The following is a 113,530-nucleotide window of genomic DNA, read 5'->3' as shown; positions in this document are numbered from 1 at the left end:
GGAGATCGACGTGCTGGTGATCGATGCGCTGCAATATAAGCCGCATCCCAGTCATTTCTCACTCGGCGAAGCGCTGGAGTGGATCGGCAGGCTGGCACCGAAACGAGCCGTCCTGACCCACATGCACGTTCCGCTGGACTACGCGACCGTCATGGCGGAAACGCCGAGCGAGGTAGAACCGGCCTATGACGGCATGACAATCGAAATCCCTTATGAATCAGAGTGAAGGACGAGAAACTTCATGGCTGGAAGCATCGAACGCGTGACGCAGGCGGCCGCCGATGCCGGGCTCGCCATCGAGGTTCGGCGCATGGGCGCTTCGACACGCACGGCCGAGGAAGCGGCTACGCAATGCGGCTGCACGGTCGCCCAGATCGTCAAATCGCTGGTGTTCCAGGGCGAAACGAGCGGCAAGCTCTTCCTGTTTCTGGTCTCCGGCAGCAACCAACTCGATCTGGCCAAGGCTGCGGAATTGGCCGGCGAGCCGCTGAAACGCGCCGATCCGCGTCACATCCGTGACGAGACGGGCTTTGCCATCGGCGGCGTTTCGCCGCTTGGCCATCTCATCGCGATCCCGGTCTTCGCCGACAAGTCGCTGCTGGCTTTCGATATCGTGTGGGCTGCGGCCGGCGCGCACGACGCCGTCTTCGCAGCCGAGCCAAGCGCGCTCATCGCGGCGGCACGCGCCACGGTGGCGGATCTGAGCGCATAGGCAATAGCGTCGGCGAAATGCCGGTTGGCGAGTCGACCAACCAGCAAGATGGCGCTACCCCCAGCAGTTTCGGCCATCCTTTAGTTCCATAATCTATCTTATGCGACTTTTGTACCAATCTTGATTGGTCCACAGGTCAGATAGCAAAGGAAATTCTGCGACTTAGTGTCGAAAGCGACACGAAAGGAGCAGATATGAAAGGGTTGTTGGTCAGGTCAATTGTTCGACCTCTGGTTGAAAGAGCCGGAACGGCATTGGCCGTCTGGCTGATTGCGCGCGGTGTGGACGGGCCTGTGGTCCATCAGATTACCGATGCGCTGATCGCCGCGTCTCTGGTCGCGTGGGACTTGCTGTTCTCCAGCGCGAACAAACGGGAGGGCGCCTAGTTCATCGGCGCCCTACTCGGTATCGGCGCGTCCATTATCGGCGGTGTGCTGTCGTCCAGCGCTAAGAAAAAGCAGGCGCAGCAGCAGGCTGAAAATGATCGTGCTGCCGCTGAGCAGCAGTACGCTTACAGCAAGGAAGCGGCTGCGCAGCAACGCGCGTGGGACTTGGAAGACCGGGCGGAGGCTCGGGCGTATTCTCGCCAAGTCTATTCGCATCTGGTCGAGGATGCGGAGAAAGCGGGCTTCAACCCGCTGACTGCGCTGCGCAATGGCGGCGGGGCGAACTACAACGCTGCTGCGGGTTTCGCCCCCCTCTCCCGCCAAGCGCCTGTCAAGCAAGCGGTGGCTGAACAGGCAACGGCGGGAGCCGGTGCCTATATCGGCGAAAGCTTGTCGTCGGCGGGTGCAAACTGGCTGGGAAACTTCGACCCGTACGCGGATGCGGCGCGGGAGTCGAGCTACCAGCTTGTGCAAGCGCAAATCCGCAACCTGAACGCTTCAACTGAAGGCTACTCGCGACGGTCGTTCAACGTCCCGACCTATGAAGCCGGGGCAGTGGAGCGGCGTTCGTCCGGCAAGCCTGCTGCCTTGTCGGCGTCGGCGGGTAATCCGCGTGTTCCGAAGATCGAAGACCCTACGGTCACCAATCCATGGGAGTCATGGGTGGTTGACCCGAATGTTCGCGATGCGGACGCGTTGGAGCAGCGTTACGGCGATGCGGAGCCGCTGCAATGGATATACGGTCTGTACACTGGCGCTCGCGATATTGCGGCCAATCTGTCGGCCAATCGCACGGCAAATGAGGCCGCTTGGGCGAAAAAGTGGGGTCCGAATGGCCCTCGCCCCGCCCCTCCGCCGCTTGTGACCCCGAATTGGGGCAAGCCCTACAAAACCAATCCGGTTTTCCAATGAGCCGCTGCGGCGCATGTGCGCGCCGCCGCGCGAAACTTCGTAAGTTGTTGAAACGCTTCAAGAAAGGAAGCAAGAAATGAAAGCTCCGAACTCGATAAGCAACGCGCGTATGAACACACAGCCGTTGCGGACGCCGCGCACGATGCGCAGACAGTCGGCGCGCGGTATCACGTCGCTCCCCGCTGGCAAGATGGTGCCGATAGCCGCCTTCCCGCTTCTGCGAGAGGACGGCATTCGGTCCGGTCGGCTCCGCTTCTCCTTCGAAATGATGGAAACGGCGGAAGTGCTCATGAACGCGGTGAACGTCCGCGTCATGGCCTATCTGGTCCCGAATCTCGCGTTCGAAAGGTTCAATGGGTCGATGGATCAGTTGAACCGCTCATATGAGGGCAAGCCGCCGGTTGAGGGTGCGGCGGTCGTGCCGTTCTTTTCGGTCGGGCCTATGGCGGGTGGTGCTGGCAGTCGCCCGGTCTATAGGCATTTGGGCCTGCATGTTCGCGATGGGCAGGTAGTCAACGCTGCGTATGCCGAGGCGTACAATACAATCTGGAACTTTCGGGCCAAAAACCGGTCGCCCGATTTGGCGCTGCGGGAAATCTACGAATCGTCGCTGGCTCCGGCGTTCTGGACCCATGAACAGTTCCGTCATATCGTCCCTGACTTCGATCAGGCGGTGATTGACGGCGAGGTCCCGCTTAACGTCGTCAACTCGAAGATGCCGGTGAAAGGCCTTGCGCTGACCGGCGCTGCGCAGCCGGTGTCAACCGGTATGGGCGGCCGCGAGAGCGGCGGCGGCGGCGTGTATGAAACATATCCCGCTGGCTATGCGGTATCCGGTTACGGAGACGCGCCGGGTACGGGGCTGTCGACGGTCGCCATAAGGGCCGCTGCGCAGGGCGTGCCTGATATCTGGGCGGAGCTACAGGACAACGGTATTACCGTGTCCCTGTCCAATATCGAGCTTGCCCGCAAGACACAGGCCTTCGCCCGTTTGCGTCAGCAGTACAATCAGCATGATGACTGGATCATCAATCTGCTGATGGATGGTATTTCCATTCCGGAGCAGGCGCTGACCCAGCCTATGCTGCTTGCCGACAAGACAACGATCTTTGGCATGGCGAAACGCTACGCCTCTGACGCTGGCAATCTGACCGAAAGCGTGGTCAACGGCGCGACGTTCGTTGATATGTCGATCCAGACCCCGCGTATCGGAACGGGCGGCATCGTCATGGTGGTTGCGGAGATTACTCCCGATCAGCTTTTTGAGCGGCAGGAAGATCCGTATCTGGTCACAACGTCGGTGGACCAGCTCCCGCAATATCTCCGCGATACGCTCGATCCTGAAAAGGTCGATGTGGTCAAGAATAGTCGTATCGACGTTGACCACGATGCACCGGACGCGACGTTCGGCTATGAGCCGCTGAACGCTCGCTGGAACATCGACGCTCCGCGCGTCGGCGGGCGGTTCTACCGTCCCGAAGTCGATGCGGGCTTTGATGAGGATCGCCAGCGTATTTGGGCGGTCGAGACCCAGAACCCTACCCTGTCGACGGATTTCTACCTGTGCACCACGATGCACACGAAGCCGTTTGTCGTGACCAATCAAGACCCGTTCGAAGTGGTCACCCAGGGCGACGTGTTCATCGAAGGCAACACGGTGTTCGGCGGTCATCTGGTCGAGGCGACCGACGATTATGAAAAGGTTCTGGCCGTCGCTCCGCAAGAGCGCGTCGAAAAGGCCTGACCCCTCCCCTCTCTCGTTCAACTGACCCGCTAGCGGAGGCGCTAGCGGGCAACCTTAAAGGTCATGAAATGACGATCAAGATGGATAGCGTTGTTCGGTGGACGCTTTTGAACAGCGGCGAAGTGATTAACTTCGACAAGCCGGGTGGCGATGGTGAACGGCGAGTTCGCCTGAACCTTCTGCTGGAAAACAAGACCCGGCTTTATCTTGAAAATGGCGATGGGCCGCGGCTGCTGGCGGTCGCCGGGCCCGGCCGGGAGACAATCGAATATTCGATTGCCGGGGTCCATGCGGTCTACCCCGAACCCGATGTTGGCGAGGTCTATTACCAGTCTGCGGAGACCGAACCGGCCTATGCGGAGGTGGTTGACCCTGTGATCTTCACGAAGATTGCGCAGCGCCGCCACCGCAACCCGGAACTCGAAGAAATGATGTTCCTCATGAACCAGAACATGGAACGGCGGCTGGCGCAGCAGTCCGCTGAAATCGAGGCGGCCTATCAGCGCCGCCGTGCGGAGGAGGAAGCAGCACGTGCAGCCGAAACAGTCGTCACCGACACTACGGGAGCGCCTGCAAGCGCTGGTTCGGGAGAAGTATCAGCACCGGTCGCAGGCGAACCCGGACCCGCACCGGAGCCCGGAGGCTCGGACGATGGCGAACCTGCGGCAAGCTGACTTCGACACGTCGCCCCCTGCCCCGGACGTTGTTCCGGGGCTTGGGGGCAGCGCCTACGCCGATGAGCTGCGCGGGATGATAGACCGCTCGTTCTGCTTCTCCGAAGCGTACGGGGTCCAGCAAGGCCGTGCAGACCGGACGGGTGCGCAGCCGGATATTCTCGAATTTGAGCGAAGGCTAATAAAGCGCGCGTTCAAGCTCGGTATCCCTCTCTGGGCACATACGGTCATCCGCACGTCTGCGGACCAGAACGCCGCGTTCCGTGCGGGCCATAGCAAGGCCCGCGCGGGGCAAAGCCCTCATAACTATGGCGCGGCTGTGGACTTGGTCCATGGCACCAAAGCGTGGGCTCTGACGCCTAGGCAGTGGGCGATTATCGGCCACCTCGGAAAGGAGGTGGCCGCGCAATCCGGCTTGCAAATCACATGGGGCGGTGACTGGGAGTTCTATGACCCGGCCCATTGGGAGTTGACGCATTGGCGGGCGATCCGCGCCGCCTATGCGGACGGCGAGGACTGGGATGGGCGCAAGTAGCGCCCTCCCCGGCTGGCGAGAAAATCTCTAGTAGTTTTCTCGCCAGCCAAGCACTCATCTCTTGGTCCAATGTGCATTTAGTGACAGGACGCGAAAACCATGTGCATCAATCCAAGCAAAGTCCCTGACGTTGGTTTCGTGGCCTGTCGCAAATGCTGGCAATGTTTGGAACGCAAGGTTGATGATTGGGTCGGTCGAAACATTGCCGAGGGAAAAACTGCCACGGCGGCGCATGTTGTGACGCTGACCTACGGTGAAGACCTGACGATTGGCGGTATCGACCATATCAGGGCGGCGGTTTTGACCTATTCCGACGTGCAGAAGTACCTCAAGTACCTGCGCGTCGATGGATATCCGGTGCGCTACTTCGTCGTGGGCGAGTATGGCTCGAAAAAGGGCCGTGCGCACTGGCATATCGTGCTGTACTGGCAAGGCGACGTCCCCGACCATGTTCTCCGTGAGAACTTTAAGGAAAAGCACTGGCCGCACGGCTGGTCCTATTGGGACAAGGTGTCGCCGGAGGCGATCCGCTACGCCTGCAAGTATCTGCAAAAGGACATGGGCGACGACGCCCGACAGGGCTTCGGCCCGATGCCTTCGAAAAAGCCTCCCCTCGGAGACGCCTATTTCCGCGATCTGGCGGAAAGGTACGTCGATGCGGGCTTGGCACCGCAAGATTTGTTTTACTCGTTCTCTGATGTGCGCCGTGTCCCAAACGGGACAAGGGGCAAAACGGTAAAGGTGTTCCGGGAGGCGTCTAAGCCAATACAGTTCATGATGAGCGGCAAGACGGCTGATAATTTCTGCCGGTACTTCGTTGAAGCATGGCGGGCTCGATATAATGATGAGCCGCCGCAATCGCCCGTCATCTGGCATTGGCTGAACAAGGGCCTTGAACGCTATGTGGAAAGCGTCACGCTTCCACAATTCGCGGGGCTCGCCCGCGTGCCGGTCCCTTGGGCTCCTCCTCCGGGCGGAACGGAGCCGTTCTTTGACGAGTACGTCAATTGTTATTGGTCGGACGTTGATGGCGTCCGACTGTGGTTCTCATACGATACGGGAGGTGACCTAGGATGGCACGAAAAAGTAAGGCCCGACGCCATGAAACAAAGGCAGCGGGACGCTCAAGCGGCCCTCATTCAAAAAGGCCGGTATCTCGCAATGAGCCGGGGCGAGTAGCCTCACCGCTGGCATGGTCCGCCCCTTCTCTCAAGAGCCCGTCTAAGAAACGTCTGGCGATCCCGACTAGGGATCGCTCTTACCATGACCGGATCAACGGCGGAGCCGTGCGGTCATCCCTGCGCGAACCTGTGGTGTCGCCCCTACCCTCTCCCGCTGCTAAGCGGAGCCCTCCGAAAACTCTTAAGCTGGAAAAGCAGCGAACCCGCTCAAACCTATCTTTAGTTCATGCAGTCAAGGAGCCTGACGCAAGGAAGTCGTCTGAAAAGGCGCGCGACGGTGTACACTGCAAGGAACGTCCTGATAGTAAGAAAGCCGCTCGCTCGAAGGGCGGCGGCGTTAAGCGGTTCGTGCCGTGGTGTGATCGGAGGGGGTGATGGATAAGACGTTGTCAACGGTGGCGATCTGGATGTTGATATTAATGGTCGGGATAATGTTTTTTCATTCTTGACAGGTAACACCCAAATCAGATTCAGGTGGTTACTGTCACTAAGTCATTGAAATTCCGATTTCTATCTTATGCGACTTTGATCTATGAGGAAGCCGAGGCGCAAAGGCGCTGGCGCAACCGCGTCGATTTGCGTATCAAGCCCCTGCCTCCAACCGGCGCTCCATCACGCAACGCCGAACGCTGAAAGCCTCTCCATGTTCGAAGACCTGAAGCCCGCCCCCGCAGACAAGATCCTGGCCCTGATCGGGCTCTACCGTGCCGATGAGCGCCCGAACAAGGTCGATCTCGGCGTCGGCGTCTACAAGGACAACGCCGGCAAGACGCCGGTCATGCGTGCCGTTCGCGAAGCCGAGAAGCGGCTGCTCGCCGATCAGGACAGCAAGTCCTATCTCGGGCTCGCCGGCGATACGGCTTTCAACGAGGCAATGGCCAAACTCGTCTTCGGCGCGAACGCCGATACGACGCGCATCCGCGCCGCCCAGACACCGGGCGGCTCCGGCGCGCTCAGGCTTGTCGCCGAACTGTTGAAGCACGCCCGGCCTGACGCGACCGTGTGGGTGTCGGACCCGACATGGGTGAACCACATCGCGATCCTGCGCGCCGCGGGACTCCAGGTTCGGGAATACCCCTATTTCGATGCCGAGACCGGAACCGTTCGTTTCGACGCCATGCTGGCGGCGCTGAAGGGCGCGCCCGCAGGCGATGTGATCCTGCTGCATGGCTGTTGCCACAACCCGACGGGCGCCAATCTCGACGCCAGCCAGTGGACGGCCGTTGCCGGCCTGCTGGTTGAAAAGAACCTGCTGCCGTTCATCGACATCGCCTATCAGGGTTTTGGCGACGGCCTCGATGCCGATGCCGAAGGCCTGCGCATCGTCGCCGCCAAGGTGCCAGAGATGGTCGTGGCGGCAAGCTGCTCGAAGAACTTCGCCGTCTACCGCGACCGCGTCGGTGCAGCCATGGTCATGACGGCGAATGCCGCACAGGCCGACATCGCTTCGAGCCAGATGCTTGCCGGCGCGCGCACGCTCTATTCCATGCCGCCGGACCATGGCGCCGCCGCGGTGCGTATGGTCTTGCAGGACCCTGCCCTGCGCGCCGACTGGCAGGCCGAACTGGAAGAAATGCGCCAGCGCATGCTTTTGCTCAGGCAGCGTTTCGCCGAGGCGCTGCGCCGCCAGTCCAACTCCGACAGGTTCGATTTCATCGCCGGCCATCGCGGCATGTTCTCGCGCCTCGGCCTGACGGAAAGCCAGGTGCAGCGCCTGCGCGAGGAGCATGCCGTCTATATGGTCAGCGACAGCCGCATCAACGTCGCCGGCCTGCCGGAGAACGGACTGGAAGAGCTGGCCAAGGCCGTCGTCTCGGTGCTTGACTGATAGCGGCGGCGGCTGTGGACAACATGGCCGCCGCTTCCGGTCCGCAATAGCCGGACAGTGGATGCCGCGATAGCATCCGCCGATGGAACCTTCCCGCGACATTTCCCGGCTGATCGAGATCATGGCGGCGCTGCGCGCGCCGGGCACCGGCTGTCCGTGGGACGTCGAGCAGACCTTTTCCACAATCGCGCCCTACACGATCGAGGAAGCCTACGAGGTCGCCGACGCCATCGCTCGCAACGACCTCGACAACCTGCGCGAGGAAGCCGGCGATCTGCTGCTGCAGGTCGTCTACCACGCCCGCATGGCCGAGGAGATCGACGAGTTCGACTTCGGCGATGTCGTCGAAGCGATCACAGGCAAGATGATCCGCCGCCATCCGCACGTCTTCGGCGACGATAAGGCGCGCAGCGCCGGCATGGCCAAGGGCATGTGGGAAAAGATCAAGGCCGAGGAGAAGGCCGAGAAGCGCGCCGCCCGCCTCGCCCGCGGCCTCGATCCCGAGGATCACGGCCAGGGTTTTCTCGATTCGGTGCCGGTCGCCCTGCCTGCCCTGACGCGAGCGCTGAAGCTCCAGGAAAAGGCCGCCCGCGTCGGCTTCGACTGGAACGAGGCCGCACCCATCCTCGACAAGATCGAGGAGGAGATCGGCGAATTGCGCGAGGCGTTGGCCGGCGGCGATACGGCCGCGATCAAGGACGAGTTCGGCGACGTGCTGTTCGCCTTCGTCAACCTCGGCCGTCACCTGAAACTCGATTCGGAAGCCGCCCTTTCAGGCACCAACGAGAAATTCCGCTCCCGCTTCCATCATGTCGAACAGGCGCTGGAAGCGTCCGGAAGCTCGCTCGACGAGGCAACGCTGGAGGAAATGGAAGCGCTCTGGCAGCAAGCCAAGGCCCGCAAAAGCGGCAGCTAGAGCATTTCCAGCAAAAGCGTGAAACGGTTTTGCGTCCGGAAATGCGGCTAAAACAAAGAGATAGAGGGGTTCTGCCGATTCCGCTAAAATCAGAACCGCTCTATGCCCTGCCCCGCAGCCGGCTTTCGATCTCCTCGCGCGCGTTTTGCGTGGCAAGCAGCGTGAGCGTTACGCTACCATCCTCGTTGTCGGTGCGGCGGGTCACGTCGCCGTTGCGGTAGAGCCAGTCGATCAGGCCGAGCTGGGCAGGCGTCAGTGTCACCGTGAGCGGACTGAGTTCACCCGAGACATGCGCCTCGATCGTCTCCATCAGCGTGTCCAGCCCCTCACCGGTAATCGCCGATATGGCAACGGGCGGGCGCTTGCGCGCAGCATCGTCTTCCAGCAGGCGGGCACGATGGTCCTCGTCCAGAAGGTCGATCTTGTTCCACACTTCGACGACACGCTTGGAATCCTGCGCGTCGACGCCGAGATCGGCCAGGATCTGCTCCACGTCCTCGGCCTGGGCCGCCGTATCGGGATCGGAAATGTCGCGCACATGCAGCACAAGGTCAGCTTCGACCACCTCTTCCAGCGTGGCGCGGAAAGCGGCGACCAGATGGGTAGGCAGGTCGGAGATGAAGCCGACGGTGTCCGACAGGATGACAGGCGTGCCATGCGGCAGACGCAGGCGCCGCAAGGTCGGGTCGAGCGTGGCGAACAGCATGTTCTCCGCCAGCACCCCTGCCCCGGTCAGCCGGTTGAACAGCGTCGACTTGCCGGCGTTGGTGTAGCCGACGATGGCGACCACCGGAAACGGCACCTTCTTGCGCTTGGCGCGGTGCAAGTCGCGGGTGCGGCGCACCGTTTCCAACTCGCGCTTCAGCTTGACGATCTTGTCCTGCAGGACGCGGCGGTCGGCCTCGATCTGCGTTTCGCCCGGACCGCCGAGGAAGCCGGCGCCACCGCGCTGGCGCTCGAGGTGCGTCCAGGACCGCACCAGCCGCCCCTTCTGGTAGTTCAGATGCGCAAGCTCGACCTGCAAGGCGCCTTCCTTCGTGCGGGCGCGCTCGCCGAAGATTTCGAGAATCAGCCCGGTGCGGTCGAGCACCTTGGTGTTCAGTTCCTTTTCGAGATTGCGCTGCTGCACCGGCGTCAGCGGATGGTCGACGATGACCAGGTCGGCCTTGCTGTCCTTCACGATTTCCGCGAACTCGGCCACCTTGCCGGTGCCGAGAAGCGTGGCCGGACGCGGGTCGTTGACCGTGACGACGGCCGCGTGGACCGGCTCGAGGTCGATGGCGCGGGCGAGCCCCACCGCTTCGTCGCGGCGTGCATCGGCCGAACGGGAAAGGCGTGGGCGGGAGGCGTCGTCGTCCTCGCCGCGTGGCTGGCGCGTCAGAACCGGCACGATGATCACGGCGCGAATCGCCGTCTTGCGGTCCGTGCCATTGTCCTGTGCCGATCTTGCGCGGGCCTCGCGGTCCGCCTCGTCATGACGTGATGTCAATTAGCCGCCTTGGCTTTCCTCACCATCGAACATCTGAACCGGCTGGCTCGGCATGATCGTGGATATGGCATGCTTGTAGACGAGTTGCGAATGACCGTCGCGGCGCAGAAGCACGCAGAAATTGTCGAACGAGGTCACCACACCGGTCAGCTTCACGCCGTTGATGAGAAAGATCGTCAGTGGATTCTTGCTCTTGCGAACAGAGTTCAGGAACAAGTCCTGAAGATTTTGAGAACGCTCTGCCATTGTTCTGGTCTTTCGCCGATCCCCTTCGATTTGTCTGCCACTGCGCCAAAATACCGGGCGCATGTCAAGCGCACAAACCCCCTCGTCGTTCTTCACGACAAGCAGAACGAGATAGATTGATGTTCATTCCACTTAAGCGGTTATCAGGCCTTAATTTTTTCCGCAACGTCAAAAAACGCCTGCCGTAACGAAAGTGTAATGGAGCCCGGATGGCCGTTGGCGATCGTCGCGCCGTCGATTTCAACTATCGGCATGGCGATGGTCGTTGCCGAACTGATGAACACTTCGCGCGCAGCCTTGGCCTCGGCGACCGAGAACTTGCGCTCCTCTATCTTCAGCCCGAGCTTTTCGGCGACGTCGAACATGGTCGTGCGGGTGATACCGCGCAGGATGCCGTGGTCGGCCGGTCGCGTCACCAGTACGCCGTCCTTGGTGACGATCCAAGCATTGGACGAACCGCCTTCCTTGACCATGCCGTCGGTATCGATGAACCAGGCTTCCTGGCAGCCCGCTTCCTTCGCCTTCTGCTTGGCGAGTACGTTCGGCAAGAGGCCGGTCGACTTGATGTCGACGCGATCCCAGCGGTTCTCCGGCACGGTGATGACCTTCAGCCCGTTCTCGACCCGCTTGGCAACCGCATCCATGTTGAATTTGCGCGCGATCACCACCAGCGACGGCGGCGTATCCGGCGATGGAAAGACGAAATCGCGACCGGCGACGCCACGCGTGACCTGCACGTAGACGAGGCCGTTGACGACCCCGTTGCGCCGGATCACCTCGCGCATGACGACAACCAGCGCCTTGCGCGCCATCGGCCACGCCATCGACAATTCGCTCAGCGAACGGTTCAACCGGTCGAGATGGCGGACCGTATCGACGACGAAACCCCGCGTCACCTCGCAGACTTCGTAGACGCCGTCGCCGAACTGATAACCGCGATCCTCGATATGCACACAGGCGTCGCGATGGACGACATAGCGTCCGTTGACATAGGCAATGCGCGGCATGGACTCACCTGAGAGAACGAATAGCGAATAGGGAGTAGCGAATAGGGTGAAACGGGACAAGGTGGAAGCGGATAGGCCAGCAAAGGGCTCCCAGTTCGCTCACACCCCCAGCGACTTCAATTTCCGATGCAGCGCCGAGCGCTCCATGCCGATGAACTCGGCCGTCTTGGAGATGTTGCCGCCGAAGCGATTGATCTGCGCCACAAGGTAGTCCTTCTCGAACTGCTCGCGCGCCTCGCGCAGCGGCAGCGCCATGATGTGCTGGTCCGACTGGTTGGGCGTGCGCGGCATGACGTCGCCGATCTCGGAGGGGAGCAGATCGGCGGTGATCGGCGCATCGACGTCGTCGCTGCGCGTCAGGATCATCAGCCGCTCGATGTTGTTACGAAGCTGGCGCACGTTGCCCGGCCAGTTGTGAGCCTGCAGCACCGCCATCGCGTCGTCGGCGATGCGGCGCGGCCGAATGCCCGTCTGGCGGGCGATCTGCTTCATGAAATTATCGACCAGATAGGGAATATCCTCACGCCGTTCGGCAAGGCCCGGAACCGTCACCGGCACGACGGCGAGACGATGGTAAAGGTCCTCGCGGAAACGGGCCTCGGCGATCATCGCCTCCAGGTTCTGCGAGGTCGAGGAGATGATGCGCACGTCCACCTTGACCCGCTTGGTGCCCCCTACCCGCTCGAACTGCTGCTCGACCAGCACGCGCAGGATCTTGTTCTGCGTCTCGCGCGGCATGTCGGCGACCTCGTCGATATAGAGGATGCCGCGATGCGCCTCTTCCAGCGCGCCGACCTTGCGCTCGGTGCCGTTGGATTCGGTGCCGAACAGCTCGATCTCCATGCGCTCGGGCGTGATGGTCGCGGCCGAAAGCGTCACGAACGGCCCGCTCTTGCGCGCCGACAGCGCGTGGATGGCGCGCGCGGTCAGTTCCTTGCCGGAACCCGACGGCCCGACGATCATCACGCGGCTGTTGGTCGGCGCGACACGCTCGATGGTCTGGCGCAGCTGGCTCATCGCAGAGGACATGCCGATCAGATCGAACGTCTCGCCGCTGCGCTGCCTGAGGTCGGACACCTCACGCTTGAGCTTGGACGTCTCCAGCGCACGCTCGGCGACAAGGATCAGACGGTCCGCCTTGAACGGCTTTTCGATGAAATCGTAGGCGCCGCGCCGGATGGCCGATACCGCCGTCTCGATGTTGCCGTGCCCGGAAATCATCACCACAGGCAGGTTCGGGTGCAAGGTCTTGATCTCGTCGAGCAGCGCCAGCCCGTCCAGACGCGAACCTTGCAGCCAGATGTCGAGGAAGATCAGCCGCGGCGCGCGCTCCGCGATCGCGGCCAGCGCACTGTCGGCATCGTGCGCGGTGCGGGTTTCGTGTCCCTCGTCGCTCAGGATACCGGCGACCAGTTCGCGGATGTCTTCCTCGTCATCGACGATGAGAATATCAGACGCCATTGTCGACCTTTTCAGTTTCTCGTTCTTGTGTGTTCCGCCCAGCGCCAGGTGCTGCGGCGGGCACGATCATGCTGATCATGGCCCCTCGCCCACCGTGGAAATCCGCCGGTGCGTCGTGGAGTTCCAATCGCCCGCCATGGTCCTCGACGATCTTCTTGACGATGGCGAGGCCGAGGCCGGTGCCTTTCTCGCGCGTCGTCATATAAGGCTCCAGCAGGCGCTGGCGACTTTCGCGCGGCAATCCCTTGCCGTTGTCGATGACGTCGACCCGATAGGCATCGCCCTCGCGCCGCGCCCGCACCCGGATGACGCCACGGTCGCCGTCCTTCCAATCGATCCCTTCCATCGCCTCGGCGGCGTTCTTGACGACGTTGCCGAAAGCCTGCGCCAGAAGCCGGCTGTCGAACGTGCCCTTGAGCGGCTCGTCGCCGAAATCACGCTCGAAGGTAATGTCGGGACGGCTGACTTCGACCAGGAACGAAGCCTCGCGCAGGGGCTCGCGCAGGTCGATGGCTTTCATCTCGGGCTTCGGCATGCGCGCGAAGGCCGAGAATTCATCCACCATGCGCCCGATATCCTCGACCTGCCGGATGATGGTGTCGGTGCACTGGTCGAAGACTTCGCGGTCTTCGGTGATGACCTTGCCGTAGCGGCGGCGGATGCGCTCGGCCGACAGCTGGATGGGGGTCAGCGGGTTCTTGATCTCGTGGGCGATGCGCCGCGCCACGTCGGCCCATGCGGACGAGCGCTGGGCCTGTACGAGATCGGTGATGTCGTCCACCGTCACCACATAGGAAGTGTCGTCGACGTCACCCTCCGCCTGCTCCACCGTCACCTGCACGTTGAAGGTACGCTCGGCCCCTGTGCGGAAGAAGGTGACCTGCTCGCGATAGACCGGCCTGCCAGACTTGCGACCGATCTCGAACACACGCCCGACATGCGGCAGGATGGCGGACAGGTTCTTGCCGAGTGCCGCCGCAGACGAGGTGGCCAGCATCGTCTCTGCGGAGCGGTTGACGATGGTGATCGTGCCGTTGGAATCGACGCCGATAACGCCCGCCGTCACCCCTTCCAGAACCGCTTCGGAGAAACGACGGCGCTCGTCGATCAGGTCCTTGGCCGACAGCAACTCGTTGCGCTGGGATTTCAGTTCGAGCAGCATGTTGTTGAAGGTATCGCCGAGGTAGGCCACGTCGCCGTCGGAAGGCCGCACCGGCACGGAGACGTCCAGATTGCCGGTCGCGACCTCGTCGGCGGCGCCGATGAGCTGGCGGATCGGCCGCACCAGCCGGTCCGCCACGGCGATACCGGTCCAGACGGCCGAGAGGATGATGATCAGCGTCAACGACAGATAGGGAAGCGCGAAGGCGACCTGCGAGGTGCGCCGGTTCTTCTCAAGGCCGCGATATTCGTCGGTGTTAGCCCGCACGATGGCGCGCGCCTTGATCACTTCGGGATCGACCAGCTTGATCGTGTAGAGGAACAGCCCGTCCAGTTCCTTCAACTTGATGATGGCGCCCATGATGTTGCGGGTTTCTGGCGCAATCAGCAGCGGCCGGCCGTTCTCCGCTTCCTGGATCGAGCCTTCCGGCGGCTCGGGCATGGGGAAGTCGGTGTTCGTCTTGGCGCTCATGACGTACGAGCCGTCCGGCTTCACCAGAGCCGCGTGCGCCAGCCCTCTGCCGATGGCTTCCTTGTTCAGCAGGTCGAGGAAGCCGGTGCGGTCGAGACCGTAGAGCTGGCGGGCGTTGTCGAGGTCGAAGGCCATGGACAGCGTCGTGCCCTGCAGGTTGCGGGCGTTTTCCTGCACATAGGCGTCGGCGATCGACAGCGAGGAATTGACGATCGTCTTGGTGCGGATCTCGAACCAGCGGTCGAGGCCGATGTTGAGCGTCACCGAAGCGACGATCGCCACCATGATGGCGGGAATGGCGGCCACCAGCGCGAACATCGCGACGATCCGCACATGCAGGCGCGACGCCGCCCGCCCGGTACGCCGCGCCATCAGGATGCGGTGCACTTCGCGGCCGATCAGCGCCATCAGGCACAGGATGAAGACGGCGTTGACGCCGATCAGCACCAGCGTGGTCGATTCGTCGGGCGTGATCGGCGTGACGCCGACCAGAATCGCGAAGGAAACGGCCGCCGTCAGCAGCGCGCCGGCGATCGCGATAACGCCGGGCATGGCCAGCAGCCGCCGTGGATCACGGCTGCCTGCCTTGCGAAAAAGCGGTCCGGCCAATGTCGGAGCCTGTAGCGTCATCTTGTCGTTCGTCGCCATGGTCTGCGTAACATCTATGCAACGCATTGTGGCGATTATGCAACAAAGCGGCGAGCGGCCAAAATCTTTTGCCCGCTAATCCCAAGCCTTTTCCGGTCGTATCTAGCGGGCGGATTTGTAGACGTTGACGCCAAGCTCGCGGATCTTCTTGCGCAGCGTGTTGCGGTTCAAGCCGAGCAGTTCGGCGGCCTTGATCTGATTGCCCCGGGTCGCCGTCATCGAAGCGAGGACCAGCGGATACTCCACTTCCGCCAGGATTCGGTCGTAAAGCCCCGCCGGCGGTAACTCACCGGCAAAGGAAGCGAAATAGCGTTGCAGATAGTGCTCGACCGCCTGGCCGATGGACAGGTTGTCGGGAATCAGCGCGTCACCGTCGGGCACCACGGCCGTTTCGCCCGTCTTCAGTTCCGCCTCGATTACCTCGGCCGAAATCTCGTCCTGCGGATAGAGCGCCGCCAGCCGCCGCACGAGATTTTCCAGCTCGCGTACGTTCCCCGGCCACGGATAGCGCTTCATCAGTTCCAGCCCGGCAACGGAAATGCGCTTGGCCTCAAGTCCTTCCTTCTCGCCCTGCTTGAAGAAGTGCCGCACCAGGTCGGGAATGTCCTCGGCGCGCTCACGCAGGCCCGGCAGTCTCAGCGGCACGACGTTGAGGCGGTAGAACAGGTCTTCGCGGAACAGGCCTTGGTTGATCGCTGCCCGCAGGTCCTTGTTGGTGGCCGCCACGATGCGCACGTCGGTACGGATCGGCGTGCGGCCGCCGACGGTGGTGTATTCGCCCTGCTGGAGCACGCGCAGCAGCCGCGTCTGCGCCTCCATCGGCATGTCGCCGATCTCGTCGAGGAACAGCGTGCCGCCTTCGGCCTGTTCGAAGCGGCCGCTGGAGCGGTTCTGTGCCCCGGTAAAAGCCCCTTTCTCGTGGCCGAACAGCTCCGATTCGATCAGGTCGCGCGGGATCGCCGCCATGTTGATGGCAACGAACGGCCCGCCGCGCCGGCGGCCGTATTCGTGCAGCGCACGCGCCACCAGTTCCTTGCCGGTGCCCGATTCGCCGGAGATCATGACGGTGAGGTCCGTCTGCATCATGCGCGCCAGCATGCGATAGATATCCTGCATAGCGGCCGAGCGGCCGACCAGCGGCATCGCCTCGAGCTGTTCCTCGGCACGCTGCTCGATCTTCGGCCGGCGTGGCTCGGCCAGCGCCCGGCTGACGATACCGAGCAGTTCGGTGAGGTCGAAGGGTTTCGGCAGATATTCGTAGGCACCGGTTTCCGAGGCGCGGATGGCCGTCATGAAGGTGTTCTGCGCGCTCATGACGACGACCGGCAGGTCCGGCCGCGCCTTCTTGATGCGCGGCAGCATGTCGAAGGCGTTCTCGTCCGGCATCACCACGTCGGTGATGACCAGGTCGCCCTCGCCCGCCGCCACCCAGCGCCACAGCGTCGAGGCGCTCGACGTCACGCGAACGACGTGACCGGCGCGCGACAGCGCCTGGTTGAGCACGGTGCGGATCGCCGCGTCGTCGTCGGCGACGAGGATGTTGCCTTTCACGCTCATCGGCGATCCTCCGTGTCAGGTCCGGGCCCCGTCTCCTTCCAGGCCGGCAGCAGCACGCGGAAGGTCGTGCCGCGAGGCGTCGAATCGCATTCGACGATGCCGCCATGCTCACCGACGATCTTGGCCACCAGTGCCAGTCCCAGCCCGGAGCCGTTCTGCTTGGTGGTGATGAAGGGATCGAACAGGATCGGCAGGATATCCTCCGAGACGCCCGGCCCGTTGTCGTGCACGCAGAATTCCAGCGGCAGGGATACGCGGTCTTGCGTTCCCGGCACCGACATGCGGATGCCCGGTCGGAAGGCCGTGGAAAGCGTGATCTCGCCCAGCGGATCGCCGCCGATCGCCTCGGCGGCGTTCTTGACCAGGTTGAGGAACACCTGGATCAGCTGATCGCGATTGGCGTAGACCGGAGGCAGCGATGGATCATAATCCTCCAATAGCCTGATTTTCTTTCCAAAACCGTTTTTGGTAATCGCCTTCACATGATCGAGAACGACGTGGATGTTGACGGGATAGCGGTCGATCGGTCGCTCGTCGGAAAACACCTCCATGCGGTCGACGAGGGCAACGATACGATCGGTTTCCTCCGTGATAAGCCGCGTCAGCGCCCTGTCCTCATCGGAGGCTGAAAGCTCCAGCAATTGCGCGGCACCCCGGATGCCGGAAAGCGGGTTCTTGATCTCGTGCGCCAGCATCGACGCCAGTCCGGTAACGGAACGCGCGGCGCCGCGATGGGTCATCTGCCGGTCGATCTTGTCGGCGACGGAGCGCTCCTGGAACATCACCACGACGGACCCCGGAAATTCCGGCACCGGCGCCACGTAAAGATCGACGACCTTCTCGATGCCGAGACGCGGCGAGGATACGTCGACGCGATACTCGTTGACAGGCGCCCGGCGCTCACGCACCTGCTCGACCAGAGCCAGCAGCGGGCTGCCGAAGGGAATGAGCTGTCCCAGCGTGTTGCGCGCAAGGATGGGCGCGCTGGAGCGGAAAAAATCCTCCGCGTCGGCATTGGCGAAGGACACATGACCATCCGGGCCGACCATGATCACCGGCCGGCGGATAGTGTTCAGCACGATCTGGGCGGCGTCCGCCACGGCGGCAGCCTGCGCGGGCGCGTTCATGCCGCACTCCTGAGCACGGGCGTATCTCCGGCGCGCGCAAACGCCTCGCGGATTCCAGCAACGACGCGCTGCGGTTCAAACGATGTGAGGATCGCCTTGCGCAGCTCCGGCGGAGTCGTGACCGCATGGCGGTCGAGATACCAGCCGATATGCTTGCGCGCCTGCCGCAACCCGCTTTCGATACCGTAGAGCGCCAGCATGTCCTCGTAATGGGCGACGACATAGTCGGCCATCGCACCGGCCGCTTCGGGGATATCTGCCGCCTCGCCTGTAATTACCCCGGCCGCCCAAGGCACCCCGTAATGCGCGCGGCCGACCATGACGGCATCCGCTCCCGACCGTTCGCGGATCACAGCGGCATCTTCGGCGGAGCAGACGTCACCGTTGGCGACGAGAGGAACCGAGATCGCTTCCCTGACCCGGCGGATCGCATCCCAATCCGCCTTGCCGTTGTAGAATTGGCAACGGGTGCGGCCATGCACCGTCACCATCTTCACGCCGGCCTGCTCCGCGCGTGCCGCGAGGACCGGCGCATTCAGCACCGTTTCATCCCAACCCAGCCGCATCTTCACCGTCACCGGCACCTTGACCACGCCGATCACCGCCTCGATCAGCGACAGCGCCTGATCGAGATCGCGCATCAGCGCCGAGCCGGCGTATCCGCCCGTCACCTTCTTGGCTGGGCAGCCCATGTTGATATCGATGATATCGGCGCCCTCGCCTTCCGCGATCCGCGCCGCCTCGGCCATATGCGCGGCCTCGCGGCCCGCCAGTTGCACCATATGCACCGGCAGGCCGGAGTGGCGGATGCGCAGGTCAAACCCTTGTCGCCCTCGTGCGAGCTCACCGCTCGCCACCATTTCCGAGACAACCAGCCCGGCGCCATGCGCATAGGCGCGGCGACGCATCGGCTCGTCGGTGACGCCCGACATCGGCGCCAGGAAGACCCGGTTACGGATAGAGACACCGCCAACGTCCAGCGGTTCGGCCAAACTCGCCAATTCGGTCATGCACAAAAACCAAGCATGTTTTCAGTCTGCATATTGTGTAGTCAGAAGTTCTGAATTGTGCAATGCAAAATAGTCCGCAGCGGTACGCCCGAAGCGAAGGGGCTGGCTTTCGGCAGGCGCCCCGACTAAGCCTTGCGCCATGACGCCGGCAAGCAAAAACGAAACGGACGGAAAGCGCATGAAGGTGGCAGTGGTGATCGTCGCGGCCGGCCGGGGCGAGCGCGCCGGCCAGGGCGATGGTCCCAAGCAATACCGCCGTATCGGCGGCCGCGCCGTCATCGCCCATACGCTCGAAGCTTTCCTCTCTCACCCGCTGGTCGATGTGGTTGCCGTGGCCATCCATGCCGACGATGGCGAACTGTTCCAGCAGGCGACCGCCGGGCTCGACGCAAAGCGCATCATGCCGGTCGTCGGCGGCGCGACCCGCCAGCAGTCGGTGCGGCTGGGGCTTCTGGCGCTTGCCGGCCGCGATCCGACGCATGTGCTGATCCACGACGCCGTGCGCCCCTTTGTCGAGGCCGACCTGATCGGCCGCACCATCACGGCCATCGGCGAGAACGAAGGTGCGCTGCCGGCCCTGCCCATCGCGGACACGCTGAAGCGCGAAGCCGATGACGGCACGGTGGCCGCAACGGTGCCGCGCGCCGGCCTTCACGGCGCACAGACGCCGCAAGGCTTTCCCTTCGCGCCGATCCTGGCCGCGCACGAAAAGGCGCATCAGGCAGGCCGTTCCGACTTCACCGACGATTCGGCCATTGCCGAATGGGCGAATATGCCGGTCCGGCTCGTCGCCGGCTCGCCCGACAACGTCAAACTCACCTGGGCGCGGGATATTGCCATGGCAGATCAGAAACTCGGGCACGGACACTCGTCTTTTCCGGATACCCGTACCGGCAACGGCTACGACGTGCACGCCTTCGAGCCGGGCGACCACGTGACGCTCTGCGGCGTCAGGATCGCGCACGACAAGCGCCTCTCCGGCCATTCCGACGCCGATGTCGGCCTGCATGCGCTGACCGATGCGCTGCTCGCCACCTGCGGCGCCGGCGATATCGGCACGCATTTCCCCCCGTCCGATCCGCAGTGGAAGGGTGCGGCCTCGCACCTGTTCGTCGAACATGCGGCAGCAATCGTGCGCGGGCGCGGCGGCCGCATCGCCAATGCCGACATCACCCTGATCTGCGAGGCGCCGAAGATCGGCCCACATCGCGCCGCCATGACCACCACACTGGCCGAAATGCTGAAGATTTCACCCGACCGCATCTCCATCAAGGCAACCACAAACGAGAAACTGGGTTTTGTAGGACGCGAAGAAGGCATCGCGGCAATCGCGACGGCCAGCGTCATCTACCCAGGAGAGGTTCCCGAATGAGCGAAGCGGGCGTTGGTGAAGTGAAGGCATCGGAGATCGGCGAACTCGCCGACCAGTTCCTCAAAGCTTGCCTGAAGCACAAAATCCTTGCAGCGACCGCGGAAAGCTGTACCGGAGGCCTGATCATCGCGGCGATGACCGATATCCCCGGCTCGTCCTCGATGGTCGACCGCGGCTTCGTCACCTATTCCAACGACGCCAAGATGGAACTGCTCGGCGTCTCTCCGGTCACGCTCGACGCGCATGGCGCCGTCTCGGCCGAAACGGCGCAGGAAATGGCAGCCGGCGCGCTCGCCCGCTCCCATGCGGGCATCGCGCTCGCCGTCACCGGCATTGCCGGACCGGACGGCGGCTCGCCGGACAAGCCGGTCGGGCTGGTCTGGTTCGGCCTGGCGATGACCGGACAGCGGGTCGTGACCGAAAAGCGCGCTTTCGAGAATCGCGGCCGCGACTACATCCGCCGCCAGACGGTTCGGCACGCTCTGGAAATGGGCTTGAAGGCGCTGGACGAAGATTGATGGTGCGTCCTTCGAGGCTCGCTCCGCTCGCACCTCAGGATGAGGGCGGTTAGTTCCTTGCCTCCTCTTATAGTCGTTGCCTAAGAATTCCTTGTTTTTTCGGGGAAGCGTACAGACCTTCCTCATCCTGAGGTGCGAGCGGAGCGAGCCTCGAAGGACGCACCCGATCAATCCGTGCCGTAGATCACGTCCGCCCTTTTTTCAAAGGCTTCGGCAAACATCCTGAAAGCGCGATCGAACATCGTGCCCATGAGCGTCGCCAGTATGCGGCTCTTGAACTCGTAGTCGATGAAGAAGCGCACGAAGCAGCCGTCGCTGGCCGGCTCGAACCCCCAGATATTGCTGAGATACTTGAACGGCCCGTCGATGTATTTGACGTCGATGATGCGCTCGTCCGGCTTGAGAAGCACCTGGGTGGTGAAAGTCTCGCGGATCGCCTTGTAACCAATGCTCATGTCGGCCACGAGCACTGTGCGCCCGTCGCGCTCCTTGCGCGAACGCACAGCGAGCCGTTCGCACAAGGGCAGGAACTCAGGATATTTCTCCACATCCGCGACGAGATCGAACATCTGTTCGGGCGTATGCGCGACGCGGCGGGTTGCCTCGAATTTCGGCATCAGCCGGCCGCTCAGGCCGACTTGGCGAGTTGCGCCTCGCGTGCGGCGCGCAGGCGGGCGAAATCCTCGCCGGCGTGGTGCGACGAGCGCGTCAGCGGGCTCGAGGCCATGAGCAGAAATCCCTTGGTCTTGCCGACCGTCTCGTAGGACTTGAACTCGTCCGGCGTGACGAAGCGCACCACCGGATGGTGCTTCTTCGACGGCTGGAGGTACTGACCGATGGTCATGAAGTCGACATTGGCCGAGCGCAGGTCGTCCATGAGCTGAAGCACCTCGTTGCGCTCCTCGCCCAGCCCCACCATGATGCCCGACTTGGTGAAGATCGACGGATCGAGCTCCTTCACCCGCTGCAACAGCCGGATCGAGTGGAAATAGCGGGCGCCGGGCCGCACGGTGAGGTAATTCGACGGCACCGTCTCCAGATTGTGGTTGAAGACGTCGGGCTTGGCCGCCACCACGACCTCCAGCGCGCCTTCCTTGCGCAGGAAGTCCGGCGTCAGGATTTCGATGGTGGTGGATGGCGTCGCCGCCCGGATGGCGCGGATCACCTCAGCGAAATGCTCCGCGCCGCCATCGGCGAGGTCGTCGCGATCGACGGAGGTGATGACGACATGGCTCAGCCCCATCGTCTTCACCGCATCGGCGACACGGTTAGGCTCGTCCGCGTCGAGCGGCAGCGGCATGCCGGTTGCGACGTTGCAGAAGGCGCAGGCGCGCGTGCAAATCTCGCCCATGATCATGAAGGTGGCGTGCTTCTTGTCCCAGCACTCGCCGATGTTGGGGCAACCTGCTTCCTCGCACACCGTCACCAGCTTGTGCGATTTCACGATCTCGCGGGTTTCCGCATAGCCCTTCGAGACGGGCGCCCGCACACGAATCCAGTCCGGCTTGCGCAGAACTTCCTGGTCGGGCCGGTGCGCCTTTTCAGGGTGGCGCGGACGCGGGGCCGGGGTAGCGGTTCTGTCGAGTACGGTGACCATTCAGTTCACTCCGCGGGCCTTGGCCCGGCCGAAAATCCACAGGATGACGATCGCGCCGATGACGGCCACGAGCAGGTTGCCGAGAAAGCCCTGATAGTGGACGTCGAGCAGGCTGGCCAGCCCGCCGCCCACGAAGGAGCCGGCGATGCCGACCAGGATGTTCGTCAGGAAGCCGTGGTCGCGGTTCATCGACCGCTCGGCGATCCAGCCGGCGAGGAAGCCGATCACCAGCATGCCGAAAAAGCCGACGCCCGGCATGGCCATGATCCCGACGCTCTGGTCCATTCCTGCCTCCTTCACAAGCCGCCGCCCCGATATAGGTCAACGGGCGGCCGGCAAACACCCCTGCCGCCACAGGCCCGTCATGCGTTCAGCGCGCGCCCATAGGCGTCGAGCACGCTTTCCTTCATCATTTCCGACAGCGTCGGATGCGGGAAGACCGTGTGCATCAGTTCTTCCTCGGTCGTTTCCAGGTTCATCGCCACCACATAGCCCTGGATCAGCTCGGTGACCTCGGCGCCGACCATATGCGCGCCGAGAAGCTGGCCGGTCTTCTTATCGAAGATGGTCTTGATGAAGCCCTGGTCCTCGCCGAGCGCAATGGCCTTGCCGTTGGCGCCGAATTGGAAGCGGCCGACGCGGATGTCACGGCCTTCCGCCTTGGCCTTCGCTTCCGTCAGGCCGACGGAAGCCACCTGCGGGCTGCAATAGGTGCAACCGGGGATTATTCCCTTGTCGAGCCCGTGCACGCCCGGAACGCCGGCGATGGTCTCGACGCAGATGACGCCCTCATGCTCGGCCTTGTGCGCCAGCATCGGCGGCCCGGCGACGTCGCCGATGGCGTAGATGCCCGGCACGTTGGTGCGGCCATGGCCGTCCACCACCACGCAGCCGCGGTCCGTCTTGACGCCCAGCGTCTCCAGCCCGAGACCTTCGATGTTGCCCTGCACGCCGACGGCCGAGATCATCCGGTCGGCGGTGATCTTCTCCACCGAGCCGTCCTTCTTCTCGACGGTGGCGGTGACCGAATTGGCGCCCTTCTCGACCTTGGTAACCTTCGCTTCGAGCAGGATTTTCATGCCCTGTTTCTCGAACTGCTTCTGCGCGAACTTCGACACCTCGGCGTCCTCGACCGGCATCACCTGTGGCATCACCTCCACCACGGTCACGTCGACGCCCATGGTGCGGTAGAAATAGGCGAACTCGATGCCGATGGCGCCGGAGCCCATCACCAGCAGCGACTTCGGCATCTCCTTCGGCACCATCGCCTCGAAATAGGTCCAGACCAGCTTGCCGTCTGGCTCGATGCCGGGCAACACGCGCGGCCTGGCGCCAGTGGCAAGGATGATGTGCTTGGCCGTGTAGGTGCCCTCGCCCTTGGTCCCTTTCGGCGCCGGCGGCTGCGGCTCCATCGCCTTCTTGGCGGTCTTGGAGACGACGATCTCGCCCGGCTTGGAAAGCTTGGCCTCGCCCCAGATCACGTCCACCTTGTTCTTCTTCATCAGGAAGGCGACGCCGCCGTTGAGCCTGAGCGAAACCTTGCGCGAGCGGTCCACCACAGCGGCGGTGTCAGCCGTCACCGGCCCGCCGATCTTCAGCCCGTAGGCTTCGGGATGGTCGGCATAGTGCTTGATCTCGGCCGAGCGCAGCAGCGCCTTGGTCGGGATGCAGCCCCAGTTGAGGCAGATGCCGCCAAGGTGCTCGCGCTCGACAATCGCCGTCTTGAAGCCGAGCTGTGCCGAACGCACCGCCGTGACATAGCCGCCGGGGCCGGAGCCGATGATGATGACGTCGTAATTCTCAGCCACGGCTTGTCTCCTTGGTTTCCAGCATTGCGCGGACGACCGGGGCCAGCGCCTCGCCGATCTTTCGCGTGTTCTTCGCGTCGAGATGGATGCCGTCGAGCGGCGTGGTCGTCGCGACCGCAGCGGCGTCGAAGAAGCCGCAGCCCGTTTCCGCAGCCAGCGCGGCGAAGAGTGGAGCAAGATGCTTCGACGACGCCTCAGCGCCGGCGAACATCGCCCTGTACTCGGCATTTTCGGTATGACCTGCCACAGGAGGCGCAACGATCAGGATCTGCGGCGGCGGCCACCCGTAGTCGTGGCTGCGCACGATCTCGATCAGCCGTTGCATCCCCTGCTTCGCCGCGACCGGATTGCCGTGGATCCACGGCTTCATGTCGTTGGTCCCGAGCAGGAAGATGATCAGATCGATGGGCGTGTGGGTCATCACGACGGTGGGCAGGATGCGCGCGCCATTGCGATCCGCGCCAGCCACGTACTCGTCGAAGGCGGTGGTGCGGCCATTCAACCCCTCGGCGATGACCTGCACCGACGAACCCAGTGCCGCCTGGACGACGCTCGGCCAACGATCCTCAAGGGAATGACGGCCACCTTCGGGGTTGAAGCCCCAGGTCAGCGAGTCGCCATAGCAGAGGACCGTCTTCACCAGCCTGACCCTAGACGAGCATCGCCATCGGGTTCTCGACGAGCGTCTTGAAGGCGCCGAGCAGTTCGGCACCAAGCGCGCCGTCGACGGCGCGATGATCGGTCGACAGCGTCACCGACATCACGGTGGCCACCTTGACCTCGCCGTTCTTCACCACGGCCCGCTGCTCGCCGGCGCCGACCGCCAGGATCGTCGCATGCGGCGGGTTGATGACCGCGGCGAAATCCTTGATGCCGAACATGCCGAGATTGGACACGGCCGTCGTGCCGCCCTGGTATTCCTCGGGCTTCAGCTTGCGGTTGCGCGCGCGGGAGGCGAGGTCCTTCATCTCGTTGGAGATCGCCGACAGCGATTTCTGGTCGGCCTTGCGGATGATCGGCGTGATCAGCCCGCCCGGAATGGACACCGCCACGCCGACGTCGGCATGCTTGTGCTTGACCATCGCGGCATCCGTCCAGGACGCGTTGGCGTCCGGCACCGCCATCAGCGCCATGGCCATCGCCTTGATGATCATGTCGTTGACGGACAGCTTGTAGGCCGGCACGTCGCCCTTGTCGGTCTTCTTCGTCGGGGCGGCGGCGTTGAGCTGCGAACGTAGCGCCAGCAGCGCATCCAGTTCGCAATCCAGCGTCAGGTAGAAATGCGGGATGGTCGACTTCGCCTCGACCAGCCGCTTGGCGATGGTCTTTCGCATGTTGTCGTGCGGGACGAGGTCGTAGGAGCCCTGCTCGAACAGCTTGAGCACCGCGTCGTCCGACATTGCTTTTGGAGCGGCGGTCGGAGCAGCGGTCGGGGAGGCCGCAGCCGTGGCGGCAGGCGCCGCCTTGGCACCGCCGCCGGCGATGGCCGCTTCGACGTCTGCCTTCACCACCCGGCCATGCGGGCCGGAACCGGAAACCGCCGTTACGTCGATCCCGGCATCCTTGGCGATGCGACGCGCCAGCGGCGAGGCGAAAGTGCGATGGGGATATGGATTGTCGTCGCCCTGTGTCTTGGCAGAACCGTTCGCGACAGGCGCGGCACTCGCTGCGGCCGGTGCCGGCGCGGCGGCGGGTGCAGCCTTCGGGGCATCCTGCTTCGGAGCCTCGGCTTTTGCCTCAGCCTTCGGCGCCGCATCGCCGCCGCCCATGGCGGCAGCGCCGACATCCTCGCCCTCACCGGCAAGGACGGCGATCAGCGCGTTGACCTTGACGCCCTCGGTGCCGGCCGGCACGACGAGTTTGGCGACCGTGCCCTCGTCGACGGCCTCGACCTCCATGGTCGCCTTGTCGGTCTCGATCTCGGCGATCACGTCGCCCGGCGAAACCTTGTCGCCCTCCTTGACCAGCCACTTGGCGAGGTTGCCCTCTTCCATCGTGGGCGACAGGGCCGGCATGGTGATGTTGATCGGCATTGTTCCCTCCCGGCCGGCTCAGCGATAGGTGACGGCTTTGACCGCCTCGATGACCTCGCCGACGTTCGGCAGGGCCAGCTTTTCGAGATTGGCCGCGTAAGGCATCGGCACATCCTTGCCGGCGACGGTGATGACCGGCGCGTCGAGATAGTCGAAGGCCTGGCGCGACACCTGGTTGGCGATGAAATCGCCCACCGAGGACTGCGGGAAGCCTTCCTCCACCGTCACCAGCCGGTTGGTCTTCTTTACCGAGGCGATGATGGTATCGAGATCCATGGGGCGAATGGTGCGCAGGTCGATGATCTCGGCGTCGATGCCCATCTTGGCGAGTTCGGCCTCGGCCTTGACCGCATAGGTCATGCCGATGCCCCACGAGACGATGGTGACGTCCTTGCCCGCTTTGTGGATGCGCGCCTTGCCGATCGGCAGGACGAAGTCGTCCAGCTTCGGCACGTCGAAGGAATGGCCGTAGAGGATTTCGTTCTCGAGGAAGATGACCGGGTTCGGATCGCGGATCGCAGCCTTCAGCAGGCCCTTGGCGTCGGCGGCGCTGTAGGGCATCACCACCTTGAGACCAGGGATATGGCTGTACCAGGCGGCGTAATCCTGGCTGTGCTGGGCCGCGACGCGGGCGGCCGCGCCGTTCGGGCCGCGGAAGACGATCGGCGCGCCCATCTGGCCGCCGGACATGTAGAGCGTCTTGGCCGCCGAATTGACGATCTGGTCGATCGCCTGCATGGCGAAGTTGAAGGTCATGAACTCGACGATCGGCTTCAGGCCGGTCATCGCAGCACCCACCCCGACGCCGGCGAAGCCGTGCTCTGTGATCGGCGTGTCGACGACGCGCTCGGCACCGAACTCCTGCAACAGCCCTTGCGTGATCTTGTAGGCGCCCTGGTACTCGGCGACCTCCTCGCCCATGACGAAAACGTCGGGATCGCGACGCATCTCCTCGGCCATGGCGTCGCGCAACGCTTCGCGAACGGTGGTCGAGACCATCTCGGTGCCAGCCGGAATGTCGGGATCGGCGGCGGCTTCCGCCTTCGGCGCGGCGGGCACGGGCGCGGCCGCATCGCTGGCCGATGCCTCGGCAGCCTTCGGCGCCGGCTCCTCGGCCTTCGCGGGCGCCTCCGCCTTGGCGGGAGCGGCAGCCTTGCCGATGTCGCCGGCGGTCTCGCCGTCCTGCAACAGCACGGCGATCGGCGTGTTGACCTTGACGCCCTCGGTGCCGGCGGCAATCAGGATCTTGCCCAGCGTGCCCTCGTCGACGGCCTCGACTTCCATGGTCGCCTTGTCCGTCTCGATCTCGGCGATCACGTCACCGGGCGCGACCTTGTCGCCCTCGTTCTTCACCCACTTGGCGAGATTGCCCTCTTCCATCGTCGGCGAGAGCGCAGGCATCAGAATTTCGATCGGCATATCCTAGCCCTCCCCTTACAGCGTGATGTCGGTCCAGAGCTCGGACGCGTCCGGCTCGGGATCGGTCTGGGCGAAGTCGGCCGCGTCGGCGACGATGTCGCGCACCTCCTTGTCGACAGCCTTCAGCTCGTCCTCGCTCGCCCACTTCTTCTCCGTGAGCCGCGCCTTCACCTGCTCGATCGGGTCGTGCTCGGAGCGCATCTTCTGCACTTCTTCCTTCGAGCGGTATTTGGCCGGATCGGACATGGAGTGGCCGCGATAGCGGTAGGTATTCATCTCGAGGATGATCGGGCCGTTGCCCGAGCGGCACCATTCCGTCGCCATGTCGCTGGCCGACTTCACCGCCCGCACGTCCATGCCGTCCACCTTGATGCCGGGAATCCTGAAGGACGCGCCGCGATGCGAGAAATCCGTCTCGGCCGAGGAGCGGGTCACCGAAGTGCCCATGGCGTAGCGGTTGTTCTCGATGACGTAGATGACCGGCAGCTTCCACAGCGAGGCCATGTTGAAGCTCTCGTAGACCTGGCCCTGGTTGGCGGCGCCGTCACCGAAATAGGTGACCGAGACGTTCTTGTTGCCGCGATACTTGTTGGCGAAGGCGAGCCCCGTGCCGAGCGACACCTGCGCGCCGACGATGCCGTGGCCGCCGTAGAAATTCTTCTCCTTGGAGAACATGTGCATGGAGCCGCCCTTGCCCTTGGAGTAGCCCCCGCGGCGGCCCGTCAGCTCGGCCATCACACCGCGCGGGCTCATGTCCATGGCAAGCATATGGCCGTGGTCGCGATAGGCGGTGATCATCTGGTCGCCCTCCACGAGCGCCATCTTGATGCCGGTGACGACGGCCTCTTGACCGATGTAGAGGTGGCAGAAGCCGCCGATGAAGCCCATGCCGTAGAGCTGGCCGGCCTTTTCCTCGAAGCGGCGGATCAGGAGCATGCCGCGATAGGCGTCGAGTTCCTGTTGCTTGGTGAAGTCTGCCGGCTTCGGGGTCGTCAGCGCCGATTTGCTGTCGGCTTTCGATTTGGCAGGCGCTTTCCTGGCGGCGGTAGCCATCAATCACTCCCTGTTGGCGTCTCTTTGCGGACTGCGGAGGAGTGTCTCGCCTCCCCGTCGATTGAGGACACGCTAACATGCAATTTAGACGTTCGCCAATGCGGAAAAATGCATGGCTGTCATGCGACTAAACGGTTAAAATCATTGGAACTTAGCAAGATTAACCGGAATTCGGTTAATTACCCGAACCCGGCAACATGACCGTCACTTCGTCAGGATGCGAGACGTTCAGGGCGCGCCGCGCCTGTTCGTCCAGCATGTCCTTCTCGAGCGAGCCGTCGTGCAGGAGCTGCACCCGCCGCTCCAGTTCGATGCGCTGCCCCTTTATGGCGGCGACCTGCGCCTGCAGATCGGCCACCTGAGCCTGCATCCGGTATCGGGAATAGATGCCGAATTCGCCATGATAAGCATGAAAGCCGAAATAGGCCAAGACCGCCGCGCACAATGTCGGCACGATCAGCCGACCGATGTTCCGCTGCTTGTGCTGGCGTGTCCACATGACCCTGGTTCTCATCCCTCCTTTCTCGCAGATTCTTGCTTAATGGACGGTTACGGACGCCGGGATCACGCGCCTGGGTAAAAAAGAAAAGGCGGCAAAGCCGCCCTTTCCTCCGAGTTCCGGAACAGGCCGTTCAGCCCTTGAGGATCGACGTGCCGGCATAGTGCGCCTGGCTGCCCAGTTCCTCCTCGATGCGGATCAGCTGGTTGTACTTGGCGATGCGGTCGGAGCGCGACAGCGAGCCGGTCTTGATCTGCCCGCAATTGGTGGCGACGGCGAGGTCGGCGATGGTCGAATCCTCCGTCTCGCCGGAACGATGCGACATCACCGCCGTATAGGCGGCCTTGTGCGCCGTCTCGACGGCGTCGAGGGTCTCCGACAGCGAACCGATCTGGTTCACCTTGACCAGGATGGAATTGCCGACGCCCATGCGGATGCCGTCGCGCAGGCGCGCCGAGTTGGTGACGAACAGGTCGTCGCCGACAAGTTGCACCTTCTTGCCGATCAGGTCGGTGAGAACCTTCCAGCCCTCCCAGTCGTCCTCGGCCATGCCGTCCTCAATGGAGATGATCGGATAGTCGCTCGCCAGCTTGGCGAGATACTTCGCCTGCGCCTTGGGATCGCGCGTCTTCTTCTCGCCCTCGTAGACGTAAGCGCCGTCCTTGAAGAACTCGGTCGAAGCGCAGTCGAGGCCGAGCGCGATCTCCTCGCCCGGCTTGTAGCCGGCCTTTTCGATGGACTCCATGATGAAGTCGAGCGCCTGCGGCGCGCTCTTCAGGTTCGGCGCGAAGCCGCCCTCGTCACCGACATTGGTGTTGTGGCCGGCGTCCTTCAGCCGCTTCTTCAGCGTGTGGAACACTTCCGAGCCCCAGCGAACCGCCTCACGCAGCGAGGACGCGCCGACCGGCATGATCATGAATTCCTGAAAATCGATCGGATTGTCGGCATGGGCGCCGCCGTTGATGATGTTCATCATCGGCACCGGCAGCACATGCGCGCCGGCGCCGCCGACATAGCGGTAGAGCGGCAGGCCGGCGGCTTCGGACGCCGCCTTCGCCACGGCCAGCGAAACGCCGAGGATGGCGTTGGCGCCGAGCCGGCTCTTGTTGGGCGTGCCGTCCAGCTCGATCATCGTCTGGTCGATGTGAAGCTGGTTCTCCGCGTCCATACCGCCGATCGCCTCGAACAGCTCGCCGTTCACCGCCTCGACGGCGCGCTCGACGCCCTTGCCGAGATAGCGCGGGCCGCCGTCGCGCAGTTCGACCGCCTCATGCGCGCCGGTGGAGGCGCCGGAGGGAACCGCAGCCCGGCCCATCGAGCCGTCTTCCAGCACGACATCGACCTCGACGGTCGGATTGCCACGGCTGTCCAGGATTTCGCGGCCCACGATATCGACGATGGCGGTCATTGGATGGTCCTCACGGCAATGGGTTGGAACGCGCCCGTCTTAGCCAAAGCGTCGCAAAACGCAATCGGCGGGCGCAAATAATGGAGGTCGTTAGAAAGTTCCCGGGAAGATACGGCATGGGTCGAACGGGCTCCAGATGCAGGAAAGGCCCCGCATACCGCAGGGCCTTTCCAGTATCGCTCATCGCCAGACGGCGTGGATAAGATGGTCAATGCCAATAAGGCTGGACGCCGTAATAGCTGTAGGATTCGTCACGCGCCGTCTCGCCGTCGCCGGCCGTCAGTTCGTTGATCGAATGCGCGGGTGCGGCCTTGAGCTGTTCCTTGGAGAAGGGGACGACATAACCGCCCCTGTCCTTGTCGTAGTCAAGCGTGGACCACGGCACGGCATGATACTTCTCGCCCATGCCCAGGAAGCCGCCGAAACCGACGACCGCGAACATGATGCCGTTGGACATCTTATCGAGCATCACGTCCTCGATTTCGCCGATGGATTCGCCGGCCGTGTTGTAGACGGACGTGCCGATCACGCGCGAGGCGGCGATGGCTTCGGTATGTCCGGTAGGGGTGGTCATGGCAGTCTCCTCGTTGTCGTTGAACATGCAGCGACAATGAGGGGCATGGCCGAAAGTTCCGCCCTTTCCGATCACTCCTCGAGGACGAAGGTCACTTTCATATTGACGCGGTAGGCGACGATCTTGCCGTCGGCGACCTCGACCTTCTGTTCCTGCACCCAGGCGCCCTTGACGTTCTTCAAGGTCTTGCTGGCACGCTCGACACCTTTCTCCAATGCGTCCTGGAAGCTGACTTTCGACGACGAGGTGATCTCGGTGACGCGGGCGACGGACATGGTTTGCTCCTGCTGTTCGCTGAACCCCCGTGGTCAGCCTATAGCTCGCGCCCGCTCGTCACAAGGCGGCCGGGTCACGCCTTCACTATCCGGTCCAGCGCCATCAGCCTTTCGAGCAACGCCGGCATGTCCTTCAGCGGCACCATGTTCGGGCCGTCCGAAGATGTGGAATTGTCAGGGTCGTCATGAGTCTCGATGAACACGCCGGCGACGCCGACTGCGACGGCGGCGGAGGCAAGCGTCTTCACGAATCGCCGCTCGCCGCCAGAGGAGCCCCCCTGCCCGCCCGGTTGCTGCACGGAATGGGTCGCGTCGAAGATCACCGGCGCTCCGAACTCCGCCATTATCGGTAGGGCACGAAAATCCGACACCAGCGTGTTGTAGCCGAACGACGCGCCGCGCTCGGTTGCCAGCACGTTGGGATTGCCGGAATCGACCACCTTGGCGATGACGTTCTTCATATCCCATGGTGCGAGGAACTGACCTTTCTTGACGTTGACCACCTTGCCGGTTTTGGCGGCCGCCACCAGCATGTCGGTCTGGCGCGACAGAAAGGCCGGGATCTGCAATACATCGACCACCTCGGCGACGATGGAGCATTGTTCGGCAGTGTGGACGTCGGTCAGAATCGGCAGGCCGAACTCCTTCCTGAGATCGGCGAAGACCGGCAGCGAGGCGTCGAGGCCGGCACCGCGCGTGGCGCCCAACGAGGTGCGGTTCGCCTTGTCGTAGCTCGATTTGTAGACCAGCCCGATACCGAGCTTTTGCGTCATTTCCTTCAGCGCGCCCGCCATGTCGAATGCGTGCTGGCGCGATTCGAGCTGACATGGGCCGGCAATCAACGCCAGCGGCGCGTTGTTGTCGAAGCGGACATTGCCGACGGTGACGGTAGGGTTCGGCTGGTTCATGCGGATTCCTCGAAGACGAAGGCTGCGCCCTGCCCCAATGCAGGAGGGACAATGAGGCTTGCGCCGCTGAAATGGTGATCGATGCCGGCTTCGGCAAGGCGCCGCGCCAGTCCCTTCACGTCCGACGCGGCAAAGACGATTGCCGCGAACCGCAGCGGCGAAGACTTCGCGGCCAGGCCGAAGCGGCGTTCAAAGGCATCCGGCTCGATCAGAGACAGACGCGCATTGGGCAGTTCGAGGCTGGCGCCTGTAGCCCTGTCGACCGCGGCATCGGCGGCCTCGGCGAGCAGACGCAGTTTGCCCCGGATATCGTCGCTGACACCCACCACCTCACGGAGGGCGGATACGCCGTTGGCATGCGTCTGCAATGCCGAGCGATCGACCTTCGGCACGTTGGCGCGCTCGCAGGCAAAGGTGAAAGCATCGGCCATGTCGGGCGCAGCCGCAAAGGCGAGGCGAAAAGACGCCGTATCCTGTTTGCCGGATGAATCGACGAAAGGTCGTGAAAAATCGAGCCGTTGGCCGGCGGAAATATCTGCCGCCACATAGCGCTCATGGTCGGCGTCGGCATCGTCGGTGCCGAATACGACGGCCGAAAAGCCTTCGTCGCCGTTGCGGGTGCGAAAGGTGCGGTCGCGGCCGACGAAGACGTTGCCGGCATCGGCCGCCTGCCCTGCCGTGTCGACATCGCCGATCGCCAGCGGTTCCAGGAAGGTGCCGCCACCGAAATAGACGCAGCAATTGATCGTGCCGAACGGATGGGTGCCCTGCGGCGCCACCGTGAACCCCAGCGCACCGAGCCGTGCCCGCGCGGTTTCGAGATCGCGCGTGGGAAGAACCAGATGGTCGAGTGGATGGGTCATGGGTGGTTCCGTGTGCACGAAGTGCCAGCTCTGTTCAAGAGGTGCCGTCGCCACGCTGCCTTTCGGCCCTGGCCATTGAGTCGGGAGGCGGGGCGCGAGGCCGTGCCTTCTATTGTATAGTACGTGGCGCGATCCTCGCGCCCCGCCCGGTGTGTTTGACGTCCAGTCGACCCTCATACACCCAGTCCGTCGTACCGCAATGCGGCTTCGGGCGTGTGCGCGTCATTCTCCGCTCCCCTTGAGACTCGCGTTTCCGCCGGGGTCGGGCCTGTCGGACGCTCCCCGGCATCCGGGAACCGATCCCCGTTCGTCAAGGCCACCGCCGTCTCCGCCTGATACCCGGTGCGCACCAGGTCCCGCCGGAAACGGTGGATCGAGTATGCGTGAGATGGGAGGCAGGGGGATAAAGTGCGGGCAGATTTTTTCCCGAAGCCCCGCCTTTCGCCCTGATGGCGAATGGGCGAGAGCGCGGCAGGACTTTTCCACAAGCCTATAGGCCCGCTCCGCATTGAATATCTTTAAGGTGAAAGGGCCTTAATAAATCGGTTCCGCTTCCCTAAGGTGAGGCGTACCTTTCCGTTTGCGCGGCCCACGCTGCCGCGCGACCAGAAGGGGACCGCTTATGACGACCACCGACATGATACCGGGGGCATCCCCCGGTCTTTACAACGAAGATCTCGCCCCGGCGAAGGAACGCAACTGGGGGCCGTTCTCCATCTTCAACGTATGGACGTCCGACGTCCACAGCCTTTGGGGCTACTATCTCGCGGCCAGCCTGTTCCTGTTCTGCGGCGGCTTCGTCAATTTCATCGTCGCCATCGGCGTCGGCTCGCTGATCATCTATTTCCTCATGAACCTGGTCGGCTATGCCGGCGTCAAGACCGGCGTGCCCTACCCCGTTCTGGCGCGCGCCTCGTTCGGCATCTGGGGCGCCAACATTCCGGCGCTGGTGCGCGCCATCGTCGCCTGCTTCTGGTACGGCGCCCAGACGGCGGCGGCCTCCGGCGCCATCGTGGCGCTGCTCACCCGCACGCAATGGTTCGCGGACTTCCACGCCAACAACCACATGCTCGGTCACTCGACGCTCGACGTGATCTGCTTCCTGGTGATGTGGGGCCTGCAACTGCTCATCATCAGCAAGGGCATGGAAACGGTGCGCCGCTTCCAGGACTGGGCCGGCCCGGCGGTGTGGATCATGATGCTGATCCTCGCCATCTATCTGTGCGTCAAGGCCGGCACCTTCGCCGTCACCAGCGACATTCCCATGGACGTGCTCCTTGACAAGACGAAGGACGCAGGCGTGCCCGGCACGCCGGGTTCGTTCGGCTCGCTCGCGGCCGTCGCGGCGATCTGGGTGACGTATTTCGCGGCCCTTTACCTGAACTTCTGCGACTTCGCCCGCTACGCTCCCGACAAGGCGGCACTGCGCAAGGGCAACCTGTGGGGCCTGCCGATCAACCTCATCCTGTTCTCGCTGGTCGCCGGCGTCACCACCATCGCGGCCTGGGACGTCTACCACGAGGTGCTGCTGCATCCCGACCAGATCTCGGCCAAGTTCGACAACTGGTTCCTGGCGGCCCTTGCCGCGCTGACCTTCGCGGTGGCGACACTGGGCATCAACGTGGTCGCGAACTTCGTGTCGCCGGCCTTCGACTTCTCCAACGTCTTCCCACGGCAGATCAACTTCAAGCGGGGCGGCTACATCGCGGCTCTGATCGCGCTCGTGCTCTATCCCTTCTCGCCGTGGGACGGCAGCGCGGCGAGCTTCGTCAACACCATCGGCGCGACGATGGGGCCGATCTTCGGCATCATGATGGTGGACTACTACCTGATCCGCAAAGGCGAGCTGGACGTCGTCGGCCTCTACAAGGAGGACGGCGAGTTCCGCTTCCAGAACGGCTGGCACGTCAACGCCTTCATCGCGGCGATCATCGGCGCGATCTTTTCCTCGATCCTGCCGAACTTCACCGACTGGCTGCCGGCCTGGTGGGGTGTCTACGGCTGGTTCTTCGGTGTCGCCATCGCCGGCGTCGTCTATTACGTGCTGCGCACGGCGGCACTGGGCGCCGGCGCCAAGGCGGCGAGGGCCTGAGGCTCGTTCACAACGACGGAAGGGCGGCTCCGGCCGCCCTTTTCATGTCTCCGAAAGCATCCACGCCAGGTTGCGCACCGTGTTCCAGTTGCGTGAAGTGCCGATGCCGAGGCGCTTGTGGTTCATGGCCGCCAGCAGCCGCGAATTCGGCCTTTCGCGAGAGAAGACGATCCACGGATCGCCGTCGACGATGGCGAATTTTTCGTCCGCGGACGCCGCCTGCCGCAGTTGGGCCTCGGCGTCCGCCGGAACCGGATTGCGCATGACGCGCACGGCGACCTGGCCCGGGGTGGCGCTTGCATCCTCGGGAAAAGGATTGGCCGCCGCCAGCGCCAGCCAGTCGGCGGCGTCGCGCACGATGATGTCGACATGCCTGCCGAAAGTTTTCGGAAAGGCCGCCTCCAGACGGCTTTCCAGTTCCGCAATCGCCGTGTCCGGTGCGTCGAAGACCAGATTGCCGCTGGAGACGAGCGTGCGGACATTCTCGTAGCCGAGGCCTTCGGCCATGGCACGAAGATCGGCCATCACCACCCGCTTCTGCGGCGTCAGGACGATGCTGTAGAGAAGCGCGACATAGGTCCTCATCGGCTCAACCGATCAACCTGTCATATTCGGCGTGCGTGCCAATCCAGAACCAATCGAATCCGTCGGGATTTTGAAGCGCAAGGGCACGGTGACCCACCCCGACACGAACAGACCACAGCTCGGAATCGATCTTCTTGAAGTGCAAACCTGGATAGCGTGGATTGTGTTGAAGCAGCGCGTAGCTCTTATCCGCTAGAATCTTCACGGAATCCGGAAGCGCATCATAGCGTTTCCAAAAAGATTCAGTCGCCCGATGCTTCAAAGCGGCCGCGTTTTGCCGGCGGCTATCTCGCGCTTTGCTTCTTCAACGAGCCTGTCCAGCTTGCCCGCTTTGGCATCGGCTTCGATCTGACGATCCCAGCGGTCGGCCTGCAATTCCTCGAACCACTTGGCGAATTCCTTGAAATCATCGCCTTCGAGCGCCTCGACGGATTTGGTGATTTGCTCAAGTTTTCCCATAAGGCGCAAAATACCACGAAAATCGAACGCTGGTCGAGTGCCTACACCAGCCGGCTCTGCTCCACCGCCGCCGCGATGAACGAGGCGAACAGCGGGTGCGGCTCCAGCGGCCGGCTCTTCAGCTCGGGATGGTACTGCACGCCGATGAACCACGGATGGTCGGCATATTCGACCGTCTCCGGCAGCACGCCGTCCGGCGACATGCCGGCGAACACCAGCCCGCATTCCTCCAGCCGCTGCTTGTAGTCGATGTTGACCTCGTAGCGGTGGCGGTGGCGCTCGGAAATCTCCGTGTCGCCATAGATGTCGGCGATCCTTGAACCGGGCGAAAGCCGCGCCTCGTAGGCGCCGAGCCGCATCGTGCCGCCCAGGTCGCCGGCCGCCTTGCGCTTCTCCAGCATGTTGCCCTTCAGCCATTCGGTCATCAGGCCAACGACGGGTTCCTTGGCCGGGCCGAACTCGGTCGAGGAAGCGTTCTCGACGCCGGCCAGCGAACGCGCCGCCTCGATGCAGGCCATCTGCATGCCGAAGCAGATGCCGAAATACGGCACCTTGCGCTCGCGTGCGAACTTGGCCGCGAGAATCTTGCCCTCCGAGCCGCGCTCGCCGAAACCGCCGGGCACGAGGATGCCATGCACCTTCTCGAGATAGGGCGCGGGATCCTCCTTCTCGAAGATCTCGCTTTCGATCCAGTCGAGCTTGACCTTGACGTGGTTGGCCAGGCCGCCGTGTGACAGCGCCTCGATCAGCGACTTGTAGGCGTCCTTGAGGCCCGTGTACTTGCCGACGACGGCGATGGTGACCTCGCCTTCGGGATTGTGGATGCGCTGCGACACGCCCTGCCACGGCTCCAGGCGCGGCTTCGGCGCCGGATCGATGCCGAAGGCGGCCAGCACCTCACCGTCGAGGCCTTCCTTGTGATAGGCCATCGGCACGTCGTAGATGTGGCCGACGTCCAGCGCCTGGATGACGGCCGATTCACGCACGTTGCAGAACAGCGAAAGCTTGCGCCGCTCCTCCTTCGGGATCGGCCGGTCGGCGCGCACCAGCAGGATGTCGGGCGCGATGCCGATGCCGCGCAGTTCCTTGACCGAATGCTGCGTCGGCTTGGTCTTCAGCTCGCCGGCGGTCGGAATGTAGGGCATCAGGGTCAGGTGCACGTAGACGGCGTTGTTGCGCGGCAGGTCGTTGCCGAGCTGGCGGATCGCCTCGAGGAACGGCATCGCCTCGATGTCGCCGGCGGTGCCGCCGATCTCGCACAGCACGAAGTCGTAGTCGTCATTGCCGTCGAGCACGAAATTCTTGATCTCGTCGGTGACGTGCGGGATCACCTGCACGGTCGCGCCAAGATAGTCGCCGCGCCGTTCCTTCTCGATGATGTTCTTGTAGATGCGGCCGGTGGTGATGTTGTCCTGGCTGTTCGCCGAGCGGCCGGTGAAGCGCTCGTAATGGCCGAGGTCGAGGTCCGTCTCGGCGCCGTCGTCGGTGACGAACACCTCGCCATGCTGATAGGGCGACATGGTGCCCGGATCGACGTTGAGATAGGGGTCGAGCTTCTTCAGGCGGCAACGATAGCCGCGCGCCTGCAACAGGGCTCCGAGAGCCGCCGAGGCAATGCCTTTTCCAAGGGAAGAAACCACGCCGCCGGTGATGAAAACATATCGCGCCATGGGAGTCGGTGCTTAACGCGGCCGGAACGATTCCGCCAGTGGAAAAACCGCCGCTTGAGGTTTTTCCCGGCACTGTCGAATGAGCAAAACAAAAGGGCCGGCTGTTCACCGGCCCTTGTCGCAGTTTTTCCGTTGCCTAAAGGATGACCACCTTGGTGCCCATCTTCACGCGACGGTAGAGATCCATGACGTGCTCGTTGATCATGCGGAAGCAGCCGTTCGAGGCGCTGGTGCCGATGGTCTGCGGCGCAATGGTGCCGTGGATGCGCAGATGCGTGTCCGTCTTGCCCTGGTAGAGGTAGATGGCGCGCGCGCCGAGCGGATTCTCGCCGCCGCCGGGCATGCCGTCCTTGTACTTGCCGTAATGGCTGGGTTCGCGCTCCTGCATTTCCTTCGTCGGAATCCAGCGCGGCCATTCCTGCTTGTCGCCGACGGTCGTTGTACCCTTGAACTGCAGGCCTTCCTTGCCGACGGCAATGGCGTAGCGGCGCGCCTTGAAGGCCGATTCCACCAGGTAGAGCCGCCGCTCGGTGGTGTTGATGACGATGGTGCCCGGCTCATAGCCCGAAAAGTCCACCTCCTGCGGCACGAATTCCGGCTTCACCTTGAACGGCTTCTTGGCCTGCTTCTTGGCCAGCGCCGCGTCCAGCGCGCGGGTTTCCGGCAGGTAGGAGATCGAGGAGGCCGACGAGCCGCCGAACAGGCCGGCGAACAGGCCGCCCGAAGACCGGGGCGCCGTTGCCGTCGATTCGGAACGCAGTTCGCCGTTGTTGCCGGTCAGCGCGACGTTCATCGCCTCCGCCGGCAGGGCTTCTTCCGCTTCCTGGATGGTCTCGGCCGGACGCGCGGCCTCGACCTTGGCCGTCTTCTTCTCGGCCTTCACCGCTTTTTCGGTCGTGTTCTGGTTCTTGCCGGCAAGAAACGCCTCGCGTCGGGCATCGGCCCTCGCTTTGGCCGCCTCGCGCATGGCCTGCTTCCGGGCTTCGAGTGCCTTGACCTTCGCTTCAGCCCGCTCGGCCTTGATCTGCTTTTCCAGTTCCTCGATACGGGCGAGATCCGCGTCGGTCGGCTTCTTCTTCTTTTTCAGCTGCTTCAGTTCCGCGGTCGGGCTTTTCGCCGCGACCTGCACGACATCGGTCTGCGATGCGGCCTGAGGAGCCGTGGAGGACGGCATGGCCGCGTAAGCGGGCGCGCCGACAAAAAGCGCGGCCGCGAAGCCGGCAAAAATGAAGCTGCGAAGCTGCATGACGAAAAATCCGATCAGATATGCGTGTTGCCCACGGCATAGCCCCGCCTCCCCCGCGAGGGAGCCGATCTGCCGCAGGCAAGCTATAGTCGAATCAGCGGATGGCGCTCAAGCGCGCCGGTCCGCCATACCCGTTCGAATCTTTGTGATAACGCGGCATTTGCCGCGACTGTGTTCAAACGACAACAGATTTCGGCAGGCTGATATAAACCGTTACTGGTTGGGAACCTGCGGCGCGGCCGGCTTCATGGCGCCGCCGTCGTTGGCCGGAGCCTCGCTCGCCGGAGCGGCGGGAGCCTGCGGTGCCATCGTGGGCGCGTTCGCCTGTGGCTCGGCCGGGGCGGCCGGAGCCGGCGCGGTGGTGGCGGAACCGCCGTCGGTCGGCGGCGTCGTCTGGTTGGCGGGCGCGGCCGGAGCCGTCGAGCCGGGCAACTGGTCGAGCACGCCCTTGCCGCCACCGTTCTGGCCGCCGCTGCTCTGGCCCGAGCCGTCCTGGCTGGCGGCCGGCAGCCGGTCGAGGATGTCGATGGGCTTTTCGCCGTAACGGGCGACCATCGACAGGATAAGCGAGGTGGCGAAGAAGATCGTCGCCAGGATCGCCGTCGCGCGCGTCAGCGCGTTGGCGGCGCCGCGCGCCGTCATGAAACCGGAACCGCCGCCGATGCCGAGCCCGCCGCCTTCGGAGCGTTGCAGCAGCACCACGCCGACAAGCGCGAGCACGACCATGAGATGGACGACGATCAGTACGGTTTCCATTATCTATCCCGGTAAGGCGTCCGGCCTGCGCGAACGCAGCCGCTCGATTGGAGGCGGCTCAATACAATGCTTTCGTGGCATTTCCAAGCCCGTGCCCCGAATATGGGGCCGTCGGGCGGCTTTGCAACCGCGCGGGCCGCTGGATGGGCTCAGACGGCCTGATAGGATTCCGCGATGCCGAGGAAATCGGCGGCCTTGAGGCTGGCCCCGCCGACCAGCGCGCCGTCGACATTGGCGACCGACAGCAGTTCGCGCGCATTGGACGGTTTCACCGAGCCGCCATAGAGGATGCGGATCTTCGCTGCCGCCGGCCCCAGCTTCTCCACCAGCCGCGCCCGGATGTGCGCATGCGCTTCGGCGACGTCGGCGGCGGTCGGCGTCAGGCCCGTACCGATCGCCCAGACCGGCTCATAGGCGAGAACCGTGTTGGCGGGGGTGGCGCTCACCGGCACCGATCCGGCGATCTGGCGCGACAGCACGTCGAGCGTGGCGCCGGCTTCGCGTTCGGCGCGCGTCTCACCGATGCAGATGATGGCGACGAGACCCGCCCGCCAGGCCGCGGCCGCCTTGGCATGCACCGTCGCGTCGTCCTCGCCGTGATCGGCGCGGCGCTCGGAGTGGCCGACGATGACGTGGCTGGCGCCGGCATCCTTCAGCATCTCGGCCGAAATGTCGCCGGTATGGGCGCCGCTCTCCTCGGCATGGCAATCCTCGCCGCCGACATGGACGGGCGTGCGCGACAGGATTTCCGCCGCCCGCGTCAAGAGCGTGGCCGGCACGCAAACCAGCGCTTCCGTCTCGGCATCCAGGCCGCTCATGAAGCCGTTGCCGATCATCAGAAGCTGGTTCAGCGAGGCGCCGGTGCCGTTCATCTTCCAGTTGCCGGCGACGAGCGGGCGGATTCCGGGTGTCATGGGCTGTTGTCTCCGATGGCCGTTTGCCGAGCGTCCTCACTACCAAAAACAGGTCACAAAGCAATCGACACTGGAAAGGAAGGACGCTATTGCGCTTGGCGACAGGCAATTTGGACGGCATCATGCTCGGAACTTTGAGAAACGCGGCAGGAACCTGGGTAGCCAAGACCCTGCTGTCGATCCTGGTCCTCAGCTTCGCGGTCTGGGGCATCTCCGGCCGCATAGCGGGCGTCGCCGGCCACGAGTCGGTCATCACCGCCGGCGGCACCTCCGTTTCGGTGACCGAATACCGCCTCGCCTACGACCGCCAGATCAACGCCATGTCGCAGCAGTTCGGCCAGCGGCTGACGCGCGACCAGGCGAAGGCGCTGGGCATCGACAACCAGGTTCTGGCGCAGCTCGTCTCCGGCGCCGTGCTCGACGAGCAGGCACGCAAGATGAGCCTCGGCCTCTCCAAGGACCGGCTGGCCGAGCTGACCCGCGAGGACCCCGCCTTCCGGGGACAGAACGGCCAGTTCGACCGGCAGATGTTCGAATATGTCTTGCGGCAGGTCGGCATGCGGCCGGAGGATTATCTGAAGAACCGCGGCCAGGTCGCCGTGCGCCAGCAGATCGTCGAAGCCGTCTCCGACGGGTTGAAGGCCCCGGACACCTTCCTCAAGGCCGTGGCGCTCTATCGCGGCGAAGACCGCACGATCGACTACCTCTCGCTGCCGAAGTCGATGGTCGAGCCGATCGAGGCCCCGAGCGACGACGTGCTGAAGGCCTATTTCGAGGAAAACAAGAAGACCTATGCGGCTCCCGAATACCGCAAGTTCTCCTATGTCCGCCTCGAGCCCGAGGACATCATGGACCTGAGCTCGATCAGCGACAGCCAAGTCCAGGAAGACTACGAGAAGAACAAGGAGCGCTATACGACGCCGGAAACCCGCACGATCGAGCAGCTGGTGTTCAAGACGCCCGAGGAGGCCCAGGCGGCGCTCGATTCGCTCAAGGCCGGCGGCACCTTCGACAAGCTCGCGACGGCGCAGGGCAAGACCGAGGCCGACACCTTGCTCGGCACCCTGTCGAAGGACAAGATCGCAGACAAGGCAGTCGCCGACGCGGCCTTCGCGCTCGGCCTCAACCAGGTCAGCGGTGTCGTCCAGGGCAGCTTCGGCCCGGTGCTGCTGCGCGTCACCGCCATCACGCCGGAAGTCGTCAAGCCGCTTGCCGAGGTCTCGGATGAAATCCGCAAGCAGATCGCGCTCGGCGAGGCCAACCGCATCCTGCTCGATGTGCACGATTCCTATGAGGACGCCCGCGCCGGCGGCGCGACCCTGCAGGAGGCCGCCGACAAGCTGAAGCTCAAGGTCGTCACCGTCGACGCCGTCGACCGCGCCGGCCAGCGGCCGGACGGCAGCGTCATCAAGGACCTGCCGGAATCGGCCGCCCTCATCCGCGCCGTCTTCGACGCCGAAGCGGGCATCGAGAACGACGGACTGACCACGGCGAACAACGGCTACCTGTTCTACGAGGTCGTCTCGGTGACCCCCGCTCGCGACCGTACGCTGGACGAGGTACGCCAGAAGGTCGCCGCCGACTGGACGGCCGAGGAAACCACCAAGCGGCTCTCCGCCAAGGCGGCCGAGCTGGAAAAGCGGCTCAAGGACGGCACGTCGCTCGACGCGCTGGCAACCGAACTGAAGCTGGAAAAGCAGACCAAGCGCGGGTTGAAGCGCGAGGCCGACGACGCCGACTTCGGCAAGGCGGGTGCCGCCATCATGTTCGGCGTCGGCGAAGGCGGCACGGGCATCGTGCCCTCCCCGACCGGCGACGGCGAGATCCTGTTCAAGGTCGCCGAGGTGTTCGAGCCGGCAGGCGCCGATGCAAGCTCCGTTCCGGAGGATGCGCAGAAATCCTTCGCCGGCGGCCTTTCGGACGATCTGCTCGACGAGCTCGTGGCGCAATTGCAAACCCAGTACGACGTACGCATCGACCAGGTCGCCGTCGAACAGGCGCAGCAATGAGCGCGCTGAAGCCGCATATCGCCAAGGTTGCGGCAGGCTCCCCGCTCACCTTCGCCGAGGCGCGCGAGGCATTCGACATCATCATGTCGGGCGACGCGACGCCGGGCCAGATCGGCGGCTTCCTGATGGCGCTCAGGGCGCGCGGCGAGACCGTCGACGAGATTTCCGGCGCCGTCGCCACCATGCGCGACAAGATGCTGCGCGTTACGGCGCCCGCCGGCGCGGTCGACATCGTCGGCACCGGCGGCGACGGCTCGCACAGCGTCAACATCTCCACCGCCTCGGCCTTCGTCGTCGCTGCCTGCGGCGTGCCGGTGGCCAAGCACGGCAACCGCGGCCTGTCCTCATTGACCGGAACCGCCGACGTGCTGACGGCGCTCGGTGTCAAATTGGATCAGCCTCCCGAAGATATCGGCCGTTGCGTCGGCAAGGCAGGAATCGGCTTCATGTTCGCGCCGAACCATCATCCGGCCATGAAGCATGTCGGACCGATCAGGGTCGAACTCGGCACCCGCACCATCTTCAATTTGCTCGGTCCCCTGACCAATCCCGCCGGTGTCGCCCGACAGCTTGTCGGCGTCTTCGCACCGGAATGGGTGGAGCCGGTGGCCGAGACCCTCAAGGCGCTTGGTTCCGATCATGTCTGGGTCGTTCATGGCGACGGCTACGACGAGATCACCACGACCGGCGAGACGCATGTCGCCGAACTGGCGAACGGCACAATCCGCACCTTCACGCTGACGCCTGAGGAATTCGGCCTGTCGCGCCACACCAAGGACGAGTTGCGCGGCGGCGACGCGGCCTACAATGCAGAGGCCTTGCGCGGCGTGCTCTCGGGCAAGCCGGGCGCCTATCGCGACACCGTGCTGATGAATGCCGGCGCCGGCCTCGTCGTCGCCGGCAAGGCGGCGACACTGAAAGACGGCATCGCCGCGGCCGCTGCGGCCATCGACGCGGGCAAGGCGCATGCCGTGCTGGAAAAGCTGGTCAAGGTGTCGAACGAATAGGCCATGACCGACATCCTGAAAAAGATCGAAGCCTACAAGCGCGACGAGATCGCCGCCGCCAAGGCGCGCCTGCCGCTGGCCGAGATCAGGGCGCGGGCGAAGGACGCCGACGCCCCACGCGGCTTTCGCGCGGCACTCGAGCGCAAGCGCGCGCAGGGCCGCTTCGCTCTGATCGCCGAGGTGAAGAAGGCGAGCCCATCCAAGGGGCTGATCCGCGCCGACTTCGACCCGCCGGCGCTGGCCCGCGCCTACGAAGCCGGCGGCGCCGCCTGCCTGTCGGTGCTGACCGACGCGCCCTCCTTCCAGGGCGCGCCGGAATTTTTGACCGCCGCCCGCGCGGCGACCGCCCTGCCCGCCTTGCGCAAGGATTTCCTGTTCGACCCCTATCAGGTCTACGAGGCGCGCGCCTGGGGCGCCGACGCCATCCTCATCATCATGGCCTGCGTCGACGACGCCATGGCGCGCGCGCTGGAGGATGCGGCTCTCGAACTCGGCATGGACGCGCTGATCGAGGTGCATGACGAGGCCGAGACCGAGCGGGCGCTGAAACTGTCGTCCCGCCTGATCGGCATCAACAACCGCAACCTGCGCACCTTCGAGACGACGCTGGAAACCTCCGAGCGGCTGGCGAAGCTGGTGCCGGCCGACCGGCTGCTTGTCGGCGAAAGCGGCATCTTCACCCATGCCGATTGCCGCAGGTTGGAAAAGGTCGGCATCGGCACCTTCCTCGTCGGCGAAAGCCTGATGCGACAGCCCGACGTGACGACGGCAACCCGCGCCTTGCTCGGCCTCGATGCCGCGATAGCGGCGCAGGCCTGACCATGGGCGGCGCTTCCGGCCTCACCCATATCGGCGCCCAGGGCGAGGCGCATATGGTCGATGTCGGCGCCAAGGCCGAGACCGAGCGCACGGCGGTCGCCGAAGGCTTCGTCTCGATGAAGCCCGAGACGCTGGCGACCATCGTGGCCGGCAACGCGAAAAAGGGCGACGTGCTGGGCACGGCGCGCATTGCCGGCATCATGGCCGCCAAGAAGACGCACGAACTGATCCCGCTCTGCCATCCGCTGCTTCTGACCAAGGTTTCGGTGGACATCGAACCGGTCGAGGCGCTGCCCGGCCTGAAGGTGACGGCGCTGGCGCGCGTCACCGGCAAGACGGGCGTCGAGATGGAGGCGCTGACCGCCGCGTCCGTCGCCTGCCTGACCATCTACGACATGGCCAAGGCGGTCGACCGCGCCATGACGATTTCCGGCATCAGGCTGGTCGAGAAGACCGGCGGCAAGTCCGGCAGCTACAAAGCTGACGAAGACGGGGCAGCAGGCCGATGACGCTGGTGCCTGTCGCGGAAGCGCTGACCCGCCTACTCGACGGCGTCGAGCCGCTGCCGGCAGAAAGCGTGGCCCTGCACGAAGCCCATGACCGCGTTCTGGCCGAACCGGTCGCAGCACTCCGCACGCAGCCGCCGTTCGACGCATCCGCCATGGACGGCTACGCCACCCGCGCCGCCGACGTCGCCGCCGCCCCTGCCCGGCTGACGGTGATCGGCGCCGCCCCGGCCGGGCGCGCGTTCGACGGCACGGTCGGGCCGGGCCAGGCCGTGCGCGTCTTCACCGGCGCGCCGCTGCCGGCCGGCGCCGATACCATCGTCATCCAGGAAAACGTGCGCGCTCTCGGCAACGGCGCGATAGAGGTGCTGGAGCCCACCGCCGCCGAGCGCAACATCCGTCGCGCCGGGCTGGATTTCCGCGAGGGCGACCTGCTTCTGGAAAAAGGGCGCTTGCTCGATCCGGCGGCACTGTCGCTCGCCGCATCCGCCAACCACCCGCGTCTTGAGGTGGTGCGCCGCCCGCTGGTCGCCATCATCGCCACCGGCGACGAACTGGTGGCACCCGGAGACGCCCTCGGCCCCGACCAGATCATCTCCTCCAATGCCTATGGCGTCGCCGCCGCCGCCGCTTCGGTGGGCGCTACGGCGCTCGACCTCGGCATCGCCGCCGACCGCAAGGAGGCCATCGCGGCGCTGGTCCGACAAGCGGTCGCGGCGGGCGCCGACGTCATCGTCACGCTGGGCGGTGCTTCCGTCGGCGACCACGATCTCGTCCACGACGTGCTGACCGGCGAAGGCATGACGCTGGATTTCTGGAAGATCGCCATGCGCCCCGGCAAGCCGCTGATGTTCGGCCGCATGGGCGCCATCCGCTGCATCGGCCTGCCCGGCAATCCGGTCGCCAGCCTGGTGTGCTCGCAGCTTTTCGTAAAACCGCTTCTGGCGAAGCTCGGCGGCCGTCCCTTCGCGCAAGATATCCGAATCGCCCACCTCGGCGCCGCAATGCGGGAGAACGACCGCCGCGAGGACTACGTCAGGGCGGTCGTGCGCGAAGACGGCGGGCGTCTCGTCGCCACGCCCTTCGGCATCCAGGATTCCTCGATGCTGCGCAAGCTGGCCGACGCCAACGGCCTGATCGTGCGCGCGCCGCACGCGCCGGCGGCCGCCGAGGGCGACACCTGCCCGGTGCTGATGCTGCGCTGAACAAATCGTCAAGGCATTCATGAAACTTTAAACGGTTGCGGAACACAACTGGAACAGATAGTGTTTGTTCCGGGTTTGTTTTCCGATTCTGTTTCGAGCGCCTGGGGGTCCGCCATGCTGACACGCAAGCAACACGAGCTTCTCCTGTTCATCCATGAAAGGCTGAAGGAGAGCGGCATTCCCCCGTCCTTCGACGAGATGAAGGAAGCGCTGGACCTTGCCTCCAAGTCCGGCATCCACCGGCTCATCACGGCGCTGGAGGAGCGCGGCTTCATCCGCCGGCTGCCGAACCGGGCGCGCGCGCTGGAAGTGCTGCGGCTGCCCGATTCCATCGCGCCGGGCCTCAACGCGGCGAGGAAGTTTTCGCCGGGCGTCATCCAGGGCGGCCTCGGGCAAGGCGGTCCGGGCGCCGGACGACCCGCCAGGGAAGCGCAGCGCCTGCATGCCGCCGGCAATGACGACGCCGGTTCGGCGGTGTCGATCCCCGTCATGGGCCGGATCGCGGCCGGCGTGCCGATCGCCGCGATCGAACACAGGACTCATTCCATCACCGTCCCCCCCGAGATGATTTCCGGCGGCGAGCACTACGCGCTCGAGGTGAAGGGCGATTCGATGATCGAGGCCGGCATTTTCGACGGCGACACCGTCATCATCAAGAACGCCAATACGGCGACGCCGGGCGAGATCGTCGTGGCCATCGTCGACGACGAGGAGGCGACGCTGAAGCGCTTCCGTCGCAAGGGCGCCTCGATCGCGCTGGAGGCCGCCAACCCGGCCTACGAAACCCGTATCTTCGGCCCTGACCGTGTTTCGGTGCGCGGCAAGCTGGTCGGCCTGATCCGGCGGTATTGAGGGAGCAGCGGCACCGACGCCGTCATCCCGGCCGTGAGCCTGTCCTCCGCCGCTGCTGTTTCTTGTTGCCGGTCTTGCGCTGATACGGCATCAGTCCCCTCGCCTCGCGCGAAAAGGCGCGTTGGGCATGCCATGGGCGATAGTTTTCCTCGACGGCGAAACCGACCTGCGGCGGCCGGTCGGCCGCGACCGGATCGAACGTAATGGCCGCGCTGCCGGAGCGCGCCAGGTCGCTGGCGGTGACGACGGCGACGGGCAGATCCCGACAGGGATTTTTCGCGGTCGCGTCGGCGATGACGATCAGCGCCGCATAGGCGCAGGCCGGCTGCGCATCGGCAACTTTTTGCGCCCACACGACGATAGCGCCGGAGGTGTGGCGGGCGATACAGAGCTTGCCCGCGCACAGGAACGGCGTTCCGGGTGGCAGATCGAGCGCGGCGTCGGTGGTGACGAAGCGCATGTCCTTGCCTTTCAGCGCCTCGGGTTTCACCAGCGTCTCGGCGTCGAGCGCGCGCCGCCAGTTGTCTGAGGTGAATTCGTTCGGCCGCGCCCGGTTGATGGCGAGCTCGCCGCCGCCGATCGGCAGCGCCACCAGCCGCGCGTCCTCGGAAACCAGCGCGTCCGGTGTCCTGACCTGATGGATCGTCAACAGCCCGGCCAGCGCGAAGGGCAGCGCCGCCAGCCTGAGCCACGTCGTCGTCATGGTGGCGATCACCAGCGCGACGGTGACCAGCAAGACCGACTGGACAGACACCAGCCCGACGGCGTCGAGCGGCGAGCGCTCGGCGATCCACCCGGAAATCGCGATCATCGCCGCCAGCCCCTTGCCCATGACGTAGAGAAACGGCCAGTCCGCTCCGAACGGCATGGCTAGCGCGGCAAACACGGCGAACGGCATCACCAGCACCGAGACGATCGGCATCACGGCCAGGTTGGCGAAAAGGCTGAGCGGCGCGACGCGCTGGAAATGCCACATGGCATAGAGGGTCGTGGCACTGCCGGCGACGATGGACGTCACCGCCAGGGCGGCGGTCGCGGCCACCATCCGGTGCACGACGGCGCCCGACCATGAACGGTTGGGCGGCGGCGTGCCGCCGCCGCTCGCGGCCCGCCTGTCGCTCCAGCCGGCATAGGCACCGACAAGGGCGGCGGTGGCGGCGAAAGACATCTGGAAGCTCGGCCCGACCACCTCGTGCGGCGACACGACGACGACGGCGATGGCCGAGATCGCAAGGTTGCGCATGGTCAGTGCCGCGCGATCGAACAGCACGGCGGTCAACATCACCGCCAGCATGATAAAGCTGCGCTCGGCCGCCACGACCACGCCTGAGATGAACAGGTAGGCCGCGATGGCGAACAAGGCCGCACCCGCCGCATATTTCTTCACCGGGCGGCGCGAGGAAAAATTCGGGAACAGCGCGAAGGCGCCACGCAGCAAGGCCATCACCGTGCCGGCCACCAGCGCCATGTGCAGGCCGGAAATCGAAATGATGTGGTAGATGCCGGTCTTGCGCATCGCTTCGTTGATGGATTCGGGAATGCCGGCGCGCACGCCAACCATGAGGGCCGCGGCGATCTCGCCCTCCGGTCCGCCGATGGCGGCGCGGATGCGCTCGGCGATGGCGTCGCGCGCGCGTTCCACCATCCCCGGCAGGCGTGCCGCGAACGATGCCGGCACCGCTTTCTCCAGCTTGGGGTTGGAGAGGAAGAAACCGCTGGCGCCGATGCCGTCGAAATAGCTTTCGAAGGAGAAGTCGTAGCTGTCCGGCCGTACCGGCCCGGTCGGCGGCAACAGCCGGACGAAGCCGCTCACAGTATCGCCGGCTGCCAGCCCGGCGGGCACTGCGCGCGCCGAAAGGCGCACGCGCGCGGGCTGGTAGAGCAGCGTCGGGCGCCGGGTGGAGACGACATCGAGGGTGAGTCGTATGCGGCCGCTGGCCATGGCGTCGATGGCGACGACGCGGCCCGTCAGCCGTGTCGACACCTCCGCGCCGAGCATCAGGGTCGAGGCGCGCCAGGTTTCGACCTTCGCGCACAACACCCCCAGCGCCACCAGAAGCGCGGCCGCCAGCGCCATCTGCAGGCGTGGACGCGGGCGCGCCAGCAGCACCGCGACGACAAGGGCAACGGCGCAGGCGATCGGCTGGACAAAGCCGGGCTCGGCGGCGAGCGAGAAGTAGAAGATCGCGCCGCCGGACAGGAACACCGGCACCAGCAGGAAGGCAACGCCGCGATCCAGTTCCGTCGCGGCCGCTGCCGCCAAACCGGCGGCCGCGCCACGCGGCGAGGGAATACGCGCCAACCGGCGGGCCAGTCGCCGGATGGACGGCAAGCGGACAGATGGCATCCGCCGTGGCGAAACCGGGAGCTCTCCCGTCGCCGGATCGCCAACCGCAGGCCGATCTGCCGTGGCTTCGTCACCAACTATAGAGCGCCACAGTGCGGCATCTGGTTTCACCGGATTGTCGGGTCGGCCGGGAAAAGCTGATTCCAAAGCAGGATCGCTGCCGGCTGACAGGCGCGCGTCCGGCGATGCAAACAGCGCCCGTTCATTGACGCCGTCCGTTTCGCCTCTCCCGCGCTCCGTTCCCCGGTCCCGCCCGGCCATCGGCCCTGCCCCTTGCGCCGTGGACCTCCTATGCTACATGAACGCGCGGCGCGGGAAAGTCCGGCGCCGCATCCGCACAAAGCCCGAGCTTTTCGCCATGTCCGACACGGTCGTCACCCGCTTCGCCCCCTCGCCCACCGGCTTCCTGCACATAGGCGGGGCGCGCACGGCGCTGTTCAACTGGCTCTATGCCCGCCATACCGGCGGCAAGATGCTCTTGCGCATCGAGGACACCGACCGCGAGCGCTCGACCGAGGCGGCGACCGCCGCCATCCTCGATGGCCTGAGCTGGCTCGGCCTGACATGGGACGGCGACGCCGTTTCCCAGTTCCAGCGCGTCGCGCGTCACCGCGAAGTGGCCGAAGAGCTGGTCCGCGCCGGCAAGGCCTACTACGCCTACGAGACGCCGGAGGAACTGACGGCGATGCGCGAGGCGGCGCGGGCACAGGGCCTGCCACCCCGCTACAACGGCCAGTGGCGCGACCGCGACCCGGCCGACGCGCCGAAGGGCGTGCCAGGTGCGGTACGCATCAAGGCGCCGCGCGAGGGCGAGACCGTGGTGCACGACCTCGTGCAGGGCGAGGTGCGCTTTCCCAACAAGGATCTCGACGACCTGATCATCCTGCGTTCGGATGGCGTGCCGACCTACATGCACGCCGTCGTGGTGGACGATCACGACATGGGCGTCACCCACATCATCCGCGGCGACGACCATCTCACCAACGCCGCGCGCCAGACCGTCATCTACGAGGCGATGGGCTGGGCCGTGCCGAAGATGGCGCATATCCCGCTCATCCACGGCGCCGACGGCGCCAAGCTCTCCAAGCGCCACGGCGCGCTGGGCGTGGAGGCCTATCGCGCCATGGGCTACCTGCCGGAAGCGCTGCTCAACTACTTGGCCCGGCTGGGCTGGAGCCATGGCGACGACGAGGTGATGTCGATCGCCGACATGATTTCATGGTTCGACATCGTCGATGTCAACAAAGGCGCGGCGCGCTTCGACTTCGCCAAGCTGGAGGCGCTGAACGGCGTCCACATGCGCGCCATGGACGACGCGACCCTGACGAAGATCCTGATCGAGACGCTGCCGCACCTGCCCTACGGCGAGGCGCTGGCGGACAGGCTGAACGACAAGACCAGGGCGCAGCTCCTCCAGGCCATGCCCGGCCTCAAGGAGCGCGCCAAGACGCTGGTGGAACTCGCCGACAGTGCATGGTTCATCGTCGCCGACCGGCCGCTCACGCTCGACGAGAAGGCCGCCGCGATCCTCGATGCCGATGCCAGGGGTATCCTGAAGGCCATCCTGCCCGGCTTGCAGGCGCTTGGCGACTGGAGCGCGGCGAATGCCGAGCAGGTGGTGCGCGTCTATGCCGAACAGGCGGGGCTGAAGCTCGGCAAGGTGGCGCAGCCGCTGCGGGCCGCTCTCACCGGCCGTTCGACCTCGCCGGGCGTCTTCGACGTGCTGGCGGTGCTGGGACGCGACGAAAGTCTTGCCCGCATTTCCGATCAAATCGATTGATGCCGAACTGGCACAAGAAGTTTAACATTGAAAGGAGCGTTTTGCGGTGCAACATTAGGCGGGGACCCAGATAAGGGCCAGCCATCCAGATGCGATTGCGCTGCACGCTTTTCCGATCATTCGGCGGGTTGCTGCGATGCGGAATTCGCCTTGCCGCCCGGTGAGGAAACGATAAGGAGTTTGTGATGCCCGAAGCTGCGACGAAACTGGAATTCGACGGCAAGAACCAGCCGTCGTCCGCCAAGCTCGAATTCGACGGCAAGACGCATGAGCTGAGCGTGCGAAGCGGCACCGTCGGTCCCGACGTCATCGACATCGGCAAGCTTTACGCCACCACCGGCGCCTTCACCTACGATCCGGGCTTCACCTCCACGGCGAGCTGCGAATCGGCCATCACCTATATCGACGGCGACGCCGGCATCCTCTTGCACCGCGGCTATCCCATCGACCAGCTCGCCGAGCACGGCGATTTCCTCGAGGTCTGCTACCTGCTGCTCTACGGCGAACTGCCGACCAAGGCGCAGAAGGACGATTTCGACTATCGCGTCACGCGCCACACCATGGTGCACGAGCAGATGTCGAAGTTCTTCTCCGGCTTCCGCCGCGATGCACACCCGATGGCGGTGATGTGCGGCGTCGTCGGCGCGCTGTCGGCCTTCTACCACGACTCGACCGACATCTCCGATCCGTACCAGCGCATGGTCGCCTCCATGCGCCTGATCGCCAAGATGCCGACGATCGCGGCGATGGCCTACAAGTACCACATCGGCCAGCCCTTCGTTTACCCGAAGAACGACCTCTCCTTCGCCGCCAACTTCCTACATATGTGCTTTGCCGTGCCGTGCGAGGAATACAAGGTCAATCCGGTGCTGGCGCGCGCCATGGAGCGCATCTTCATCCTGCACGCCGACCATGAGCAGAACGCCTCGACCTCGACGGTGCGGCTCGCCGGCTCGTCGGGCGCCAATCCCTTCGCCTGCATCGCCGCCGGCATCGCCTGCCTGTGGGGTCCGGCGCATGGCGGCGCCAACGAGGCGGCGCTGAACATGCTGTCCGAGATCGGCCATGTCGACCACATCCCGGAGTTCATCGCCCGCGCCAAGGACAAGAACGACCCGTTCCGCCTGATGGGCTTCGGCCACCGCGTCTACAAGAACTACGATCCGCGCGCCAAGATCATGCAGAAGACGGCGCATGAGGTGCTGGGCGAACTCGGCATCAAGGACGATCCGCTGCTCGACATCGCCATGGAGCTGGAAAAGATCGCCCTGACGGACGAGTACTTCATCGAAAAGAAGCTCTACCCGAACGTCGATTTCTATTCCGGCATCACGCTCAAGGCCCTCGGCTTCCCCACCACCATGTTCACCGTGCTGTTCGCGGTCGCGCGCACCGTCGGCTGGATCGCCCAGTGGAAGGAAATGATCGAGGATCCGCACCAGAAGATCGGCCGCCCGCGCCAGCTCTATGTCGGCGCCACCGAGCGCGACTACGTGCCGATCGCCAAGAGGTAAGGCAATAAGGCGGTAGGACAGTAAGGCAGTAGGGAATTTCGCAGACTGCCTTACTGCCCTACTGCCCCACTGCCCTACTGCCTTTCACCAGTTCCATTACCGCCGCCGCCGCGATCTCGCCCGACGGTTTCGCCGTCGTCATGCGCCGGCGCACTTCGGCGAAGCCGTCCTTCTGCCACCCACGCAATTGCGTGTCGCTCCACAGCCCCTCGATGTAGCGCGCCAGCGACATCGGCCGCACATAGCTGTTGTAGCTTTCGGGCACCACCGGCCGGTCGGCGATGAGGTTCGGCAGCACCCCCGTCCAGATTTTCACCAGACTCTGCACCGCCTGCATGACCGGATCGAAACGGTAGCAGGAGATCATCGGAACGCCGCTCAGCGCCAGTTCCAGCGAAACGGTGCCCGATGCGATCAGGGCTGCGTCCGCCAGGCCGAAGGCGCGCCATTTGCCCTGCGGATCGATGACGATTTCGGGGCGTTCGTTCCAGTTCGCCGTCGCGGACCGGACGAGATCGGCGACATGCGGCACGGTGGGCAGGATGAGCCGCATCTTGTGGCCACGCCGGCCCAGGATGGCGACGGTTTCGCCGAACGGCTCGATCAGGCGGCGCACCTCGCCGCGCCGGGAGCCGGGCAGGATCAGCAGCGTCTTGGTGCGGTCCAGCGAAAAGTCGCGCGGCTTCGCCTGCTCGGCGGCGGCGGCGAGCACGCCGGGGTCCTGCGTCAGCCGGTGGCCGACGAAGGTGCCGGGCGGGCCGCCCAGCCGTTCCAGTTCCTTCGCCTCGAACGGCAGCAGGCACAGGATACGGTCGATATAAGGGCGCATCGCCGGCGCCCTCCCCGGCCGCCAGGCCCAGACGCTCGGGCAGACATAGTGGACGATCGGGATCGAGGGGGCGGCCGCGCGCACCTTGCGGGCGACGCGCAGCGAAAAATCCGGACTGTCGATGGTGACGAGGCAATCCGGCTTTTCCTGCGCCACGAGGCTCGCCACCTGGCCGATGCGGCGCATCAGCCGCGGCAGGTCGCGGATGATGGCGCTCAACCCGATCAGCGCGATCTCGCCCGCGTCGAAGGCCGACTGCAGGCCGAGTCCGGCGAGATGCCGGCCGCCGACGCCGACCAGCCGCACCTCGCGTCCGGTGGCCTTGCGCAAGGCGCGCACCAGGTCGGCGCCGAGCAGGTCGCCCGATTCCTCGCCAGCGACGATGGCGATCTTCAACGGCTCAGCCGCCATGACGATCCTCCCGCGCGGACAAGCCGAGCGCGAACAGGCCGAGCGCATCGGCGCGGGCGACGAGCTCCGGCCCGTCGATGACCAGCGAGCGGCTTGCTTCCACGGCGATGCCGGACAGGCCCGCCGCATGCGCAAGCTCGACGGTGGTCGGCCCGACCGTCGGCAGATCGGCGCGCAATTCCTGTCCGGGCTTCAGGCATTTGACCAGCACGCCGCCCGTCTTGCCCGCCAGCCGCCCATGGCCGCGCAGGTCGCGCACCCGCTCCAGCAGGCCGTTGGTGCCCTCTATGCCCTCCAGCGCGATGGCGCGGCCGCCGATGGCGACGGCCCCCTGCCCGATGTCGAGCGCACCGATCGCTTCGGCGGCGGCGCGTCCGGCCTCGATGTCGCGCCAGTCCGCAGCCTTCGGCCTCGCCTTCGTCCAGGACCCTTCCATGGCTAGCAGTTCCGGCACGATCTGGTGGGCGCCGACGACATGGATGCCGCTTTTTTCCAGCCATCGCATGATCAGCCTGAGCAACCCGTCGTCGCCCTTGCCGAGGCCCGCGATGACGCTGGGCAGCAAGGTGACGAGGCCGAGGCTGGGGCGTATCGCCGACAGTTTCGGACGGCGGCGTATCTCGCCCGCCATCACCAGATGGGTGACGCGATGGCGCTTCAATATGCTGACGAGCTTGCCGATATCCTCCAGCGGGCGCGTCTCGTGCTCGCACGTCTCCAGCACCGTGCCCGGCTCGGCCTCGCCTTCCAGGATCAGCACGAAAGGATCGCTGCCGAGGGCCTTGAGCGCCCGCGCCACTGCCTGCGGAAGCACGCCGCCACCAGCGACGATGCCGGGCCTTGCCCCGGATGCGAGTTGCAGGCCTTGCTGCGCCTCAGTCCTCGTCATTGCCGTCGCTGCCACCACCCTTCAGCGGCGGCACAATAAAATAGCGCTTTTCACGGGTGGAGAGGAAATCGACGATCTTCATGATGTTCGGCGAACCGGAGAATTCAGCTCTCGCCTTTTCGACGTTCTCGGCCATGGGATGAGCATGGTCGAAGATCATTTTGTAGGCGCGGCGCATGGCGTGAAGTTCGCTGTGCGGCATGCCCGAACGCTTCAGGCCGATGATGTTGAAACCGCGCAGCTTGGCCCGGTTGCCGGACGCCAGACCGTAGGGGATGACATCGCCGACGATGGCAGAACAACCGGCAAGGAAGGCGTTGTCGCCGACGCGCACGAACTGATGCACCGCGGTCAGGCCGCCGATGTTGACGTTGTCGCCGATTTCGCAGTGTCCACCCAGTGTGGCGCCGTTGGCGAAGGTGGCGTTCCTGCCCACCACGCAGTCGTGCGCGATGTGCGTATAGGCGAGGAAATTGCCGTTATCGCCGACGATCGTCTCACCGCGGCTGGTATCGGTGCCGACGTGCATGGTCACGCCTTCGCGGATGGTGCAGTTGGCGCCGATGATCAGCGTGGTGCGGCCACCCGTGTGCTTGTTGTTCTGCGGCGGGGCGCCGAGTGTCGCCATCGGATAGACCTTGCTGCCCTCGCCGATGGTGGTGGCGTTCAGCACCGAGACATGCCCGATCAGTTCGACGCGGTCGCCGATCACCGCATCGGCGCTGACATGGCAGAACGGGCCGATGCGCACGCCGCTGCCGATCCGCGCGCCCGGCTCGATGACGGACGAGGGATGAATGACTGTCTGGTCCTGCATGGATACCCGTTCTCTACTCGTCGACGACCATCATCGCCTGAATTTCGGCCTCGGCGACCTTGCCGCCGTCCACAATCGCCTCGCAAGCGAACTTCAGGAGGTTGCCGCGCTTCTTGAGCTTTTTTACCTGAATGCGCAACTGGTCGCCCGGCACCACCGGCTTGCGGAACTTGGCGCCGTCGATGGTGAGGAAATAGACCAGCGAAGGCTTGGCCACGCCGGCGGCACGGATGCAGATGGCGCCGGCCGTCTGCGCCATCGCCTCGACGATGAGCACGCCCGGCATCACCGGCAGGCCCGGGAAATGGCCCTGGAAATATTGTTCGTTCATCGTCACGTTCTTGACGCCGACAGCGGAATTGTCGCCGTCGATGTCGACGATGCGGTCGATCATCAGGAACGGATAACGATGCGGCAGAAGCTTCATCAGCCCCACGATGTCGACCGCTTCGAGCGTCGAGCCGGCCGCTTCAACCATGCTTGTCTCCCTTCCCGTGCTTGGTGAAGTTGCGGATCGCCGACAGTTCGCGGAAGAAATCCCGCATCGGCTGGGCCGGCAGGCCCGCCCAGCGCTCGCCGGCCGGAATGTCGTACATCAGGCCGGCCGACGCCGCCACCTGCACCCGGTCGCCGATGGTCAGGTGGTCGGCGATGCCGACGCGCCCGCCCAGCATGACGAAGTCGCCGATGGTGACCGAGCCGGAAATGCCGCAATGCCCGGCGATGAGGCAGCCGCGACCGATGCGCACGTTGTGGGCGATCTGCACGAGGTTGTCGATCTTGGTGCCCTCGCCGATGATCGTGTCGGCCATGGCGCCGCGATCGACGGTGGTGTTGGAGCCGATCTCGACATCGTCCTGGATGATGACGCGGCCAATCTGCGGAATCCGCTCCGGCCCCCTGGCGCCACCGACGAAACCGAAGCCGTCCTGGCCGATCTGGGCGCCGCCATGGATGACGACGCGGTTGCCGATCAAGGCGTAGCGGACACTGACGTTCGGCCCGATATAGCTGTCGCGGCCGATGCGGCACGAATGCCCCACCACGGCATTCGGCGCAACGATGGTGCCACTGCCGATGGCCGCATCCGGCCCGACGACGGCACCGGCCTCGATGATCGCGCCCGGCTCGATATGAGCGCTTTCATCGACATGGGCGCGCGGCGAAACACCCGTCTCTGCCGTCAGCGTATCGGGCGTGGCGGCGGCCGGGAACATCAGCCGCCCGACCATGGCGAAAGCCTGCTGCGGGCGCGGATTGACGAGAACGGCGACGCCGGTGGGCGCCTTGTCGGCGAATTCGCGCGGACACAGAACGGCGGCCGCGCGCAGCGTCTCCATCAGGCCGATGTTGCGCTTGCCCTCGACGAAAACGAGCGCAGAACCGCCGCCGTCGCCGGCTGAGGCGATGGTTTCGATGACGGTTTCGGAATAGGCGGAATTGGACAGTTCCGAGCCGGTCAGGTTCGCGACCTCAGCCACCGTATAGCGGCGTGAAGGCACAAAGAACACCGGATCCTTCATTCGCGAGCAATGTCCAGCTAGTCGCTCGCCTCCGGGCCTGGGAGGTCCGGAGGCACCGCCTTGCGGCGATCAGAAGCGGGTCGATATGCCGAAGTTGAATTCCTGCACGTCGTCGGTGTCTTGCTTGGCCAGCGGGACCGCATAGTCGACACGCAACGGACCGAAAGGCGACGCCCAGATCAGGCTGACGCCGGCCGAGGCGCGCCACTTCATCCCAGATGAAACGATTTGGAACTCTTCAGGGGTCCCGACATGACGGTCAACCTTGTTGCCGTACAACGTCGCGGCATCGGCAAAAACGGCACCGCGCAGACCGAGGCTCTCCGGCACGATCGGCAGCGGGAACTGCGCTTCGACCGAAGCATTGAAATAGGTTGTGCCGCCAAGATGATCGTAGCCGGCCGCCCCGTCGATGCCGTTCTTGTAGGCAGCAGGACCGATGCCATTGAAATCGAACCCGCGAATGATGCGGTCGGTGCTCTGGAAATGGTCGAAAACGCGCAGATCGTTGTCGCCATAGCCCGCGATGTAACCGGCGCCGCCCGACACGAGGCCGACGATATCCATCTCTTCTGACAGCGTCTGGTAGACCGAAGCGCGCGCGGTCAGCTTGTAGTACTTGGCGTCGCCGCCGAGACCCGCGAATTCCGCACCCAGGTTGGCGTAGATGCCGTAATGCGGGTTCTTGGTGTCGTCGATGGTGTTGTAGATCAGGTTGGCACTGACCGACGACTTCAGCCACGGGCTGTTCTCGATACCGTCCTGAATAGCTTTCGAAACATAGCAGCCCGCATCGGGCACACCATCGTCATTGGCGTCACAATTATCATCGTAGGAGTATTTCTCCTCCGAGATATTATACGCGACCTGCGTGGTGATGTTGCTCGTAATCGGCAGGCCGAAGCGGACCGTGCCGCCGGTCGTCTGGACGTCGTAGTCGTCGTATTCGCGCGTCGAACGGAACACGTCGAAGCCGGCCGCGATGCGCTGCCCGAGGAAATACGGCTCGGTGAAGGAGAAACCGTAGTCGCGCGAATGCTTGCCGCCGCCGGCCGACACGCGGATGAACTGACCGCGACCGAGGAAGTTGCGCTCGGTGATCGAGCCCTGGATCGACGCGCCGGGCGTGTCGCCGCCGGTCGAATAGCCGGCGCCGATGGAGAATTCACCGGTGGCCTTCTCGACCACGTCGACCACCAGAACCACCTGATCCGGCTCGGAACCGGGTGCGGTTGAGATGTCGACCTTCTCAAAGAAATCGAGAGCTTCCAGCCGCTTCTTCGCGCGCTGGATGAGAACCTGGTTGAAGGCGTCGCCTTCGCTCACGTCGAATTCGCGACGGATCACGTAATCGCGCGTGCGCGTGTTGCCGCGGATCTCGATCCGCTCGACATAGGCCTTCGTGCCCTGGTCGACGGTGTAGACGACCGAAATGGTGTGGTTCTCGAAGTTGCGGTCGCCGCGCGGCGTCACCTGGGCGAAGGCGTAGCCCTGTCCCGCCACCTTCTCGGTCAGCGCGATGATGGAATTCTCGACGTCCTTGGCACTGTAGACGTCACCCTTGCGGGATTCGACCACCGATTCCAGCGACTTCGAATCGAGCTCCGGGATCGTGCTGTCGACGCTGACGTCGCCGAACGTGTAGCGATCGCCTTCATTGACCGTGATCGTCACGGTGTATTCGTTGGTCTGGTCGTTGAGTTCGCCAAAGGCCGAGACGACCTGGAAGTCGGCGTAGCCGTGGTTGTAATAGAAGCGCCGCAGCAGTTCTTCGTCCGCTTTCAGCTTGTTCTCGTCGAAAACGTCGTCGCGCAGCATGAAGGACAGCATGCTGCTGCGCTTGGTATTGATGATGTCGGCCAGCCGGCGCGAGGAATAGGCGTGGTTGCCGACGAAGTTGATGGCGGCGATCTTGGTGCGGCCGCCTTCGTTGATGTTGAAGACGACGTTCACGCGATTGTCGCCCAGATCCATGATCTGCGTCGTCACATTGGCGTCGTCGCGGCCGATATGGGCATAGGCCGCCTTCACCGCCTCGACGTCGGCATCGAGCGTCGCCTGCGAGAAGGAGCTGCGCGGCTTCAGCTGCACCGTGTTGGCGAGCTGCGCGTCCTTGAGCTTCTTGTTGCCCTGGAACAGGACCTGATTGACGACCTTGTATTCGGAAACGGTGACCACCAGCGCCGAACCGACCTGGTTGATCTGCACGTCGGAGAACAGGCCGGTGCCGAACAGCGCCTTCACGGCCTGGTCGACGTCGCCGCTGGAGAAGGACTTGCCCGGCTTGATCTGGATGTAGTTGCGAATCGTCTCGGCCTCGACGCGCGTGTTGCCGCGCACCTCGACCCGGCTGACCACCGCGGCTTCGGCAGACGAAACGGCGGCGAACTGAACGACCACAGCGCCCGGCACAACCAAAGCGGCGGACAAGGCCGCCGCGGACGCGGCGCTCAGAAGCTTGGATACTGCCTTCATCGGGCTTAAGAACCTTTTTCTCGTAGTCCCCACGGCGAGAAAACCGGACGTGCGGTCTATTTCCCGTACCGTAATAACCGGATTTTCCCTACACGCAAGGCTTCTGGTTAATTTGTATTTACTTCACCGTTCGGCGTGGCTTTCGCGTCACGCCTATCCCCCGGCATGGTAAACGGGCGCTGAACGACCGACGGTCTGAAGTCGAATTTCTTCATGATTTCAGCACCCAAACAGATCGTTCCAGAAAACGAACCCCATGAAGCCGAGCACCAGCAGGAAACCGGTGCGATACATCGCCTCCATCATCCTTTCCGACACCGGACGCCGGATGACGGCCTCCACCGCGTAGAACAACAGGTGCCCCCCATCCAGCGGTGGAATCGGCAGCAGATTGAGGATGCCGATGCCGACCGACAGCAGCGCGACGAGCTGCACCAGCCACTCGAAACCGAGCTTGGCGGCCTGCCCGGCCATGCCGGCGATCTTCACCGGCCCGCCGAGCTGGCACTTGTCCTCTCGCCCGACGGCGAAGCGCTTCAGGAACTGCCCGGTGCGCTCGATGATATGGCCGGTTTCTTCCACAGCGACGCCGAGCGCCTGGACGGGCGTATAGGTGACGAGGCGCGGCTGGCCGACTTCCTGGTTGTTGACCACGCCGATGATGGCCACCTGCACCTTGTTGCCGAGCGCGTCCTGCTGCTCCATCAGCCTTGGCGTGGCGACGACGGTGACGTCCTTGCCGTCGCGCAGCATGACGAAGGTGATGGCGTCGCCCGCACGGCCCGAGACTAGGCGCTGCACGTCGGCGAAGGTTTCCACCTTCTCGCCGTCGACGCTGACGAACCGGTCGCCGGGCATGATGCCGGCCTCCGCGGCCGGGCTGCCGGCGGTGACCGACGCCACCATCGGTTCCGCCACGTAGCGGCCATAGGCGGCGAACAGGACGGCGAAGACGGCGATGGTGAGCAGGAAGTTGAACAGCGGGCCGGCAAAGACCGTAGCCGCGCGCTTCCAGACCGGCTGGGTGTGGAAAGCCACCTTGCGCTCGGCTTCGCTGAGCCCGGCGGTCTCCGGATCGGTCGGGCTCGACGTGGCGTTCATGTCGCCGACGAACTTCACGTAACCGCCGAGCGGGATGGCGCACAGCTTCCAGCGCGTGCCGTGGCGATCGTTGAAGCCGATCAACTCGGGGCCGAAGCCGATGGAGAAGGCGTTGACGCCGATGCCGCAAGCCCGGCCGACGAGATAGTGGCCCATCTCGTGGACGAACACGACGACCGTCAGCACGAACAGGAACGGCACCAGCGTGCCGATCAGGATTCCCTCAGTGCTCGTGAGGGCATGCAAAAGTTCGTTCACCTGTCGCCCTCGATTGTCCGGATGCCTGCCGTCCGCCTGCCTGCCGTCCGCTTGCCTGAATGTGCCGCCACTGCGGGCAAATCCGTGACGTCGCCTGCCTGCTGCATTGGCGTCAGCCCGCGAACAGGCCGTGCGCCGGATGATCCGCCGAAGCTGCCGCCCAGCCGATGAGGTACAGCGCGAAGGCGGCCGCGACAAGCCCGTCCACCCGGTCCATCACGCCACCGTGACCGGGGATGAGCTGGCTGGAATCCTTGCGGCCGTGGCGGCGCTTCACCCACGATTCGAACAGGTCGCCGGCCTGCGAGACGACAGACAGGATGAGCGCGACGATGCCCAGCCAGGCAAGATTGCCCGCCCCCGCGATCACCGCCAGGACGACACCGGCGACCACGCCGCCGACGGCGCCGCCGAGCGCGCCGCTCCGCGTCTTGCCGGGCGAGATGGACGGCGCCAGTTTCGGCCCGCCGACGGCCCGGCCGACGAAATAGGCGAGGATGTCGGTCGCCCACACCACCGCGAACAGGAACAGGATCGCCAGCAGGCCTGAATGGTCGTCGCCGCGCAGCAGGGCGAGCGAGAGACCGGACAGGCCGGCATAGGCTATGCCGGACGCATCCCAGCGCCCTGCCCCGTCCCGGCGCATCGCAGCCACGATCGCGGCGACGGCCACCAGGGCCACGAGCAGGACGAGCAGCGCCAGTGCCGGCAGGCCGGCGGCAAGGGCCGCGAGAAAGACCAGCATCAGCACGCCCGGCAGGAAATCGAGAGGCTTCAGTTCGCCGCCGAAACGCGCCATGCGCACCCATTCGTAGAAGACCGCGCCGGCGATGAGGACGGCGACGAGGCGGAACGGCACCCCGCCGTACCAGGTCGGCACCAGGATCAGGGCGATCAGCACGACCGCCGAGATGACCCTCACCTGAAGGTTGCTCATGATGATGCGCTCACAGGGCGATGTCCTGCGGGGCCAGCCCGCCGAAGCGGCGTTCGCGGCGGCCGAAGGCATGCAGCGCCTCGGCAAGCTGCTCCGGGCCGAAATCCGGCCAGTAGCAGGGCAGGAAAACGAGTTCGCTGTAGGCCGCCTGCCAGAGCAGGAAATTGGACAGGCGCAATTCGCCGCTGGTGCGGATGACGAGTTCGGGGTCCGGCAGGCCGGCGGTGTCGAGCGCGCCGGCGAAACTGTCGGCGGTGATGGCATCGGCCGCGATGGTGCCGGCGGCGGCAGCTTCGGCGAGCTTGCGCGCGGCGCGCACGATCTCGTCGCGGCCGCCGTAGTTGAAGGCGATGATGAGGTTCAGCGCGCCGTTGCGGGCGGTCAGCGATTCGGCTTCTTCCAATAGCGCGCGGATGTCGGGCTGCAGGCCGTCGCGGTCGCCGATGACGCGCACCCTGACGCCGCTCTGGTGCAGGTCGGCGAGATCGCGGCGGATGAACAGCTTGAGCAGGCCCATCAGATCGCTGACTTCCGACTTCGGCCGCGACCAGTTCTCGGAGGAGAAGGCGTAGACGGTCAGGTGCGAGATACCGAGGCCGGGCGCGGCGCGGACGGTCTTGCGCAACGCCTCGACGCCGGCGCGATGGCCGGCGAGGCGCGGCAGGCCACGGGCCTTCGCCCAGCGCCCGTTTCCGTCCATGATGATCGCGACATGCGCGGGAGTTGCCATCGTTCCGCTTTCGGCAGGTCCGCTCAGACCTGCATGATCTCCGCTTCCTTCTCGGTCAGAAGGCTGTCAATCGTGCTGATGATCTCGTCGGTCAGCTTCTGGACGCGGTCCGCCTGCTTGCGGTGATCGTCCTCGCTGATGTCGCCGTCCTTCTCCGCCTTCTTCAGGAAATCCATGCCGTCGCGGCGCACATGGCGCGCGGCGACGCGGGCGTTCTCGGCATAGGTGTGCGAGATCTTCACCAGTTCCTTGCGCCGCTGCTCGTTGAGTTCCGGCAGCGGAATGCGCAGCGTCGTGCCGTCGACGATCGGATTGAAGCCGAGATTGGATTCGCGGATGGCGCGGTCGACGGCGCCGACCATCGACTTGTCCCACACCGAAACCGAAAGCATGCGTGGCTCCGGCACGGTGACGTTGGCCACCTGGTTGATCGGCATGGCCGAGCCGTAAGCCTGCACCTGGACGGCATCGAGCAGGTTGGAGGATGCGCGGCCGGTGCGCAGCGAGGCCAGGTCGTGCTTGAAGGCGGCAATCGCCCCGTCCATGCGCCGCTTGAGATCGTCGTAGTCGCCAGTCATTCCTGTCTCCCGGCCTGTCGGTCGGCCTTGCTGTCTTTTGTCCGGATCCGCTTCGGATCAATCGTCCGCGACCACCGTGCAGCGGCCGCCGCCTTTCAATATTTCGCCGAAACCGCCTTTTTCGTGGATCGAATAGACGATTATCGGGATGTTGTTTTCGCGCGCAAGGGCAATCGCCGCCGTATCCATGATGGAAAGGCCCCTGGTGATGACTTCGGCATGGCTGATGCGCTCGAAGCGCGTCGCGTTCGGGTCCTTCTTGGGGTCGGCGGAATAGACGCCGTCCACCTGCGTGCCCTTGAACAGGGCGTCCGCGCCGATCTCGGCCGCGCGCAGCGCCGCCGCCGAATCGGTGGTGAAGAAGGGATTGCCGGTGCCGCCGGCGAAAATCACCACCTTGCCCTGGTCCATGTAGGCGGTGGCCTGGCGCTGCGAGAAGCTTTCGCAAATCTCGGGCATGGCGATGGCGGAGAGAACGACGGACTCGACGCCGATCTTGTTGAGCGAAGTGCGCAGTGCCAGCGAATTGATGACGGTGGCGAGCATGCCCATATGGTCGCCGGTCACCCGGTCGCCGCCCTTGGAAGCGACGGCCACGCCGCGGAAGATGTTGCCGCCGCCGATGACGACGCCGACCTCGACACCGAGCGCCCTCGCCTCGGCGATGTCGGCTGCGATGCGGTCGACGACGGAAACGTCGATGCCGAAATGCTGTTCGCCCATCAGGGCTTCGCCCGACGCCTTGAGAAGCACGCGTCGGTAGAGGGGCTTGGCCGTCATCTGGTCCTCGGGATCGTGGCGAAGGCGGCCGGACAAATCGCCCGACGCCGCACGGCGCGTCTCAATGATGATGCGACCCGATACACGAAGGGCGCCGCGATGTCACGCGGCGCCCCTGGTGAAACTGCCTGCGGCAGGGCTTACTTCTTGACCGCCGCCGCGACCTCGGCCGCGAAGTCGGTCTCTTCCTTCTCGATGCCCTCGCCCAGCGCGAAGCGCAGGTAGGCGGTGATCTTGGCCGGGGCGCCGATGTCCTTCTCGGCTTCCTTCAGCGCCTTCTCGACCGTCAGGTCGGGGTTGAGCACGAAGGCCTGCTTCAGAAGCACGACTTCCTCGTAGAACTTGCGCAGGCGGCCTTCGACCATCTTTTCGATGATGTTCTCGGGCTTGCCGGACTGGCGGGCCTGCTCGGAGAAGATCGCCTTCTCGCGCTCGACGGCGGCCGGGTCCAGCGCATCGACGTCCAGCGACAGCGGGTTGGTCGCCGCGACATGCATGGCGACCTGGCGCGCGAAGGCGCTGGCCTTGTGTGCGTCGCCGGCCGTCTCGATGGCGACCAGCACGCCGAGCTTGCCAAGATTGTCGGCCACCGCGTTGTGGATGTAGGTCGCGACCGCGCCCTGCGAGACCGTCAGTTTCTCGGAACGGCGGAAGCCGAGGTTCTCGCCGATGGTGCCGACGGCGTCCTTGATCGTCTCGGTGACGGTCTTGTCGGAGCCGGGATACTTGGCGTTGGCCACCGCCTCGGTCGAACCGTAGGCGAGCGCCACCTTGGCGACGTTGGCGACGATCGCCTGGAAGGCGTCGTTGCGGGCGACGAAGTCGGTCTCGGAGTTGACCTCGACGATGGCCGCCTCGCGCACGCCCGCCTCGACGCCGATCAGGCCCTCGGCCGCGACGCGGCCGGCCTTCTTGTCGGCCTTGGCGATGCCCTTGGCGCGCAGCCAGTCGACCGCCGCCTCCATGTCGCCGTTGGTCTCGGCCAGCGCCGCCTTGCAGTCCATCATGCCGGCGCCCGTCAGGTCGCGCAGTTCTTTGACCTGTGCTGCTGAAATGCTCATTGAATGCCTCTTTGTCTCGAAACGCGCATTTTCCCCGGCAGGGGCTTCAATGCGCGGGCGCACCATCGAAAGCTCGATGATGCGCCGTTGATTCAGGCGGACCGTTCTCTACGCATTTCCGGACGCAAAACCGTTTCACACTTTTGCTGGAAATGCTCTGGCACGCCGTGATTTCAGGAATGTGAAGGCCGGGGCCGGCCTTCGCCTTCTCAGGCTTCCGGCGCCTCGGCGGCCGGGGTCTCGGCGACCGGAGCTTCCTCCAGCGCCGGCTCGGCCGGGGCTTCGGCGGAAGCGCCGATGTCGACGCCCAGCGCACCCTGCTGGCGGGCGATGCCGTCGATGGCGGCCTTGGCGATCAGGTCGCAGTAGAGCTGGATGGCGCGCGCGGCGTCATCGTTGCCGGGGATCGGGAAATCGACCTTGTCCGGATCGCAGTTCGAATCGACGATCGCCACCACCGGGATACCAAGGCGCTTGGCCTCGAGGATGGCGATGGCCTCCTTGTTGGTGTCGATGACGAACATCAGGTCGGGCGTCGAGCCCATGTCCTTGATGCCGCCCAGCGCCTTGTCGAGCTTCTCGCGCTCGCGGTCGAGGTTCAGGCGCTCCTTCTTGGTGAAGCCCTGGGCTTCGCCGCCGGAAAGCAGTTCGTCGAGCTTGCGCAGGCGCTGGATCGAATTGGAGATCGTCTTCCAGTTGGTCAGCATGCCGCCGAGCCAGCGCGAATTGACGTAGTACTGCGCCGAACGCTGCGCGGCGTCCGCCACGATGTCCGAAGCCTGGCGCTTCGTGCCGACGAACAGCACGCGGCCGCCGCGGGCGACGACGTCGGAAACCTGCTTGAGCGCCTGGTGCAGCAGCGGCACCGTCTGCGACAGGTCGATGATGTGGATGTTGTTGCGGGCGCCGTAGATGTAGGGCGCCATCTTCGGGTTCCAGCGATGCGTCTGGTGGCCGAAGTGAACGCCAGCTTCCAGAAGCTGGCGCATGCTGAAGTCGGGCAGAGCCATTCTCATTTCCTTTCCGGTTGACCTCCACGGACACTTGACGATTTCGGCAAACCGGCCTGAAAGCAGAGCTGTTCAGATGGCCTGACCTCACCGCCACCGGAGGTTTCCGCCGGATTTCTCCCGGACAGACACCAAAGTCCGTGTGTGGAATGGGCGCGCATATAGTCTGTTGCGGTGCAAAAGGCAACCCGCCCGCGCCCTTGACCGCCGCCCGCGCAGAACGGCCGCAAGTCAGGACGCGCAGGCGACCTCGAGGGCGAGCCTCGTCATGTCCGTGAAAAGCGCCTGCCGCTCGGCATAGTCGGTTTCCTCGCCGGTGGCGATGTTGTCGACCACCGTGCAGATCGACAGCGCCCGCGCGCCGAAGTGGCCGGCGATGCGGTAGAGCGCGCTGGTCTCCATGTCGACGGCGATGGCGCCGGCCGCCTGCGCCGCGGCGAAGCGGCTGATGCCGGAGCCGCGCGGATGATAGAAGACGTCGCTGCAAACGGTCAGGCCTGCCCGGCAGGCGATGCCGAGTTCCCCGGCCTTTTCGAGCGCCCGGCGCAGAAGATCCGGGTCGGGCCGGCAATCCCGCGCATCGTAGAGGCCGAAGACCTGACCGCTCACCGCATCCTCGCCCCGCACCTCGCTCGAGATCACCAGGCTGCGCAGCGCGGCCGCGCCGGTCAGCCCGCCGCATGTGCCGATGCGGATCAGCGTTCGCGGGCCGAAGTGGTCCAGCAATTCGTGCGTGTAGATCAGGAAAGAGGACGCCCCGATGCCGGTCGTCTGCACGCTGATCGAAGAGCCGCGGAAAGTGCCGGTGAAACCGAGAGCCTCGCGCCGCCGGTTGACGCAGCGCGGCGCCTCCAGAAACGTCTCCGCGATCCATCGGGCGCGCTGCGGGTCTCCCGCCAGCAGCACCGTCCCTGCATAGTCGTCCCTCTCGGCCTCGTTGTGCGGCGTCATCGCACCCCCACGATGCCATCATGACACCACCGGCGCGCGCCAACAATCGTACACCGTGACGAAAGGCTCGTTTTTGGACCTTTCGCGGGGTATCGTGCGCCGTTAGGCCTCCAGCACTTCCTTGACGACGGTGGCGAGTTGCTTGAGCGAGAAGGGTTTCGGCAGGAATCCGAACTGCGCGTCTTCCGGCAGGTTCCTGGCGAACGCATCCTCGGCATAGCCGGAGACGAAGACGAACTTGATGTGCGGCTGGCGCTTGCGCAGCTCGCCGAGCAGCGTCGGTCCGTCCATCTCGGGCATGACGACGTCGGAAACGACGATGTCGATCTTGCCGTCGAGCGAATCGAACACCTCCAGCGCCTCGACGCCGGACGACGCCTCGTGCACGGTGTAGCCGCGCGAGGTCAGCGCGCGCATGCCGCCCATGCGCACCGCGTCCTCGTCCTCGACCAGAAGCACGGTGGCCGAGCCGGAGAGGTCCCGGGCCTCGGCCGGCTTGGGCGCGGGCGCCGCCTCGGCGGGCCGCTCGCCGTCGACCGCCGTCGATCCCGTCTCCGCCGCCTTCTTCGCTTCGGCGATGTGGCGCGGCAGGAAGATGCGGAACGTCGTTCCCTTGCCGACCTCGGAATCGCAGAAGATGAAGCCGCCCGTCTGCTTGATGATGCCGTAGACCATCGACAGGCCGAGGCCGGTGCCCTTGCCCACTTCCTTGGTGGTGAAGAACGGCTCGAAGATCTTCTTCAGCACGTCCGGCGCGATGCCGCTGCCGCTGTCTTCCACCTCGACCAGCACATAGTCTCCCGGCGTCAGCTCGCGATAGGCCGCGAACGTGCCGCTCTCGTCGCCGGGCACGTTGCGCGTGCGCACCGTCAAGTCGCCGCCCGAGGGCATGGCGTCGCGCGCGTTCACCGCCAGGTTCACCACCACCTGCTCGAACTGGCCGATATCGACCTTGACCGGCCACAGGTCGCGACCGTGGTCGATCCTGAGCTTGATGTCGCTGCCGACGAGCCGCGCCAAGAGCATGCGCAGGTCCGCCAGAACGTCGGTCAGGGTGAGCACCTCCGGCCGCAGCGTCTGCTTGCGCGAGAAGGCCAGTAACTGCCGCACGAGCGAGGCCGCGCGATTGGCGTTCTGCTTGATGTTCATGATGTCCGGGAAGGACGGATCGGACGGCCGGTGGTTGGTCAGGAGCAGGTCGGACGCCATGATGATGGCGGTCAGCACGTTGTTGAAGTCGTGCGCGATGCCGCCGGCGAGTTGCCCCACCGCCTGCATCTTCTGGCTCTGCGCCATCTGGCCTTCCAGCGCCTTCTGCTCGGTCGTGTCCACCGCGTAGACGATGGCCGCCTCCTCCGCCCCCTCCCCGCCGGTGCCGTCGGCGATGGCGTTGACGTAGAAGCGGATATGCCGCTCCTCGTTGTCGGGCAGGACGGTATCGATGGGCGCGATGTCGGCCTGCCGTTGGCTGGCCTTTTCGAGCGCCGCCGCGAAAGCCGGGCGGTCGCGCTCGTGGATGACGGTGTCGAAGCGGACCTTGCGGTCCACCGCGTCACGGTCCACCACCGGCCCGAACAGCGACAGGAACGGCGCGTTGGTGCGCAGGATGCGGCCGTCGTGGTCGACGCCGGCGATCGCCATCGGCGTCGAGTTGAAGAAGCGCGTGAAGCGCACCTCAGAGGCGCGCAGGTCGGCAGAGGCGTCCTCGCCCTGCGTGCGGTTGAGCACGATGGTGCGCGTCGGGCCGCTCGATCCCTCGCGGCTCGCCGTCAGCCGGTGCATGAAGCGCACCGGCAGCATCTTGCCGGAAGTCGTGGTGAGATCGAGGTCGATCACGGCGTTGCGCGTCGTGCCGGGATCGGCCTTCACCGAACGGACCAGCGCCATGCCGTCACCGGCGACGATTTCGGAAAGCGTGATGGCGCCCGGCGTGAAGGAGGCGAGGTCGATGCCCAGCCATTCCGCCAGCGTGGCGTTGATATAGGTGACGCGGCCTTCCTGGTCGGCCGAGAAGAACCCCGCCGGCGCGTGGTCGAGGTGGTCGATGGCCTTCTGTAGGTCGAGGAAGAAACGCTCCTGCTCGGCCCGCTCGTCGGAAATGTCGGCGAGCTGCCATGCCAGCAGCGGCTGGCGCTGGCCGGGTACCTTGAAGGTGCGCGCCCGCGTCCGATACCAGCGCGCACCGGACTCGGCGCCGGGGCGGATCGAATGCGCGAGGCGGAATTCGCCATCGCCGGGTTGGCCGTCGCGCAGGCCCGACGCCAGCCTGTCGATGGTCGCCGCCGCTTCCGGCACGTCCGACAGCAGGCCCTCGACGGTCCTCAGGTCGGCGGCGGAAGCCGCGCCCGTCATCTCGGCATAGGCGCGGTTGGCATAGACCACCCGGCCCTTGGCGTCGGTGACGAGCAATCCCTGCGCCATGGAATCGACGAACGCCTTGGAAAGGTCGTCACCCGACGAACGCGGCGAGAACTGCAGGAAGCCGATGGCCGTGGCGAACAGGAAGCCGACGCCGATCATCGCCAGCACGCCCAGCATGCCCAGCAGGAACGGATCGCCGAAGCGCTCGCGGAAGATGCCGAACACGATCGCCGCAGCCGTGAGGACGACGATGAAGATCACCAGCCTGGTCACCGCGCCGGGCCGCGTATTGTGATCGACGATCGGCACCGGGTAGAAATCGCCGCGCGTTTCCCTGGCCATCTGCCCCCTGCTCACGATTCCACTGTCCCGCCGGCAGCGGTTGAATCATATTCTCCCGACGGGGAAAAGGCCCAGCCGGCGTTTGTCCGCCGAAAAGCGGCCTCCAGCGGTGGACATATGCCCGCACCGGGCAAAGGCAACTTGCGATATCAGCTTTGTGCGGTCTAGTCTGCCCGCGGGTTCGATGGCGGGTTGGGGGAAGGTGATGCTGAACTGGTTGAACGACGTGGCGGGCCCCAATTACGCGCCGGCGATCCTGTGGACCTTCGCCGCCCTCCTTCTGCTGATCTGCGTGCTCGTCGTCATCCGCCTGATTCGCGGCCTGACCTTCGGCACCTTCGTCGCCGGCGGCCGCAACCGCAAGACGCGGCTGGCGGTGATGGACGCCACGGCGGTCGACAGCCACCGCAGGCTGGTTCTGATACGGCGCGACGACATCGAGCACCTTCTTTTGATCGGCGGGCCGACGGACGTGGTGGTCGAGCGCGATATCCGCCTGTCTGCGTCGCGCCGCCCATCGCTGTCGGGCGACGCTCACGCGCAGCATCCCGCCCCCGCTCCAAGGCCGCAACCGGCGCCGCCGCCGCAACCTGTCCGGCAGGCGCCGCGCCAGCAGCCGCCTTCCCCGCCGCACGCCTCTCCTGCGCATGCTTCCGTCACGCCGATCCGCGAGGCGATGCCGCGCCCCGCGCCGCTGCGCCCGGTTCCCACGCCGCCCGCCCATACGCCGCCGCACGGCGCTGCCGCGCACCCGAAAGCGGCGCCCCAGGACGATATCGACGATGCGTTGATGAGCGAACTCGAAGTGTCTCTCGATGAGGCACACGCCGCCGCAGCCAAGCCCGCCGCCGGCAAGCAGGACACGCTTGACGACGAGATGACCAAGCTGCTCGGCGAACTTGCCAGCCACAAGCGCTGAGCCAGTAGCTAAAGAGAGAGCGGCCAAACGCCGACCGCGCAAGGGGAATTCCCCTGTGCGCTACCCGCTATAGCCTGCTCGCGTGCTCAGTCGTCGCGATAGACCTTTTCGCGGCGCTCGTGGCGCTCCTGCGCCTCGATGGACAGCGTCGCGATCGGACGCGCATCCAGCCGCTTCAGCGAGATCGGCTCGCCGGTCTCTTCGCAATAACCGTAGGTGCCCTCATCCAGCCTCTGCAGTGCCGAATCGATCTTGGAGATCAGCTTGCGCTGGCGATCGCGCGCCCGCAGTTCGATGGCGCGGTCGGTTTCCGACGACGCCCTGTCTGCAAGATCGGGATGGTTCGCGTTTTCCTGCTGGAGGATTTCGAGCGTCTCGCGCGCCTCTCGCAGGATGTCTGTCTTCCAGACGACCAGCTTCTGCCTGAAGTAGGACTTCTGCCGCTCGTTCATGAACGGCTCGTCTTCTGAGGGTACGTAATCGGAAGCTATGATTTCGCTCATTCGACTCACCCGACAACCCCAAAATTTGGCGCCTATATATTCGCCGTCAATCGTTGGCACAAGCGCAAACGGCAACAGGTCCACGCATTTGTCGGGACCGCCGCAGGCGCCGTTTCGGCCCTCGCCGGCGGTCGTTTCGAGCAGGTCAGCCATGCACGGCCGACATTGCGCAAAGCCGCCCCGCCCGCTAATTCTGCCGGCGCGGGGCGAGCGCCCGACTGTCGGAAGGAGGCCGGGTGAAAAGGCTGTATCTGCTCAGGCATGCCAAGGCCGGATGGGCGATGCCCGGCATACGCGACTTCGACCGCCCGCTGGACGAAGTCGGGCGCGCCGATGCGGAAGCGACCGGGATGGCGATGGCCGCGGCCGGCTATGTGCCCGACCTGACGCTCTGTTCCAATGCTCTCAGGGCGCGCGAAACGCTCGAGGGAATTGCCGGCAACGCCGATATCGGCCGCGTGCTTTTCTTCGACCAACTCTACACCGAGGACGCGACCGGCTATCTCGCACTCATCCGCGAGCACGGCAGCTTCGGCTCGCTGCTGGTCATCGGCCATAACCCGATGATGGAGGACCTTGCCATGGCCGTCGCCGGCGACGGCGAGCAGGAAGCGCGCGACGCGCTGGCCAGCGGCTTTCCTACCTCCGGCCTCGCCGTGGTCCGTTTCGACGACGGCCTCGACGAAGCCACGACCGGCACCGGCTATCTGGAAGCCTTCCTGACCCCGGCCGCCGGCTGAACTGTTCCAAAGCCGCCGCGCAGTCCCTATATCGGGAGGCCTTCATTCCGGAGGTCCCGCGCGAAAGGCCCCGACTTGGCATCATCGCTGACCACCATCACCGACGAGGCGCGCATAGCCCTCGACACGCTGTCGGGCCGCGCCGCCGGCCTGTTTTCCGCCCCCTCGGTGCGGCTCGGCGTCACCGGCCTGTCGCGCGCCGGCAAGACAGTGTTCATCTCCGCCCTTGTCCACAACCTCGTCCACGGCGGACGCCTGCCGCTGTTCGAGGCGCAGAAATCGGGACGCATCGCGCGCGCCGTGCTGGAGCACCAGCCGGACGACGCCGTGCCGCGCTTCCAGTACGAGGACCACATCGCCGCCCTGGTCAAGGACCGTATCTGGCCGGACTCCACCCGCGCCATCTCGGAACTGCGCCTCACCATCGAATACGAATCGGCATCGGCCTGGAACCGCATGTTCTCGGCGGGAAAACTGTCGGTGGACATCGTCGACTATCCCGGCGAATGGCTGCTCGACCTGCCGCTGCTCGGCAAATCCTTCGCCGACTTCTCGCGCGAGGCCTTCGAGATGGCCGAACTGCCGGTGCGCGCCGATCTGTCGCGCGAGTGGCGCGCGCTGGCGGCGGAAGCCGCGCCGGACGCCGACGCCGACGAAATGACCGCACGTCGCCTTGCCGAGAGCTTTTCCGCCTATCTCAAGGCCTGCAAGGCCGACGAGCGGGCGCTGTCGACGCTGCCGCCCGGCCGCTTCCTGATGCCGGGCGATCTGGACGGCTCGCCGGCGCTGACCTTCGCGCCGCTGCAAAACCTGACGGGAGAGCGGCCCCGCGCCGGTTCGCTGGCGGCGATGATGGAGCGCCGCTACGAAGCCTACAAGACGCATGTCGTGAAACCCTTCTTTCGCGACCACATCGCCCGGCTCGACCGCCAGATCGTGCTCATCGACGCCTTGCAGGCGCTGAACGCCGGGCCGGCGGCAATGGCAGACCTGGAGCGTTCCGTCACCGAAATCCTCGCCTGCTTCCGACCCGGTCGCGGCAACGTGCTGACCGACCTGTTCTCGCGCCGCATCGACCGCATTCTCGTCGCCGCCACCAAGGCCGATCACCTTCATCACGAAAGCCACGACCGCCTGCAGGCCATCGTGCGGCGGCTGGCCGACCGCGCCATCGCGCGGGCCAATTTCTCCGGCGCGGCCGTCGACGTGGTAGCCATGGCGGCGGTGCGGGCGACCCGCGAGGGCACCGTCAAGCAGGGCAAGGAGACGCTGCCCGTCATCATCGGCACGCCGCTGGCGGGCGAGACCATCGACGGCGAAACTTTCGACGGCAAGACGGAAACGGCCATATTTCCCGGTGACTTGCCGGAGGACATCAATGCGGTTTTCGAACAACCGGAACTGGCTTCGAAGCCTGCCGCGATGGATGCGCCGGTGCGCTTCGTGCGCTTCCGGCCGCCGAAGCTTGAGCGCACCGCCGAGGGGGTGACGCTGTCGCTGCCGCACATCAGGCTCGACCGGGCGCTGCAATTCCTGATCGGAGATCGCCTGGCATGACCCGCAAGCCCGCCGCCTTCCGCATCGAGCCCGAAGCCGACGACCGGCGGGAGCCGAAGGGAACGACCCCGGCCGCACCGCGCAGGCCCCGCTCCGTTGCGAAGGCCGTCGTTACGCCGGCCGAAATCGACGTCTTCGACGAGCCGGACCTTGTCGCCGCCGAACCGCCGCCGGCGGCAGCACCACGCCGGCGTTCGTGGCTGGGCTCGATCTTCTTCAGTGCCCTCGGCATCCTGGTATCCCTCGCCGTCGGCCTGTGGATGGACCGTCTTATCCGCGACCTGTTCGAGCGCGAGGCGTGGCTCGGCTGGTTCGCCGCCGCGGTTGCCGGCATCGCCGTGCTGGCGCTTATCGTCATCCTGTTGCGCGAATTCATCGCCATCGGGCGGCTGGCAGAGGTTGAGAAGCTGCAAGGCAGGGCGCTGGATGCGATTGCCCGCGACGATCCCAAGGCCGCGCGCGCCGTGGTCGACGAACTGTCCGCCTTCGTCTCGGCCAAGCCGCAGACCGCCGCCGGACGCCGCGCGCTGGCGGACCTGCGCGGCGAGATCATCGACGGCGGCGACCTCGTGCGGCTGGCCGAAACGGAAATCCTCGGACCTCTCGATACCGAGGCCAAACAGATGGTGCTGGACGCGGCCAAGCGCGTGTCGCTGGTCACCGCCGTCAGCCCGCGCGCGCTGGTCGACGTCGCCTATGTGGTGTTCGAGGCCGGCCGGCTGATCCGCCGCCTGTCGGAACTCTACGGCGGCCGCCCCGGCACGCTCGGCTTCTTCCGGCTGGCGCGCAGCGTGCTGGCGCATCTGGCCGTTACCGGCTCGATCGCCGTCGGCGACAGCTTCGTCCAGCAGATCGTCGGCCACGGTCTCGCCGCCAGGCTCTCAGCCAAGCTCGGCGAGGGCGTCGTCAACGGCATGATGACGGCGCGCATCGGTATCGCGGCGATGGAGACGGCGCGTCCCCTGCCCTTTACCGCGCTGAGACGGCCCGGCATGGGCGATTTCCTGTCCGCGCTGACCAAATTCGCCTCGGCCAGGGCGTCCGGCAAAAGCGCCGCCGCCGATTGACGGCAACGCGAATTCCCGGCATTGCAGGGGCCGAGGTGACGAAGCATTAACCAATATTCTTCATGGTCGGGCCAGTCTCCTCCAGCGTTACCATTGCCGGGTGTCGTTTATGAAAAGAGTGGTTCTGTCCGCCCTGTTGCCTGCCGCGATCGTCGCTTCGGCCGGCATTGCTACGACAGCGTTCGCCGCCGAGAAGGATCAGTCCTTCTTCCAGTCCGTCGAGGGCAAATGGGTCGGCCCCGGCGAGATCGTCGCCGGCAAGTACAAGGGCACGAAATTCACCTGCAACTTCACCGGCTCGACGCCTGATGGCAAGATCGGCATGACGCTGGACGGCGGCTGCCGCGTCGGCGTCTTCACCCAGCCGATGTCGGCCACCGTCGAACGCAAGGGCCGCAACGGCTATCGCGGCTCCTTCATGGGCGGCTCGAAGGGCTCCGGCCTCGACATCATTTCCGGCAACGTCGTCGACGGCCGCAAGGTCGTCTTCGCCATCAACCGCAAGCAGCTCAACGGTGTCATGCAGGCGCGCGTGCCGGACGGCAATTCGATGATCGTCACCGTCTCGGTCCGTGTCGACAAGCAGATGGTGCCGGTGATCGGCATGAACCTGAAGCGCGTCGACGCCTCGGAAGTCGGCGCCATCGCCAAGAACTGACGGCAGCGGCAAGGCTCTGCCCTCCGCGCATGAAAAAGGCGACCGCCGCGAGGCCGTCGCCTTTGCCGTTTCGGGTCTACAGCAAGTGTGTCAGCCCTTCACCGCCGCGATCACCTCGTCATAGGCCTTGCAGGCCTCGGCCGCGGTCGTGGCGCCCTGATACTTCGACGTGACGTCCTGCACCTTCGCGGTCAGTTCCGCCGCCTTGGCCGGATCCTTGGTCACCGCCTCCTGCAATGCGGTCGTCAGTTCCTGCGCCTTCTTGGTCAATTCCTCCGTCGTGCATTCGGGGGCCTTGGAACAGGCCGAGCCCGCAAGAGCGGCCAGCCCCACGGCGATCAACAGAAATTTCTTCATCAAAATCATCCTTTACGGTGGAATGCGATCAACATTGCGATGGAATCCCCCGCCACCGACGATCGAGCCTCTATCGGCAGCCCCGGCCGCCTGCAACTCACACGCGAGATTTAACGGTTACGCGCGTTACATCCTTATGACATCGGCCGCTCGCTCGCCGCGCGCCTTGTTATGGCGGGGGCGATGGCCCTATGTTCAGGCGCGATCCACCCTCCCAGCCCGGAACCAACCTATGGCCGTAGAGGCTTCCAGCAGCGATCTCGTCCAGGTGGTGGCGCTTCTGGCCGCCGGCGTCGTCGCCGTCCCCATCTTCAAGCGCATAGGCCTCGGCTCGATCCTCGGCTATCTGGCCGCCGGACTGGTGATCGGCCCGTTCGGGCTGCGCATCTTTTCCGACCCGGAAGCGATCCTGCACGTCGCCGAACTCGGCGTCGTCATGTTCCTGTTCATCATCGGGCTGGAAATGCAGCCGTCGCGGCTGTGGGGCCTGCGCCGCGAAATCTTCGGCCTCGGCACCTTGCAGGTGGCGATCTGCGCCCTGCTCCTCACCGGCGCCGGCTTCGCCGGCGGCTTCCCCGTCGCCCAGGCCTTCGTCGCCGGGGCCGGTTTCGTGCTCACCTCGACCGCCATCGTCATGCAGTTGCTGGAGGAGCGCGGAGAGATCGCCGTGCCGAAGGGACAGAAGATCGTCTCGATCCTTCTCTTCGAGGACCTGATGATCGTGCCGCTGCTCGCGCTCGTCGCCTTCCTGGCGCCCGGCGGCGGCGAAACCATGCTTGCGGAACGGTTGCAGGAGGTCGGCATCGGCATCGCCGCCATCGTCGGTCTCGTCTTCGCCGGGCGCTATCTGCTGAACCCGCTGTTCCGCGTGCTTGCCGATTCGCAGGCCCGCGAGGTGATGACCGCGGCCGCCCTGCTGGTCGTGCTGGGATCGGCGCTCGCCATGCAGCTTTCCGGCCTGTCGATGGCCATGGGCGCCTTCCTCGCCGGCGTGCTGCTTTCCGAATCGACCTTCCGGCACCAGCTGGAAGCCGACATCGAGCCCTTCCGCGGCATCCTGCTCGGCCTGTTCTTCCTCGCCGTCGGCATGTCGCTGGACCTTTCCATCGTCGCGGCCAACTGGCGGCTGATCGCCGTCTACGTCGTCGCCTACATGGTCGCCAAGGCGGTCGGCATCTATGCCGTGGCGCGTTTTTTGAAGGCGCAGCACCGGGAGGCGCTGGAGCGCGCCGTCTACATGGCGCAGGGCGGCGAATTCGCCTTCGTGCTCTATTCCTCGGCCATGGCCGTCGGCCTCATCGACGGCGCCGCCAACGCCCAGCTCACCGCCATCGTCATCATCTCCATGGTGCTGACGCCGCTGGCCATCGTCGGCTTGCGCTGGTTCGCCCCGCGCGACCAGCTTTCGCTGGAAGGCGTCGATGTCGCCGACGGCCTGACCGGATCGGTGCTCATCATCGGCTTCGGCCGCTTCGGCCAGATCGCCAGCCAGCCGCTCATCCTGCGCGGCGTCGACGTCTCCATCATCGACAACGACGTCGAGATGATCCAGGCCGCCGCCAATTTCGGCTTCAAGGTCTACTACGGCGACGGCACCCGCCTCGACATCCTGCATGCCGCCGGCGCGGGCGGCACACGCGCCGTGCTGATCTGCGTCGACAAGGCCGAGACGGCCGTGCGCATCGCCGAACTGGTCAAGTCGGAATTCCCGCTGGCGACGGTGCTGGCACGCGCCTTCGACCGCGGCACCGCGCTGCAACTGGTCCATGCCGGCGTCGACTACCAGTTGCGCGAGACGTTTGAATCGGCGCTGGTGTTCGGTGGCTCGACACTGGAGGCACTCGGCGTCGACCCGGACGAGATCGTCGACGTCATAGAAGACGTCCGCCGCCGCGACGCCGCCCGCTTCGAGGTGCAGTTGGCCGGCGATATCCGCGACGGCCGCAACTTCCTGAAAGGCAACATCGCGACGCCGGTGCCCGCGCCCGTCACGACGCCCCGGCAGCCGGGCCGCGCGCTCAACGAGGAAACCGCCGGCGTGCTCGGCAGACAACAGACGGAGCCTGGAACATGACAGCCACCATCGACGCCCGCGCCCTTGCCGTCACCCGCTTCTGGCGGGAGGCGGGGCCGGACGCGTGGTTCCGCAAGGACGACGCCTTCGACGCCGATTTCCGCACCCGGTTCCTCGACCTGCACTATGCGGCGGCACGGCGCGAACTGGATGACTGGGCCGATCATCCCGAAGGCGCGCTGGCGCTGATGATCCTGCTCGACCAGTTCCCCCGCAACTGCTTTCGCGGCACCGGCCACATGTTCGCGACCGACCCGCTCGCCCGCCACCTTGCCGAAAAGGTGGTCGGCGCCGGCCACGACATGGCGCTGGAGGACGCCCTGCGCGCCTTCATCTACCTGCCCTTCGAGCATTCCGAAGCGATGGCTGACCAGGAACGCTCGGTGGCCCTGTTCTCGGAACGGGCGCCGCAGAGCTACATGCCCTACGCCATCGAGCATCGCGACATCATCGCCCGTTTCGGCCGCTTCCCCCACCGCAATGCGGCGCTCGGGCGCGAAACGACGGCAGAGGAGCGGGCCTTCCTCCAGGACGGCGGCTTTGCCGGTTGATCCGGCGTTCGGGACCGGCCGAACTCAGGCCTTGTGCGCGGCGCGGCTTTCGCCCAGGCGCTGTTCCCAATAGGCGATGCCGAACAGGATGACGGTCGTGGCGATGCTGAGCGGCAAGGGCTCGGCATAGGGGCCGACCAGCCCGACGAGCAGCAGCAGCGCCAGTCCGACGAGGTGCGACAGGGGCACCATGCCCGACGTGACCTTCTTGAACATGAGGTTGCCGAAGACGTAGAGCGCCGGGCCGCCGACAAGGGTGAGAATGGTCGCAAGGTCGGCATGGTGGCCGTCCGGATGCGCCACCGTCAGTTCGTCGGCGACGGCGGTGACGATGATGCCGCCGACCAGCAGCACCGGCAGGTAGGTGTAGGCGATGCGCGCGATACGGCCGGGATCGTCGGAGACCTCGATGCGATGGCGGCCGGTCTCGGCGCCGACGTTGAAATAGAGCCACCACATGGCGACCGAGGCGCCGAACGAGGCGAGGAATGCCAGCACGACGCCAGTATTCAGTTCGACTTCGGCGAGCGTCGCGCCCATCACCACCACGGATTCGCCGAGCGCGATGATGATGAAGGCGGCACTGCGTTCGGCCATGTGACCGCCGTCGATGTCCCAGTCGGTGGTCGGCGTGGCGCCGAGCCAGGGCGTCCAGAAACGCAGCGACGGCGAAATGTATTCCAGCACGAGGGCAACGATCCACAAGGCGAAGCGCGCCTCGCCTTCGGCCAGCGCGCCGGCGATCCAGAAGACGCCCGAAAGCACCAGCCAGGCCAGGATGCGGCACATATTGTGGTAGTTCGGCCGATCATGCGGACGGAAGGCCCATGCGGTGAAGGCGGTGCGGCCCACCTGCATGAACACATAGGCGCCGGCGAACATGAGGCCGCGTTCGGTGAATGCCTCGGGGATGGAGGTGGAGAGCACAAGGCCCGCCAGCATCAGCACGAACAGCATGAACTTGACCGGCCCGCGCTGCGGATCCATCCAGTTGGTGACCCAGGCGGTGTAGACCCACACCCACCACACCGCCATCAGCAGGAAAGCCGCCTGGAACGCGCCGAGCAGCGTCAGGTTGTTGAGCAGCCCGTGCGAGATCTGGGTCACGGCAAAGACGAAGACGAGGTCGAAGAACAGTTCGACGAACTCGACTTTCGCCTCGCCGCCGGGCAAGCGCTTGCGGCTCAGGTCTTCACGCGCGCCGAGTTTGGTGCTCATGCCTTTGCCCCGTCCCCTTCCGCTCCAAGCTGCCACCAATCGCGCCCCGAAGGCAATCGCTCGATGCCGGCGGCGTCGAGGGCGGCGAGGCGGTCTGCGGCGGGGGCGCCCTTCACCGTCAGGCCAGGGGCGATCTCGGCCAGCGGCGCCAGCACGAAGGCACGCTCTGCCATGCGCGGATGCGGGATTTCCAGCCCGGATTCGTGAATTTCACGGTCGCCGAACATCAGGATATCGATGTCGATCAGCCGCGGCCCCCAGCGCTCGGCGCGCACGCGCTTGAGCCGGCGTTCGGCCTCCAGGCAAAGGTCCAGCAGCCCGCGCGGGTCTCGACCGGTCGAAAGCCTGGCCGCCGCATTGAGGAAATCCGGCTGGTCGGTCTTGCCCCATGGCGGCGTGCGGTAGAGCGAGGAGACCGCGACCACCTCTGTGGTTGCGTCGGCGTCGAGCATGCGCAGCGCCGCTCCCATCGAAGCCGCCGGGTCGCCCAGATTGCCGCCGAGGCTGAGATAGACGGTGCTATTGCGGCCAGACAACGTTCACCTCGACGTAGTCGAGCACGCCGCGCACGGGCGCGTTCGGCTTGCGGACGGTGATCGAGGCCTTCCTGATCTCTGGAAAGCGCGCCGCGAGCGCCTTGGCGACTTCCAGCGCCAGTGCCTCGATGAGGAAGCGGCGCTTGCCGGTGACGATCGCCTCGATGACGCCGAAGGCGACGCCGTAGTCGACGGTGCTGTCGATGGAATCGGCTTCCAGCGAGGCAGCAGGCTCGACCGTCAGTTCGGCATCGACGTAAAAACGCTGGCCAAGCGCCTCCTCTTCGTCCAGCACGCCGTGCCGGGCAAAGAAGGCGCAGTTCTTCATGCGGATCGTGTAGGTGGTCATGGTGTGTTCCGGCGGGCGGCCTCCAGGGCGAGCATAGCATCGGCGACGGCCAGCGCGTCCACGTTGATTGCGACATCGTGGACGCGAAACAGATGCGCCCCCTTGAGCCGCAGGATGACGCTGGTGGCGGCCGTGCCCGCTGCGCGGTCCGCCGCCTCGCGGCCGGTGACGGTGCCGATGAAGCGCTTCCTCGACGTGCCGGCCATGAGCGGGAAGCCCAGCCCGTGCAGCTCATCGAAGCGCGCCATTAGCTCGAGGTTGATTTCGGCCGTCTCCTTGGCGAAGCCGAATCCGGCGTCGAGCACGATGCAGTCGTCCGGCACGCCGGCCTGCCGGGCGATTTCCAGCGACTTGCCGAGAAACATCGTCTGGTCGGCGATGACGTCGGCGAGCACGTCGCGCTCCCGCCCCGTATGCATGATGACCAGCCCGGCGCCGGTTTCGGCGGCGACCGCGGCGATGCCGGGCTCGCGCTGGAGGCCCCAGACGTCGTTGACGATATGGGCGCCGGCCGCCACCGCCAGCCGCGCCGTCTCGGCCCTGAACGTGTCGACCGAAATCAGCGCCCTGCCCTCGTCCGCCAGCTGCTCGATGACCGGCAGCACGCGCCGCTGCTCCTCGCCGGCGGTGATCGGCTGGGCGCCGGGTCTCGTCGATTCGCCGCCGACATCGATGATCGCCGCGCCCTCGTCGATCATGCGCCGGGCCTGCTCGAACGCCTTCTGCGGCGCGTCGAACAGGCCGCCGTCGGAAAAGCTGTCCGGCGTGACGTTGAGGATGCCCATGACGACGGCCTTGGCGCCGAGGTCGAGATGGCGCCCGTGCGCCAGTTGCCATCGTCTCATCGTGATTGCCGGTCAGTCTCGTGGTGACCGATTTGCGTTGCACCGGCGACGGCCGTAACGCAAGGTGCGTTCAGGTCGTAATGGCGATTTAGCGGCAACATGATGATGCGTTTCCTGGTTTGCGCCCTGATATCCGCCTGCATGGCCGTTCCGGCCGGCGCGGCGAATCTGGTCAAGACATACGCCTATTACACCATTCACGGCCGCACGCTGGACGACATCCAGCATGAACTGGCGCGACGCGGCCCGACGGTGAAGACCACCGGCCTGCGCCATCCCGGCGCCACGCGCATGGCCTTCAACACCCGCATCGGCTACGCCGACCAGCCCGGCTCCTGCCGCATCGTCTCGGCCGTGGTGACCGTCAAGGCGCGTGTCATCCTGCCGCGCTGGCGCCAGCGCGGGCGCACCGACCGCGACGTCCGCATCTTCTGGGACACGCTGGCCGCCGACATCAAGCGCCACGAGGAGCGCCATGTCGAGATCGCCAAGAACCATGGGCGCCAGTTGGAGCAGGCGCTTCTGACCATCGACCGGCAGGACAACTGCAAGGATGCGGCGGCCAAGGCGAAGGACGTCACCGCCCGCATCCTCGCCAGCCACGACCGGGCGCAGGTGCAGTTCGACAAGGTCGAGGGCATCAACTTCGAAAGCCGCATCCTGCGGCTGCTGCACTACCGCATGGAGCGCATCGAGGCCGGCAAGCTGCCGGGTTGATCCCGGCCGCGAACGGTAACAATTTCGGCTGTACCCGCCGTCGTGTCTCGACACCGGCCCCGCGTTTCTGCTAGGTCGCGCCCGCTGTTTTCAGGAAACGCACGCCGGTTGGTAGTCCGGCAATCCCGCCTGCGGGATCCGAAGCCCGCCACGGTGCGCGGCCCACAGCCGGGTTGGAACGAATGCGTCCTGTCGATTCGCGGCCGGTTCGCGCGACGTCGTTCCAGATGGAAACATGCAGGAAACAGCCATGGACCGGATCGTACAGGACCAGAATGCCGCCACCGGCCGAACGCCGCTGAGCGAGGGCGAAAAGAACACCATCATCGCCGGCGTGCTCCTGTCGATGCTGCTCGCCGCACTCGACCAGGCCATCGTGGCGCCGGCCATGCCGACCATCGGCGCAGCCCTCGGCCATGCCAGCTACCTGCCTTGGATCGTCACCGGCTATCTCTTGACCGCGACGGCGATGGCGCCGCTCTACGGCCGCATCTCCGACGTCTACGGCCGCCGGCCGACCATGTATGCGGCGATCCTGATCTTCCTCGCCGGCTCGCTCATCAGCGCGCTCGCCACCAACATGCTGGTCCTCGTCGTCGGCCGCGCCGTGCAAGGCATCGGCGGCGGCGGGCTGTTCGCGCTGACGCAGACCGTCATCGGCGACCTCGTGCCGCCGAAGGAGCGGGCGCGCTATGCGGCCTGGATCTCCGGCACCTGGGCTGTCGCCTCGATCGCCGGCCCCCTGCTCGGCGGCATCTTCGCCGAACACCTCCACTGGTCGCTGATCTTCTGGATCAACCTGCCGCTGGGCGCGCTCGCCATGCTTATCATCAACAACCCGCTGAAGAAGCTGCCGGTGGCGGCCAGGGACCACAGCATCGACGGTTTGGGGGCGACCGTGCTCGTCGTGGCGACCTCGTTGCTGCTGCTGGCCCTCAACTGGGGCGGCAGCACCTATTCGTGGTCGTCGCCGCAGATTCTTGGCCTGCTGGCGGCCTCGGCGCTGTCATGGGCGCTTTTCGCCGCCCGCCTGCTGCACGCGGCCGAACCGCTGATCTCGCTGGAGGTGCTGTCGAACCGCATCGTGCTCGCCGGCACGCTTTCCATGTTCCTGCTGCAGGCGGCCAGCATCGGTCTTTCCGTCTACCTGCCCGTCTACCTGCAGGCGGTCCTCGGCCTGACGGCGGGCGAGTCCGGCATGGCGATGCTGGGATTGCTGCTCGGCACCGTGGCCGGCGCGACGACCAGCGGCAAGCTGGTCCCGCGGTTCGTCCACTACAAGCGCATCGCCCTGATCGGCATCGCCTTCGGCGTCGTCTGCCTCGGCCTGTTCGCCCATCTTGCCGGCAGCGCGTCGCTGACGGTGGTGGAGGTGTTGACCACGCTGATCGGCTTCGGCATCGGCACGTCGTTCCCGGTCGCCACCGTCTCCGTGCAGAACGCCGTCGACCACGCGCATCTGGGCGTCGCCACCGGCGTGCTGACCTTCCTGCGTTCGCTGGGCGGCGCGCTCGGCGTCGCCGCCCTCGGCACCATCGCGCTCAGTCGCCACCTGCCGCTGGCCGGCGAAGGCATGGCCACCGGCGCCGCTCAGGTCACGGAAGGAAACGCCTTCGGCGTGATCTTCCTGTCTGCCGCGGCGATGCTGGCCGGCTCGTTCCTGATCCTGTGCCTGATGCCGGAAAAGCCGTTGCGCGGCGGCGCCCCGGTCGAAGCCCCGATGGTGGAATAGGTCTTAGATCGCCGTGCGTTCATTCGGACGCACAAAGGACGATCTAAATTATTGGGCATCGGAATCACCGAAAACCGGATTCCACTTTTCGGTCCGATGCTCTAGCCCTGCCGCTCGGGCACCCTGACGACCAGACCGTCGAGTTCGTCGCGCACCTTGATCTGGCATGACAGGCGCGAATTGGGCTGCACCTCGTAGGCGAAGTCCAGCATGTCTTCTTCCATCGCTTCCGGCTCGCCCACGACGTCGGTCCATTCCGGATCGACATAGACATGGCAGGTCGCGCAGGCGCAGGCACCGCCGCACTCCGCCTCGATGCCGGGCACCGCGTTGCGGATGGCGTTTTCCATCACGGTCGAGCCGTTTTCAGCCTCGACATCGAAGCGCGTGCCGTCGAAGGCGATATAAGTCAGCTTGGTCATGCGTCACCTGAAGGGGAATTGCAGCCGAGATAATGGCTCTGCGCGACAAGTCAACTGCGGCGCAAAACCGCCCTGTGATGACGCATTTTTCGGAAAGCGGTTCAATCGGCCACGAAGCGGCGATGCGCTGGCCTTGCCGGATCGGGCGCTAGCGGCTGATGGCTGCGACGAAATCGCGGACGCTGTCGATCAGCCCGCCGAGGCGCCTCACCGCGCGGCCGTCCTGCGGATCGCGCTCGATCTCGGCCGCGCAGTCGGCGACGGCGAAGGCGCCGATGCCGCGCGCGGCCCCCTTCAGCCCATGTGCCAAAAAAAGACGCCGCTTGGCGTCCGCCGCCGCGATTTCATCGCGCACCGACAGCGCCTGCTGCACGAACAGGCCGAGCACCTCGCGCTCGAGGTCGCGGTCGCCCATCGTCTGGCGGGCAAGGTGGACGAGGTCCACGGGCCGGCCTGGCGACTGGCCGCAGGCTTCCCCGCCAGGCATCGAGAACGCCACGTCCGCTTGCTTACGCACCATCGTCTGCTCCTGCCGGACCATCGAAAACAAGGGCTTGAGGCTAGTTCGATCCGGTGGACGGCGGGTTAACGGCAGAACGTGAAAAATGTTGGGCGACAGGCCTTCAGCTCACGCTTCCGTTAACCTTATATTTAAAGTTTTACGTATGTCGCCGAATGCATGTTTTCTTTACCCACCTGTGTCACTACGATACGCAGGGTCCATATCAGCCTCATGCGCGGGGGCAAAAAACGACAATAACAGGTCCCGCAGCAGCTAGTACAGGGTAGCGAAGGCATGGCGAAGAAAACAACGACAACAAAATCCCTCGACAACGAAGTGGCCAAGGAACTCGAGGCTGCGCTGGACATCGATCTCGCTTCCGACAGCGGCGATCTGGACATCGCCGCATCGATGGAGGACCTGGAAGCCCAGATTTCGCAGGCCGCCGAGGAGCTAGCGCGCGCCGGCCGCGCGGAAAAACCCGCGGCCGCCAAGCCGGCTCCCACCGAAGCCGAACCTGCCCGGCCTGCCGCCAACCAATCCAGGCCTGCGGACCTGCGCCCCGTCGAGCCGCGCTCCAACGGCAGCCAGCCGACAGCGGCCTTCGCGCCTGCCAACGACGATCGGCAGAAGGACTACAAATCCCTGCTGCATGGCCTCAACCGCCGCGCCTCCAACACCATCTACTGGATCGTCGCGCTGATCTCCGTGGTCTGGATCGCGGGCGCGGCTGCGCTTGCCCACTTGCTGTTCGGCCCGTCCATCTGGAACATCCGCACTCTCGACCAGCTGCTCGCCCGTCCCGAGCTGATCGGCGTCGCCGTCGCAGCAATCGTGCCGGTGGTGCTGTTCTGGGCCTTCGCCGCCATGGTGCGGCGCGCGCAGGACATGCGGCTTGCCGCGCAGTCGATGACCGAGGTGGCCTTCCGCCTCGCCGAGCCGGAGAACCTCGCCCAGGACCGCGTCATGATGATCGGCCAGGCCGTGCGCCGCGAGGTGGCCGCCATGGGCGAAGGCATCGAGCGCACGCTCGCGCGCGCCGTCGAATTGGAAACGCTCGTCCACAGCGAGGTCAGCCAGATCGAGCGCTCCTACTCTGAGAACGAGGCCCGCATCCGCCAGCTGGTCGACGGGCTGGGCAGCGAGCGCGAGGCGGTGGTCAACCACGCCGAGCGCGTGCGTGCCTCCATCGCCGGCGCGCACGAGACGCTGCGCGACGAGATCGGCGCCGCCTCCGACCGCATCCGCGAATCCATCATGGGCGCCTCGACCAACCTGTCGATGACGATCACCAATTCCGGCGACACGCTGATCGACCGCATCAACGAAAGCTCGATGTCGATCTTCGATTCGGTCGAGACCCGGCTGGACACGATCACCGAGCGCCTGTCGACCTCCGGCGAGGCCTTCGCCTCCCTGCTCGACACCCGCATCGCCAAGCTGACCGACACCACCGACGGCCTGACGCGCTCGCTGACCGACCTGCTCGACGACCGCACCTCCGGCATGGTCTCGCTGCTCGGCGGCGCCGCCCGCAACCTCAGCGCCGAGTTCGAGGCCAGCCTGAACGGCATCGAACGTACGCTCGCCGAGCGCGGCCAGGCGCTGATCGGCGAGTTCCAGACCCGCGCCGAGGCGCTCGACACCGGCACGCAGAAGCTCAACGCGGCGCTGGAAGCCCGTGCTCGCCAGATCAACGAGACGCTGGTCGAGCGCGCGAAGGAGATCAACAACGCCTTCACCACCGGCCAGCAGACCCTGTCGGCCATGATCGACGACGGCAAGACGCGCATCGGCGCCGACATGGCCGATATCGTCAACTCCACCTCCGCCATGCTGGAGGCGCGCGCCAGCGACTTCGCCGGCCGCATGGAGGCCGCGCGCCACACCGTCTCGCGCACCTTCGACGCCGACATCGCGCGGCTTGCCGAGGCCCGCGCCGGCATCGAGGAAGCTGTCGAGAACCACAGCCGCAACCTCGCCGAAAGCAGCGAACGCATGGCCGCCGCCATGCATGCCGACCTCGGCAAGTTCGCCGAGGGCCGCGCCGAGATCGACGCCACCGTCACCGCGCAGGTGCAGAAGCTCGCCGAGGGCCGCAACCTGATCGCCCGCGCGCTGGAAGAAGACCTGCGCAAGGTCAACGAAGCGCGCGCCGCCATGGACGCCTCGCTGGGCAGCCATCTGGAGCGCCTCGAAGAAGGTCGCGGCAGGCTTTCCGTTGCCTTGAACCAGGACGCTGACAAACTGACGCAAGCGCGTACGATCATTGATGAAATGGTCGCCGGGCATGTCGGAAAGCTGGCCGAGGGCCGCAACATCCTGTCGCGCGCCATGGAAGCCGACCTCGCCAAGCTGGCGGAAAGCCGCGCCGGCATCGACAGCCTCGTCGCCGGTCAGGTCGAGAAGATCGCCGAAGGCCGCGCTGTGCTGGCCAGGGCGCTCGAAGCCGACGCAGAGAGGCTGAAGAGCCTGATGGAAAGCCATTCCGTCAAGCTGGCCGAAGACCGTGGCGAACTGGGCCGGTCGCTTGAAAACGACCTCTCCAACATCAGGACGCTGGTCGCCGACCATTCCGACAAGCTGGCGCAGGAACGCTCGTTGCTGTCGCAGACGCTGGAATCCGACCTCGCCAAGCTGGCGGAAAGCCGCTCCAGCATCGACGGGCTGGTCGCCGGTCAGGTCGAGAAGCTGGCCGAGGGCCGCGACATCCTCAAGCGCGCCATGGAATCCGATCTCAACACGATCCGCGGCGTCATCGGCGAGCAGTCGCAAAAACTCTCCGAGGATCGCTCTCAGTTCGCCCAGGTGCTGGAAAGCGATCTCCAGAAGGTCAACGAAATCGTCCACGGCCACATGGAACGGCTCGCCGCCGAGCGCGCCGCCCTGTCGCAGACGCTGGAATCCGACCTCGCCAAGCTGGCGGAAAGCCGCTCCAGCATCGATGGGCTGGTCGCCGGCCAGGTCGAGAAGCTGGCCGAGGGCCGCGACATCCTCAAGCGCGCGCTGGACTCCGATCTCAACACTATCCGTGGCGTCATCGGCGAACAGTCGCAGAAGCTCGTCGAGGACCGCGCGCAGTTCTCCAAGGTGCTCGAAGACGACCTCGGCGCCCTCAACCGCAGCGCCGAAGAACACAAGGCACGCATCGCGGCCGAACGCGCCACCCTCTCGCAGGCGCTCGAAGCCGACTTCAAGAACGTCGACGGCCTCGTGCAGGAGCATATGGACAGGCTGACCGTCGGGCGCGCGGCGCTGTCGAAGGCCATGGAAGACGACCTCGCCAAGCTGGCGGAGAGCCGTTCGAGCATCGACGGGCTGGTCGCCGGTCAGGTCGAGAAGCTCGCCGAAGGCCGCGACATCCTCAGGCGCGCGCTGGAGAACGATCTCCACACCATCGGCGGCGCCATGGAGGAGCAGGCACAGAAGCTCGTCGACGGTCGCGCCAGGTTCGCCAGCAGCCTGGAAGACGATCTGCGGGCCGTCAACGAACTGGTGAACAGCCACCAGGACCGCCTTGCCGCCGATCGCTCCACCCTGTCCCGCGCACTGGAAGACGATCTTGCCAAGCTGGCGGAGAGCCGTGCAAGCATCGACGGACTGGTCGCCGGTCAGGTCGAGAAGCTGGCCGAAGGCCGCGACGTCCTCAAGCGTGCGCTTGAAGAAGATCTCGCCAAGCTGGCTGAAAGCCGCGCCGGCATCGACGGGCTGGTCGCCGGCCAGGTCGAGAAGCTCGCCGAAGGCCGCGACGTCCTCAAGCGCGCGCTTGAAGAAGACCTCGCCAAGCTGGCCGAAAGCCGCGCCGGCATCGACGGGCTGGTTGCAGGCCAGGTCGAGAAGCTGGCCGAAGGCCGCGATATCCTCAAGCGCGCGCTTGAGGCCGACCTTGCCAAGATCGCGGAAAGCCGCGGCGGCATCGACGACATCATCGCCGGCCATGTCGGCAAGATCGCCGAAGGCCGTGATATCCTGACTCGGGCGCTCGACGAAGACCTCGGCAAGCTTGCCGAGGTGCGCGGCGACATCGACCGCGCCGTCACCGGCCACATCGACCAGATCGCGGCGCGCAGCGCCCGCATCTCCGATGCCATCGGCGCCGACATCGAGAAGATGGAGGACGCCTTCAACCGCCAGACCGGCATCATCGAGGAACGCGCCGGCACCATGCAGCGGGCGCTGTCGTCCGGCGTGGACAACATCCGCGGCGTGCTGGAGCAGAGTGCGGTGTTCGTCGCGGGTGCGCTGCGCGAAAAGGTCATGGAAGTGACCAGCGCCCTGCACGAGCAGGCAGGGATCGCCTTCAGCGATGCCGACCGCAAGATAGCCGAACGCGCCGAGCAGACCTCGGCCGCGCTGCTCGCCCGTGCCGAGGACATCGCCCGCGCCTTCGAAGAGGCGGACGGCCGCATGGCGGCGCGCGCGCAGGACACGTCGAGCGCGCTCATCGCCCGCAACGAGGAAACGGCGGCGGAACTCGCCGCCCGGGCCGAGGCGATCGCCGCCACCTTCGACAGCGCCGACCAGAGGCTGGTGGCGCGTGCCGTCGAGACGGCGCAGTCGCTGGCCGCCCGCGCCGGCGACATCCTGCGCAACTTCGAGGACGCCGACCAGAAGCTCGCCCGGCGTATCGGCGAATCGGCCGAGGCGCTGGCCTCGCGTGCGACCGATCTCGGCCGCATCTTCGACGGCGCCGACGAGCAGCTGTCACAGCGTATCGCCGAGGGCTCGCAGGCGCTTTCGGCGCGCGTCGCCGAGATCGGCCAGGTGTTCGACGACGCCGACGGCAGGCTCGCCTCGCGCATCGCCGAGACGGCGTCCACCATCGGCCGGCAGGCCGACCATATCGTCGGCGCCTTCTCCGAGACGGAGCAGCGCGTCGCCGAGCATGTGCGCCAGACCGGCGCTCAGCTCGCCGGCCATGCCCGCGACATCGAGCAGGCGCTCACCGGTGCCGACGAGCGGCTGGCCGCGAGCGCCGAGACGACGGCCGCCCGCGTCGAGGAGCATGTCTCCAATGCCGAGAGCCGGCTGGCCCGCTCGGCCGAGACCATGGGCCAGAAGCTCGGCGAGCAGATCGCCGAGGCCGAAGGCCAGCTCGTGTCGCGCGCCAACGTGATCGCCGAAACCTTCACCGCGGTCGGCCAGCATATCGGCCAGAGCACCAACGACGCGGCAAAGACCATCGGTGCCAACACGCGCGAGCTGAATTCCATGCTGGCCTCGCGTTCGGCCGAACTCTCCAAGATCCTGGACGAGACGGCGCGGCCGCTGGTCGAGCGCTTCGCGGCGGGCGGCTCCGAGCTGCAGCGCTCCATGGAGGAAGCGACCGAACAGGCGACCGAGAAGCTGCGCCGCGAGAATGCGGCGCTGGTCGACGCCATCGCGTCCCGCACCGCCGAGACGCTCTCGGCGGTCGACGGCGCGCGCTCGACACTGGCCGACAACGTGACCGACCTGATCGGGCGCATGACGGCCTCGTCCAGCCAGCTGGGCGCGCTGATCGAGAAAGCCGCCACCAATCTCGGCCAGGTCGAATCGCAGCTTACCGGCTCGACGCAGAGCTTCGCGGCGACCACCGAAAAGGCCGCGCAGACGTTCGCCAGCTCGGCGCGTCTGGTCGATTCCAACACGACCAGGCTGACCGAACTGTCGTCTGCGACCTTGCGCGAGGTGGCCTCCATCGCCACCCGCTTCGACGAGCACAGCCGGCTTCTGGCCAGCGCCTCCGACCTGCTCTCCTCCGCCCAGAGCAATCTGGAGCACACGCTGGAGCGGCAGTCCTCGCTGGAAGACCTCGCCGTCGGCCTGGTCAAGAAGTCGGAGGACCTGGAAAAGGTCATGCGCTCCTTCGAGGGCCTCGTCGGCAAGACGCTGGAAAACGCCGAAGGCAAGACGCTGGAGTCCGCCGACAAGATCCGCACCGCCATCGGCGAGGCGATCGAGTCCGCGACGCAGCGCTTCGCCAGCGCCACCGAGGAGATGCGCCACACCGCCAAGTCCATCAAGAGCGAGCTCGATCTCACCCGCGCCGAACTGCGCAAGGGCGTCATCGAGATGCCGGAAGAGGCCAAGGAATCCACCACGGCCATCCGCCGCGCCGTTTCCGAGCAGATCAACGCCTTGAAGGAACTGTCGGAGATCGTCGCCAAGTCGGGCCGCAGCGTCGACGTCTCGCCGCCGCGCGGCCAGCGCCCCGCCCCGCAGACGTTGCGCGGCGCCGCCGAACAGCAGCGCCGACCGGCGGCCCCGTCCGCCCAGCCGGCGCGCCCGGCTCCGCAGGCGCCTGCCGGCGACGGCATGCGCGGTACGCTCGAACTCGAGCGGCAGCGCGAGACGGCGCGTCCGCAGCAGGGCGGCTGGGTGCAGGACCTGCTCGCCGGCGCCTCGCAGGACGATGCCGCAAGGCCGGCGGCGACGCCGCGCACCGAAGCGCCGCGTCCGGCTCCCGCCCAGCGTTCGCCGCTGCATGTGGTCGAATCGCTGAACTCGCTGTCGGTCGACATCGCCCGCGCCATCGACCATGAAGCCTCGATCGAGCTGTGGAACCGTTACCGCAAGGGTGAGCGCGACGTCTTCACCCGCCGGCTCTACACGCTGAAGGGCCAGCAGACGTTCGACGAGATTCGCCGCAAGTACCAGAGCGAGCCGGAATTCCGTGCCGCCGTCGACCGGTACTGCGATGACTTCGAGAAGCTGTTGAAGGACGTCTCGCGCAACGACCGCGACAACATGATGACGCAGACCTATCTCACCTCTGATACGGGCAAGGTCTATACCATGCTGGCGCATGCCGGCGGCCGGTTGCGGTAGACGCATCGGCAGAAAGACCGAGACGAAAAAGGCGGGAAAAATTCCCGCCTTTTTCTTTTCCCTACAGGTCGCGCAGGTGCGTCAGATGACCGAATCCGTCCAGCGCACGATATCGGCGGCCGCCTTGCCGAAGGCCGCATCCAGCGCATCGACATAGGCCTTGTTGCCGGCACCGGAGACCGCCGCACTAGCGCTGAAGCTCCTGGCGGCGCGGACTTCGCCGTTGCGGTCGTTGAGCAGGCGTACGAAGATCTCCACCTCGGCGCGCTCGCCCTGGTCGGCACGGATCTCGAACGAGCGGATTTCGCTGATGACGTGGTAGTCGATCGCCAGTCCCTCGCCCGGCTTGCCGACACCGGCGAAGCTGCCGGCGTTCTGGAAGGTCTGCGCCAGGCGGGCCTGCACGATCAGCGGCAGCCGGTCGGCCCATTGCGCGCCCTTCAGGTACTGGATCGCGCGTGCGCCGGTCTTGATGACGATGTTCTGGCCGTCCAGCGCCTTCAGCGCCGCAGGCTCGGCGATGAGGATCTGGCGGCGGCTGTGGCGCTGCGCCGCGACCTGCGGCGCCGACAGTTCGAACGTGTCGAGCGGCGCGGGACCGCCTCCCGGCAGGGCCGCGCATCCGCCGAGCCCAAGGGCCAGCGCAAGTGCGATCGTTCGAAAGGTCTTGGGCTTCACGCGCGATCCCCGTTGCCGCAAGTCTCGGCCGGCCCCTCCCGGCGGCTCATGTTCTTGGCCGTGGCGCGCGGCAAAGTCAACGCCGCGCCCTGCCGTCGTACTGGCGCACCTCGCCGTCGCCACCCGAAAGGATGCGCTGCGGGTTGCGTTGCAAGTCCGTCACCGCCTGCTCGATGCGGTTGATCGAACGGCGGCTGTCCTGCACCAGCGCGTTGACGTTGCGCAGGCCCTCGCCCGAGAAGCGCGCCAGGTTGTCGGTGATGGTACCGAGACGCGCGTTCAGCGTATCGGCCACCTGCTTGAAGGATTTCAGCGTCTCGCGCGCATCGGCCATAACCCCGTTGGCCTCGCCCGAGCCCAGCAGGTTGTCCACCTTGACGAGGATGCCGTCGACCCGCACGGAGGCGTTGTTGAGGCGTTCGGCAAGCTGCTTGGCATCGCTGATCGTCTGGTCGATATCGTCGGCGCGGTTGGCGAATTTATGCGTGACCTCGGCGATGTCGGCGGCCGCCTGGTTGGCATTGTCGCTGGCCTTGTTGATGTTGGCCAGCGCCTGTTTCACGTCGTTCGGGTCGATGCTGTCCAGCACGCCGTCCACCTTGGCCAGCGTGCCTTGCGTCTTCTGGGCGAAAGCGTTGATCGAGCCGACGGCGGTATCGACCTTGCCGAGCACAGCGTCGAAGCGGTCGCTGGTCGCCTTCAGGTTCTTCGTCGTGCCGTCGATGTTGGCGACGATCTCCTTGACCTTGTCGCGGTCCACGGCGGTCAAGAGGTCCTGCGCCGCCGACAGCGTGCCGTCGAGCTTGCCCGAAACCCCTTGCAGCGTTTCGGAGAGCGAGGAGACGCTGGCGAGGAACTTGTCGACGCCGTCGGAATTGCGCGCCAGCGCGTCGGAGAATTTCTGCGCGTTCTGCACGGTCTGGGTCAGCGGGCCACGCACGTCGGTCGCAAAGCCCTCAAGTTCCGAGATCACCTTGTCGGCGCGCGTGAAGATGTCCTGCGCCGTCTGCAGGAGATTGGTGACGGCGGAAGGATTGGCGACGATCTCGGCCACCTTGCCTTCCTCTTCGGCCTCGTCGAGGAGCTTGGGCTCCTTGGGATCGGCGCCCTTCAGTTCGATATTGGCCTGCCCGGTCAGCCCCGCCAGCCCGATATCGGCCTGCGTCGACTTGGTGATCGGCGTCATCCGGTCGACCTCGGTATCGGCGATGGCGACTGTCGGGTTGCTGACGTCGATGTAGACGCGGCGCACGTCGCCCACCTTGACGCCGTTGAACATGACGAAGCTGCCGCGACCGAGGCCGGAGGCGGACCCCGGTATGCGCACGCGCAAAAGCACCGTCTCGCCCTTGTCGCCGATCGCCGCCGTCCAGTAGACGAAGCCAAACGCCGCCAGGATCGCGACCAGCGTGAAGATACCGACGATGACGTAGTTGGCCCTGGTTTCCATCGCGCCCTAGCTTCTATGCCCGCGCCGCAAGATCAAGCTGCCGCGCCCGTTTTCCGCGGAAATACGACTTCACCCATGGCTCCTCGCTTTTCAGCATGTCCTCGATCGTGCCTTCGATCAGGATTTTCTTGTTGCCGAGCACCGCCACGCGGTCGCAGGCGGTGAACAGCGAATCGAGGTCGTGCGTGACCATGTAGACGGTGAGGTCCATCGTGTCGCGCAGCTTGACGACGAGTTCGTCGAACTCGGAAGCGCCGATCGGGTCGAGGCCGGAGGTCGGCTCGTCGAGGAAGACGACGTCTGGGTCGAGCGCCAGCGCGCGGGCCAGCGCCGCGCGCTTGACCATGCCGCCGGAAAGCTCGGACGGGAATTTCCGCGCCGCGTCCGGCGGCAGGCCGACCAGTTCGATCTTGAGCAGCGCCAGTTCGTCCATCAGCGCCTTCGGCAGGTCGAGATATTCGCGCATCGGCACCTGCACGTTCTCCAGCACCGTCAGCGCGGAAAACAGCGCGCCGTGCTGGAACAGCACGCCCATCCTCATATCGATGCGCAGCCGCTCGACATCGCTTGCCTTGTCGACGTCGACGCCGAACAGCTCGATCGTGCCGGCCTGCTTCTTGTTGAGGCCGAGAATGGTGCGCAGGAGCACCGACTTGCCGGCGCCCGAGGCGCCGACGAAGCCGAGGATCTCGCCACGGTGGATATCGAGCGACAGCTTGTCGAGGATGACCTTGTCACCGAAGGCGACGGTGATGTCGCGTGCCGAGATGACGATCCCGTCGCCCTCGGCGCCGTTCAGGCCAGCCTTTTCTTCTGCAATGGCCATGTCAGAACTCGATGGCCGCGTAGAAGATGGCGAACAGGCCATCGAGGATGATGACGATGAAGATCGACTTCACCACCGAAGCGGTCACATGCTGGCCGAGCGATTCGGCGCTGCCTCCCACCTTCATGCCCTCCACCGAAGCGATCGTCCCGATGATCATGGCCATGAACGGCGCTTTTATGAGGCCCGCGAAGATGGTGCTGAGGTCGATGGCGGCGCGCAGCCGATCTATGAAGGCGGCCGGCGGAATGTCGGAATAGAGCCAGGCCGCCATCATGCCGCCGCCCAGCGCCGCGAAATTGGCCAGGATCGTCAGGCACGGCACGCCGATGACCAGCGCCACCAGCCGTGGAAACACCAGCACACCGATCGGATTGAGGCCGATGACCTTCAGCGCGTCGACCTCCTCGCGCATCTTCATCGAGCCGATCTCGGCGGTGATCGCGCTGCCCGAGCGGCCGGCGATCATGATGGCCGTCATCAGCACGCCGAGCTCGCGCAGGACCAGCACGCCGACAAGGTCGACCACGAAGATGTCGGCGCCGAAGTAGCGCAGCTGATAGGCGCCCTGCTGGGCGACGATGGCGCCGACGATGGCCGACATCAGCACGACGACGGGAATGGCGCCGACGCCCATGCGGTCGATCTGGTTGAAGATCGCCGCCGGGTTGACCGCGTGGCCGCGGCCGAGCTTCATCTGCGCGCCCCGGATGGTGGCGCCGAGGATGTTCATGGCGGCGATGAAATCGTCCCGCATCTCGTAGACGCGGCGTCCGATCGCCTCCAGCGCGCGGATGACGATGTTGGGCGGCCGCTCCGGCGGTGTGTCGTCGTTGCGCCGCGCCGCCTCGCCGACGGCGTCGAGCAGGATCGACGTGATCTTGCTCTGGCCCTGCACCTGGACCTCGACACCGCGCTTGCGGTTGGCTTCCTTCAACCGGTCGATCAGCCAGGCGCCGGCCGTGTCGATCTTCTCTATGCCCGAAAGGTCGAGCGCCAGCGTCTTGAATCCGCTTCGCTTTTCGATCGCACGCATATCGGCGTCGACATCGGCGACTGTACGCGTCGTCCAGGTGCCGGCCAGCGCGCAGCCGAGCACGTCGCCCTCCTCGCCGACGGCGAGGCGCGCCCGCCGGCCGTTTGGCGCCTCCCCGCTTGCATCCGACTTGCCGATCGTCAACATGGCACCTGTTTAGCCTGACAGGCCCGGCCTGTCGATTTGCGCCCCGGCCCCTGCGGGGGCAGCGGAGGAAGAAAAACATGGTGCGTGGCATTTCGGTCGACAAGGAAAGCTTCCCCATCGCCGGAACCTTCACCATCTCGCGCGGCTCCAAGACCGAGGCCGAGGTGGTGACCTGTACCATCAGCGAGGGCGGCCATGCCGGCCGTGGCGAATGCGTACCCTACCGCCGCTACGGCGAGACGCTGGAAGGCGTGGTCGCGGCAATCGAGGCGATGCGAAGCGCGGTCGAGGGCGGCATCGACCGCGACGAATTGCTGGCAGCGATGCCTGCGGGTGCGGCCCGCAACGCCATCGACTGCGCCTTGTGGGACCTGGAGGCCAAGGCGACCGGCGTGGCCGTCTTCGAACGGCTGCGCCTTGCGCCGAGGGCACTGGAAACCGCCTATACACTCTCCCTCGGTTCGGCCGAATCGATGGCGGCTCAGGCGCGCGAAAACGCGGCGCGGCCGCTGCTCAAGGTCAAGATCGGCGGCGGCGACGGCGACATAGAGCGCATCCGCGCGGTCAGGCAGGCCGCCCCGGCAAGCCGCCTCATCCTCGACGCCAACGAAGGCTGGACGGACGAAACCGTCGCAGCCAACCTCGCCGCTGCCGCCGAACTCGGCGTCGCGCTGGTCGAACAGCCCCTGCCCGCCGGCCGTGACGGCATTCTCGCCACGATCGCCCATCCGGTGCCGATCTGCGCCGACGAAAGCGTGCACGCGGCGAAGGACCTGCCGGCGCTGAAGGGCCTTTACGACGCCGTCAACATCAAGCTGGACAAGGCCGGTGGCCTGACGGAAGCGCTAAAATTGCGCGACGAGGCGCGCCGGCTGGGATTCGGCGTCATGGTCGGCTGCATGGTCGGCACCTCGCTCGCCATGGCGCCGGCCGTGCTGCTGGCGCAGGACGCCGATTTCGTCGATCTCGACGGCCCGCTGCTCCTGGCGCGTGACCGTGTCCCCGGCCTTGCCTACAAGGGCTCGCTGGTTTCATCGCCTGAGCGCGGCCTGTGGGGCTGAGCGCGCGGCGAGGCGGATGAGCACGAAACCGGCCAGCGCCACCGGCACCATGGCGTAGCCGCCGTCGAAGCCGAAACGCGCATAGAGCGGTCCGGAGGCCAGCGTCGCCACTGCGGTGAAGAAATAGTTCGAGAAATAGGCGATGCCTTGCGCCGCCCCCGTCTGCCTGTCGGCAACCGTCTCGCCGATCATCTTCTGCAGGCCGATCAGCACCAGCGCGGTGGAAACCGCATGCAGCGCCTGCACGGCGAAGAAGCCCGGCACGCCGAGGCCGAACGGCCAGATCAGCGGGAACAGCGCCCAGCGCAGCGCCGCCCCCACGGCGGCCGCCAGGATGAGCGTGGCCACCGGAACCTTGCCGAACAGGCGGTTGAATCCGAAGAACATGCCGACCTCGGCGACCACCGCGAAGGCCCACAGCATGCCGATGACGGAGTCGCTGATGCCGATCGAGCGCCAGTAGATCGAGGCGAAGCTGTTGATGAAGGAATGGCTGGCGATGACGACGCCGGCGCCGAGCACGAAATAGAGAAAGTAGCCGTTGAGCAAACGCGGCGCCGCCTCCTGCATCCCGGTTGCGGACAATGGCGAGGCAAGGCGCGGCGGGCCGAGACGGGGTGCTGCAAGGCCGACGACGAGCGTCAGGCAAAACGCGCCGAAAACCAGGACAGGCACCGCGTCGGCGCCGGTGGCGGCGAGGATGAAGCCGCCGACGAGATTGGCCAGCAGGAAGGAGATCGAGCCCCAGATGCGCATCGCCGTGTAGTTGGCGCCGAAACGGCGCACGCCCGAAAGCGCCAGCGAATCGGCGATCGGCGAATGCGGCGTCCACACCGCCGCCAAAAGCAGCGAGACGGCAAGAACCACGGCGTAAGTGGGTTTCAGGAAATAGCCGGCAGAGACGACCACCGAGGCCGCGACCAGCAGGTTATAGACATTGGCCCTGTCGCGCGCCCTGTCGGCGAGCGCGGTGAAGATCGGCGTCGTCGCCACGCGCAGGAACATCGGCGCCGACAGGATAACGGCGATCTCCTGCGGGCCGAAGCCGTGACGCTCAAGCCAGAGCGGAAAATAGGGAACGTAGATGCCGCCGGGAATGAGCAGCGTGAAGAACATCGCCGCCAGCCTCAGCTCGAAATAGCGAGGCTTGACCTTCTGTTCGGGCGAAAGCGGTGGCAGCGACATCCGGGAATTTCCACGGCGACTCGAGCCGCATGGCCGGCGCCTGTTCGCCCCCATATCACGCCCGAAAATCCCACGGAATGGGCGATCAGGCAGTTTTTGATTCGATTCAGACCTGTTGTTGCCTCGCCGTCGTTCTGGCTCACACCGGCTCATGCAACAGCGCTCGGCAGTTGCGCTTGGTCCAGCACCAAGGGTAGCCTCGCACCGCAACAGGAGAACGTTTGCCATGGATCTCGGCATAAGCGGCCGCAAGGCCATCGTCTGCGCGTCGAGCAAGGGGCTTGGCCGCGGCTGCGCGACGGCGCTGGCGGAAGCGGGCTGCGACCTCGTCGTCAACGGGCGCGACGCCGCGCTGTTGGCGAAAACGGCCGCCGAAATCCGTGAGCGCTACAAGGTGACTGTCACCGAGGTGGCCGGCGACGTATCCGACCCGAAGGTGCAGAAGGCGCTGCTCGCCGCCTGCCCCGAACCCGACATCCTCGTCAACAACAATGGCGGCCCGCCCTTCCGCGATTTCCGCGAACTCGACCGCGAGAAGATCCTCGCCGGCGTCACCAACAACATGGTCACGCCCATCGAACTGGTGCAGGCTGTCATCGACGGCATGGCGGCGCGCGGCTTCGGCCGCATCGTCAACATCACCTCGCTGTCGGTCTACACCCCGCTTGCCGGCCTCGACCTGTCGTCGGGCGCGCGCGCCGGGCTGACCTCGTTCCTCGCCGGCGTCGCCCGCACCGTCGCCGACAAGAACGTCACCATCAACAACCTCCTGCCCGGCAAGCTGGACACCGACCGGCTGCGCGGCCCCCACGAACCGGGCTCGGTCGAGGACCCGGCGGCGGCAGCCGCGCGCAAGGCGCGCATTTCGGCGGACATTCCCGCAAAACGGCTGGGAACGCCGGAGGAATTCGGCCAGATCTGCGCCTTCCTCTGCTCGGTGCATGCCGGCTACCTCACCGGCCAGAACATCCCCGTCGACGGCGGGCTCTATGTCAGCGCCTTCTGAGACAGGCATCCGCACGAACTTTCCGGCTGAAAATATTGAAACACATTCACTTCTTTGCCTTTGACCCCGATCGCGCATTTGCCGCCTCGAAAACGCCCAGCTGCGTGCTAAAAGGAACAAAAGGCTGATAGTGCGGGGACCGAGATGAAGGATGAAAACAAGAAACCGGCGCGTTCCGACCTCGACGAGGCGGCGCTTTTCTTCCACAAGCACCCGACCCCCGGAAAGCTGGAAATCCAGGCCACCAAGCCGCTCGGCAACCAGCGCGACCTGGCGCTGGCCTATTCGCCCGGCGTCGCCGCCCCCTGCCTCGCCATCCAGGACGACCCGGCGCTCGCGGCCGACTACACCAGCCGCGCCAATCTCGTGGGCGTGGTGTCGAACGGCACGGCCGTGCTCGGCCTCGGCAACATCGGTCCGCTCGCCTCCAAGCCGGTAATGGAAGGCAAGGCCGTACTGTTCAAGAAGTTCGCCGGCATCGACGTCTTCGACATCGAGATCGACGCGCCCGGGATCGATCGCATGGTCGAGACCATTTCGGCGCTCGAACCCACCTTCGGCGGCATCAACCTTGAGGACATCAAGGCCCCCGAATGCTTCGAGGTGGAGGAACGGCTGAAGGCGCGCATGAGCATTCCGGTGTTCCATGACGACCAGCACGGCACCGCCATCATCGTGGCGTCGGCGGTGCTGAACGCGCTGGAACTGGCCGGCAAGGAGATCGGCAAGGTCAAGATCGTCACCTCCGGCGCCGGTGCCGCCGCGCTTGCCTGCCTCAACCTTCTGGTTTCTCTCGGCGCCAGCATCGACAACATCTGGGTCACCGACCGCCACGGCGTCGCCTATCAAGGCCGCGTCGAGGAAATGGACCGCTGGAAGGACGCCTACGTCAAGGATACCGACGCCCGCACGCTGGCCGACGTGATCGGCGGCGCCGACATCTTCCTCGGCCTGTCCGCCGCAGGCGTGCTGAAGCCCGAACTGCTCGCCGACATGGCGGAAAAGCCGCTGATCCTGGCGCTCGCCAACCCGACGCCGGAGATCATGCCGGAGGTGGCCCGTGCCGCGCGCCCGGACGCGATGATCTGCACCGGCCGTTCCGATTTCCCCAATCAGGTCAACAACGTCCTGTGCTTTCCTTACATCTTCCGTGGCGCGCTGGACTGCGGCGCCAGCGCCATCAACGAGGAGATGAAGATGGCCGCCGTGCGCGCCATCGCCGGCCTCGCCCGCGAGGAGCCGTCGGACGTCGCAGCGCGCGCCTATTCGGGCGAGACGCCGATGTTCGGCCCCGATTTCCTCATCCCCTCGCCGTTCGATCCGCGCCTCATCCTGCGCATCGCCCCGGCAGTCGCCAAGGCCGCCTGCGAGACCGGCGTGGCGACACGGCCCATCGAGGATTTCGCCGCCTATATCGACAAGCTGAACCGCTTCGTCTTCCGCTCGGGCCTCGTCATGAAGCCGGTCTTCTCAGCGGCGAAGACGGCGAGCCTGAAGCGCGTCATCTATGCCGACGGCGAGGACGAGCGCGTGCTGCGCGCCGCCCAGGTGGTGCTGGAGGAAGGCATCGCCGAGCCGATCCTGATCGGCCGCCCGCACGTCATCGAAGTCCGCCTCAAGCGTCACGGCCTGCGCATCCGGCCGGGCGTCGATTTCGGCCTCATCAACCCGGAAGATGATCCGCGCTACCGGCATTATGTCGACCTGCTGATGGAACTCGGCGGCCGCCGCGGCGTCACGCCGGAAGCCGCGCGCACCAAGGTGCGCACCGAAAACACCGTCATCGCAGCCCTTGCCGTGAAGCGCGGCGACGCGGACGCCATGCTGTGCGGGCTGGAAGGCCGCTTCGCCCGCCACCTGCGCAACGTCAACCTCATCATCGGCAGCCGGCCGGGCATCGAGGATCGCGACCTGTCGACGCTCTCGATGCTGATTTCGCAGCGCGGCGTGCTGTTCCTCACCGACACCCATGTGACGGTCGATCCGAGTGCGGAGGAAATCGCCGAGATGACCGTGCTCGCGGCGGAAGAAATCCGCCGCTTCGGCATCGAGCCGAAGGCGGCGCTTCTGTCGCTGTCGGACTTCGGCTCGCGCGACGTGCCGAGCGCCATGAAGATGCGCAAGGCGGCCGAAATCCTGCACCGCATCGCACCCGACCTCGAATGCGACGGCGAGATGCACGCCGACACCGCGCTGTCGGCGCATCTGCGCCAGCGCGTGAACCCCGGCTCGCGCCTGAAAGGGGAAGCCAACCTTCTGGTCTTCCCTAACCTCGACGCCGCCAACATCACCCTGACCGCGCTGCAAGCGACGCTCGACGCGCTGCATGTCGGGCCGATCCTGCTCGGCACCGACAAGCCGGCGCACATCTTGACCCCGTCGGTCACCTCGCGCGGCGTCGTTAACATGACCGCGCTTGCCGTCGTCGAGGCTTCGCAGCGGGCACAGGCGACGCTGAAGCTCGACGCGCCGACAGCGTAAAGAACGGGTTAACTCGCCGCGCGCTAAGCTTTCGCTGGACGATTCTGGCGGCGGGAACCGAACCGGATGAAGGGCGATCGCAGGGCGCAAATGCTCGCTGCCGCACTGATGGGCGCGGCGGTGCTGGTTGCATTCGCACCGGCTGCGGCGCAGGCGTCCGCCCACATCTGCCGCCAGTTGGAGGCGGAACTCGCGGGCGCACCGCGCGGCGGTTCCGGCCCCGCGCAGCTCAACAGATACGACGCCGCCATCGCGCGGCAGCAAAGCGAGATCGCCAAGGCGCGCAGCCAGGCGCGCACCCTCGGCTGCGGCTTCTCGCTGTTTTCCGGCAACGTCAGCCAATGCGCCTCGCTCAATGCCGCCCTGTCGCGCATGAACGGCAACCTGGACAAGCTCGAGCGCAAGCGCGCCCAGCTCTCCGGCGGCGGCAAGCGCCGCAGCCGCGCCCGCCTGATGGCGCTGCTCGACAAGAACGGCTGCCGCGACCGCAAGGCGGAAGACAAGGCAGTGACGATCCGCTCCAGCGACGGCAGCGTCCAGCGCCTGCTCGGCGAAACCATCGAGCGCGCCGATAGGCCGAACGAGGTTTCCCTTCCGGGCGGCGAATACCGCACCCTATGCGTGCGCACCTGCGACGGCTATTTCTTCCCGATGTCCAACGCGGCTTCCGCCGGCGATTTCGAACGCGACCAGAAGAATTGCGAATCGAGCTGCCCCGGCGCCGCCATCCAGCTTTTCTACACGCGCGGAATGGACGAGGATTCGTCGCGCATGATCTCGGTGGCCACCGGCCGCCCCTACGGCGATCTTTCGACCGCCTATCTCTACAAGAAGCCGAACGCCTCGGTGCCGCAAAGCTGCGGCTGCAACGCGCCGAGGGATTTTTCCATTCTCGGCGGCGGCTCCAGCGGCGTTTCCGGTGCCGGGCCGACATCTTCGCCGACCATGCAGTCGCTGTCGCCCTCCGTTTCGATCATGCCGGCGGCAAGGCCGGACCCGGCGGCCGATCCCGAAACGCAGGCCAATGCCGAAGGCGGCCTCGACATCGAGACGATCAGGCGGCTGGCCGCCGAGAAGGCGGCGGAAAATTCGTCCGGGGACCGCAAGGTCAGGGTCGTCGGGCCAAGGTTCCTTCCCGACCCATCAGGGGCAATAGATCTGCGAGCTCCGGCCCCGAAGAAAGGCCCGTAAGCGCCAGCCTGAGCGGCATGAACAGCGCCTTGCCCTTGCGCTCGGTCATCTTTCTCACCTTGGCGGTCCAGGCTTTCCAGACGCCGGCGTCCCACGGGTCTTCGGGCAAAAGGTCGAAGGCGATCCGAACGAAGTCGCGGTCCTCGTCGGAGAGCTCCGACGTCTCCTGCGGCCCTTCGTTGACGATCTTCCACCATTGGGCGGCATCGGAAAGCCGGTCGAGATTGCCGCGCACGGCGTTCCAGAACGGCTCCGCCCGCTCGCCGCCGATACCCAGCGCCCCAAGCCGGTCGCGCGCGTCGGCAAACGCCATGTGGTGCAGCAGCGCGCGGTTCAGCACCAGCAATTCGTCGGGATCGAACTTGGCCGCCGATTTCGACGTCGCCGCCGGATCGAAATGGTCTGCGAGCTCGGCCATGGTCGGCATCGCATGGACGCTTTCCGACGTGCCGATCAGCACCGCCAGCGAGGCCACCGCCATCGCCTCGATGCCGTCCTCGCGCAGGCCCTGGATCGACAGCGCGCCGGTGCGCTTCGACAGTCCCTCGCCCGAGACCGTGGTGAGCAGGTTGTGGTGACCGAAGCCCGGCGGCACGGCGCCCAGCGCCTGGAACAGCGCGATCTGCACGCCGGTGTTGGTGACATGGTCGTCGCCGCGGATGACGTGGCTGATGCCCATGTCGATGTCGTCCACCACCGAAGGCAGCGTGTAGAGATAGGTGCCGTCCTCGCGCACCAGCACCGGATCGGAGACGGAAGCGAGATCGACCGTCTCCTCGCCGCGCACGAGGTCGTTCCAGCGGATTTCAGTGCGCATCGGCTCCAGCGGGTCGGAGACGAAGTTGGGCAGCAGGAAGCGCCAATGCGGGCGGCGCCCGTCGCCTTCGTATTCGGCGATCTGGGCTGACGTCAGCGCCAGCGCCTCGCGGCCGTAGACCGGCGGCAGGCCACGCGTGCGGCGCACCTTGCGGCGCAGGTCCAGTTCCTCCGGCGTCTCGTAGCACGGATAGAGCACGCCGGCCGCCTTCAGCCGCTCCACCGCCGCGTCGTAATGGTCGAAGCGCTTCGACTGGTATTCCGTGGCGTCCTGGAAGATGCCCAGCCAATGCAGGTCGTAGAGGATGGAATCGGCATATTCCTGCTTCGAGCGGGCGACGTCGGTGTCGTCGAAGCGCTGGATGAATCGGCCTCGGTGCTTTTGCGCGAACAGCCAGTTGAACAGCGCGGTGCGCGCGTTGCCGATATGGATGCGGCCGGTGGGCGACGGGGCGAAGCGGACGGTGACTGTCATGAAGGGGGCGTAGCGGATGCTCTTTGCGTTGACAAGAACCGCCCTACCCGCCCGCCTGTTTAGGCCAATGCAGCGAGGATGAAAAGCGCGGGTGCGGGTGGGCTTCTGTCAGGCTCAGGACAGTGGCGCAGGGTGTTGCCCCCCTCTCCGTCGCGCTTCGCGCGCCACCTCTCCCCCGTTCCGGGGGAGAGGATACGCCGGCCACAGGCTTGGCACCCATCCTCTCCCCTCACGAAGTGGGGGAGACGTGGCTCGGCAAAGCCGAGACGGAGAGGGGGATCGCCTTGTGCGATAGCCAGCCGCCCCCTCATGCCAGCCCCTTGGTCAGCTCCAGCGCCTGACGCTCGAACAGCCGGCGGTAGATGCCGCCCTGCAGACGGATCAGCTCGTCGTGCGAGCCTTCCTCGGCGATCCTGCCCCGGTCGAAGACCAGCAGTCGGTCGAGCGAGCGCACGGTGGAGAGTCGGTGCGCGATGACCAGCGTCGTGCGCCCCACCATCAGCCGTTCCATCGCCTGCTGGATCAGCACCTCCGATTCCGAATCGAGGCTGGACGTCGCCTCGTCGAAGATCAGGATCGGTGCATCCGCCAGGAAGGCGCGCGCGATCGCCACGCGCTGGCGCTCGCCACCGGACAGCTTGACGCCGCGCTCGCCGACCAGCGTGCCGTAGCCCTTGGGCAGCGCCGTGATGAAGTGGTGGGCGCTGGCCTGCCGCGCCGCCTCCTCGATCTCGGCCTGCGTCGCCGAGGGCCGGCCGTAGGCGATGTTCTCCGCCAGCGAGCGATGGAACAGGATCGGCTCCTGCTGCACGATGGCGATCTGCGAGCGCAGCGACGCCTGCTGCACCCCGGCGATATCCTGGCCGTCGATCAGGATACGCCCGCCGCTGACGTCGTAGAGCCGCTGGATCAGCTTGACGAAAGTCGTCTTGCCGGAGCCGGAATGCCCGACCAGCCCCACCCGCTCGCCCGGCTTAATCCTGATGGAGAAATCCCGGTAGAGCGGCAGGCGGTGGTTGCCGTAATGGAACGTCACATGGTCGAAGGTGATGCCGCCCTCCCCGATGCGGATCGGCCCGGCGCCCGGCCGGTCGTCGACATCCAGCGGCTGCGCCTCGAAATCGACCAGCTCCTCCATGTCGTTGACGGAGCGCTGCATGTTGCGGATGTGCATGCCGATGTCGCGCAGGTAGCCCTGCAGCACGAAGAAGGAGGTCAGCACGAAGGCGACGTCGCCGGCGCTTGCCTGCCCCCAGCTCCACAGCACCAGCACGAAGCCGATGACGGCGGCCCTCAGGCCGAGCAGCATCATTCCCTGCGTCGTGCCGTTCACCGTGCCGCGCATCCAGGTGCGGCGGGTGCGGCCGCGCCACTTGGCAACGACCTCTGCGAAGCGCGCTTCCTCGCGCTCCTCGGCGCCGAAACCCTTCACCACCGCGTTGCAGCTCACCGCGTCGGCCAGCGACCCGCCGAGCTTGGTGTCCCAGATGTTGGCGAGCCGGGCCGCCGGCGCGACATAGCCGAGCGACAGCGCGGCGGTGACCGCGATGAACACCAGCGAGCCGATGGCGATGACCAGCCCCATCATCGGCCAATACCAGCCGAGAAGCACGGTCGAGCCGACCAGCATGACCAGCGACGGGAACAGCGCGATCAGGATGGTGTCGTTGAGCAGGTCGAGCGCCCACATGCCGCGCGTCACCTTGCGCACGGTCGAGCCGGCGAAGGAGTTCGCGTGCCAGTCCGTCGAGAAGCGCTGGACGCGATGGAAGGCGTCGGCCGAGATGTCGGCCATCATCTTCAGCGTCAGGTCGGTGATGCCGACGAAGGCGATGTTGCGCATGACGACGGAGCCAAGCGCCAGGGCGATCAGCGTGACGAAGGCCGCCTTCGCGGCATCCCAGGCCACGGCATCGGCCGCGGCGCCGGAGGCCACCGCATCGACCAGCCGTCCGGAATAGAGCGGGGTGAGCACGTCGGCCAGCGTCGCGACCATGAAGGTGACGACGATCAGCGCCAGCCGCCAGGGCTGGCGCCGCCAATGGCGGACGGTGAAGCCAAGCACGCTGGCGAAGGCGCCGCCGCCGAGGTCGGTTTTGAAACGAGTCATGATGTCAATCGGGCGGCAATTCGCCCGGCCTCAAAAATCAGAAATGGAAAGAACCGCTCGCAGGCGCTTCGCCTGCTGGTCGATGCGAATTCGACAATCGGCCGGAAAACCGGCGGCGATCATGCCTAGGCCTTGCGGCCCCCTTTAGCGATGTCAAATCGTGGCATACGTGACCTCCCCCAACGGGAATCGCGGAATATCGGCTTATAGCCAGCGCTTTGAACCGCGCCAACCCCTTGCCGGGCAGAAATCACGGCTGGCCGAATCGTTGAGGTATATCTGCAACAGCGCTAGTCGTGGCTCCCCTCAATGTGGAAGGCAACCTGACGAGGACGGCAAATCCTTCGAGATCGCGTGTTGCCGGACAGCCGGCGGCGCGTCGTCACTATGAGTAGGGTATCGAAAAGGCTGCGAGCCGAAAGGACTCCGGCTCGCCATTCCATAAAAGGTCGTCCTAGTTGACTGTCGTTTCGGAGGCGGCGTCCGCCGTCGTCGCTGCCGGAAGTTCCGCGCTGGCAAGCTGCTGGGCGCAGAGTTCGGCCGCCCCGTCCACCGGCTTTTCCATCTTGGCGAAGGTGACCCAGCCGCCCTTTTCGACGAAGGTGTCGCGCTTCCAGGTATCTTCCTTCTTCAGTTCCGCCAGCTGTGCCGAAGCGTCGGGCGCCGCGAGGAACCTGTGAACGCAGATGTTGGCCGCGAGTTGCGCCGCCGCCTGTTCGCCTGCCGTTTCCGCCTGCTTGGTCGCCGTGCCGCCGGTCACCCAGCCGCCCCACGAGAAGCCGACGATCATGGTCAGCACCGCAGCGCCGACGCAGGACCAGAGCCAGACCGCCTTGGACGGCCGATAGGCACTCCATTTTTCTCCCATGGACATTGTTTTCCTCCTCAGTCTCTTTTCGGGAATTGTCGCGACCTGATCAATCACGATACGCAACAGAGTAACACAGTTCGTGATGATGACCACCCGTAATGAGCGGAAGAGGAAAAGCGTCAAGCCTCGCCGCCGCGTCACTCGCCCGCCAAGCGCGCAACAGCGATGCCGGAATCGATGGGAAAACAGGGCGTTCTCTTGTCCCGATCTATCGATCGAGGCGCATTTCGTTGCCGTTCGTCACGCGGCGAAATCCGAAACGCTCGTACAGGCCATGCGCATCGCTGGTGTTGAGCATCCAGGCGGAAACCGTTTTCAGATCGGCATGGTCGAGAAGTGCCGCGACAAGGGCCTTGCCGATCCCCTTGCCGCGCTGGTCGGGCCACACGATCACGTCGGAAATACGCGCGAACACCGCACGATCCCCCGAGGCGCGCGCAAACCCCACCTGCCTGCCATCGATCCGGGCAATCGCGCAAACCGAGTTCTCGAAGGCGCGACGATTGATGGCGTCGCTCCTGCCTTTCCCCCAATAGCTGGCCCCAAGGAGGTCCGCCGTCGCCCTGAAATCGAGCAGGGTCAGATCATGGACAATCTCGAGGCTCATCGGCTCATCCCCGGTCGCGGAACCGGTTGGTGATCGGGTAGCGGCGGTCGCGACCGAAATTCTTGCGCGTGATCTTGACGCCGGGGGCGGCCTGCCGGCGCTTATATTCGGCGATGTAGAGCAGGTTTTCCACCCGCGCCACCGTCGCCCGGTCATGACCGCGCGCGACGATCTCGTCCACGCCCATCTCGTGCTCGACGAGGCATTCGAGGATGTCGTCCAGCGCCGGATAGGGCGGCAGCGAATCCTGGTCCGTCTGGTTCTCGCGCAGTTCGGCGGACGGCGCCTTGTCGATGATGTTGACCGGGATCACCTCTCCGCTCGGCCCCAGCGCGGTCGGCGGCACATGGGCATTGCGCCAGCGCGAGATCGCATAGACCTGCATCTTGTAGAGGTCCTTGATCGGGTTGAAGCCGCCGTTCATGTCGCCGTAGAGCGTGGCGTAACCCACCGACATCTCGCTCTTGTTGCCGGTGGTCACCACCATCGAGCCGAACTTGTTGGAGATCGCCATCAGGATGGTGCCGCGCGCGCGGCTTTGCAGGTTTTCTTCCGTGATGCCCTCGCGCGTGCCCTCGAAAAGCTGCGACAGCGCGTGCGAAAACCCTTCCACCGGCTCGAAAATCGGCACGATGTCGTAGCGAGTGCCGAGCGCGCGGGCGCAGTCCTCGGCATCCTTCAGCGAATCCTTCGACGTATAGCGGTAAGGCATCATCACGCAGCGCACGCGCTCCTCGCCCAGCGCATCGACGGCAAGCGCCGCGCAGATCGCCGAATCGATGCCGCCGGAAAGGCCGAGGACTACATTCTTGAAGCCGTTCTTGTTCACATAGTCACGCAGGCCGACCATGCAGGCACGGTAGTCCGCCTCCTCCTTCTCCGGAATGCGTGACTTCGGCCCCTGCGAACAGACCCACCCATCGGCCGTCCGCTTCCAGGTGACGACGTCCACCGTCTCCTCGAACTGGCTCATCTGGAAGGCGAGCGACTTGTCGGCGTTGATGCCGAAGGAGGCGCCGTCGAACACAAGTTCGTCCTGGCCGCCGAGCTGGTTGGCCCACACCAGCGGCAGGCCCGTCTCGATCACCTGCTTCAGCACCACCTGCTGGCGCACGTCCTGCTTGCCGCGATAGTAGGGCGAGCCGTTGGGCACCAGAAGCATCTCGGCGCCGCTCTCGGCCAGCGTCTCGCACACGCCGAGATCGCCCCAGATATCCTCGCAGATCGGGATGCCGATGCGGATGCCGCGGAAATTCACCGGCCCGGAAATCTCCGGCCCGGCCTGGAAGACGCGCTTCTCGTCGAACTCGCCGTAATTCGGCAGGTCGACCTTGTAACACTCGCCGATGATCTTGCCGCCATCGGCGACGACGACCGAGTTGTGCGTGCCGCTCTTGCGCTTCAGCGGCGTGCCGATGATGACGCCCGGCCCGCCATCCGCCGTATCCTTGGCGAAATCCTCGGCCGCCTTCTCGCAGGCCTTCAGGAAGGCAGGCTTCAGCACGAGGTCTTCCGGCGGATAACCGGCCAAGAAAAGCTCGGTGAACAGGACGAGGTCGGCGCCCTGCCGGGCGGCGTCCGCCCTCGCCTCGCGCGCCTTGGCGAGGTTGCCGGTGACGTCGCCGACGGTCGGGTTGAGCTGGGCGATGGCGATGCGCAGGATATCGGGAGCGGCTTTCTTGGTCATGAGCGGGATTTAGCCTGCCCTGAGCGCTCCGACAACGCCCCTTCGATTGGTCCTGCTATACGGCCCCGCCGGCCAGGCGCCCGGCGATGGCGACGATCCAGATGCCGGCGGCGAGAACGACGGCGATCAGCACCGCCAGCGAGCCGCAATCCTTGGCAAGCTGGATGTCGGCGTTGAACTCGCGGCTCACCGCGTTGCAGGCGGCCTCGATGCCGGTGTTCAGAACTTCAACCAGCATCAGAAGCAGGACGGCCCCGACCAGCAGCGCATAGCCGCTCCAACTGGTCGAGACGAACCAGCCGACCGGCAGCGCCAGCACCAGCAGGGCGAGTTCCTGCCTGAACGCAGCCTCACCGGAAGCCAACCGGCGGAAGGCGCGCAGTGAATTCTGCCAGGCATGGATGAGGCGCATCATGGGCGTGATCTTCTCCGCATAGCGCGCTTATCCGACGTCTTTCAGTCGCGGGCAACCGCAGCGGGCGTCTCATAGTCGGTAAATTGCGGCAGCCCATCGCAGATTTCGTAGTAATCGCCCTTATCGGCAACGAAGATGTGGCTGTCGCCGGCAAGACCGGTAGGACGGTCGAAGGCTCCGGCCATGATCGACGTGGTGTCGGTTCCCTCCTGCTTCCAGAACAGCAGCGAACCGCAGGTACGGCAAAAGCCGCGCCGGGCATCGGCGGAAGCGGCATACCAGGCGAGATGCGGCCCACCTTCGACGGCGAGGCCGGTGTCCGACGCGCTGGTGGCGGCGACGAAATGGCCGCTTTGACGGCGGCATTGCGAGCAGTGGCAGTAGATCACGCCACGTAGCCTGCCGCGCGTCCTGAAGCGCACGCCACCGCACAGGCACCCGCCTTCGTGAATCGTCTCCATCCGTCTCTCCTTCCTGCATGGCCGATGGACGCAGCATTCCACAGGATCGGGACGGCCGCATCGGCAAATACGACAGCCGGCAACATGGGCGCGAAATGCAATATAGAGAATTGTATACACTTTATAGTAGAAATAGATGCCTTCAAATTCGCGGAATTAAGGAAGATTTAGCGATACCGTATCTATGGTGATGCACGCGAAGATCGCAGCTGGGGGCGCGTTCTTCGTCATGTTTCAAGAACACTCCGCGCGCCCTCCATCGGCAAGGACGATCCGTGCGACCCGGCACAGAGTCTCAAGGGGAGAATGAAACGCGCATGCAGCCGGCAGCCGCAACGCTCGAACGCAGCACCGACCTGGCAACCGCTGTCGTCACGACCATGCGCCAGCTCGGCGTCATGGGCCTGCCGCGCAACTACGAGATATTCTACGAAGCGCTGAGCGGATCGAACCCCGCGCTCAGCCTCGCCGTCGTGGCTTTGAACAACCGGCCGACCCAGGAGGAACTCGACGCCATCGGCCGCAAGTTCTTCTCCCAGAACCACGGCCAGGGCATCGTCGAGCAGGCGCGCGAGACCCTCGCCAGGGAGCTGGAGGACGTCGCCTCGCTTTTGCGCAGCGAACGTTCGCATATCGAGAAATACGGCAGGATCCTCGACGAGACGTCGAACGGCCTCAACAGCCGCAGCACGATCTCCAGGGAGCTGTTGCAGAAGATCGTCGGCGCGATCTCCGTCGCCACCACCTCGACGATCGATCACGGCAGGCAGGTTCTCTCGACGCTGTCCGACAAGTCGGCCGAACTCGAAAGCGTGAAGTCGAAGCTGGAGGAATACAAGCGCCTGGCCGACACCGATCCGCTGACGCAGATCTGGAACCGGCGCGCCTTCGACAAGGAGATCGCGCGCATCTACAATTCGAGCAAGGGCATCCTGTTCAACGCCCTGATCCTGGCCGATATCGACCGCTTCAAGGACATCAACGACCGTTTCGGCCATCCTGTCGGCGACAAGATCATCCAGATCATCGCCGACATCTTCCAGTCGAACAGCCATGCCGGCGTGTTCGTGGCGCGCACCGGCGGCGAGGAATTCGCCCTTATCGTCGAAGGCGCCAGCGAGGACACGACCTACCAGATGGCCGAGCGCATCCGCGCGCTGGTCGAGCAGACGCCGTTCGCCAGCCCCCAGACCGGCACGAACTACGGCACCGTCACCGTCTCGATGGGCATCTGCATGGCCTCGGAAGGCGACAGTCCGGAGGACCTCTACACAAAGGCGGACCGCGCGCTCTACCGCTCCAAGGTGGCAGGCCGCAACCGCGTCACCCGCCACTCCACCATGGCCGGCCCGTCGGGCAAGAACTGGCTGCTCTACAAGAAGGACTGAACGAGAGCATCCAATTCACGCAAAGAAAAAGGCGCCCTCTCAGGCGCCTTTTCCTTTCAACCCGGCAATAGCCGCCGGACTTATTCCGCCGCTTCCGTATGCCGCTGCCGCACCGGCGCGTTCTTCTTCAAGAGGTCCGACACCAGGAACGCCAGCTCGATCGCCTGGTCCGCGTTGAGGCGCGGGTCGCAATGGGTGTGATAGCGGTCATGCAGGTCCTCGGCGGTGATGGCGCGCGCGCCGCCGGTGCATTCAGTGACGTTCTTGCCGGTCATCTCGACATGGATGCCGCCCGGATGGGTGCCCTCGGCCCGATGCACCTCGAAGAAGATCTCCACTTCCTTCAGGATGCGGTCGAAAGGCCGCGTCTTGTAGCCTGCAGCCGTGATGGTGTTGCCGTGCATGGGATCGCACGACCACACGACCGAGCGGCCTTCCTTCTCGACGGCGCGCACCAGCTTCGGCAGATGCTCACCCGCCTTGTCGGCGCCGAAGCGGGCAATCAGCGTCAGCCGGCCCGGCTCGTTCTCGGGGTTGAGCAGGTCGATCAGTTCGATCAACCCGTCCGGCGTCAGCGAAGGGCCGCACTTCAGGCCGAGTGGGTTCCTGATGCCCCGGCAGTATTCGATATGCGCATGATCGGGCTGGCGCGTGCGGTCGCCGATCCAGATCATGTGGCCCGACGTCGCGTACCAGTCGCCGCTGGTCGAATCGACGCGCGTCAGCGCTTCCTCGTAGCCGAGCAGCAGCGCCTCATGGCTGGTGTAGAAGTCCGTCTCGCGCAACGCGAAATTGCTCTCCGATGTGATGCCGACGGCACGCATGAAGTCCATCGTCTCGGTGATGCGGTTGGCGAGCGCACCGTACTTCTCCGCCTGCGGGCTGTCGGAGACGAAGCCCAGCATCCAGCGATGCACGTTCTCCAGGCTGGCATAGCCGCCCTGGGCAAAGGCGCGCAGAAGGTTGAGAGTCGCGGCCGACTGGCGATAGGCCATCACCTGCCGCTGCGGATCGGGCACGCGCGACTTCTCGTCGAACTCGATGCCGTTGATGATGTCGCCGCGGTAGCTCGGCAGCGTCACGTCCGCCTTCGTCTCGTTGTCGGACGAGCGCGGCTTGGCGAACTGGCCGGCGACGCGCCCGACCTTCACCACCGGCTGCGCGCCGGCATAGGTCATCACCACGGCCATCTGCAGGAACACGCGAAAGAAGTCGCGGATGTTGTCCGCGCCGTGCTCGGCGAAGCTCTCGGCGCAATCGCCGCCCTGTAGGAGGAATGCGTCACCGGCGGCGACAGTCGCCAGCTGTTTCTTCAGCTTGCGCGCCTCGCCGGCGAAAACCAGCGGCGGAAAGCTGGCGAGCTGCGCCTCGGTGTCCTTCAGCGCGCCCAGATCCGGATAGGCGGGAACTTGGCTAATCGGCTTGGCTCTCCAGGAATTCGGCGACCACTTCGTCATGTCAGCACCCGACGCGCCTTCAACGCGCTTTCAAAGCAGGCAAGATTGCCCGCAAAACCAATCCCCGTATGGGATGGCGGCTCCTTACAGGAAGCCCGGTTCCTATTCTAGTGCGGATTTTCCCCGCATGCGACCGACGGGCCGCCGGCCTGCGGCGGCGCTGTCACGGAAGCTTCGTCCGCTGACGATAAACGAAGCGCCAAAGCCTCGAATCAAGTCACGCCGAAAGCCGTCGAAATGCATCCGAAGGTCAATCACGCCGCCTCAAGCGGGTCGTCCGAGGGCATTCGACCGCTGAATTTTTCTTGCCGGACCTTCCCTCACGTAAGCAAGGCAGTTGCCGGCAAAGCGATTCAACAGACTGAATTCATTGACGAAAATGCGATTGCTGCAAAATTGTCACAGACGGCATCTGTTG

The 113,530-nt window shown here is 65.4% G+C and carries 103 protein-coding genes (2 of these 103 running past the window's edge); 36 read left to right on the top strand and 67 right to left on the bottom strand.

Annotated features, from left to right (window positions below; genetic code table 11):
• The 10 genes from E6C48_RS02945 to mazG form a co-directional block, all read left to right on the top strand.
• Window positions 1–226: the end of an MBL fold metallo-hydrolase gene (locus tag E6C48_RS02945; RefSeq protein WP_136353802.1), read on the top strand. The gene continues 602 nt to the left of window position 1, outside the view; 226 of the gene's 828 nt are visible here — the last part of the coding sequence; its start codon lies beyond the left edge, outside the window; it ends in the stop codon at window positions 224–226.
• A gap of 15 nt (window positions 227–241) precedes the next feature.
• Window positions 242–712 (top strand): YbaK/EbsC family protein, encoded by a 471-nt coding sequence (locus E6C48_RS02940; RefSeq protein ID WP_136353800.1) that lies wholly within the window; start codon window positions 242–244, stop codon window positions 710–712.
• Window positions 713–906: 194 nt separating this feature from the next.
• On the top strand, window positions 907–1,098 hold the full coding sequence (locus E6C48_RS02935) for a hypothetical protein (protein WP_136353797.1): 192 nt from the start codon (window positions 907–909) through the stop codon (window positions 1,096–1,098).
• Window positions 1,099–1,143: 45 nt separating this feature from the next.
• Window positions 1,144–2,010 (top strand): hypothetical protein, encoded by an 867-nt coding sequence (locus tag E6C48_RS02930; protein ID WP_136353795.1) that lies wholly within the window; start codon window positions 1,144–1,146, stop codon window positions 2,008–2,010.
• A gap of 76 nt (window positions 2,011–2,086) precedes the next feature.
• Entirely contained in the window at window positions 2,087–3,754 is a 1,668-nt protein-coding gene (locus E6C48_RS02925; protein WP_136353793.1) for a major capsid protein, read from the top strand.
• Window positions 3,755–3,822: 68 nt separating this feature from the next.
• On the top strand, window positions 3,823–4,428 hold the full coding sequence (locus E6C48_RS02920) for a hypothetical protein (protein WP_136353791.1): 606 nt from the start codon (window positions 3,823–3,825) through the stop codon (window positions 4,426–4,428).
• On the top strand, window positions 4,406–4,963 hold the full coding sequence (locus tag E6C48_RS02915; protein ID WP_136353789.1) for a M15 family metallopeptidase: 558 nt from the start codon (window positions 4,406–4,408) through the stop codon (window positions 4,961–4,963). Before E6C48_RS02920 ends, E6C48_RS02915 begins: the two co-directional genes overlap by 23 nt.
• Window positions 4,964–5,062: 99 nt before the next feature.
• On the top strand, window positions 5,063–6,142 hold the full coding sequence (locus E6C48_RS02910; protein ID WP_136353787.1) for a rolling circle replication-associated protein: 1,080 nt from the start codon (window positions 5,063–5,065) through the stop codon (window positions 6,140–6,142).
• Between the two features lie 645 nt (window positions 6,143–6,787).
• The gene (locus E6C48_RS02905; RefSeq protein ID WP_136353785.1) at window positions 6,788–7,972 is read left to right on the top strand and encodes an amino acid aminotransferase; all 1,185 of its coding nucleotides are present in this window, start codon (window positions 6,788–6,790) and stop codon (window positions 7,970–7,972) included.
• Between the two features lie 82 nt (window positions 7,973–8,054).
• A complete protein-coding gene (mazG, locus tag E6C48_RS02900) occupies window positions 8,055–8,888 on the top strand; it encodes a nucleoside triphosphate pyrophosphohydrolase (RefSeq protein ID WP_136353783.1) in 834 nt (277 codons plus the stop codon).
• Window positions 8,889–8,988: 100 nt separating this feature from the next.
• Here mazG and hflX read toward each other — a convergent pair whose 3' ends face one another.
• The 8 genes from hflX to dusB all read right to left on the bottom strand — a co-directional run bounded on the left by hflX (window position 8,989) and on the right by dusB (window position 19,066).
• The gene (gene hflX / locus E6C48_RS02895; RefSeq protein WP_136353781.1) at window positions 8,989–10,377 is read right to left on the bottom strand and encodes a GTPase HflX; all 1,389 of its coding nucleotides are present in this window, start codon (window positions 10,375–10,377) and stop codon (window positions 8,989–8,991) included.
• Window positions 10,378–10,623 (bottom strand): RNA chaperone Hfq, encoded by a 246-nt coding sequence (gene hfq / locus E6C48_RS02890; protein WP_018428055.1) that lies wholly within the window; start codon window positions 10,621–10,623, stop codon window positions 10,378–10,380. It lies immediately after the preceding gene.
• A 143-nt stretch (window positions 10,624–10,766) separates the two neighbouring features.
• Window positions 10,767–11,630 carry a D-amino-acid transaminase gene (locus E6C48_RS02885; protein ID WP_136353778.1) on the bottom strand — a complete coding sequence of 288 codons (864 nt, stop codon included), beginning with the start codon at window positions 11,628–11,630 and terminating at the stop codon, window positions 10,767–10,769.
• 99 nt (window positions 11,631–11,729) lie between these two features.
• Window positions 11,730–13,091 (bottom strand): nitrogen assimilation response regulator NtrX, encoded by a 1,362-nt coding sequence (gene ntrX, locus E6C48_RS02880; protein ID WP_136353776.1) that lies wholly within the window; start codon window positions 13,089–13,091, stop codon window positions 11,730–11,732.
• Window positions 13,081–15,354: a sensor histidine kinase NtrY-like gene (locus E6C48_RS02875; protein WP_168734433.1), complete on the bottom strand. Its 2,274-nt coding sequence runs from the start codon at window positions 15,352–15,354 to the stop codon at window positions 13,081–13,083. Before E6C48_RS02875 ends, ntrX begins: the two co-directional genes overlap by 11 nt.
• Before the next feature lie 120 nt (window positions 15,355–15,474).
• Entirely contained in the window at window positions 15,475–16,929 is a 1,455-nt protein-coding gene (gene ntrC, locus E6C48_RS02870; RefSeq protein WP_136353772.1) for a nitrogen regulation protein NR(I), read from the bottom strand.
• Window positions 16,926–18,056: a two-component system sensor histidine kinase NtrB gene (locus E6C48_RS02865; protein ID WP_136353770.1), complete on the bottom strand. Its 1,131-nt coding sequence runs from the start codon at window positions 18,054–18,056 to the stop codon at window positions 16,926–16,928. The genes ntrC and E6C48_RS02865 overlap by 4 nt, the downstream gene beginning before the upstream one ends.
• Window positions 18,053–19,066, bottom strand: a complete 1,014-nt coding sequence (gene dusB, locus E6C48_RS02860) for a tRNA dihydrouridine synthase DusB (protein ID WP_136353767.1) — start codon at window positions 19,064–19,066, stop codon at window positions 18,053–18,055. The genes E6C48_RS02865 and dusB overlap by 4 nt, the downstream gene beginning before the upstream one ends.
• Window positions 19,067–19,205: 139 nt before the next feature.
• Here dusB and E6C48_RS02855 point away from each other — a divergent pair, with 139 nt between their 5' ends.
• Together E6C48_RS02855 and E6C48_RS02850 are read left to right on the top strand one after the other, a co-directional pair.
• On the top strand, window positions 19,206–20,438 hold the full coding sequence (locus E6C48_RS02855) for a bifunctional 2-C-methyl-D-erythritol 4-phosphate cytidylyltransferase/2-C-methyl-D-erythritol 2,4-cyclodiphosphate synthase (protein WP_136353765.1): 1,233 nt from the start codon (window positions 19,206–19,208) through the stop codon (window positions 20,436–20,438).
• Window positions 20,435–20,956, top strand: coding sequence for a CinA family protein (locus tag E6C48_RS02850; RefSeq protein WP_136353763.1), 522 nt, complete (start codon window positions 20,435–20,437; stop codon window positions 20,954–20,956). Before E6C48_RS02855 ends, E6C48_RS02850 begins: the two co-directional genes overlap by 4 nt.
• 167 nt (window positions 20,957–21,123) lie before the next feature.
• Here the strand turns inward: E6C48_RS02850 and E6C48_RS02845 are convergent, their stop codons facing one another.
• The 14 genes from E6C48_RS02845 to E6C48_RS02780 form a co-directional block, all read right to left on the bottom strand.
• Complete coding sequence (locus E6C48_RS02845) at window positions 21,124–21,573, bottom strand: type II toxin-antitoxin system RatA family toxin (RefSeq protein ID WP_136353761.1); 450 nt, start codon at window positions 21,571–21,573, stop codon at window positions 21,124–21,126.
• 11 nt (window positions 21,574–21,584) lie between these two features.
• Window positions 21,585–22,553 carry a lipoyl synthase gene (gene lipA / locus E6C48_RS02840; RefSeq protein WP_136353759.1) on the bottom strand — a complete coding sequence of 323 codons (969 nt, stop codon included), beginning with the start codon at window positions 22,551–22,553 and terminating at the stop codon, window positions 21,585–21,587.
• Window positions 22,554–22,838 (bottom strand): GlsB/YeaQ/YmgE family stress response membrane protein, encoded by a 285-nt coding sequence (locus E6C48_RS02835; RefSeq protein WP_136353757.1) that lies wholly within the window; start codon window positions 22,836–22,838, stop codon window positions 22,554–22,556. It lies immediately after the preceding gene.
• A 77-nt stretch (window positions 22,839–22,915) separates the two neighbouring features.
• Window positions 22,916–24,361: a dihydrolipoyl dehydrogenase gene (lpdA, locus tag E6C48_RS02830; RefSeq protein ID WP_136353755.1), complete on the bottom strand. Its 1,446-nt coding sequence runs from the start codon at window positions 24,359–24,361 to the stop codon at window positions 22,916–22,918.
• A complete protein-coding gene (locus E6C48_RS02825) occupies window positions 24,354–25,001 on the bottom strand; it encodes an SGNH/GDSL hydrolase family protein (protein ID WP_136353753.1) in 648 nt (215 codons plus the stop codon). The genes lpdA and E6C48_RS02825 overlap by 8 nt, the downstream gene beginning before the upstream one ends.
• Window positions 25,002–25,011: 10 nt before the next feature.
• Window positions 25,012–26,394, bottom strand: a complete 1,383-nt coding sequence (locus tag E6C48_RS02820) for a pyruvate dehydrogenase complex dihydrolipoamide acetyltransferase (protein WP_136353751.1) — start codon at window positions 26,392–26,394, stop codon at window positions 25,012–25,014.
• 18 nt (window positions 26,395–26,412) lie between these two features.
• The gene (locus tag E6C48_RS02815; RefSeq protein ID WP_136353749.1) at window positions 26,413–27,813 is read right to left on the bottom strand and encodes a pyruvate dehydrogenase complex E1 component subunit beta; all 1,401 of its coding nucleotides are present in this window, start codon (window positions 27,811–27,813) and stop codon (window positions 26,413–26,415) included.
• Between the two features lie 15 nt (window positions 27,814–27,828).
• The gene (pdhA, locus tag E6C48_RS02810; protein WP_136353747.1) at window positions 27,829–28,866 is read right to left on the bottom strand and encodes a pyruvate dehydrogenase (acetyl-transferring) E1 component subunit alpha; all 1,038 of its coding nucleotides are present in this window, start codon (window positions 28,864–28,866) and stop codon (window positions 27,829–27,831) included.
• 175 nt (window positions 28,867–29,041) lie between these two features.
• Window positions 29,042–29,365 (bottom strand): FtsB family cell division protein, encoded by a 324-nt coding sequence (locus E6C48_RS02805; protein ID WP_136354009.1) that lies wholly within the window; start codon window positions 29,363–29,365, stop codon window positions 29,042–29,044.
• 133 nt (window positions 29,366–29,498) lie between these two features.
• A complete protein-coding gene (gene eno, locus E6C48_RS02800; protein WP_136353745.1) occupies window positions 29,499–30,773 on the bottom strand; it encodes a phosphopyruvate hydratase in 1,275 nt (424 codons plus the stop codon).
• A 208-nt stretch (window positions 30,774–30,981) separates the two neighbouring features.
• A complete protein-coding gene (locus E6C48_RS02795; RefSeq protein WP_136353743.1) occupies window positions 30,982–31,347 on the bottom strand; it encodes a PRC-barrel domain-containing protein in 366 nt (121 codons plus the stop codon).
• A 71-nt stretch (window positions 31,348–31,418) separates the two neighbouring features.
• Complete coding sequence (locus E6C48_RS02790) at window positions 31,419–31,622, bottom strand: dodecin family protein (protein ID WP_136353741.1); 204 nt, start codon at window positions 31,620–31,622, stop codon at window positions 31,419–31,421.
• A gap of 74 nt (window positions 31,623–31,696) precedes the next feature.
• Window positions 31,697–32,530, bottom strand: coding sequence for a 3-deoxy-8-phosphooctulonate synthase (gene kdsA / locus E6C48_RS02785; RefSeq protein ID WP_136353739.1), 834 nt, complete (start codon window positions 32,528–32,530; stop codon window positions 31,697–31,699).
• Window positions 32,527–33,570: a VOC family protein gene (locus E6C48_RS02780; RefSeq protein ID WP_330998545.1), complete on the bottom strand. Its 1,044-nt coding sequence runs from the start codon at window positions 33,568–33,570 to the stop codon at window positions 32,527–32,529. Before E6C48_RS02780 ends, kdsA begins: the two co-directional genes overlap by 4 nt.
• Before the next feature lie 445 nt (window positions 33,571–34,015).
• Between E6C48_RS02780 and E6C48_RS02775 the strand changes: the two genes are divergently transcribed.
• The gene (locus E6C48_RS02775) at window positions 34,016–35,485 is read left to right on the top strand and encodes an NCS1 family nucleobase:cation symporter-1 (RefSeq protein WP_230978643.1); all 1,470 of its coding nucleotides are present in this window, start codon (window positions 34,016–34,018) and stop codon (window positions 35,483–35,485) included.
• 42 nt (window positions 35,486–35,527) lie between these two features.
• Here E6C48_RS02775 and E6C48_RS02770 read toward each other — a convergent pair whose 3' ends face one another.
• The 7 genes from E6C48_RS02770 to tpiA all read right to left on the bottom strand — a co-directional run bounded on the left by E6C48_RS02770 (window position 35,528) and on the right by tpiA (window position 41,115).
• The gene (locus E6C48_RS02770; RefSeq protein ID WP_136353735.1) at window positions 35,528–36,070 is read right to left on the bottom strand and encodes a DUF1697 domain-containing protein; all 543 of its coding nucleotides are present in this window, start codon (window positions 36,068–36,070) and stop codon (window positions 35,528–35,530) included.
• 4 nt (window positions 36,071–36,074) lie between these two features.
• Complete coding sequence (locus E6C48_RS23225; protein WP_456238540.1) at window positions 36,075–36,275, bottom strand: ParE family toxin-like protein; 201 nt, start codon at window positions 36,273–36,275, stop codon at window positions 36,075–36,077.
• A gap of 53 nt (window positions 36,276–36,328) precedes the next feature.
• The gene (locus tag E6C48_RS02760) at window positions 36,329–36,529 is read right to left on the bottom strand and encodes a hypothetical protein (protein WP_136353731.1); all 201 of its coding nucleotides are present in this window, start codon (window positions 36,527–36,529) and stop codon (window positions 36,329–36,331) included.
• A 41-nt stretch (window positions 36,530–36,570) separates the two neighbouring features.
• The gene (locus E6C48_RS02755; protein WP_136353729.1) at window positions 36,571–38,199 is read right to left on the bottom strand and encodes a CTP synthase; all 1,629 of its coding nucleotides are present in this window, start codon (window positions 38,197–38,199) and stop codon (window positions 36,571–36,573) included.
• A 136-nt stretch (window positions 38,200–38,335) separates the two neighbouring features.
• A complete protein-coding gene (locus E6C48_RS02750) occupies window positions 38,336–39,445 on the bottom strand; it encodes a L,D-transpeptidase (RefSeq protein ID WP_136353727.1) in 1,110 nt (369 codons plus the stop codon).
• Window positions 39,446–39,658: 213 nt separating this feature from the next.
• On the bottom strand, window positions 39,659–40,201 hold the full coding sequence (gene secG / locus E6C48_RS02745) for a preprotein translocase subunit SecG (RefSeq protein WP_136353725.1): 543 nt from the start codon (window positions 40,199–40,201) through the stop codon (window positions 39,659–39,661).
• 149 nt (window positions 40,202–40,350) lie between these two features.
• Window positions 40,351–41,115, bottom strand: a complete 765-nt coding sequence (gene tpiA, locus E6C48_RS02740; protein ID WP_136353723.1) for a triose-phosphate isomerase — start codon at window positions 41,113–41,115, stop codon at window positions 40,351–40,353.
• A gap of 122 nt (window positions 41,116–41,237) precedes the next feature.
• Between tpiA and E6C48_RS02735 the strand changes: the two genes are divergently transcribed.
• From E6C48_RS02735 to lexA, 6 genes are all read left to right on the top strand, one after another.
• Window positions 41,238–43,124 carry a peptidyl-prolyl cis-trans isomerase gene (locus tag E6C48_RS02735; RefSeq protein WP_136353721.1) on the top strand — a complete coding sequence of 629 codons (1,887 nt, stop codon included), beginning with the start codon at window positions 41,238–41,240 and terminating at the stop codon, window positions 43,122–43,124.
• Window positions 43,121–44,131, top strand: coding sequence for an anthranilate phosphoribosyltransferase (gene trpD / locus E6C48_RS02730; RefSeq protein ID WP_136353719.1), 1,011 nt, complete (start codon window positions 43,121–43,123; stop codon window positions 44,129–44,131). The genes E6C48_RS02735 and trpD overlap by 4 nt, the downstream gene beginning before the upstream one ends.
• Window positions 44,132–44,134: 3 nt before the next feature.
• Window positions 44,135–44,950 carry an indole-3-glycerol phosphate synthase TrpC gene (trpC, locus tag E6C48_RS02725; protein ID WP_136353717.1) on the top strand — a complete coding sequence of 272 codons (816 nt, stop codon included), beginning with the start codon at window positions 44,135–44,137 and terminating at the stop codon, window positions 44,948–44,950.
• Between the two features lie 2 nt (window positions 44,951–44,952).
• Window positions 44,953–45,459 carry a cyclic pyranopterin monophosphate synthase MoaC gene (moaC, locus tag E6C48_RS02720; RefSeq protein ID WP_136353715.1) on the top strand — a complete coding sequence of 169 codons (507 nt, stop codon included), beginning with the start codon at window positions 44,953–44,955 and terminating at the stop codon, window positions 45,457–45,459.
• On the top strand, window positions 45,456–46,661 hold the full coding sequence (locus E6C48_RS02715) for a molybdopterin molybdotransferase MoeA (protein ID WP_136353713.1): 1,206 nt from the start codon (window positions 45,456–45,458) through the stop codon (window positions 46,659–46,661). The genes moaC and E6C48_RS02715 overlap by 4 nt, the downstream gene beginning before the upstream one ends.
• A gap of 114 nt (window positions 46,662–46,775) precedes the next feature.
• On the top strand, window positions 46,776–47,513 hold the full coding sequence (gene lexA, locus E6C48_RS02710) for a transcriptional repressor LexA (protein ID WP_136353711.1): 738 nt from the start codon (window positions 46,776–46,778) through the stop codon (window positions 47,511–47,513).
• A gap of 22 nt (window positions 47,514–47,535) precedes the next feature.
• Here the strand turns inward: lexA and E6C48_RS02705 are convergent, their stop codons facing one another.
• Window positions 47,536–50,121 (bottom strand): ComEC/Rec2 family competence protein, encoded by a 2,586-nt coding sequence (locus tag E6C48_RS02705; protein ID WP_136353709.1) that lies wholly within the window; start codon window positions 50,119–50,121, stop codon window positions 47,536–47,538.
• 97 nt (window positions 50,122–50,218) lie between these two features.
• Here E6C48_RS02705 and gltX (E6C48_RS02700) point away from each other — a divergent pair, with 97 nt between their 5' ends.
• Window positions 50,219–51,640, top strand: coding sequence for a glutamate--tRNA ligase (gltX, locus tag E6C48_RS02700; RefSeq protein WP_136353707.1), 1,422 nt, complete (start codon window positions 50,219–50,221; stop codon window positions 51,638–51,640).
• Window positions 51,641–51,825: 185 nt separating this feature from the next.
• Complete coding sequence (gltA, locus tag E6C48_RS02695; RefSeq protein ID WP_136353705.1) at window positions 51,826–53,154, top strand: citrate synthase; 1,329 nt, start codon at window positions 51,826–51,828, stop codon at window positions 53,152–53,154.
• A gap of 58 nt (window positions 53,155–53,212) precedes the next feature.
• Here gltA and lpxB read toward each other — a convergent pair whose 3' ends face one another.
• From lpxB to cckA, 15 genes are all read right to left on the bottom strand, one after another.
• The gene (lpxB, locus tag E6C48_RS02690; protein ID WP_206086426.1) at window positions 53,213–54,394 is read right to left on the bottom strand and encodes a lipid-A-disaccharide synthase; all 1,182 of its coding nucleotides are present in this window, start codon (window positions 54,392–54,394) and stop codon (window positions 53,213–53,215) included.
• Entirely contained in the window at window positions 54,384–55,283 is a 900-nt protein-coding gene (locus E6C48_RS02685) for an LpxI family protein (protein WP_136353703.1), read from the bottom strand. Before E6C48_RS02685 ends, lpxB begins: the two co-directional genes overlap by 11 nt.
• Window positions 55,270–56,100, bottom strand: a complete 831-nt coding sequence (gene lpxA, locus E6C48_RS02680; protein ID WP_136353701.1) for an acyl-ACP--UDP-N-acetylglucosamine O-acyltransferase — start codon at window positions 56,098–56,100, stop codon at window positions 55,270–55,272. Before lpxA ends, E6C48_RS02685 begins: the two co-directional genes overlap by 14 nt.
• Before the next feature lie 13 nt (window positions 56,101–56,113).
• Entirely contained in the window at window positions 56,114–56,578 is a 465-nt protein-coding gene (gene fabZ / locus E6C48_RS02675) for a 3-hydroxyacyl-ACP dehydratase FabZ (RefSeq protein ID WP_136353699.1), read from the bottom strand.
• On the bottom strand, window positions 56,571–57,623 hold the full coding sequence (gene lpxD / locus E6C48_RS02670; protein ID WP_136353697.1) for a UDP-3-O-(3-hydroxymyristoyl)glucosamine N-acyltransferase: 1,053 nt from the start codon (window positions 57,621–57,623) through the stop codon (window positions 56,571–56,573). The genes fabZ and lpxD overlap by 8 nt, the downstream gene beginning before the upstream one ends.
• Before the next feature lie 69 nt (window positions 57,624–57,692).
• On the bottom strand, window positions 57,693–60,098 hold the full coding sequence (bamA, locus tag E6C48_RS02665; protein ID WP_136353694.1) for an outer membrane protein assembly factor BamA: 2,406 nt from the start codon (window positions 60,096–60,098) through the stop codon (window positions 57,693–57,695).
• Between the two features lie 219 nt (window positions 60,099–60,317).
• Window positions 60,318–61,457: an RIP metalloprotease RseP gene (gene rseP / locus E6C48_RS02660; protein WP_136353692.1), complete on the bottom strand. Its 1,140-nt coding sequence runs from the start codon at window positions 61,455–61,457 to the stop codon at window positions 60,318–60,320.
• A 112-nt stretch (window positions 61,458–61,569) separates the two neighbouring features.
• A complete protein-coding gene (locus tag E6C48_RS02655) occupies window positions 61,570–62,394 on the bottom strand; it encodes a phosphatidate cytidylyltransferase (protein WP_136353690.1) in 825 nt (274 codons plus the stop codon).
• A 10-nt stretch (window positions 62,395–62,404) separates the two neighbouring features.
• Window positions 62,405–63,124, bottom strand: a complete 720-nt coding sequence (locus E6C48_RS02650; protein ID WP_136353688.1) for an isoprenyl transferase — start codon at window positions 63,122–63,124, stop codon at window positions 62,405–62,407.
• 23 nt (window positions 63,125–63,147) lie between these two features.
• Window positions 63,148–63,702, bottom strand: a complete 555-nt coding sequence (frr, locus tag E6C48_RS02645; RefSeq protein ID WP_136353685.1) for a ribosome recycling factor — start codon at window positions 63,700–63,702, stop codon at window positions 63,148–63,150.
• Between the two features lie 57 nt (window positions 63,703–63,759).
• On the bottom strand, window positions 63,760–64,482 hold the full coding sequence (gene pyrH / locus E6C48_RS02640) for a UMP kinase (RefSeq protein ID WP_136353683.1): 723 nt from the start codon (window positions 64,480–64,482) through the stop codon (window positions 63,760–63,762).
• 140 nt (window positions 64,483–64,622) lie between these two features.
• Window positions 64,623–65,543, bottom strand: a complete 921-nt coding sequence (gene tsf / locus E6C48_RS02635; protein WP_136353681.1) for a translation elongation factor Ts — start codon at window positions 65,541–65,543, stop codon at window positions 64,623–64,625.
• 209 nt (window positions 65,544–65,752) lie between these two features.
• Complete coding sequence (gene rpsB / locus E6C48_RS02630) at window positions 65,753–66,553, bottom strand: 30S ribosomal protein S2 (protein WP_136353678.1); 801 nt, start codon at window positions 66,551–66,553, stop codon at window positions 65,753–65,755.
• Between the two features lie 231 nt (window positions 66,554–66,784).
• On the bottom strand, window positions 66,785–67,504 hold the full coding sequence (locus E6C48_RS02625) for a purine-nucleoside phosphorylase (RefSeq protein ID WP_136353676.1): 720 nt from the start codon (window positions 67,502–67,504) through the stop codon (window positions 66,785–66,787).
• 102 nt (window positions 67,505–67,606) lie between these two features.
• Window positions 67,607–70,207, bottom strand: coding sequence for a cell cycle histidine kinase CckA (cckA, locus tag E6C48_RS02620; protein WP_136354005.1), 2,601 nt, complete (start codon window positions 70,205–70,207; stop codon window positions 67,607–67,609).
• A 205-nt stretch (window positions 70,208–70,412) separates the two neighbouring features.
• On the opposite strand from cckA, the gene E6C48_RS02615 reads away from it, so the two are divergent.
• The gene (locus E6C48_RS02615) at window positions 70,413–71,126 is read left to right on the top strand and encodes a flagellar biosynthetic protein FliO (protein ID WP_136353674.1); all 714 of its coding nucleotides are present in this window, start codon (window positions 70,413–70,415) and stop codon (window positions 71,124–71,126) included.
• An 86-nt stretch (window positions 71,127–71,212) separates the two neighbouring features.
• Here E6C48_RS02615 and dksA read toward each other — a convergent pair whose 3' ends face one another.
• Entirely contained in the window at window positions 71,213–71,629 is a 417-nt protein-coding gene (gene dksA, locus E6C48_RS02610) for an RNA polymerase-binding protein DksA (RefSeq protein WP_136353672.1), read from the bottom strand.
• A 236-nt stretch (window positions 71,630–71,865) separates the two neighbouring features.
• Between dksA and E6C48_RS02605 the strand changes: the two genes are divergently transcribed.
• The 4 genes from E6C48_RS02605 to E6C48_RS02590 all read left to right on the top strand — a co-directional run bounded on the left by E6C48_RS02605 (window position 71,866) and on the right by E6C48_RS02590 (window position 75,651).
• Window positions 71,866–72,369 (top strand): SixA phosphatase family protein, encoded by a 504-nt coding sequence (locus tag E6C48_RS02605; RefSeq protein WP_136353670.1) that lies wholly within the window; start codon window positions 71,866–71,868, stop codon window positions 72,367–72,369.
• Between the two features lie 75 nt (window positions 72,370–72,444).
• The gene (locus E6C48_RS02600; protein ID WP_136353668.1) at window positions 72,445–73,926 is read left to right on the top strand and encodes a YcjX family GTP-binding protein; all 1,482 of its coding nucleotides are present in this window, start codon (window positions 72,445–72,447) and stop codon (window positions 73,924–73,926) included.
• Window positions 73,923–74,993 carry a YcjF family protein gene (locus tag E6C48_RS02595; RefSeq protein WP_136353666.1) on the top strand — a complete coding sequence of 357 codons (1,071 nt, stop codon included), beginning with the start codon at window positions 73,923–73,925 and terminating at the stop codon, window positions 74,991–74,993. The genes E6C48_RS02600 and E6C48_RS02595 overlap by 4 nt, the downstream gene beginning before the upstream one ends.
• Window positions 74,994–75,102: 109 nt before the next feature.
• On the top strand, window positions 75,103–75,651 hold the full coding sequence (locus E6C48_RS02590; protein ID WP_136353664.1) for a hypothetical protein: 549 nt from the start codon (window positions 75,103–75,105) through the stop codon (window positions 75,649–75,651).
• Between the two features lie 90 nt (window positions 75,652–75,741).
• On the opposite strand, the gene E6C48_RS02585 is transcribed toward E6C48_RS02590, so the two are convergent.
• Entirely contained in the window at window positions 75,742–76,008 is a 267-nt protein-coding gene (locus E6C48_RS02585) for a hypothetical protein (protein ID WP_136353662.1), read from the bottom strand.
• 232 nt (window positions 76,009–76,240) lie between these two features.
• Between E6C48_RS02585 and E6C48_RS02580 the strand changes: the two genes are divergently transcribed.
• Window positions 76,241–78,082 (top strand): monovalent cation:proton antiporter-2 (CPA2) family protein, encoded by a 1,842-nt coding sequence (locus tag E6C48_RS02580; RefSeq protein ID WP_136353660.1) that lies wholly within the window; start codon window positions 76,241–76,243, stop codon window positions 78,080–78,082.
• The gene (locus E6C48_RS02575; RefSeq protein ID WP_136353658.1) at window positions 78,079–78,633 is read left to right on the top strand and encodes a DUF924 family protein; all 555 of its coding nucleotides are present in this window, start codon (window positions 78,079–78,081) and stop codon (window positions 78,631–78,633) included. Before E6C48_RS02580 ends, E6C48_RS02575 begins: the two co-directional genes overlap by 4 nt.
• A 24-nt stretch (window positions 78,634–78,657) precedes the next feature.
• On the opposite strand, the gene E6C48_RS02570 is transcribed toward E6C48_RS02575, so the two are convergent.
• The 4 genes from E6C48_RS02570 to folP are packed head-to-tail and all read right to left on the bottom strand — an operon-like array spanning window position 78,658 to window position 81,587.
• Complete coding sequence (locus E6C48_RS02570; RefSeq protein ID WP_136353656.1) at window positions 78,658–79,851, bottom strand: low temperature requirement protein A; 1,194 nt, start codon at window positions 79,849–79,851, stop codon at window positions 78,658–78,660.
• A complete protein-coding gene (folK, locus tag E6C48_RS02565) occupies window positions 79,848–80,387 on the bottom strand; it encodes a 2-amino-4-hydroxy-6-hydroxymethyldihydropteridine diphosphokinase (protein WP_136353654.1) in 540 nt (179 codons plus the stop codon). Before folK ends, E6C48_RS02570 begins: the two co-directional genes overlap by 4 nt.
• A complete protein-coding gene (gene folB / locus E6C48_RS02560; RefSeq protein WP_136353652.1) occupies window positions 80,371–80,736 on the bottom strand; it encodes a dihydroneopterin aldolase in 366 nt (121 codons plus the stop codon). Before folB ends, folK begins: the two co-directional genes overlap by 17 nt.
• Window positions 80,733–81,587 (bottom strand): dihydropteroate synthase, encoded by an 855-nt coding sequence (gene folP, locus E6C48_RS02555; RefSeq protein WP_136353650.1) that lies wholly within the window; start codon window positions 81,585–81,587, stop codon window positions 80,733–80,735. The genes folB and folP overlap by 4 nt, the downstream gene beginning before the upstream one ends.
• 96 nt (window positions 81,588–81,683) lie before the next feature.
• Between folP and E6C48_RS02550 the strand changes: the two genes are divergently transcribed.
• Both E6C48_RS02550 and E6C48_RS02545 read left to right on the top strand, forming a co-directional pair.
• The gene (locus tag E6C48_RS02550; RefSeq protein WP_136354003.1) at window positions 81,684–82,298 is read left to right on the top strand and encodes a DUF922 domain-containing Zn-dependent protease; all 615 of its coding nucleotides are present in this window, start codon (window positions 81,684–81,686) and stop codon (window positions 82,296–82,298) included.
• Between the two features lie 250 nt (window positions 82,299–82,548).
• Window positions 82,549–84,030 (top strand): MDR family MFS transporter, encoded by a 1,482-nt coding sequence (locus E6C48_RS02545; RefSeq protein WP_136353648.1) that lies wholly within the window; start codon window positions 82,549–82,551, stop codon window positions 84,028–84,030.
• 101 nt (window positions 84,031–84,131) lie between these two features.
• Here E6C48_RS02545 and E6C48_RS02540 read toward each other — a convergent pair whose 3' ends face one another.
• A complete protein-coding gene (locus E6C48_RS02540; protein WP_136353646.1) occupies window positions 84,132–84,452 on the bottom strand; it encodes a 2Fe-2S iron-sulfur cluster-binding protein in 321 nt (106 codons plus the stop codon).
• Between the two features lie 148 nt (window positions 84,453–84,600).
• The gene (locus E6C48_RS02535; RefSeq protein WP_407940938.1) at window positions 84,601–84,972 is read right to left on the bottom strand and encodes an Hpt domain-containing protein; all 372 of its coding nucleotides are present in this window, start codon (window positions 84,970–84,972) and stop codon (window positions 84,601–84,603) included.
• Window positions 84,973–85,248: 276 nt separating this feature from the next.
• Here E6C48_RS02535 and E6C48_RS02530 point away from each other — a divergent pair, with 276 nt between their 5' ends.
• Window positions 85,249–91,764 carry an apolipoprotein A-IV repeat region-like domain-containing protein gene (locus tag E6C48_RS02530; RefSeq protein WP_136353644.1) on the top strand — a complete coding sequence of 2,172 codons (6,516 nt, stop codon included), beginning with the start codon at window positions 85,249–85,251 and terminating at the stop codon, window positions 91,762–91,764.
• Window positions 91,765–91,845: 81 nt separating this feature from the next.
• On the opposite strand, the gene E6C48_RS02525 is transcribed toward E6C48_RS02530, so the two are convergent.
• The 4 genes from E6C48_RS02525 to E6C48_RS02510 all read right to left on the bottom strand — a co-directional run bounded on the left by E6C48_RS02525 (window position 91,846) and on the right by E6C48_RS02510 (window position 95,901).
• Window positions 91,846–92,442: an ABC-type transport auxiliary lipoprotein family protein gene (locus tag E6C48_RS02525; protein ID WP_206086425.1), complete on the bottom strand. Its 597-nt coding sequence runs from the start codon at window positions 92,440–92,442 to the stop codon at window positions 91,846–91,848.
• Between the two features lie 76 nt (window positions 92,443–92,518).
• Complete coding sequence (locus E6C48_RS02520) at window positions 92,519–93,892, bottom strand: MlaD family protein (RefSeq protein WP_136353640.1); 1,374 nt, start codon at window positions 93,890–93,892, stop codon at window positions 92,519–92,521.
• Window positions 93,893–93,905: 13 nt separating this feature from the next.
• Complete coding sequence (locus E6C48_RS02515) at window positions 93,906–94,718, bottom strand: ABC transporter ATP-binding protein (RefSeq protein ID WP_136353638.1); 813 nt, start codon at window positions 94,716–94,718, stop codon at window positions 93,906–93,908.
• Window position 94,719: 1 nt separating this feature from the next.
• Window positions 94,720–95,901 (bottom strand): ABC transporter permease, encoded by a 1,182-nt coding sequence (locus E6C48_RS02510; RefSeq protein ID WP_136353636.1) that lies wholly within the window; start codon window positions 95,899–95,901, stop codon window positions 94,720–94,722.
• 77 nt (window positions 95,902–95,978) lie between these two features.
• On the opposite strand from E6C48_RS02510, the gene dgcA reads away from it, so the two are divergent.
• A complete protein-coding gene (gene dgcA, locus E6C48_RS02505) occupies window positions 95,979–96,962 on the top strand; it encodes an N-acetyl-D-Glu racemase DgcA (protein WP_136353634.1) in 984 nt (327 codons plus the stop codon).
• Here dgcA and E6C48_RS02500 read toward each other — a convergent pair.
• Complete coding sequence (locus tag E6C48_RS02500; RefSeq protein ID WP_136353632.1) at window positions 96,933–98,147, bottom strand: MFS transporter; 1,215 nt, start codon at window positions 98,145–98,147, stop codon at window positions 96,933–96,935. The two genes, dgcA and E6C48_RS02500, sit on opposite strands and share 30 nt — an antisense overlap.
• A 226-nt stretch (window positions 98,148–98,373) precedes the next feature.
• Between E6C48_RS02500 and E6C48_RS02495 the strand changes: the two genes are divergently transcribed.
• The 3 genes from E6C48_RS02495 to E6C48_RS02485 all read left to right on the top strand — a co-directional run bounded on the left by E6C48_RS02495 (window position 98,374) and on the right by E6C48_RS02485 (window position 102,825).
• Window positions 98,374–99,153, top strand: coding sequence for an SDR family oxidoreductase (locus E6C48_RS02495; RefSeq protein ID WP_136353630.1), 780 nt, complete (start codon window positions 98,374–98,376; stop codon window positions 99,151–99,153).
• Window positions 99,154–99,297: 144 nt separating this feature from the next.
• Window positions 99,298–101,634: an NADP-dependent malic enzyme gene (locus E6C48_RS02490; RefSeq protein ID WP_136353628.1), complete on the top strand. Its 2,337-nt coding sequence runs from the start codon at window positions 99,298–99,300 to the stop codon at window positions 101,632–101,634.
• Window positions 101,635–101,724: 90 nt separating this feature from the next.
• Window positions 101,725–102,825 (top strand): DUF2865 domain-containing protein, encoded by a 1,101-nt coding sequence (locus E6C48_RS02485; RefSeq protein WP_230978641.1) that lies wholly within the window; start codon window positions 101,725–101,727, stop codon window positions 102,823–102,825.
• On the opposite strand, the gene gltX (E6C48_RS02480) is transcribed toward E6C48_RS02485, so the two are convergent.
• From gltX (E6C48_RS02480) to E6C48_RS02450, 7 genes are all read right to left on the bottom strand, one after another.
• A complete protein-coding gene (gene gltX, locus E6C48_RS02480; RefSeq protein WP_136353624.1) occupies window positions 102,743–104,116 on the bottom strand; it encodes a glutamate--tRNA ligase in 1,374 nt (457 codons plus the stop codon). The two genes, E6C48_RS02485 and gltX (E6C48_RS02480), sit on opposite strands and share 83 nt — an antisense overlap.
• Before the next feature lie 307 nt (window positions 104,117–104,423).
• On the bottom strand, window positions 104,424–106,226 hold the full coding sequence (locus E6C48_RS02475) for an ABC transporter ATP-binding protein (RefSeq protein WP_136353622.1): 1,803 nt from the start codon (window positions 106,224–106,226) through the stop codon (window positions 104,424–104,426).
• 454 nt (window positions 106,227–106,680) lie between these two features.
• On the bottom strand, window positions 106,681–107,100 hold the full coding sequence (locus E6C48_RS02470) for a hypothetical protein (protein WP_136353620.1): 420 nt from the start codon (window positions 107,098–107,100) through the stop codon (window positions 106,681–106,683).
• 205 nt (window positions 107,101–107,305) lie between these two features.
• Window positions 107,306–107,704 carry a GNAT family N-acetyltransferase gene (locus tag E6C48_RS02465; protein WP_136353618.1) on the bottom strand — a complete coding sequence of 133 codons (399 nt, stop codon included), beginning with the start codon at window positions 107,702–107,704 and terminating at the stop codon, window positions 107,306–107,308.
• A 4-nt stretch (window positions 107,705–107,708) separates the two neighbouring features.
• The gene (locus tag E6C48_RS02460) at window positions 107,709–109,391 is read right to left on the bottom strand and encodes an NAD+ synthase (RefSeq protein ID WP_136353616.1); all 1,683 of its coding nucleotides are present in this window, start codon (window positions 109,389–109,391) and stop codon (window positions 107,709–107,711) included.
• Window positions 109,392–109,446: 55 nt separating this feature from the next.
• Complete coding sequence (locus E6C48_RS02455; RefSeq protein WP_136353614.1) at window positions 109,447–109,806, bottom strand: diacylglycerol kinase; 360 nt, start codon at window positions 109,804–109,806, stop codon at window positions 109,447–109,449.
• 41 nt (window positions 109,807–109,847) lie between these two features.
• Window positions 109,848–110,267, bottom strand: a complete 420-nt coding sequence (locus E6C48_RS02450) for a GFA family protein (protein ID WP_136353612.1) — start codon at window positions 110,265–110,267, stop codon at window positions 109,848–109,850.
• A 317-nt stretch (window positions 110,268–110,584) separates the two neighbouring features.
• On the opposite strand from E6C48_RS02450, the gene E6C48_RS02445 reads away from it, so the two are divergent.
• A complete protein-coding gene (locus tag E6C48_RS02445; protein WP_136353610.1) occupies window positions 110,585–111,655 on the top strand; it encodes a GGDEF domain-containing protein in 1,071 nt (356 codons plus the stop codon).
• An 80-nt stretch (window positions 111,656–111,735) separates the two neighbouring features.
• Here E6C48_RS02445 and E6C48_RS02440 read toward each other — a convergent pair whose 3' ends face one another.
• Complete coding sequence (locus tag E6C48_RS02440; RefSeq protein WP_136353607.1) at window positions 111,736–113,112, bottom strand: class II 3-deoxy-7-phosphoheptulonate synthase; 1,377 nt, start codon at window positions 113,110–113,112, stop codon at window positions 111,736–111,738.
• 399 nt (window positions 113,113–113,511) lie between these two features.
• Window positions 113,512–113,530 carry the 3' portion of a hypothetical protein gene (locus E6C48_RS02435; RefSeq protein ID WP_136353605.1) on the bottom strand. Its footprint extends 215 nt past the window's final position, so 19 of the gene's 234 nt are visible here — the last part of the coding sequence; its start codon lies beyond the right edge, outside the window; it ends in the stop codon at window positions 113,512–113,514.

The organism is Ollibium composti, from assembly GCF_004801285.1.
Classification (GTDB): Bacteria; Pseudomonadota; Alphaproteobacteria; order Rhizobiales; family Rhizobiaceae; genus Mesorhizobium; species Mesorhizobium composti.
Note: the sequence above shows the minus strand (reverse complement) of the source record. Positions and strands in the feature narration are given on the sequence as shown.

What these genes read in the sequence shown, in the direction of transcription:
- E6C48_RS02940 (WP_136353800.1), top strand. Translation starts at nt 242, where the DNA reads ATGGCTGGAAGCATCGAACGCGTGACGCAGGCGGCCGCCGATGCCGGG.
- E6C48_RS02935 (WP_136353797.1), top strand. Translation starts at nt 907, where the DNA reads ATGAAAGGGTTGTTGGTCAGGTCAATTGTTCGACCTCTGGTTGAAAGA.
- E6C48_RS02925 (WP_136353793.1), top strand. Translation starts at nt 2,087, where the DNA reads ATGAAAGCTCCGAACTCGATAAGCAACGCGCGTATGAACACACAGCCG.
- E6C48_RS02920 (WP_136353791.1), top strand. Translation starts at nt 3,823, where the DNA reads ATGACGATCAAGATGGATAGCGTTGTTCGGTGGACGCTTTTGAACAGC.
- E6C48_RS02915 (WP_136353789.1), top strand. Translation starts at nt 4,406, where the DNA reads ATGGCGAACCTGCGGCAAGCTGACTTCGACACGTCGCCCCCTGCCCCG.
- E6C48_RS02910 (WP_136353787.1), top strand. Translation starts at nt 5,063, where the DNA reads ATGTGCATCAATCCAAGCAAAGTCCCTGACGTTGGTTTCGTGGCCTGT.
- E6C48_RS02905 (WP_136353785.1), top strand. Translation starts at nt 6,788, where the DNA reads ATGTTCGAAGACCTGAAGCCCGCCCCCGCAGACAAGATCCTGGCCCTG.
- mazG (WP_136353783.1), top strand. Translation starts at nt 8,055, where the DNA reads ATGGAACCTTCCCGCGACATTTCCCGGCTGATCGAGATCATGGCGGCG.
- hfq (WP_018428055.1), bottom strand. Translation starts at nt 10,623, where the DNA reads ATGGCAGAGCGTTCTCAAAATCTTCAGGACTTGTTCCTGAACTCTGTT.
- E6C48_RS02885 (WP_136353778.1), bottom strand. Translation starts at nt 11,630, where the DNA reads ATGCCGCGCATTGCCTATGTCAACGGACGCTATGTCGTCCATCGCGAC.
- ntrX (WP_136353776.1), bottom strand. Translation starts at nt 13,091, where the DNA reads ATGGCGTCTGATATTCTCATCGTCGATGACGAGGAAGACATCCGCGAA.
- E6C48_RS02875 (WP_168734433.1), bottom strand. Translation starts at nt 15,354, where the DNA reads ATGACGCTACAGGCTCCGACATTGGCCGGACCGCTTTTTCGCAAGGCA.
- ntrC (WP_136353772.1), bottom strand. Translation starts at nt 16,929, where the DNA reads ATGAGCGTGAAAGGCAACATCCTCGTCGCCGACGACGACGCGGCGATC.
- E6C48_RS02865 (WP_136353770.1), bottom strand. Translation starts at nt 18,056, where the DNA reads ATGAACGCGCCCGCGCAGGCTGCCGCCGTGGCGGACGCCGCCCAGATC.
- dusB (WP_136353767.1), bottom strand. Translation starts at nt 19,066, where the DNA reads ATGACCGAATTGGCGAGTTTGGCCGAACCGCTGGACGTTGGCGGTGTC.
- E6C48_RS02855 (WP_136353765.1), top strand. Translation starts at nt 19,206, where the DNA reads ATGACGCCGGCAAGCAAAAACGAAACGGACGGAAAGCGCATGAAGGTG.
- E6C48_RS02850 (WP_136353763.1), top strand. Translation starts at nt 20,435, where the DNA reads ATGAGCGAAGCGGGCGTTGGTGAAGTGAAGGCATCGGAGATCGGCGAA.
- E6C48_RS02845 (WP_136353761.1), bottom strand. Translation starts at nt 21,573, where the DNA reads ATGCCGAAATTCGAGGCAACCCGCCGCGTCGCGCATACGCCCGAACAG.
- lipA (WP_136353759.1), bottom strand. Translation starts at nt 22,553, where the DNA reads ATGGTCACCGTACTCGACAGAACCGCTACCCCGGCCCCGCGTCCGCGC.
- E6C48_RS02835 (WP_136353757.1), bottom strand. Translation starts at nt 22,838, where the DNA reads ATGGACCAGAGCGTCGGGATCATGGCCATGCCGGGCGTCGGCTTTTTC.
- E6C48_RS02820 (WP_136353751.1), bottom strand. Translation starts at nt 26,394, where the DNA reads ATGCCGATCAACATCACCATGCCGGCCCTGTCGCCCACGATGGAAGAG.
- E6C48_RS02815 (WP_136353749.1), bottom strand. Translation starts at nt 27,813, where the DNA reads ATGCCGATCGAAATTCTGATGCCTGCGCTCTCGCCGACGATGGAAGAG.
- pdhA (WP_136353747.1), bottom strand. Translation starts at nt 28,866, where the DNA reads ATGGCTACCGCCGCCAGGAAAGCGCCTGCCAAATCGAAAGCCGACAGC.
- E6C48_RS02805 (WP_136354009.1), bottom strand. Translation starts at nt 29,365, where the DNA reads ATGTGGACACGCCAGCACAAGCAGCGGAACATCGGTCGGCTGATCGTG.
- eno (WP_136353745.1), bottom strand. Translation starts at nt 30,773, where the DNA reads ATGACCGCCATCGTCGATATCGTGGGCCGCGAAATCCTGGACAGCCGT.
- E6C48_RS02795 (WP_136353743.1), bottom strand. Translation starts at nt 31,347, where the DNA reads ATGACCACCCCTACCGGACATACCGAAGCCATCGCCGCCTCGCGCGTG.
- E6C48_RS02790 (WP_136353741.1), bottom strand. Translation starts at nt 31,622, where the DNA reads ATGTCCGTCGCCCGCGTCACCGAGATCACCTCGTCGTCGAAAGTCAGC.
- kdsA (WP_136353739.1), bottom strand. Translation starts at nt 32,530, where the DNA reads ATGAACCAGCCGAACCCTACCGTCACCGTCGGCAATGTCCGCTTCGAC.
- E6C48_RS02780 (WP_330998545.1), bottom strand. Translation starts at nt 33,570, where the DNA reads ATGAGGGTCGACTGGACGTCAAACACACCGGGCGGGGCGCGAGGATCG.
- E6C48_RS02775 (WP_230978643.1), top strand. Translation starts at nt 34,016, where the DNA reads ATGACGACCACCGACATGATACCGGGGGCATCCCCCGGTCTTTACAAC.
- E6C48_RS02770 (WP_136353735.1), bottom strand. Translation starts at nt 36,070, where the DNA reads ATGAGGACCTATGTCGCGCTTCTCTACAGCATCGTCCTGACGCCGCAG.
- E6C48_RS02760 (WP_136353731.1), bottom strand. Translation starts at nt 36,529, where the DNA reads ATGGGAAAACTTGAGCAAATCACCAAATCCGTCGAGGCGCTCGAAGGC.
- E6C48_RS02755 (WP_136353729.1), bottom strand. Translation starts at nt 38,199, where the DNA reads ATGGCGCGATATGTTTTCATCACCGGCGGCGTGGTTTCTTCCCTTGGA.
- E6C48_RS02750 (WP_136353727.1), bottom strand. Translation starts at nt 39,445, where the DNA reads ATGCAGCTTCGCAGCTTCATTTTTGCCGGCTTCGCGGCCGCGCTTTTT.
- secG (WP_136353725.1), bottom strand. Translation starts at nt 40,201, where the DNA reads ATGGAAACCGTACTGATCGTCGTCCATCTCATGGTCGTGCTCGCGCTT.
- tpiA (WP_136353723.1), bottom strand. Translation starts at nt 41,115, where the DNA reads ATGACACCCGGAATCCGCCCGCTCGTCGCCGGCAACTGGAAGATGAAC.
- E6C48_RS02735 (WP_136353721.1), top strand. Translation starts at nt 41,238, where the DNA reads ATGCTCGGAACTTTGAGAAACGCGGCAGGAACCTGGGTAGCCAAGACC.
- trpD (WP_136353719.1), top strand. Translation starts at nt 43,121, where the DNA reads ATGAGCGCGCTGAAGCCGCATATCGCCAAGGTTGCGGCAGGCTCCCCG.
- trpC (WP_136353717.1), top strand. Translation starts at nt 44,135, where the DNA reads ATGACCGACATCCTGAAAAAGATCGAAGCCTACAAGCGCGACGAGATC.
- moaC (WP_136353715.1), top strand. Translation starts at nt 44,953, where the DNA reads ATGGGCGGCGCTTCCGGCCTCACCCATATCGGCGCCCAGGGCGAGGCG.
- E6C48_RS02715 (WP_136353713.1), top strand. Translation starts at nt 45,456, where the DNA reads ATGACGCTGGTGCCTGTCGCGGAAGCGCTGACCCGCCTACTCGACGGC.
- lexA (WP_136353711.1), top strand. Translation starts at nt 46,776, where the DNA reads ATGCTGACACGCAAGCAACACGAGCTTCTCCTGTTCATCCATGAAAGG.
- E6C48_RS02705 (WP_136353709.1), bottom strand. Translation starts at nt 50,121, where the DNA reads ATGGCCGGGCGGGACCGGGGAACGGAGCGCGGGAGAGGCGAAACGGAC.
- gltX (WP_136353707.1), top strand. Translation starts at nt 50,219, where the DNA reads ATGTCCGACACGGTCGTCACCCGCTTCGCCCCCTCGCCCACCGGCTTC.
- gltA (WP_136353705.1), top strand. Translation starts at nt 51,826, where the DNA reads ATGCCCGAAGCTGCGACGAAACTGGAATTCGACGGCAAGAACCAGCCG.
- lpxB (WP_206086426.1), bottom strand. Translation starts at nt 54,394, where the DNA reads ATGGCGGCTGAGCCGTTGAAGATCGCCATCGTCGCTGGCGAGGAATCG.
- E6C48_RS02685 (WP_136353703.1), bottom strand. Translation starts at nt 55,283, where the DNA reads ATGACGAGGACTGAGGCGCAGCAAGGCCTGCAACTCGCATCCGGGGCA.
- lpxA (WP_136353701.1), bottom strand. Translation starts at nt 56,100, where the DNA reads ATGCAGGACCAGACAGTCATTCATCCCTCGTCCGTCATCGAGCCGGGC.
- fabZ (WP_136353699.1), bottom strand. Translation starts at nt 56,578, where the DNA reads ATGGTTGAAGCGGCCGGCTCGACGCTCGAAGCGGTCGACATCGTGGGG.
- lpxD (WP_136353697.1), bottom strand. Translation starts at nt 57,623, where the DNA reads ATGAAGGATCCGGTGTTCTTTGTGCCTTCACGCCGCTATACGGTGGCT.
- bamA (WP_136353694.1), bottom strand. Translation starts at nt 60,098, where the DNA reads ATGAAGGCAGTATCCAAGCTTCTGAGCGCCGCGTCCGCGGCGGCCTTG.
- E6C48_RS02655 (WP_136353690.1), bottom strand. Translation starts at nt 62,394, where the DNA reads ATGAGCAACCTTCAGGTGAGGGTCATCTCGGCGGTCGTGCTGATCGCC.
- E6C48_RS02650 (WP_136353688.1), bottom strand. Translation starts at nt 63,124, where the DNA reads ATGGCAACTCCCGCGCATGTCGCGATCATCATGGACGGAAACGGGCGC.
- frr (WP_136353685.1), bottom strand. Translation starts at nt 63,702, where the DNA reads ATGACTGGCGACTACGACGATCTCAAGCGGCGCATGGACGGGGCGATT.
- pyrH (WP_136353683.1), bottom strand. Translation starts at nt 64,482, where the DNA reads ATGACGGCCAAGCCCCTCTACCGACGCGTGCTTCTCAAGGCGTCGGGC.
- tsf (WP_136353681.1), bottom strand. Translation starts at nt 65,543, where the DNA reads ATGAGCATTTCAGCAGCACAGGTCAAAGAACTGCGCGACCTGACGGGC.
- rpsB (WP_136353678.1), bottom strand. Translation starts at nt 66,553, where the DNA reads ATGGCTCTGCCCGACTTCAGCATGCGCCAGCTTCTGGAAGCTGGCGTT.
- E6C48_RS02625 (WP_136353676.1), bottom strand. Translation starts at nt 67,504, where the DNA reads ATGACGCCGCACAACGAGGCCGAGAGGGACGACTATGCAGGGACGGTG.
- cckA (WP_136354005.1), bottom strand. Translation starts at nt 70,207, where the DNA reads ATGGCCAGGGAAACGCGCGGCGATTTCTACCCGGTGCCGATCGTCGAT.
- E6C48_RS02615 (WP_136353674.1), top strand. Translation starts at nt 70,413, where the DNA reads ATGCTGAACTGGTTGAACGACGTGGCGGGCCCCAATTACGCGCCGGCG.
- dksA (WP_136353672.1), bottom strand. Translation starts at nt 71,629, where the DNA reads ATGAGCGAAATCATAGCTTCCGATTACGTACCCTCAGAAGACGAGCCG.
- E6C48_RS02595 (WP_136353666.1), top strand. Translation starts at nt 73,923, where the DNA reads ATGACCCGCAAGCCCGCCGCCTTCCGCATCGAGCCCGAAGCCGACGAC.
- E6C48_RS02590 (WP_136353664.1), top strand. Translation starts at nt 75,103, where the DNA reads ATGAAAAGAGTGGTTCTGTCCGCCCTGTTGCCTGCCGCGATCGTCGCT.
- E6C48_RS02585 (WP_136353662.1), bottom strand. Translation starts at nt 76,008, where the DNA reads ATGAAGAAATTTCTGTTGATCGCCGTGGGGCTGGCCGCTCTTGCGGGC.
- E6C48_RS02580 (WP_136353660.1), top strand. Translation starts at nt 76,241, where the DNA reads ATGGCCGTAGAGGCTTCCAGCAGCGATCTCGTCCAGGTGGTGGCGCTT.
- E6C48_RS02575 (WP_136353658.1), top strand. Translation starts at nt 78,079, where the DNA reads ATGACAGCCACCATCGACGCCCGCGCCCTTGCCGTCACCCGCTTCTGG.
- E6C48_RS02570 (WP_136353656.1), bottom strand. Translation starts at nt 79,851, where the DNA reads ATGAGCACCAAACTCGGCGCGCGTGAAGACCTGAGCCGCAAGCGCTTG.
- folB (WP_136353652.1), bottom strand. Translation starts at nt 80,736, where the DNA reads ATGACCACCTACACGATCCGCATGAAGAACTGCGCCTTCTTTGCCCGG.
- E6C48_RS02550 (WP_136354003.1), top strand. Translation starts at nt 81,684, where the DNA reads ATGATGCGTTTCCTGGTTTGCGCCCTGATATCCGCCTGCATGGCCGTT.
- E6C48_RS02545 (WP_136353648.1), top strand. Translation starts at nt 82,549, where the DNA reads ATGGACCGGATCGTACAGGACCAGAATGCCGCCACCGGCCGAACGCCG.
- E6C48_RS02540 (WP_136353646.1), bottom strand. Translation starts at nt 84,452, where the DNA reads ATGACCAAGCTGACTTATATCGCCTTCGACGGCACGCGCTTCGATGTC.
- E6C48_RS02535 (WP_407940938.1), bottom strand. Translation starts at nt 84,972, where the DNA reads ATGGTGCGTAAGCAAGCGGACGTGGCGTTCTCGATGCCTGGCGGGGAA.
- E6C48_RS02530 (WP_136353644.1), top strand. Translation starts at nt 85,249, where the DNA reads ATGGCGAAGAAAACAACGACAACAAAATCCCTCGACAACGAAGTGGCC.
- E6C48_RS02520 (WP_136353640.1), bottom strand. Translation starts at nt 93,892, where the DNA reads ATGGAAACCAGGGCCAACTACGTCATCGTCGGTATCTTCACGCTGGTC.
- E6C48_RS02515 (WP_136353638.1), bottom strand. Translation starts at nt 94,718, where the DNA reads ATGGCCATTGCAGAAGAAAAGGCTGGCCTGAACGGCGCCGAGGGCGAC.
- E6C48_RS02510 (WP_136353636.1), bottom strand. Translation starts at nt 95,901, where the DNA reads ATGTTGACGATCGGCAAGTCGGATGCAAGCGGGGAGGCGCCAAACGGC.
- dgcA (WP_136353634.1), top strand. Translation starts at nt 95,979, where the DNA reads ATGGTGCGTGGCATTTCGGTCGACAAGGAAAGCTTCCCCATCGCCGGA.
- E6C48_RS02500 (WP_136353632.1), bottom strand. Translation starts at nt 98,147, where the DNA reads ATGTCGCTGCCACCGCTTTCGCCCGAACAGAAGGTCAAGCCTCGCTAT.
- E6C48_RS02495 (WP_136353630.1), top strand. Translation starts at nt 98,374, where the DNA reads ATGGATCTCGGCATAAGCGGCCGCAAGGCCATCGTCTGCGCGTCGAGC.
- E6C48_RS02490 (WP_136353628.1), top strand. Translation starts at nt 99,298, where the DNA reads ATGAAGGATGAAAACAAGAAACCGGCGCGTTCCGACCTCGACGAGGCG.
- E6C48_RS02485 (WP_230978641.1), top strand. Translation starts at nt 101,725, where the DNA reads ATGCTCGCTGCCGCACTGATGGGCGCGGCGGTGCTGGTTGCATTCGCA.
- gltX (WP_136353624.1), bottom strand. Translation starts at nt 104,116, where the DNA reads ATGACAGTCACCGTCCGCTTCGCCCCGTCGCCCACCGGCCGCATCCAT.
- E6C48_RS02475 (WP_136353622.1), bottom strand. Translation starts at nt 106,226, where the DNA reads ATGACTCGTTTCAAAACCGACCTCGGCGGCGGCGCCTTCGCCAGCGTG.
- E6C48_RS02470 (WP_136353620.1), bottom strand. Translation starts at nt 107,100, where the DNA reads ATGTCCATGGGAGAAAAATGGAGTGCCTATCGGCCGTCCAAGGCGGTC.
- E6C48_RS02465 (WP_136353618.1), bottom strand. Translation starts at nt 107,704, where the DNA reads ATGAGCCTCGAGATTGTCCATGATCTGACCCTGCTCGATTTCAGGGCG.
- E6C48_RS02460 (WP_136353616.1), bottom strand. Translation starts at nt 109,391, where the DNA reads ATGACCAAGAAAGCCGCTCCCGATATCCTGCGCATCGCCATCGCCCAG.
- E6C48_RS02455 (WP_136353614.1), bottom strand. Translation starts at nt 109,806, where the DNA reads ATGATGCGCCTCATCCATGCCTGGCAGAATTCACTGCGCGCCTTCCGC.
- E6C48_RS02450 (WP_136353612.1), bottom strand. Translation starts at nt 110,267, where the DNA reads ATGGAGACGATTCACGAAGGCGGGTGCCTGTGCGGTGGCGTGCGCTTC.
- E6C48_RS02445 (WP_136353610.1), top strand. Translation starts at nt 110,585, where the DNA reads ATGCAGCCGGCAGCCGCAACGCTCGAACGCAGCACCGACCTGGCAACC.
- E6C48_RS02440 (WP_136353607.1), bottom strand. Translation starts at nt 113,112, where the DNA reads ATGACGAAGTGGTCGCCGAATTCCTGGAGAGCCAAGCCGATTAGCCAA.